The sequence below is a fragment of the Luteimonas panaciterrae genome (assembly GCF_020511115.1).
Lineage (GTDB): Bacteria > Pseudomonadota > Gammaproteobacteria > Xanthomonadales > Xanthomonadaceae > Luteimonas > Luteimonas panaciterrae.
In genome coordinates, this window is sequence record NZ_JAJAVH010000004.1 from 342241 (window position 1) to 457583 (window position 115343).

Below are 115343 nucleotides of genomic sequence, written 5' to 3' on the forward strand. Positions count from 1 at the left end.
TGAGGCCATCGACCTTTGCCTGGTCGATGTCCACGCACACGACGTCATGCCCAACCTCGGCCAGGCACGTTCCCGTGACCAGGCCGACATAACCCGTTCCAAAAATCGCTACCCGCATTCAACTACTCCGTATGCAACCGACAGGTTCCGTTTCGCTTACTTCTTCGCGGCGGGTGCGCCCGGCGCGGCGGCGGGGGCTCCGGGCTTCATGATTTCCAGAAGCTCCACTTCGAACACCAGCGTCGCGTTCGGCGGAATCGGGCCGCCCGGCGTGCCCTGCTCGCCATAGCCGAGCTTGCTCGGAATGAACAGCTTGTACTTACTGCCCACCGGCATCAGCTGCACGCCTTCGGCCCAACCCGGCGCGACCTGGTTGAGCGGGAAGATGGCGGGTTCGCCGCGATCGTAGGAGCTGTCGAACACCTTGCCGTCGAGCAGTTCGCCCTTGTAGTGCACGCGGACGGTATCGGTGGCGGTCGGCTTCGGACCCTTGCCTTCGGTCAGCACCTGGTACTGCAGGCCGGAGGCCGTCGTCTGCACGCCCGCCTTCTTGCCGTTCTCGGCGAAGAACTTCTCGCCTTCTGCGGCGTTCTTCTTCTTGTCTTCTTCCATCTTGGCCAGCTGCTTGGCCTGCATTTCCTGGGCGAAGGTCTGTCCGACCTTCTGCGCCTGCTCGTCGGTCAGCAGCAGCTTGCCGCCGTCGAGGGTCGTCTTCAGCGCCTTGGTGAGGGTGTCGAAATCGATCTCGTCCTTGATCTGCTTCAGCGACTTGCCCATCTCCATGCCGATCATGTAGCTCGCCTGTTCCTTCGTGGTCTTCAGGCCGCTGCTCTTGGCGATGTCGTCCGCGCCGGCCTTGTCGGCGCCCTTCTCGGCCGACTTGTCTTCAGGTTTGGCGCCGTCCTCGATCTTCTTGCAGGCGGCGAAGCCGATCACCAGCGAGGCGGCCAGCAGCCCGGTGGCGGCGGTACGGAAGTGGGATGTCATCGTTGGGTAACTCCTGGGATATGGGAAAGCGGACGAAGACCGGCGATCTGCAGGCCGGTGGGTGGAAAATCAGAGGATATCGAGCAATTCGACATCGAAGACGAGGGTGGAGTTCGCGCCGATGCCGGGGCCGCCCTTTTCGCCGTAAGCGAGGTTGCCCGGAATCCAGAACCGGTATTTCGCGCCGACCGGCATCATCGAGACGCCTTCGGTCCAGCCCGCGATGACTTGGTTCAGGCCGAATTCGGCCGGCTCGCCACGCTTGTAGGAGCTGTCGAACACCGTGCCGTCGAGCAGCGTGCCCTCGTAGTTGACGCGAACGTGGTCGCTCGGCAGCGGACGTTTGCCCGATCCCTGGCGCAGCACCATGTACTGCAGACCCGAGGGCGTGGTGAAGACGCCCTTGACGGTCTTGTTCTTGGCGAGGAATTCGCGGCCCGCGGCTTCATTCTTCTCACCGACCTTGGCGGTTTCGGCCTGCATGCGCTCGCCCAGCGACTTGCGCACCGCATCCATCTCGGCATCGGTCAGCAGCGATTTGCCGTCGGCGAAACGCGTGCGCACGGCCTGCATCAGCGTCGGCAGATCGATCTGGTCCTTCAGCGGCTGCAGCGAGCGGCCCACTTCGATGCCCAGGAACAATCCGGCCTTGTCCTTGGCGACTTCCGGCGGCGGCGTTCCCGGCGCCACGCCCGGCAGCGGCTGACCGTTGCGCGCGGCGATGCGCATCATCAGCGTCTTGCCGATCGTCATGGCCTCGGCTTCCTCGAGCAACGGCTTGCCGCCGTCGAGGCTGTTGCGGATCGAGCGCTCCAGCGCGGCCAGGTCGATGTCCTGGGCGGCGGGCTGGAACGAACGCCCCACGTCCATGCCGATCGTGTAGCTGACCTTGTCGCGTTCGCTGACCAGCGCGGGCTTGTCTTGCGCCAAGACGGGAGTCATGGTCGCCAACTGCGCGACCGCGACCATCGACAGCACGGCGACGCCGCGCAGTAAAAACTTCATCCTGTAACTCTCCGTGAGTGGGATTGCATTGGAGCGAGCGCGGCCGAATCCGCGCTGCCGCCGCCTAGGCGAGGCCGGCTATTGTCGCGGGCGCCGCGCGCAGGGGCAAACCTGCAAGGGCGGACCTGTGAACAGGTCCAGCCCGGGACGATGAAACTCAGCGGCCCGCACGGGGGCGCGGCGCCTTCAACGCCTGCTCGATCGCGGCCACGACTTCGGGGGCATCCGGCTTGACCTTGCTGCCAAAATTGGCGGCCACCTTGCCATCGCGTCCGATCACGTACTTGTGAAAGTTCCACTTGGGCTCTTCGCCTGTGGCGGCTTTCAGGTCCTTGTACAAAGGCGTCGCATCCGGCCCGACCACGTGGACTTTCTGGAACATCGGGAACTTCACGCCGTAGGTCAGCGTGCAGAATTCCTGGATCTTCTTCTCGTCGTCGAATTCCTGCGCCTTGAAATCACCCGACGGAAATCCGAGCACGGCGAATCCCTGCGCCTTGTATTTGGCATGCAGGCCTTCCAGCGCCTCGAACTGCGGCGTGAATCCGCATTTGCTGGCGGTGTTGACGATCAGCAGCACGTCGCCGCCATATGTCTTGGCCAGATCGACCGGCTGCTTCCCCGCCAGCGGCCGGTAGCTGCGGTCCAGCAGGCCGCCTGTCGCCGCCACGGCCGCTCCGCAGAGCAGAAGCAGCAGAGATGCAACGTAAGTCTTTGATTTCATTTATACATTCCTGGATCCACACAAGCGCTGGCAAGAGTATGACTTTAGTTGGGTGTTCGCGGCAGTGAATTCTGTTGACGCCCCGTGTTTTGGTGTTATAGTTAGATACAACACCGATCACCCAGGAAGGACGCCCGCCATGCACCGCAAACTGCACAACTCCCTGCTGGCCTTCTCCATCGTCGGGCTGCTCCTGGCCGGAGGATTCCTCATCGGCCGTCCCGTCGCAACATCGCCTGAGATCGCCCCGACGCTCGCCGAGGCTTCGACCGCCCAGGCGGAAGCCCGGCGCATCGAAGCTGACGCCAAAGCCGCCGTGGCCAATGCCCGCGCCGCCATCGCCGACGCGCGCGCCAAGGCCCTGGAAGTCCGGATCGAGGCCAAGGCTAACGCGTTGGCGGCCAAGCTCGAAGCCAAGGCCAATGCCGGCGCCGACGTCGGCGAGGTCGTCGCCGCCGCACTGGCGCTGACCACCGAACTCACCACCGATGCCGCGCTGGGTGCCGCCCTGCACGCGAGCCAGATCAGTGCCGCGGTCGAACCGGCGGCCGAGCCCGTCCGGTCACGCAAGTCCAAGTCGCACCGGCTGCGCAACGCCTTCGCCGTTCCTTATTTTTCCTTCGCACGCGGGCTGCGTCGCAGCGGGAGCTGAGCAGATGACGGGAATCCAATGGAGTGATGGCGCCCCCATCTATCGCCAACTCAAGGAACGCGTGGTGGCGATGATGCTCGACGGGGTGCTCAAACCCGGCGACGCCCTGCCCTCGGTACGGCAGGTGGCCGCCGAATACCAACTCAATCCGATCACAGTCTCGCGCGCCTACCAGGAGCTTGCCGACGAGGCGCTTGTCGAAAAACGCAGAGGACTCGGCATGTACGTGACCGAAGAAGCATCAAGGAAGCTGCTCTCCAACGAGCGCGAGCGTTTCCTCAAGGAAGAGTGGCCACTGGTGATGGAGCGCATCCAGCGCCTGGGGCTGTCGATGGAGGATCTGCTCAAGCCTGATGTACAGGCACCGAAGCAGGGAGAAGGCGCATGAGTGCCATTGCCACCTCCCACGATGCCGGGCAAGACTCCATCGTCAGCGCCCGCCAGCTTCGCAAGGCCTACAGGACCACGGTCGCGCTCGACGACACCAGTTTCGAGATCGCGCCGGGCAGGATCATCGGCCTGATCGGCCCCAATGGCGCCGGCAAGACCACCGCGCTGAAGGCGATCCTCGGACTCACCCCGTTCGAAGGCCAGCTCAAGGTGCTCGGCCGCGATCCGCGCACGCAGCGCGACGAGCTGATGAACGATGTCTGCTTCATCGCCGACGTCGCGGTGCTGCCACGCTGGATCCGTGTCGGCCAGGCTATCGACTTCGTCGCCGGCATACATCCGCGCTTCGATCGCGAGAAGTGCGAACGCTTCCTCGCCAACACCAAGCTCAAGAAGACCCAGCGCGTGCGCGAACTGTCGAAAGGCATGATCGTGCAGCTGCATCTGGCGCTGGTGATGGCGATCGACGCGCGCCTGCTGGTGCTCGACGAACCCACGCTGGGTCTCGACATCCTCTATCGCAAGCAGTTCTACCAACGCTTGCTGGAAGACTATTTCGACGAGCAGAAGACCATCATCATCACCACGCATCAGGTCGAGGAGGTCGAACACATCCTCACCGACGTGATGTTCATCCGCAACGGCAAGATCGTGCTGGATGCGGCCATGGACGAGGTCAGCGAGCGGTACACGGAAGTGCTAGTCAGCGCCGATCGCGTGGATGCCGCGCGCGCGCTGAAGCCGCTTGACGAGCGCGCCCTGCCCTTTGGCAAGGTCGTCATGTTGTTCGACGGCCGGCAGGCCGCCGGAACCTCACAGCTTGCCGCCCTCGGCGAAACCCGCACACCCGGCCTGGCCGATCTGTTCGTCGCCCTGATGAAAGGTACCTACGCATGAACGCGATCGTCGAATCACAGGATTCCACTTCCGCCTTCCGCAGCAAGGGTGCGTCCATCTCCGTTTCGCAACGGTTCCTGCTGCTGCTCAAGCGCGAATTCTGGGAACATCGCGGCGGCTTCCTGTGGGCACCGCTGGTGACCGGCGCCATTGCCATCCTGTTCTCGCTGTTCGGCGCGATCGCCGGTTCGCTGATGTTCGACGGCCGCAACATGCGGGTGAATGATCTGAGCTTCAACGGCGCGGGCGGCGTGGAAGCAGTGCGACATGCGGTCGGCTTCGCCGGCGACATCGCGCTGCTGGTCGGCGTCGGCATCACGACCTCGGTGCTCGTCTTCGTCGTGTTCTTCTACGCGCTCGGCTCGCTCTACGATGAACGCAAGGACCGCAGCGTGCTGTTCTGGAAATCGCTGCCGGTGTCGGATGCCGAAACCGTGCTGTCGAAGGCGACCTGGGCATTGCTGCTGGCGCCAGCCCTTGCCGTCGTCATCGGACTGATCGTCGGCGTCACGCTGTGGCTGATCACGGCCGGGATGATGCTCGTGAACGGCATTCCCGGTGCCGAAGCGGTCTTCTCGCGCTCGCATCCCTTCCGCGTCATCACGCACGTGCTGTCGACAATTCCCATCTACGTGCTCTGGGCGCTGCCGACGGTGGGCTGGCTGATGCTGTGCTCTGCCTGGGCGCGCAGCAAGCCCTTCCTCTGGGCGGTGCTGCTGCCTTTCCTCGGCGCCATCCTGATCAGCTGGATGGGCGGCGTCACCGGTCTCGCGGTTCCGTATGGCTCGGTCTGGTACACGCTGGTGGTGCGCGGTCTGCTGAGCATCGCGCCGGGCACCTGGTATTTCAACCACGAAGCCAGCCCACAACGTCTCAACGGCCCGACCGATCTGGCCAACGCCATCGATTTCAGCAGTACCTGGCAAGTGCTCGGCACGCTCGATCTGTGGATCGGCGCGGCGATCGGCGCCGCCATGATCTACGCCGCGATCTGGCTGCGCCGGCACCGCGAACTGGCCGACTGAAACCTCCGCTCCCGACACGAGACAGAACAGGAATCCCGAGCATGAACGCTACACGATCCCTGCTTTCCGCCCTGCCCCTGGCCTGCGCGCTTGCGCTGAGCGCCTGCGGACAGGCGCCGCAAAACGCCAGCGATTCGGTCGTCAAGAAAGCCATCGACGAAGCCAAGGCCGGCATCGATCAGGCCCGGGTCGGCATGAACGACGCTCGCGCCGAGATCGCCAAGGCCCGCGAGAAACTGGGGCAGGAAAATCTGTCGATCGGTGACGGCAACAAGAAACTGCCGAAAGCGGAAATCACGCCGGAGGGCGATCTGCTGATCGGCGGCACCAAGGTGGATGTCAACGAGCAGCAGCACGCATTGCTGGAAACCTACCGGACCCGGCTGCTGGCCGTCGCCCAAAGCGGCATGGATGTCGGCGTGCAAGGCGCCGATATCGGTCTGAATGCGGCCGGCGAAGCGCTCAAGGGCGTCTTCAACGGCGTCGATACCCAACAGATCGAAGCGAAGATCGCCCCGCACGTCGAGAAACTGAAGGCCAAGGCATTGGCATTGTGCAATCACCTGCCCGGCTTGCTGGAAGCGCAAACGAAGCTGGCTGACGCACTGCCGGCGTTCAAGCCCTACGCGACGATGAGCGTCTCCGACATCGACGATTGCAAGAAGGACGCAACCGACGCCACGGACAGTTCGACCTGACGATGATCGTGAAGGGCGGCACTCCCGCCCTCACCCACCGCCGCTTCCGCCACCGGCATGGATGCCACCACGGGTGAGCGCGGCGGGATCGAGCAGCTTCTTCAATTCAGACGCCGACAGGCCGCTGTCTTCCAACGCCACGTCGAATACCGGGCGATTTTCCTTGTACGCGCGCTTGGCGATGGCGGCGGCCTTTTCGTAGCCGATGATCGGATTCAACGCCGTGACCAGGATCGGATTGCGGCCGAGCGCGGCCTCGATGTTGTCCTTGCGCAGCTTCAGCCCCGCGATCGCACTGTCGGCGAGCAGGCGCGAGACCGCTGCCAGCAGCGAAATCGAATCCAGCAGGTTGACCGCGATCAGGGGCAAGGTCACGTTCAACTGGAAATTGCCGGTCTGACCGGCCACCGTGATCGCGGTGTGGTGCCCGATCACCTGCGCGCAGACCATCACCGTCGCCTCGGGGATCACCGGATTCACCTTGCCCGGCATGATCGAACTGCCCGGCTGCAGTGCCGGCAATTCGATTTCGCCAATCCCCGCGAGCGGGCCGGAATTCATCCAGCGCAGGTCGTTGGCGATCTTCATCAACGCCACCGCCAGGGCATTGAGCTGACCCGACAGCTCCACCGCGTCGTCCTGCGCCGCGAGGCCTTCGAACTTGTCGACCGCCGATTCGAACTTCGTCTTCGTCAACGACGATAACGTCTTCGCCATCGCCTTGCCGAAGCGCGGATCGGCATTGATGCCGGTCCCGATCGCGGTGCCGCCGATCGGCAGCCGGCGCAGGCGCTTGAGCGCGTCCTCGATGCGTGCCTCCGCAGAGGTCAGTTGCGACGACCAGGCGCCGAATTCCTGGCCGAAGGTCAGCGGCATCGCATCCATCAGATGCGTGCGGCCGGTCTTGACCACCTTGGCGTAGGCCTTGGCGCGGCCGTCGATGGTCTTGCGCAGGTGCTTGAGTGCGGGAAGCAATGTCTCGACCGTCGCTAGCTGCGCCGAGACGCGGATCGCAGTGGGGATCACGTCGTTCGAACTCTGCCCGAGATTGACGTGGTCGTTCGCATGGACCTTCCTGCCGGCCTTCGAGGCGAGCGTGGCGATCACCTCATTGGCGTTCATGTTCGAGGACGTGCCGGAGCCGGTCTGGTAGATGTCGATCGGGAAGTGCGCGTCGTGCGCGCCTTCGGCGACTTCCAGCGCGGCGGCGTGGATGGCCTTGGCCGCATTCTTGGGCAGCAGGCCGAGATCGGAATTCACGGAGGCCGCGCTGGCCTTGATCAGGCCGAGCGCACGAATGAAGCCGCGCGGCAGCGGCCGGCCGGAGACGGGGAAATTCTGGACGGCGCGCTGGGTCTGCGCGCCCCACAGCGCGTCGGCGGGGACTTTCAATTCGCCCATGCTGTCGTGCTCGATACGGAAGCGGTCCTGTTTCTGGTCCAGCTTGTTTTGACTCTTCTTGCTCTGGTTCTGCTTGGAAGCGGCCATGACTGCGCTCGTACTGTCCTGATTGGGGGGAAGTCCGCACATCGAACCGTGTCGCCGGCACGGCGGAAGCACGGACTTTTGCGGGGGAAGCCGCATAACGATACGCCCCAGCGATTAGAATTGCCGCCTGCCCGCTCCTCGACCCGCCATGTCCTCTGCCGAGATCGAAACCCAACTCCTCGCCCTCTCTCCGCTCGACGGCCGCTACGCCGGCAAGGTCGACGCCCTGCGCCCGATCTTTTCCGAATACGGCCTGATCAAGGCGCGCATCCGCGTCGAGGTGGAATGGCTGCTGGCCCTGGCCGCGGAACCGGGCATCGTGGAGTTGAAGCCGTTCTCGCAGGCCGCGATCGCGAAACTGCGCGGCCTGACGGACGGTTTCGCGGTCACGGACGCGGCTCGCATCAAGGAGATCGAGCGCACGACCAACCACGACGTCAAGGCGGTCGAATACTTCATCAAGGAACGCTTGAAGGACGACGCGGAGCTGGGCCCAGCGCTGGAGTTCGTGCATTTCGCCTGCACCAGCGAGGACATCAACAATCTGTCCTACGCCCTGATGCTCAACGAAGCCCGGCGCGAAGTGCTGCTGCCGAAGCTCGACACCCTGATCGAACGCCTGCGCGCGATGGCGCACGAATATGCCGCGCTGCCGATGCTCTCGCGCACGCACGGGCAGACGGCATCGCCGACCACGGTTGGCAAGGAGCTCGCCAACGTGGTGGCGCGCCTGCGCCGTCAGGGCGAGCAGCTGGCGGCGGTGTCGCTGTCGGGCAAGATCAACGGCGCGGTCGGCAACTACAACGCGCATGCCGTGTCCTATCCGGACGTCGACTGGCCGCTGTTTGCGCAGCGCTTCGTCGAATCGCTCGACCTCGATTTCAATCCCTACACCACCCAGATCGAACCGCACGACAGCGTCGCGGAGATCTCCGATGCGCAGAAACGCATCGATACGATCTGCATCGACCTGTGCCGCGACATCTGGGGTTATATCTCGCTCGGTTATTTCAAGCAGGCGGTCAAAGCCGGCGAAGTCGGCAGTTCCACCATGCCGCACAAGGTCAATCCGATCGATTTCGAGAACGCCGAGGGCAACTTCGGCATCGCCAACGCCCTGTTCGAGCATTTCGCGGCGAAGCTGCCGATCAGCCGCTGGCAGCGCGATCTCACCGACTCCACCGTGCTGCGCGCGCTGGGCACGGCCTTCGGCCACGCGCTGATCGGCTACGACGCGCTGCTGCGCGGCCTGGGCAAGCTCTCGGCCAGCCCCGAGCGCCTGGCCGCCGACCTCAACGCATCCTGGGAAGTGCTAGCCGAAGCCGTGCAGACGGTGATGCGCCGCCACGGGCTGCCGGAGCCATACGAACAGCTCAAGGCGCTCACGCGCGGCCAGGGCATCAATGCGGATTCCATGCGCGCCTTCATCGAATCGCTGGCACTGCCGGCAGAGGACAAGGCGCGCCTGCTGGAGATGACGCCCGCCAGCTATACCGGATTGGCCGAGAAACTGGCGCGTGACATCTGACGTCACCCAGCGACCCGCAGACATTTCACTGGACACGAGCGCGCCCGCGCGCTCCAGCAATTGGCGACGGGCGCTGTCGGCGGCCGTATTCGCCTTCGTTCTATCGCGCACGCTGATCCTGCTTTCGGCCGCGATCACCATCGCGATCGCCCAGCAGTGGAAGGGCATGGGCTCCGATCCGCAGGATATCCGGCTCTTCACGCCGGAAGCGGTGGCGCACCTGCACACGATCGCTTTCGCCAACGACGCGGGCTGGTACAGCACCATCGTGTCGCAGGGCTACGAAACGCGCCCATTCGATACCAGCGCACAAGCCAACTGGGCGTTCTTTCCATTGCATCCGTTGTTGTGGAGTTCGTTGACCTGGCTCGGGTTCGACATGCGCAACGCCGGCCTCGTGTTGGTCAATCTGTTGTTCTTCATCGCTTTGATCCAGGTGCATCGCTGGGTGCAGGTCATGCGCGATGAAGCGACCGCGACGCGCGCGGTGCTGTGCCTGGCGCTGTTTCCCACGTCGTACTTCTTCTCCCTGCCATGGAGCGAGTCGCTGTTCGTCCTGCTGTCGGCCTCCAGCCTGCTGGCGATCGCGCAGCGGCGCTGGGGTAATTCCACCGTGTTCAATGCCCTCGCCTCGGCGACGCGGCCGACAGGCGTGTTCCTGTCGGCGTTGATGTGGTGGGAAGCGCGCGAAGGCCGCCACCTGCCGCCGCCGAAGATCTGGCTGTTCGCGGTGCTCGGATTGAGTGGGCTGTTCGCGTTCATGGCCTTGCTCTGGCACAAGACCGGCAATCCGTTCGCGTTCTCGGACATCCAGACCACCTGGGGACGCGAAAGCGTGACCCTGCGCCGCATGCTGGACCCGCTCTATCGTTCGCTGCGTCAGCCATTGCAACTGACCGAGAACTGGAACGTGCATTGGCTCAACAACGCCGCGCTGCTGCTCGGGCTGGCGGGAAGCGCCTGGCTGTGGCGCGCACGCCAACGCGGACTGGCCCTGTACGCGCTGATCTGTATCCTGCTGCCATGGTCGACCGGCACGCTGATGAGCATGGCGCGTTATGTGGTGTCCTGCGTGCCGCTATTCTTCGCTTTCGCCTGCTGGTTGGAGCGCCCGCGCTGGTGGACGGCATGTATCGTGATCAGCGCCTCACTTCTGGTCGGCATGACGGCCTGCTTCACGCTCGGCACCAATTTCGTAGGTGCGTAGACCAAGGCGGCTTCGCATGAAACTGCTGCTCAACATCGATGTTCCCGATCTCGCCGCCGCTGAGGCGTTCTACACAGCGGCGTTCGATTTGCGGCCCGCGCGCCGACTCGGCGATGGCGTGGTCGAACTGCTCGGCGCGGAAGTTCCGATTTATCTTCTGAAAAAGGCCGAAGGCAGCACGGGCGCGGGCAGTTCGAAACGCGATTACACGCGTCACTGGACGCCGCTGCACTGTGATGTCGTCGTCGACGATCTGGAAGCCGCCCTCGTCCGCGCCGTGCGCGCTGGCGCGACGCAGGAAGGCGGCATCCGTGAAGCATCATGGGGACGCATCGTGCACATCGCCGATCCGTACGGACATGGGTGGTGCCTGCTGCAATTCGTCGGGCGTGGCTACGACGAGATCGCCAATTAAAAATATCGCGAATTTAAAACCTCGCGAATTGAAAGATGTCACATCTTCGAAAAACATCGCGCTCGTATTGCGACCGCAGCAATGCACTTCACGTCGCATGGACGAGCACATCGACACAGTGACGCACGAAGGACACGCAATTCGCGGTACGTCGAGTATCTGATCCGCACACGGCGGGAATGAAGGGGATTCTGCAGCGGCGATTGGGTCGCCCGAGGGCGGTGGATGCGGTGCGCCTTCGATGCTCACCGGCAGTCGCAATGTCGCCGGCCCCTGCTCACCCTCGAGGAATCCGATATGCACGTCCTGCAACCGTGTCTGCTCGCCGGCGCGATCGCGCTGTCGTTCGCCACCGCCTCTCATGCCGCCAAGCCATCTGCGGTCTCCAAACAGGCCATGTCGTTGACGAAGAACGTCGCGACGCCGGAGCGCGGCATCGTCAAGCGCGATGGCCGTTATCGCGGCGACGGCTCCGTCATCAGCCTGTACCAGCCGAATTTCGTGGCGCCCACCAGTCTGAAGACAGGCGCCAGCGACTCGCAGCGCGAGGCAGCCGCGGCGAGTGCCGCATACGAATATCTGGTGGCCCGCCATGATGTCCTCGGCTTGAAGGAGGATGCGCTCAGCGATCTGCAGCAGATCCGCGTGCGCAGTTTTCCGGGCTTCTCGGTGGTGCGCTATCGCCAACAGCAACAAGGCATGCCGGTCTATGGCAGCGATATCGCCGTCACGGTGCAGGACAGCGGCAACATCCTCTATGTCAGCAACCGTGCCGTGCGCGGATTGGCACCGGTGACTGTCGCCAAGAGCGGCGGATTCGATCAGAGTCGCGCGACCACGATCGCCCGCGATTATCTGGGCGGCAAGCCACTGCATCATCAGAGAGCCGAGCGCGTGGTCTATCGCGATCCGCAAGGCAAGACCATGATTGCCTGGCGCGTGGAAGCCGATCGCTGGGAAGTGCTCGTCGACGAGCGCAGCGGCGAGGTGGTGCGCGCCGAGGACACCACACTGTATGCGAATGCCCAGCCCACCGTCGCCAGTGGTTGGGTGTTCCAGCCCGACCCGTTATCCTCCGCGCGCAAGGCTTATGACGATGCGGGCTACACCGACGGCGACAACGCCAACACGCCCGAGCTGACCGCGCAGCTGCGCACCATCCTGTTGCGCGACATCAGCTATCTGCCCGGTCAACGCACTTTCCGCCTCACCGGCCCCTTCGCCGACTGCCGTGACATCGAAGAGCCCAACGACAACGCCTGCCCGAACCAGAAGGAGCGCAATTTCCACTACGCGCGCGACCACGTGAACTTCGACGCCGTCAATGCGTACTTCCATATCGACAGCTACATGCGCTACGTCAACAACACGTTGAAGATCGCCGTGGTGCCCTATCAGTACAAGGGCGGCGTGCGCTTCGATCCACATGGCTTCTTCGGTTCGGACAATTCGCGCTATTCGCGTCTGGCCGGCGATCTGTCCTTCGGCGAAGGCGGCGTCGACGATGCCCAGGACGCCGATGTGGTGGTCCACGAACTCGGTCATGGTCTGCACGATTGGCTCACCGACGGCAATCTCTCGCAGGTGGAAGGCCTGTCCGAAGGCGTGGGCGACTATCTCGCGGCCGGTTACAGCCGTGACCAAGCGGGCCAGTGGCAACCCGGCGAGGAAGCCTACGAGTGGGTGTTCAATTGGGACGGCCACAATCCGTTCTGGGACGGCCGCGTCACCAACTGGCATCTCACTCACACTTATCCCGACATCGGCTTCGGCCACACCGCCGGGCAGTATTGGTCCTCGTGCAATCTGGTGGCGCGCAAGGCGGTGGGTGCCCGTGACATGGACAAGGCCTTCCTGGCCGGCCTGACCATGACCAGCGGCGACACCAACCAGAAGGACGCGGCCCAGGCCGTGATCAACGCGGCGGCGGCACTCGGCTACTCGCGCGCCAAGGTCAAGGCGATCGGCAATGCCTATAACGTGTCCTGCGACTATGAAGTGACGGTGCCGGCCGTCTGATGCGGCATCCGCTCCGTGGGCGCGCGCGTCGCGTCCACGGACGTTCCCGCGCGCGACGAGGACGGCCGCCCCGTGCTTCGGAGTATCATTCGCAAAACCGCGCACACCGTCTCTCCGTGCAGGCGCAGGCGCCGGAAACCCGCAACCGACCGAAGCCGCCGCGCCGCCCCGATGACACGACGCTCCCCCGCTCCCGCCATCGAAATCGATGCCTCCGCGCGCCAGCCGCTCGGCATGCCGCCGGCCGAATTCCTGCGCGACTACTGGCAAAAGCGCCCGCTGCTGATCCGCAACGCCTTCGCTGGCTTCGTCTCGCCCCTCGAACCCGAGGATCTCGCCGGCCTCGCCTGCGAGGAAGCCGCGCTCTCGCGCCTGATCACCTACGACCGCGCCCGCGACGCCTGGAGCGTGCGACACGGCCCGTTCGCGGAAGAAGAATTCCCCGGCCTCGGCGATCACGACTGGACCCTGCTGGTGCAGGATGTCGACAAATGGGACGCCGACGTCGCCGCCCTGCTGCCGGCGTTCGATTTCATCCCGCGCTGGCGCATCGACGACGTCATGATCAGCTTCGCCGCCACCGGAGGCTCGGTGGGCGCGCACGTCGATCAATACGACGTATTCCTGCTGCAGGGACAGGGCCACCGGCGCTGGCAGATCGACGCCGGCCCCAATCCGCCCACGGCCTTCCGCGACGACGTCGACATCAAGCTGCTGCGCGAATTCACCCCCACCCACGACTGGGTGCTCGGCCCTGGCGACATGCTCTACCTGCCGCCGGGCGTGCCGCACCACGGCGTTGCCGAGGATCCCTGCCTGACGTTCTCGATCGGCATGCGCGCCCCGTCGGCCGCCGAGCTGATGGGCGACTACATCGACACCCTCGCCGCCGATGCGGATGAAACACTCCGTTACGGCGATGCCGATCTCACCCCGCCGAAGGACGCCAACGAGATCGACGAGGCCGCGATGCGGCGCGTGATCGAAGCCTTGAACGTGCTGCGCATGAGCGATCCGGACCGGCTCGGCGACTGGTTCGGCCGCTTCATCACCCTGTATCGCAGCGCCGGCGAAGCCGTGCCCTCGGACGATGGCCGCTCCCGCATCGAGATCGAATGGGACCTGCGGCAGGGCTTCATCCTGCAGCGCCATCCCTGGACGCGCATGGCCTGGCGCCGCGGCAAGCGCGGCGCATCGCTCTATGCGGCCGGCCAGGTGTATGCCCTGCCGGTGCGCGACGCGCAGGCCATCGCCGCTTCGGCCGCATTCGATGGCACCGCCTACTCGGCCTTGTCCGAGCGCGGGCGCGACGCCATCTTCGAACTGCTGCAAGGCGGCCACTACCAGCTGCTGGAGCCCGGCGACCCCTCATGAATCCTGGATGGGGGCTGTCCCGACCCCTCATCGTGACGCACGTCATGATGCACCGCGGCAAACGCTGCGGCTATAATTTAACGATCCCAACCGCGCCTCTTCCCGGGTTTGTCGAATTCCCCGCCGGATCAGGCATTTGCCCCGCCATCGAGCCAGAAAAAAAGCCAGAGTGGACAGTCTCCTGAAGCAGTTTGCGCAGTCCTCGCAGCTCGGCGCCAATGCCGCCTACATCGAGGAACTGTACGAGCAGTACCTGGTCGCCCCCGACAGCGTGGGGCCGAAATGGAAAAGCTGGTTCGATACCTTCAAGGGCCGCGAGGCGGGTGACGTCCCGCACTCGGCGATCATGGATCGCATCGTGCAAGCCGCCAGCGACCTGCGCGGCGCGGCACCGACCGTCACCGCCGGCGGTGTGGTCGACAGCGAGAATTCGCGCAAGCAAGGCTCGGTGCTCAAGCTGATCACCGCCTACCGCTCGCGCGGCCACCTGCAGGCCGATCTCGATCCGTTGAAGATGACGGCCAAGCCGGAGGCTCCGGACCTCGACCTGCATTTCCACGGCCTCACCGACGCCGACCTCGACACCGAGTTCGGCACCGGCCCCGGCGGCGACACCAGCACCTTCGGCGGCCCGGCGCGGATGCGCCTGCGCGACCTGGTCGGCCTGCTCCGCTCCACCTACTGCGGTTCGATCGGCGCCGAGTTCATGCATATCGCCGACGCCGACCAGCGTCGCTGGATGTACGAGCGCCTGGAAGCGGCCGGTGGCAACTACCACCGCAGCGGCGAAGAAAAGCGCCGCATCCTCGAGCGCCTCAGCGCTGCCGAGGGCCTGGAACGCTACCTGCACACCAAATACGTCGGCCAGAAGCGCTTCTCGCTGGAAGGCGGCGACGCGCTGATCCCGCTGCTCGACAATATGGTGCGTCGCGCCGGCAGCGATGGCGTGCGCGACATGGTGATCGGCATGGCCCACCGCGGCCGTCTCAACGTATTGATCAATACGCTCGGCAAGAATCCGCGCAAGCTGTTCGATGAATTCGAAGGCAAGTTCGAGCACACCGACGACGACCGCGCCCATACCGGCGACGTCAAATACCACATGGGCTTCTCCGCCGACGTCGCCACGCCGGGTGGCCCGGTGCATGTCGCGCTGGCGTTCAACCCCTCGCATCTGGAAATCGTCAATCCCGTGGTGGCCGGCAGCGTGCGTTCGCGCCAGCACCGCCTCGGCGATATCTCACGCCAGCGCGTACTGCCGGTGCTGTTGCATGGCGACGCCGCCTTCGCAGGCCAGGGCGTGGGCATGGAACTGCTGCAGATGTCGCAGGCGCGCGGCTTCGCCGTCGGCGGCACCGTCCACATCGTCATCAACAACCAGGTCGGCTTCACCACCAGCGCACGTGACGACGCCCGCTCCACGCTGTACTGCACTGACGTCGCCAAGATGGTCGGCGCACCGGTGCTGCACGTGAACGGTGACGATCCCGAAGCCGTGGTGTTCTGCGCCGAACTGGTTTACGACTTCCGTCAGCGCTTCAAGAAGGATGTCGTGCTCGACCTGGTCTGCTATCGCCGCCACGGCCACAACGAGGCCGACGAGCCGGCGGCGACGCAGCCGCTGATGTACCAGATCATCCGCGCGCTCAAGACGCCGCGCGAGCTGTACACGCAGCGCCTGGTCGATGCCGGCACCATCCAGGCCGAGGAAGCCAAGAGCATCGTCGACGGCTATCGCAACAAGCTCGATGCCGGTGAAGTCACCACCGAGCTGGCCACGCCCAAGCCCGACGAATTCGCCATCGACTGGTCGAAGCTGCTGTCCGGCCGCATCACCGATCCGGTCGACACCACGGTCAAGCGCAAGAAGCTCGACGAGCTGGCCAAGCTCATCAACACCATTCCGGGCGGCGTCACGCTGCACGCGCGCGTGGCCAAGATTTACGAGGACCGCGTGAAGATGGCGGCCGGCGAACTCGACGCCGACTGGGGCTTCGCCGAAAACCTCGCCTACGCCACCCTGCTCGCCGATGGCCATCGCCTGCGCCTGGTCGGCCAGGATTCCGGCCGCGGCACGTTCTTCCATCGCCACGCCATCCTCCACGACCAGAAGACCGACAGCTACTACCTGCCGCTGCGTCAGCTGGTCGACAATCCGGAAGACGTCACCATCATCGACTCGCTGCTCAGCGAGGAAGCGGTGATGGCGTTCGAATACGGCTACTCCACCGCCGATCCCGACACGCTCGACATCTGGGAAGCGCAGTTCGGCGACTTCGCCAACGGCGCGCAGGTGGTGATCGACCAGTTCCTCTCCTCCGGCGAAGCCAAGTGGGGACGCATCAGCGGCCTGTCGCTGTTCCTGCCGCACGGCTACGAAGGGCAAGGCCCCGAGCACAGTTCGGCGCGCCTGGAACGCTTCCTGCAGCTGTGCGCGCTGGAGAACATGCTCGTCTGCGTGCCGACCACACCGGCGCAGGCCTTCCACATGATCCGCCGTCAGCTGTGCATGACCACGCGCAAGCCGCTGGTGGTGATGACGCCGAAGTCGCTGCTGCGCCACAAGCTCGCCGTCTCCACGCTGGACGAGCTCGCCAACGGCGAATTCCAGCACCTGATCCCGGACGCCAAGGCCGACGCGAAGAAGGTCAAGCGCGTGGTGTTGTGCTCCGGCAAGGTCTACTACGACCTGCTCGAGGACGCGACCAAGCGCGGCCAGGACGATGTCGCCATCATCCGCATCGAACAGCTCTACCCGTTCCCGCGCGAACTGCTGGCCGCCGAGCTCAAGCGCTACGCCAAGGCCAAGGACGTGGTGTGGTGCCAGGAAGAGCCGCAGAACCAGGGCGCGTGGTATCAGATCCGTCACCACCTCAACGCCTGCCTGGCCGAGAAGCAGGTGCTGCACTACGCCGGCCGCCCGCGCTCGCCCTCGCCCGCCGCGGGTCATCTCAACGACCATGTCGCCGAGCAGCTGAAGCTGGTCGCCGACGCGCTGGTCAATCCGTTCAACGGCTCGGCGGTTGCCGAGTAACTCCCCTTTTAAAGTTTCCAGGACGCCGCACATGGCCACCGAAATCAAAGTTCCGGTCCTCCCCGAATCCGTCTCCGACGCCACCATCGCCTCGTGGCACAAGAAGGTCGGCGACGCGGTCAAGCGCGACGAGAACCTGGTCGACCTGGAAACCGACAAGGTCGTGCTGGAAGTGCCCTCCACCGTCGACGGTGTGCTGAAGGAAATCAAATTCGAGGAAGGCGCCACCGTCACCAGTCAGCAGATCATCGCGGTGATCGAGGAAGGCGCGGCAGCTGCGGCCGAAGCGCCCAAGCCCGCCGCCGAGCAACCCAAGGCAGCTGAAAAGCCCGCCGCCGGCGCCGAGCAGGTGCAGCCGAAGGCCGAGGCCAGCAAGGCTGCGGCCGCCGCACCGGCGAGCACGCGTCCGGCTTCCGTGTCGGGTAGCTCCGAACTGCCGCCAGGCGCCCGCTTCACCGCCGAGAAGGAAGGCATCGATCCTTCGCAGGTGGAAGGCACCGGTCGCCGCGGCGCGGTCACCAAGGAAGACCTGATCAATTACGCCAGTGGCAAGACCGCCGGCGTGTCCGGCGGCGCCCGTCCCGAGGAGCGCGTCCCGATGACCCGCATCCGCGCCCGCATCGCCGAGCGCCTGATGCAGTCGAAGAACTCCATCGCCATGCTCACCTCCTTCAACGAGGTGAACCTCGGCAAGGTGATGGCGATGCGCAAGGAGCTTGGCGAAGCCTTCGAGAAGGCCAACGGCATCAAGCTCGGCTTCATGAGCTTCTTCGCCAAGGCCGCCGCCAACGCCTTGCAGCGCCATCCGGTCGTCAACGCCTCGGTCGACGGCAATGACATCATCTATCACGGCTACGCCGACATCTCGATCGCCGTGTCCACCGACAAGGGTCTGGTGACGCCGGTCGTGCGCAACGTCGAACGCCTGGGCTTCGCCGACATCGAGAAGGCCATCGGCGACTACGCCAAGAAGGCGCGCGACGGCAAGCTCTCGCTCGACGACCTGCAGGGCGGCACCTTCACCATCACCAACGGCGGCACCTTCGGTTCGCTGATGTCCACGCCGATCGTCAATCCACCGCAGTCGGCAATCCTCGGCATGCACGCGATCAAGGAACGCGCCATCGTCGAGAACGGCGCCGTCGTCGCCGCGCCGATGATGTACATCGCGCTGTCGTACGATCACCGCATCATCGACGGCAAGGACGCGGTGCTGTTCCTGGTCGACATCAAGAATCAGCTCGAGAATCCGAGCCGCATGCTGCTCGGCATGTGATGCCGGGAGACGGGGGACGAGAGACGGGAGACGGAATCTCCCGCTCTTCGCGTCTCCCTCTTCCCTTCTCTCGTCTCCCGAGGTAATCAGAAATGGCTGAACAATTCGACGTCATCGTCATCGGCGCCGGCCCTGCCGGCTACCACGCCGCCATTCGCGCCGCGCAGCTGGGCATGAAGACCGCCTGCATCGACGCCGCGCTCGGCAAGGACGGCAAGCCCGCTCTCGGCGGCACCTGTCTGCGCGTGGGCTGCATTCCGTCGAAGGCGCTGCTCGACAGTTCGCGCCAGTTCTACAACCTGCAGCATCTGTTCGGCGAACACGGCATCAGCGTCAAGGACGCCAAGATCGACATCGGCGCCATGGTCGGTCGCAAGGACAAGATCGTGAAGCAGTTCACCGGCGGCATCGCGATGCTGTTCAAGGCGAACAAGGTCACACCGTATTATGGTTACGGCCAGCTGCAGCCCGGCAACATCGTCAAGGTGAAGCAGCACGACGGCTCCGAGGTCGAGCTCAAGGGCACGAACGTCATCCTCGCCGCCGGTTCGGATTCGATCGAACTGCCGTTCGCCAAGTTCGACGGCGATGCCATCGTTGACAACGTCGGCGCGCTCGACTTCACCGAAGTGCCGAAGCGCCTGGGCGTGATCGGTGCCGGCGTGATCGGCCTGGAACTGGGCAGCGTGTGGAAGCGCCTGGGCGCCGAGGTCACCATCCTCGAAGCCCTGCCCGACTTCCTCGCCGCCGCCGACGCCGAGGTCGCCAAGACCGCCGCGCGCGAATTCAAGAAACAGGGCCTCGACATCCGCCTCGGCGCCAAGGTCAGCAAGACCGAGATCAAGAGCAAAGGCAAGTCGAAGACCGTCGAAGTCACCTACACCGACGCCGAAGGCGAGAAGACTCTCACCGTCGACAAGCTGCTCGTCTCCGTCGGCCGTCGCGCCGCCAGCAAGGGGCTACTGGCCGACGGCACCGGCGTCAAGCTCAACGAGCGCGGCGTGATCGAGGTCGACGAGCATTGCCACACCGGCGTCGACGGCGTCTGGGCCATCGGCGACTGCGTGCGCGGCCCGATGCTGGCGCACAAGGGCTTCGAGGAAGGCATCGCGGTGGCCGAGCTGATCGCGGGCCTGCCCGGCCACGTCAACTACGACACCATTCCGTGGGTGATCTACACCGAACCGGAAATCGCCTGGGTTGGCCAGACCGAGCAACAGCTCAAGGCCGAGGGCGTGCCGTACAAGACCGGTAGCTTCCCCTTTGCCGCGCTTGGCCGCGCCGTCGCGATGGCCGAACCCGCGGGCTTCGTGAAGGTGATCGCGCATGCGGAAACCGATCGCGTGCTCGGCCTGCATCTGGTCGGCGTCGGCGTGTCGGAGCTGGTACACGAAGGCGTGCTGACGATGGAGTTCAAGGGCTCCGCCGACGACCTCGCCCGCATCTGCCACGCCCATCCGACGCTGTCCGAATCGATCCACGACGCGGCGATGGCGGTCGACAAGCGCGCCATTCACAAGACGAACTAAGCGACACGTGATACACCGGAACGGCGCACCCAGTGCGCCGTTCTGCATTTAGAGGACAAGAAACGAACATGAAGTCGATCTGCGTCTACTGCGGTTCCAACGCCGGCAACAAACCCGCCTATGCCGACCGTGCGATGGCGCTGGGAACGCGCATCGCCCAGGAAAAACTCACCCTCGTCTACGGCGGCGGCAACGTCGGCCTGATGGGCATCGTGGCTGATGCGGTGCTCGAGGCCGGCGGCGAAGCGATCGGCGTCATCCCGCAGCAATTGGTGAACTGGGAAGTCGCGCACCGCGACCTGACCAAACTGGAAATCGTCGGCTCGATGCACGAACGCAAGGCGCGCATGTTCGACCTGGCCGATGCTTTCGTTGCCCTGCCCGGCGGTTTCGGCACGCTCGATGAGATGTTCGAGATGCTGACCTGGCGCCAGCTCGGCCTCGGCCAGAAGCCCTGCGCGTTCCTCGATGTCGAGAATTTCTACTCCCCGCTGATGACGATGATCGATCGCATGGTGGAGGAGCGCTTCCTGCATCCCGACCAGCGCCACGATCTCTGGCATGGCAGCGATCTCGATACGCTGTTCGCATGGATGCGCGAGTACCAGCCGGCACACGCCGACAAGTGGATGGACGAGAAGCGTCGCAAAGAGTTGCGGTAATCTTGATCTGATCATTCGGAAAGTAGGTGGCACGACGATGACGATCCCATCCGCGTTCAAGGCCTTCCGCATCCACGACGACGATGCCGGTTACCGCAGCGGAATCGAGGAGATCGCGCTCGAAGCGTTGGCGCCCGGCGAAATCGTCATCAAGACCGCGCATTCCTCGGTCAACTTCAAGGACGCGCTCGCCGGTACCGGCAAGGGCAAGATCCTGCGCACATTCCCTCTGGTCGGCGGCATCGACGTGGCTGGACACGTCGTCGCCTCCACCGACAAGGCGTTCAAGGAAGGCGATGCGGTCCTCGCTACCGGTTCCGGCCTGAGCGAAACCCGCGATGGCGGCTATTCCGAATATGCGCGCCTGGAATCGCGCTGGGCCATTCCGCTGCCATCTGGCCTGAGCCTGCGCGAAAGCATGATCCTCGGCACCGCCGGCTTCACCGCCGCGCTCGCACTGTTCCGCATGCGCGAGAACCGGCAGACACCCGAACTCGGCCCGCTCGCCGTGACCGGCGCCAGCGGCGGCGTCGGCTCGCTCGCGATCGACATCTTCAGCCGCGCCGGTTTCGAAGTGCACGCGATCAGCGGCAAGCCGGAGCACGCCGACTACCTGACATCCATCGGCGCCCACACCGTGCTCGGCCGCGACGCGCTCGCCACGAAGCGGCCGATGGAGACGGCGCGTTTCGGCGGCGGCCTGGACAACGTCGGCGGCGCGATGCTGGCCAGCCTGCTGGCGCAGACGGTCCCGTACGGCAACGTCGCCAGCGCCGGGCTCGCCGCCACGCACGACCTGCCGACAACCGTGATGCCTTTCATCATTCGTGGCGTCTCGCTGCTGGGCGTGGCCTCGGCCGGCACCGCGCGCGACATCCGCGAGGAGGTCTGGCGTCTGCTGGCTTCGGATTGGAAGCCACGTCATCTCGACCGCATCTGCACGCGCGAAGTGACACTGCGACAATTGCCCGAAGTCTTCGACACCATGCTGGCCGGGGGCTCGTTCGGCCGGACTCTGGTCACGCTCTAGACCATTGGCCGCTTGTCCGGTCAACGGGCACGGCTACAATCGGACCGCACCAACTCGGGGAGTCTCATGGCGCGCATCCTGATCGTTGACGATTCGCCGTCACAACTGATGGGCATCCGCCGCATCATCGAGAAGCTCGGACACGCGGCCCTGACCGCGGAGGACGGCGCCGCCGGCGTCGAACTCGCGCAACGCGAGCTGCCCGACCTGATCCTGATGGACGTGGTGATGCCGAACCTCAACGGCTTCCAGGCCACCCGTTCGATCACACGCGATCCGCGCACCGCGAAGATCCCGGTCGTGCTGGTGACGACCAAGGATCAGGACACCGATCGCGTCTGGGGCCTGCGCCAGGGCGCCAAGGCCTATCTCACCAAGCCCTTCAGCGAAGCCGATCTGGCCAAGGTCATCGCCGAACTGATCGCCTGATGCTCCGCCTTCCTTCCCTTCGCGGAGAAGGAAGGCATCAATCGCCGCGCCAGTCCTGCGCGAACGCCTCGGCCAATTGGCGATAGGCCTTGCGCTGTCCGTCATTGCTCGGCTTGGGCGCTTCCACTTCCAGTTCCACGATCTGGTCTCCGGCAGCCGCGCCGCCGCTCCCGGGCAAGCCTCGGCCACGCAGGCGCAGCTTGCGGCCGGCTTCCGAGTCCGCGGGGATCTTCAGTTCGACCTGACCACCCAATGTCGGAACATTGATCGTTGCTCCCAGCGCGGCTTCCCACGGCGCCACCGACAGCGTGTAGATGATGTTGCGCCCGTCCACCTCGAACTGCGGATGCGCGGCGTATTCGATTTCCAGCAGCAGATCGCCCTGCTCTCCCTGCCCTGCGAGCCGGATCAGCTGCCCCGGCCGGATGCCCTTGGGGATGCGCACATCCAGCGCTTTGTTGTTGACGCTGATGCGCACGCTCGAACCGGCATGAACCACCTCCAGCGGCACCGCCAGCTTCGCGCGCGTATGCCCGCGCGGCGGCGGCCGATGCGCGCCTTGCGCCGCGCCGAAACCGCCGCGACCGAACAGGCCCTCGAAGAAATCGCTGAATCCGCCGCCGGCACCACCGGCGCCACTCGCGAAGATTTCATCGAAATCGTAACCGCCGCCGTTGCCGAAACCGCCGGGCGCCGACTGCACTTCATCACCCGGCCGGTAGCCACGCGAACGCAGCTGATCGTAGGCGGCGCGCTTCTGCGGATCGCGCAGCGCTTCGTAAGCCTCATTGACGGCCTTGAACCGTTCCTCGGCGCCCGCTTCCTTGCTGACGTCAGGATGGTATTTGCGCGCCAGCCTGCGATACGCGGTCTTGATCTCCGCCTCGCCCGCGTTCGGCTCCACGCCCAGTGTCTGGTAATAGTCTTTGAATTGCATGCCAGCCCTCAAACGCTCAACCCGCGGCCGTCGGGCCGCGGGCTGAGGATATACCGAGTACTTCCGAAAACCGCCACTCGGCGATTCCCGGCGTGGGTCCTTCCGCGAGCCCACGCCTCCATGCGCGGGCTTTCACATCGTGCGATTACTGCACGGTCGGCGAGCCGACCTGGATGCGGCGCGGCGCGGTTTGCGGCTTCTTGGGAATGACGATCTCCAGCACGCCGTTGCGACCGCTGGCGGAAATGCCTTCGGCATCCACGCTCTCGGGCAGCGCGAAGCGACGGTGGAAACTGCCGTGGCGACGCTCGATGCGCGAATAGCGTCCGCTCTCGGCGGCGCCTCCCTCGACCACGTTCTCGACGCTGCGCTCGCCCTTGATCGACAGGATGTTCTTGTCCATCTGGATCTCGATGTCCTGCGGATCGATGCCCGGCAGGTCGGCGCGGATGACGAAACGTTCGGCTTCTTCCTTGATGTCGACGCTGGGCGTCCACTGCGCATGCGCGGCGGAGTCGCTGTCGAGGAAACGGTCGAATGCATACTTGATTTCATTGCGCAGGGCGGCCTGTTCATAGACGGCCTGCCCCGGCCACTGGCGATAACGGACGATGCTCATGATGATTGCTCCAATTCTGGTCAGCTCGAAATGTTCTGTTTACCGGCGACCGGTCGCCGCCATAGCTGCGAAATTGGTATCGCCACGGCGATTTCAACGGCCTTGACATCTCTCTACTCCGCCCCGAATACACTTGGTTCACCTCAGAGCGGGACTTTCCCATGACCATTCAGATCGGTGACCGCATTCCGGAAGCCAAATTGCAGCGCATCGGCGAGGGCGTCGAGATCGTCGATACCCCCACGCTTTTCACCGGGAAGAAGGTCGTCCTGTTCGCCGTCCCCGGCGCGTTCACGCCGACCTGCTCGGAGCGCCATCTGCCCGGCTACATCGAGCATTTCGACAGCTTCCGTGGCAAGGGCATCGAAGTCGCCTGCATGTCGGTGAACGATCCCTTCGTCATGCAGGCCTGGGGACGCAGCCAGAACACGCAGGAAGGCCTGCTGATGCTGGCCGACGGCAACGGCGAATTCGCGCGTGCGCTCGGGCTGGAAATGGATGCCAGTTCCTACGGCATGGGCACGCGATCCAAGCGCTTCTCGCTTTATGCGGAAGACGGTGTCGTGAAAGTGCTCAATGTCGAAGCGCCAGGCGAATTCCGCGTGTCGTCGGCGGAGCACATGCTCGAACAGCTCACCTGAACCTCGATATCGTCATCCCGGCGAAAGCTGGGATGACGGCAGCAAAAAACCTCGAGATTGTTCTAGTTCAGCACGCGGAATTTCACACTGTTCCAGGCGCCGCTGTCCGCCAACGCAGTCAAGGTGTGCGTGCCCGTTTCGGAAAAATCGCGGACCAGCGGTCTCGCGCCTTCGGTCTCGCCGATCCAGCGCCCATCCAGCAGCCACTGCACGCGCGCACCCGTTCCCAGTGCTCGCAACGAGAGGCGCACCGGATGCACGCTGCCGGGTGCACGCGCCAACGTCGCATTGTCGTTGACGCCTTCGATGCGCAACTCCTCGACGGCATCGCGACCGTCCGCCATGCAGTCGGCGGCGAGCGGCGGCAAACGCGAAGCCTGACGCATCGCAGCTGTCAGCCAGGGTGATGCCAGCGCAGGCCATCGCGCGATTTCACGCGATTCGCGTTCGTGCGGCAGCGAGCATGCGGCCGACAAGCGTTCGCCGCTGCCTGCATCGGCATCGAAGCGTTCGATGCCCGCGTTCCACAGACGCGCGCCGCGTTCGGCGAACGTGGGTGGCACGGTGCCGCTCAATATCCAGGCCTCCATGCGGCGCTGGCAGAGTTGCGGCGATTGCGCATCGGCGGTAGCGCCTGATGGCCAGCAGATGTCCGACTTGGTCACGCTCGCTGGCGGCGGTTGCGGCACGCTGTCACCACGCATGCGTGGCAGGCTGTCGACGGTTTCGAACAACAGCGGGAGCGCCGTGACGGCGCCATACTGACCCGGCAGCGGCGTGCCGTCCGGACGCCCGACCCACACGCCAACCGTGTAACGCCGCGTGCCGCCGAGCGCCCAGGCGTCGCGGAAACCGTAGCTGGTGCCGGTCTTCCAGGCCACGCGCGGGCGATTGCCGCGATCGAACGTGTCCTCGCGCTCGCCAGGACGAGGATTGGCTTCGAGCATCGTCCGCACGATCCAGGCGGCGCCCGGCGACAGCAGACGCCGATCGATCTTCGGATCTTGCGGCGTGTAGCGCACGCGTCCTGCAACGCCATCGCGGTTGAAAGCGGAATATGCGCCGACCAGATCTTCAAGCCGCGCGCCGATGCCGCCCAAGATCAACGACAGATTCGGCGTCGCGCCGCGCGGATATTTCAGTGAAATTCCGGCATTGTCCAGACGGGCGGAAAAACGCGCCGGACCGACGCGATCGAGCAGATCCACGGCGGGAATGTTCAACGACAATCGCAACGCTTCCGCAGCACCAACCGGTCCGTTGAACGCCGTGTCGAAATTGCCGGGACGATAGCCGCCGAAGGATTGCGGCGCATCCACCAGCAGACTTTCGGAATGGATCAGGCCATCATCGAGCGCCAATCCATACAGGAACGGCTTGAGCGTGGAGCCGGGCGAACGCCAGGCTCGCACCATGTCGACGTGTCCCAGGCGTGCCTTGTCGCCAAACGTCACCGAACCGACATAGGCACGCGCCTCCATGCTGGCGTTGTCCACCACCAGCAGCGCCGCGGACGTGCGTGGCGGCAGGTTGGAGAAATAACTGGCGACGCGTTCCTCGAGCGTGCGTTGCAAGCCCGGATCGATCGTGGAAACGATGCGATCGGCCTTGCCATGCGTCGAACGCAATCGCTGCGCAAGCAACGCCGCCGACAAAGGCGCTTGCAATCGCCGCGATACGACCGCCTCGATCTTGGCATCCGTGACTTCCGCCCTGCTCCACACGCCGAGTTCGGCCATGCGATCGAGCACTTTGTCGCGCGCGACGCGTGCCGCTTCGGGTTCTCGATCCGGCCGCCACCGACTCGGCGCCTGCGGCAGCACCACCAGCAGCGCGGCTTCGGCATGGGACAGCTTCGATGCCGGCTTGCCGAGATAGGCCCAGCTCGCCGCCTCGATGCCTTCGATCGTGCCGCCGAACGGTGCGCGTTCCAGGTACAGATCGAGGATCTCGCGTTTCGAAAGATGTACCTCCAACTGCAGCGCTCGCAGCATTTGCCGCAGCTTCCGCCATGGCGATCGCGTGCCGCCCGGCCCATCGAGGATGCGCGCCACCTGCATCGTCAACGTCGATCCGCCGGAAACGATGCGGCCACTGCGCAGCCATTGCCCGCCCGCGCGCAGGATCGCCACCGGATTGATGCCCGGATGTCGCCAGAACCAGCGATCTTCATAGTTCAGCAACACCTGCAGATACAGCGGCGACACCTGTCGCGACGTCGTGGGATAACGCCAGACGCCTTCGGCATCGGCGAAGGCCCGCAATGGCGTGCCGTCGCGCGCGACCACGAGAACGCTCGTATCGCGGCTTTTCGGCAATGGCGGCGGAAAGGCGAGATCGAGGATCAGCAGCGACAGCAGGCATGCGACCGTTCCCCAGCGCAGCCACCACAGCAGTGGACGACCGACGATGCCACGTCGGAGCCGGTCGATCACGGCCATGAGCGGGACCTTCAACTGCATCGCGAGCCGTTAGCCGGACGCGACGCTCACCTGCGTCGCGCGCCGCAGCGCGGCTCGCGCCAGCAGGCGCGTGGAGTCGAGCGTCGGCAGCGGAGAATTCTCGTCGCCGAGGATCAGGGGAATTTCGGTGCATCCCAGCACCACGGCATCGCAGCCCGCCTGCCGCATGCGCGTGATGACCTGCTGGAAATAGGCGATCGATTCCGGCTTGAACATGCCGTACACCAATTCGTCCATGATGATCCGGCCGATCTCATCACGCTCATCGGGATCGGGACGCAGATATTCCAGCCCACGCGCGACCAGCTTCTCGGGATAGACCTCGCTGTCGACCAGCCACTTCGTACCGGTCAGCCCCAAGCGTTTGAAGCCGCGCGCGACGGCCTCGTCGGCGACAACTTCGGCGATGTGCAGCCACGGCAAAGGTGATCTCGCGACGATTCCGGGCAGCGCCGCATGGATGGTGTTGTCGGGACAGATCAGAAAATCCGCGCCGATGCCCGCCAATCGCCTGGCAGAGTCCAGCATGAGTTCTCCCACGCCTGCCCAGTCGCCTCGATCCAGGCACGCCACGTACTCGGCGAGCGAGGGGGTATGCATCGACACTTCCGGGTGCGCATGCGGACCAAGCAATGCCGCGCCCTCCGCACAGATCGTGCGATAGCAGAGCGCGGCACCTTCCGCGGAACAGGCGACAATGCCGATATGCAGGGGCATGCGTAATGCTCTCCAGATTTGTTTGCCATCCGTGGCGAAGCTCAATCGATTGCTGATGGTCCAGCCCGGCCATCCCTGGCCGGGCGTTCGGGAGCGCAGGCGGCAATGCCGCCTAGCGCGCTCCCTCACCCACGGTGATCGTCGCCGGCGTCGACTTGCCCACGCCACGCAATTGCGGCCGGTACATGTCCTCCACCAGCGGTGGCGGCACGGTATATGTTCCCGGCGTCACCGCACGCGCCAGATAGAACACGCGCGCCTTGCCGCCAGCCGACAACTTGAGCGCGGCGATGTAGCGGTCATCGCGATACTCCTCGTGCTGCACGTCGGCCGCGCTGGCGCGATCGGTGATCTCGATGCCGTTGACGACGACACCCGCCCACTGCTTCTCGTCGCTGAGATTGAAGTTCTCGATCTCCAGGCCCGCGGGCAGCAAGTCGGTGATCAGCGCATCCGGCATGCTGGTATCGGCGGTGATGGTGAGGCCGACGATCAAGGCTTCGCCTTCCTTCAGCGGCTTCGGCGTCCATTCCTTGCCGTCGGTGCCGTACCACTTGCGCTCCACCTTGAGTTGGCTGAAATCGGGTTCGGGCGCATTGCGCGGCACGCCCGCGATTTCCAGGCTGGCGTACAGCGGCGGCGTGCCCTTCGGATCGAAACGCACGCCTTGGGCCAGCGTGTCGTAGTCGAACGAGCGGCCGACGATCTTGGCGGCCGGCACGGACTCATCGTTGCCGCCGACATGCCAGTTGCCCTCGACGCGCTTGTCCTGCGACACCATGAGCGCCTTGCCAAGCCGGGCCAATGCCACCTGTTCCTGCGTGCTCAGGTAGAGCCAGCCGTTCTTGCGACGCACATCGAGTTCGCGGCCGAGATCGACCGCTCGCGCGTCATACTCGGGCTTGGCATAGCCGCGCTCGTGGGTGAGCGCGATCATCAGAGCGGTGTCGCGCAACGGGCTGCCGTAGTCGTCGAGATAACCCGGACGATCGCCCTTGAAGTTGAAGCCCTCCGCGATCGCCTTCAGGCCGCGCGCCTTGTCGCCCTGCAACGCCAACGCGAGACCGAGATGGACGAGCGGCAAGCCGGTGAGCGTGCGCTTGCGCTCATTGTCGTAGAGCGCGCGCAACGTTCCGAGCGGCGCACGGTTCACGCGCGCCAACGCGTAGCCGGCATGTGCCTGATAGGCGAACTTGAGATGCTCGCGGTTGTCCCGGCCGTAGAACTCGTTGCCGCCGGCCAGGAGATCCTCGTTGAGACGTTGCAGCGCTTTCTGCAGCACGGTGTCCGGCACCTGGAAGCCACCCTCGCGCGCGTCGAGCAGGAACTCGACGATGTACGGCGTCAGGCTCGGACTCACATAGCCGTCGTCGCCCCACATCGAGAAGTGCCCGGAGCTCACCTGCATCGAGGCGAGTCGTCCAAGCGCACCTTCCATGCGTGCGCGACGCTTGGCGGCGTCCAGCCCGGTCACACCGAGCATCTTCGCCGTCTCGGGATCGAGTTCGAGTGCCGCGTAACCCTTGCTGGTGGTTTGCTCGGAACAGCCGTAGGGATAATCCAAAGCGCCCTGCAGCGCACTCGCGAAGGGGATCGGCGGCAATGCGCTCACGGTCATGCGTGCGTTCACCGATCCCGGCATCAGGCCGTCGGCGAATCCGGCATCCAGCGAAACGGCGGCCAATGCATCCAGCACCTGCGTGCGGGCGCGCAACACGCTGGGCCATGCCGGGCGCACTGGCAAGTCGTAGCGGCGATCGACCTTGAAGCCGTTGCCTTCCACGCGCACGCGCACGTTGGCGGTGCTGTAGCCCTCCTTCGCCGAGACCGGGAAGTTGAGCGTGGCCTTCGCTTCCTTGTCGATCTTGGCACTGCGCGCACCTTCGCCGATGGCTACGGGACCGATGCCATCGACCTGCACCTTGAACTCGCCGGCCTTGCCGGTGAAGTTGGTGAGATCGAGCGTGACCGTGCTGCGGTCACCAGGCGCCAGGATGCGCGGCATGCTCGCCTCGGCCACGATCGGCGCGCGCACGAGGGTTTCCAGATCGCGGTTGCCGTACTGATCACCGGAGAACACCAGTGCGGAGACGCGCAGCGTGCCGTTGAAATCGGGAACCGGCAGCTTCACGCGCACGTTGCCCTTGGCATCGAGCTTCACCGGCCCCGAGAACAGGTCGACGGTCTGCACGCGCGCGGTCGGGCGCTTCGCCTGCGGCAAGGCATCGAGCGCCATATCGCCGCCGAAGCGCAGCTTGGCGATGCTGCCCTCGAAACTTTCGATCACGCGACCGTAGATGTCGTAGGCATCCACGCCGAGACGGCGCTGGGCGAAGAAATGCTTGTTGGCATCTGGGACCGGGAAGCGGGTGATGTTGAGGATGCCGACATCGACCGCCGACACGGTGGCATACGCCTCCTTGCCGGCCAGCGCGGGCGCGCTGATGGTCACCGCGATCGGTTGCTCGGGCCGCATCTGCTTCGGCGCAACCAGACCGACGGCGACACGACGTGCGCGACGATCCATCGGCACCCAGGTCACGCCAACCGCACGCGCAGGTGTGATCTTGCTCGGCACGCTGCCACCGCGGAACACGAGCGCGGTGACGTAGACGTCGTGGCGCTCCCATTCCTTCGTCACCGGGATTTCGAATGTCTCGCCCTTGGCGCCGACGTCGATGTCCTGTACGTAAAGCAGTTTGTCGCTTTCCACGAGCAGCACGCCACGTCCGGCATGCGGCGGCGTGATCGTGGCTTTGAGCGTGTCGCCGGTCTTGTAGCCAGTCTTGTCGAGCGACAGCTTGACCTTGTCTGGCCGCGCGTCGAGGCCGCGGTTTTCGTCGTCCCAGCTCCAGCCCGCGCGGAAGGGATAGCGCGTGGTGAGCTTGGTGGCGGGATCGAAGACTTCAACGCGGTACTCGCCCCACTCCACCGGGAAATCGAAACGCGCGGCGGTGGCGCCGGCATCGATCGTCTTGACCTCGACATTCTCAAAGCGGCGAGTGAAGTCGTACTTCCAGCCGTCGTCGGCGTCGTAGTTCCAGTGATAGTCGCGATGCTCGCGCACCAGCGTCACCTTCAAGCCACTCGCCGGCCGCGGTTTGCCATCGCTGCCGACGCGCATCAGCTCGAAACGCGCGGTGCTGTTGGCGTCGCTACCGTCCTTGTCATCGAACAGCGGGCGCACGCCAACCAGGGCATCGGCCGGCCACAGCACGCGCTTGAGCGAGCGATTGACGCTGCGGCCGCCGGTTTCGAACAGACTGCCGGACAGCACGGCGGCGATCGGCGTGACCGGTTTGGCCTCATCGGGCAGTGCGATGTCCTGCGAGAGCTTGCCCTGCGCATCGAGCTTGTCGTCGATGACGTCCTTCGCGTCCTTCGGCAATTCGACGGTGGGGTCGCCGAAGAAATAACCCGGCAGCTCCTCCAGCGGATGCTGCTCCACCGCCACGGCAAGCTTCGCCGTGAACCGGTTCTGCGCCGCGGGCGCGCCGTAGAGATAGGCGCCGATCGCTTGCAGGCGCAACGGCTGGCCAGGCCTGAGCACGGCGTCGGACGATTCCAGATCGAGCTTCATGCGCTCGGGCAGGAATTCCTCGATGCGCAGCGTCATGCCCTGCACCGCTTCCTTGCTCGCCGGATCGGTGCGGAATTCGATCTGCCAGCGGCCCGTTGGCGCATCGACCGGAATGGTCTTTTCGAACTTGAAGTATCCGAGCGCGCCCGCTTCGATGCGGCTGTCGAGGAAGGTCTTGCCATCCGGCTGCTTCAGGCGCACGAACAACGGCTGCGCCTTGTTGCCCTTCGCCACCACCGGCTTGCCATCGTTGTCGCGGAATAGCGCGGAGACGCGCACGGTTTCGCCGGGACGATAGAGATCGCGCCCCGACCATGCGAAGACGTCGAACCAGGCCGACTCGCGGCCGCTGACGGCGAATTCGGACAGATCCAGCGCCGGCTGGTTGAACGGCAGGAACGACACATCCTTGCCGCGCGTGGCGATCAGCACGTGCCCGGACTGCAACGTGTAATCGAGCAGCGCGTTGCCGTTGCCGTCGGTGCGGCCCTTGAGGAAGGTTTCGCCCTGCGGATCGAGAATGCGCAGTTCCGTGCTGCCGATCGCGCTGCCGTCCTGCAGCGAGGCCGTATGTACGTAAAGCTTGTCCTTGTAGGCACGGGCATGCAGGCCGACGTCACTGACGGTGAAGAACGCGGTGTCGTATTCGTTCTTGAACTGGCCAGGCCGCCGCATCACGGCGAAGTACAGGCCGGGTTCCTGAAGTTCGGAAATATCCTGTATCGGCAGATATGTCAGCACGCGCTCGTTGCGCTTGCCGCCGAGCACGAAACGATTGGTGTAGACGGATTTGGCCAGCTTCGACAACGGCTTGTACTGCTTGCCGTCGCCATCGTCGTAATCACGTTCCAGATCCCACCCATCGCGGCGGCCGCCGCGCTGGTACTGGCTGAAGAATTGCGGCAGCGATTTCTCGTCCAGGCGCAGGAATTCGACGTCGACTTCATCGACATTCACCGAGACCACCGGCAATCCGCGTGACTCCTTCGCCGGCAGCACACTGCCCTGCGAGGCGAATCCAACCGCGGGATCGAGTTCGCCGGTGAAGACCTTCTCCTCGATCTGCTTGCCGAGCTTGTTGCCATCGGCGGCGGTGAGATCGCCGGAGATGCGCATCGTGTAAGTCTTGTTCGCCTCCACGTACGGGAAGCGCAGTACCTTGCCGTCCTTGTCGAGCGACCAGCTGCTCTTGTCGCCGACCGGTTCGGCGAAAGTGATCAGCTTGTCGAAATCCTGCGTGCCGACCAGTGGACGCGAAAATTCCAGGGCGATGGCGAGCGAATCGCTGCCCTGGTCCGGATAGGCGCGCGCGAGCGCGAATCCCTTGACCTCTTCGCGCTTGGCCTGGACCGCCTCGCCGGTGACCGCGGGCAGTTGTCCCTGCTCGCTGCGCTTGCACGCCGGCAGCCACAGCAGGGCCAACGACAGCATCGCCACCGCAACCCCGCGCGCGGCGCGCATGGCACCGCCCCCACGCGTCCACATCGTCATGTGCATCTCCTTAGGTTGCACACGAGTATAGACCGCGTGGACGCAGCGCTGCGTTCACGGAAGGGTGTCGACAAAAGCGTCGGATTCAGGAAGAAACGCTTACCGCGAGTGGCGGCGGTGACGCTCCTGTTCCTGCTCCTGCGTCCGCTCGTGGTGTTGTTCCTGACGCACGTCGTGGCGCCGCTCCAGCTCCTGCGTCTGGACTTGTTTCTGCACCTGCGTCTGCACGTGGCGCTGCGATTCCAGCTGCCTCTCCTGATCCAGCTGCAGGGTGCTCTTCTCCAGCGGCTGCACGCCGGCTTGCTTGAGGTCCATGCGGAGCCGATGCGTCTCTTCGTCCGACCCGCGCTGGATCGCGATGACGTTGCCGCTGCCCGCGTCGAGCCTGACGTGGTCGATCTGCTGCACGCCTTGCAGCTTGGCCTCGAGCACCAGCGCGGCGGCGGCGTTACGGCGCTCCTCGGCGTTGGCGAAGGTTTTCGGGTCGAGCTTTTCCAGACCGTCCAGCGCCTGCCGGTACAAGCCGTGGTCCGGATGATCGGGATTGGAGACCAGCGGCTGCCGCTCGGCCATGTGCAGCGCGGCGATCGTCTGCGATCCGGCCACGCCATTCGCTTCCAGGCCATGCACGCGCTGGAAGGATTCGAGCGCTTCACGCGTGCGATCCCCGAACACGCCGTCGACGCGCAACGGCGCGCCCTGGCCGTCGAGATAGCCGAAGGTGTGCAGCAGTCCCTGCACCTCGCGCACGCCCGGCCCCCGGTCGCCGCTCTCGACGATGCGCTGTTGCTGCAAGGCGGCGATCGCCACCGCGATCGGGATCGCGGCCTTGGTCGAGGGCGGCAGCGTGAGGCCGGATCGGCGCAGGCGCTTGGTCATGCCCGGGAACATGTCCGGCGCGATCAGGCCGGCTTCGATGTCGGCCAGGTAGCGCCACAGTTGCTCGGATTCCATCTCGACCTGGACGCGGTCGGGCTGCGTCTTCACGTTGCCCGGCCCCGCGCCCCACTGTCGGCCGAGCGGCTGGCCATATTCGACGTGCTCGCCTTCCTGCACCGCGAAACTGCGCGGATCCATATGCAGGACTCGGCCGAGCAGCTGACCGTCGGTCCCGGGCGAATCATAGAGTTCGACGGTGCCTTGGTCGCCCGTGCGATGGGCGTAGCCGTCCACTGGCGAGGGCACGAAGACCGCGCCGGGCTTGTCCTGGGCCAGCACGAAGCTTTTCCGGGTCCACGCCTCGCTACCGGTGCCGCCGGTGCCAGTCGGGGCACCGTCAGCCTGTGTACCGGAGGTGTCGTCCGTCTCGTCCTGTTGCGCCTGGAAGGTTTCCAGGATCCTGTACTTGCTCATCGCACCTGCCCGTCGCCGGATGGCGACAGTCATGCTGCCGCCGTCCGCCCGCGCGATCAACCCCCGGTTCGCGCCGAACCGCGTTACTTGCCGGATTTACGAGACTTGCCCGACTTCTTGCCGGACTTCGCAGGCTTGTCGGCATTGACCGGGTTGCCGGTCTGCTGCCAGCTGATCCGCAGCTTGCCGCCGCTGAAAGCGGCCTGTGCGCCCTTGCCGTTGACCTTGGCGTTGTCGAGATCCACGCGCAGCTCGACCGGCGTCCCCTGCAGCGGCAGCACGCGCGGGCTCTGATACGTGCGCGCCTGCACCTGCGAGGCGTACACCTGCGATGCATCCGCGCCGATCAGGTTCGGCGCATTAGCGATCAGCGGGCGGCGCACCACTTCCAGGCTCCAGCCCGAGCCGCCTTCCTTGCGGATCGCCAGCATCAGATCGGGCGTGATGTCGCGCATGTACAGCGTGCGCGCATCGGTCAGATCGATGGCGATCCAGTTCTCGCCCTGTTCGTAGGCCTGCGCCAGCGGCGCCGCCATCCAGCTCGCCAGCGCGAGCAATGCCCCCATCAGGTATTTCATGTAACCCCCTTCCGTTTTTAGTCCAGCTTTTGGTGAAACCTCCCTACAAAAGCCCATGGCCGGGACGAAGCCCGGCCATGGGTTCTTGTTAAAGTATCGTAACCCCGGCGCTGCGTCCGGGGTACCACCGCACATCAATTTTGAGGCTGCGGTCGCTCTTCGCCGGCCTGATCTTCATGGGCCTGCCCTTCGCGGGGCTCCCCGCCGGCCGTGGTGTCCTCATCCTCCAGCGAGGCATCGACGCGCTCCACCGCCTGCAGGCTCTCGCCCTCGGCCATGCGCATCAGCGTCACACCCTGGGTGTTGCGGCCGACCTGCGAGATTTCCGCCGCGCGCGTGCGCACGAGCGTGCCGCCGTCGGAGATCAGCAGTACTTCATGGTGGTCACTGAGCTGGATGGCGCCGATCAAACTGCCGTTGCGTGCGCTGGTCTGGATCGCGATCACGCCCTGGGTGCCGCGACCCTTGCGCGGATATTCCTCGAGCGACGTGCGCTTGCCGTAGCCACGCTCGCTGGCGGTGAGGATGTCGCCGTCACCGTCGACCACAATCAGGCTGACCACGTGCTCGCCGGCCGTGAGCTTGATACCGCGCACACCGGTGGCGGTGCGGCCCATCGAGCGCACTTCCTGCTCGGCGAAACGCACGGCCTTGCCGTTACTGGCGAACAGCATCACGTCGCGCGAACCGTCGGTGAGCGCGACATCGACCAGGGCGTCGCCGTCATCGAGATTGATGGCGATCTTGCCGCGCTGCAGACGATAGGCGAACTCGGTGAGCGGCGTCTTCTTGACCGTGCCGTTGCGGGTGGCGAACAGCACATAGTGGCTGTCGTCGTACTCGCGCACCGGCAGCACCGCCTGCACCTTCTCCCCTTCCTCCAGCGAGATCCAGTTGATGATCGGCCGTCCGCGCGCGTTCGGGCCGGCATCCGGCAGCTGATGCACCGGCAGCCAGAACACGCGCCCGGCGCTGGTGAAGGTGAGCAGCGTGTCGTGCGTGTTGACCAGCCAGAGCTGGTCGATGAAATCCTCGTCCTTGGTCGCCGCCGCATTGCGTCCGCGGCCACCGCGCCGTTGCGCACGGTAGGCGGTGACCGGCTGGCGCTTGGCGTAGCCGGCGTGCGAAAGCGTCACCACCACGTCTTCCGGCGCGATCAGGTCGAGGATGTCGAGATCCTCCTCGCTTGCGCGGATTTCGCTGCGGCGCGCGTCGCCGAATTCTTCCTTGAGGTTGCGCAGCTCGGTGCGGATCACATCGAGCAGCACGTCGGGATTCTCGAGAATCTCGATCAGGCCGCGGATGGTCTCGAGCAGCTGCTTGTATTCCTCGGTGAGCTTGTCCTGCTCCAGGCCGGTCAGGCGGTGCAGGCGCATTTCGAGAATCTGCTGCGCCTGCGTTTCCGTCAGCTGGTAGGCACCGTCGACGAGACCGACGCCAGCCGGCAGGTCTTCCGGACGCGACGCATCGCTACCGGCCGCCGCGAGCAGGCTCGCGACCAGACCCGGCTGCCACGTGCGCGCCAGCATGCGATCGCGTGCCTCATTCGGATTCGCCGAAGTCTTGATCAGCTCGATCATCTCGTCGATGTTGGCGAGCGCGACGGTCAGGCCTTCCAACACGTGGGCGCGGGCGCGTGCCTTGCGCAGTTCGAAGATGGTCCTGCGCGTCACCACCTCGCGGCGATGGCGGACGAAGGCTTCGAGAATCTGCTTGAGATTGAGCAACTGCGGGCGGCCATCGACCAGCGCCACCATGTTGATGCCGAACACCGACTCCATCTGCGTTTGCTGATAGAGATTGTTCAGCACCACTTCGGCGGAATCGCCGCGCTTGACCTCGATGTAGATGCGCATGCCGTCCTTGTCGGACTCATCGCGCAGCTCGCTGATGCCCTCGAGCTTCTTTTCCTTGACCAGCTCGGCGATCTTCTCGATCAGACGCGCCTTGTTGACCTGGTACGGAATCTCGGTGACGACGATCGCCTCACGGCCGCTGTCGGTCACTTCGACCTCGGCGCGCGCGCGCATGCGCACACGACCGCGACCGGTGCGATAGGCGAGATGGATGCCGCCGACGCCGTTGATGATGCCGGCAGTGGGGAAATCCGGGCCCGGGATGTATTGCATCAGGCCGTCGATGTCGATCGACGGATCGTCGATCAGCGCGATCAGCGCATTGATCACTTCCGACAGGTTGTGCGGCGGAATATTGGTCGCCATGCCGACGGCGATGCCGGCCGAACCATTGACCAGCAGGTTCGGGAACCGCGTCGGCATGACCGTGGGTTCCAGTTCCTTCTCGTCGTAGTTGGGTTGGAAATCGACGGTTTCCTTGTCGATGTCCGCCATCAGCTCGTGCGTCAGGCGCGACATGCGCGCTTCGGTGTAACGCATCGCCGCGGCGCTGTCGCCGTCGACCGAGCCGAAGTTGCCCTGCCCGTCCACCAGCAGGTAGCGCAGCGAGAACGGCTGCGCCATGCGCACCAGCGTGTCGTACACCGACTGGTCGCCGTGCGGGTGGTACTTACCGATCACGTCACCGACGATACGCGCCGACTTGTAGTAAGGCTTGTTGCTGTGCGCACCGAGCTCGTTCATCGCGTACAGCACGCGGCGATGCACCGGCTTGAGGCCGTCGCGGACGTCGGGGAGCGCGCGCCCCACGATCACGCTCATGGCGTAATCGAGGTAGCTGCGGCGCATCTCGTCCTCGAGATTGACGGGGATGATTTCCTTGGCGAGTTCGGCCATTACGACCCTTATTCAATGGTTCACACGGGTGGTGCCGCGGGCATCGCCGGCGGCGCTTGCGCAGGAATCCGCGCAAGCCTGAAATTCTACCATGAAACGGCCTTGGAAAGCCGCCTGATTCCCCACCGGAAACAAGCACTTGCAGGCATTTTCGAGGGCCGTGAAAGCAGCCACGAAAGAGGTCCCGTTCAGGCCCCGAACAGCGCCTTCATCGAAGCGGCATCCGGATGCTCCACGACACCCTTCTCGGTGACGATCGCATCGATCAGCGCGGCCGGCGTGACGTCGAAAACCGGATTCCAGGCGTGAATGCCCTCGGCCACCGTGCGCGTGCCGGAAACGCCGAGCAGTTCGCCCGGGTCACGCTCCTCGATCTCGATCAGATTGCCCGACGCCGTCGCCATGTCGACGGTCGAGGAAGGCGCCGCCACCATGAACTTGCGGCCGTGATAACGCGCGGCGATGGCGAGCTGATAGGTGCCGATCTTGTTGGCGACGTCGCCGTTGGCGCAGATGCGATCGGCGCCGACCACGACCCAATCGACATCGCCGCGCTTCATCAGGTGCGAAGCGGCGGCGTCGGCGATCAGGGTGGCGTCGATGCCGTCCTGCTGCAGTTCCCACACCGTCAGGCGCGAACCTTGCATCCAGGGGCGGGTTTCGTCGGCGAAGACCTTGTCGATCCGGCCCTGGGCCACGCCCGCGCGGATCACGCCGAGCGCGGTGCCGAAGCCCGCCGTCGCCAGCGAACCCGTGTTGCAGTGCGTCAGCACACCGCTGCCGGGCTGGATGAGCGCGGCGCCGAGTTCGCCCATGCGGCGGTTGGCCGCCAGATCTTCGTCGGTGATCGTCTGCGCTTCGCGCTCGATCGCCTCGCGCCAGTCGGAGCCGGCCGCCGCCAGCGCACGACGCATGCGTGCGAGCGCCCAGGCCAGATTGACCGCGGTGGGTCGCGCGGCGTTGAGCCGCTGCAGCGCGGGTTCGATGACCGACAGGACGCCATCGCCCGTATCGGCGGCTTTCACTGTTCGCGCGGCCAGTACCACGCCCCAGGCGGCGGCGATGCCGATGGCCGGCGCGCCACGCACGGCGAGATCGCGGATCGCCGTGGCGACGGCGTCGCTGTCCGCGCAGCGCAGGTACTCCACCGCGAACGGCAGTTTGCGCTGGTCGAGAAGCTCTAGCGCATCGCCGGTCCAGCGGATCGGACGGATGCGGTCGTAGCGGTCGAAATCGAAGGTGTCAGGCATCCCGTAATTGTAGCCGGGATGCCTGCACCTTCCGTTGCGTTTCGTGTTCCGATCGCTACGTCGTCAGCGCCACCAGCCGCCGCCGGTCTCGAACTCGGCGCGGCAGCCGTTGGACACCCACACGTAGTCGCGGCGATAGCCCCAATCGCGGCCCTCGATGCAATCGCGATCGGACAGCTTGCGGATCAGCCGCACGCCATTGCGCGTGTCCGCGGCACATTCCTGCGGGTGCTTGTCATAGGACTGGCAACGCACCGTGCGGGTGCCACCACCACCGCCCCAGCCCGGATCACCGCCGCCCCAATTGCCACCACCGGTCGCGAATTCCGCGCGGCAGCCGTTCGACACCCAGACGTAATCGCGACGATAGCCCCAGTCACGTCCCTGCACGCAATCGCGCTCGGACAGCTTGCGCACCAGCTGCACGCCGCCGCGCGTGTTGATGGGACATTCCTTTGGCTGCTTGCCGTAGGACTCGCAGCGCACCGTGCGGCCATTGCCGTTGCCCCAATCGCCGCCGCCACCGCGACCGACGGCGAATTCGGCGCGACAGCCGTTCGACACCCAGACGTAATTGCGGCGGGTGCCCCAATCGCGACCTTGCACGCAATCGCGATCGGACAGCTTGCGGACCAGCCGCACCCCACCACGCGTGTTGATGGGACATTCCTGCGGCTGCTTGCCATAGGACTCGCAGCGCACCGTGCGGCCGCTGTCGCCCCATCGAGCATCATCGCGATACCCCGATTGCGCCGAAGCCGTGGCCGAGGCCAGCCAGGCGACGCTCCCGATCACCAGAATTCCGAATAGCTTGCGCATGTCCCCACCCTCGTCCAGTTGATGCCGGACACTCTCGCGCGCCCAGCATGAATACGTCCTCAATTTTCCATGACCCGGCCGTGACGTGAAGCGGTCGTTCAGATCGTAAGCGTTTTCACGATGCCGCGAAGTCGAAGGCGATCACATCGGCGATGCGGTCGGTACCCAGCAGCGCCATCAGCAGGCGGTCGATGCCCAGGGCGACGCCGGCGCAGGATGGCATGCCTGCCTGCAGTGCCGACAGCAAGGCTTCGTCCAATGGCGGGAGCGGACCGCCCCGCTCCGCGCGCAGCAGATGATCGCGCTCGAAGCGTCGCCGCTGCTCGTCGGCGTCAAGCAGTTCGTGATAGCCATTGGCCAGTTCGAGCGGGCCCAGGTACAGCTCGAAGCGTTCGGCCACCGGCGGGTCATCGTTGCGTATCCGCGCCAGGGCGCTTTGTGTTGCCGGATAGTCGTGAATGGCCAGCAGGCGATCGGGCGCGAAGGTTGGCTGCAGACGATGCGTCATCAGCAGGTCGAGCCAGTCGTCGCGGACCAGGCCACGCGGATCAATCTCGATTTCACCCAGGGCTTTGCGCAACGCACCATCGTCATCGCGCAGCGGGTCGACGCCGAGTGCGTCGCGGTAGAGATCGCGATAAGAAATTTTCTCGACCAAAGCTGTCCTGCCCACCAGCGCCAGGGCGCGCTGCGCCAGCGCGACGGTTTCGTCGATCAGACGCAAGTGGTCCCAGCCAAGCCGGTACCACTCCAGCATGGTGAATTCCGGGTTGTGGCGGGTGCCCGCCTCGCCATCACGGAAAACCCGGCCGAGTTCGTAGCAATCGCCGATGCCAGCGGCGAGCAGCCGCTTCATGGGAAATTCCGGCGACGTGCGCAACCAGCGCGCGCGTGGCGCGCCGTCGGTGCGACCGGAAAACTGCAGCGAGAACGAAGCGATGTTCGGGTCGGTGTTGCCGGCGCGCGACAGGATCGGAGTTTCCACTTCCAGCACGTCGCGCTCGGCGAAGAACGACCGGATTTCGGCGTTCAGGCGCGCGCGCAGGCGCAAGGCGTCCGACGTTGCCGTCGGTTGCCAAGCTTGCGGGAATGCGGCATCGCTCATGGGCGCGATGACTTGCGGGCCACGGGTAAACGACCAGGCTTCATCGCTCGACTCAAGCGCCGTGCTCCGCCAGGAATGCGAGCAGTTTGTCCTCGTCCCAGATGTCCAGCCCCAGCTCTTGCGCCTTGGCGAGTTTCGATCCCGCGGCCTCACCAGCGACCACGATCCCGGTCTTCTTCGACACGCTGCCCGAGACCTTCGCGCCCAGCGCTTCCAGTTTCGCTCCGGCCTCATCGCGGCTCATCGAAGCCAGACCGCCCGTCAGCACGACGGTCATGCCCGCCAGCGGCCCTTCACTCGCACGACGCGGTGCGCCCTCTTGCCAATGCACGCCATTGGCACGCAGCGCGGCGATGACGTCGCGGTTGTGCTGCTCGGCGAAGAAATGCGCAATGCGCGCGGCGACGATCGGGCCGACATCCGGCACGGCGACCAATTCCTCTTCGCTCGCGGCGATCAGCGGATCGAGCGCGCCGAAATGCCGCGCCAGCGTTTTCGCCGTGCTTTCGCCGACATCGCGGATGCCGAGTGCGAACAGCAAGCGCTCGAGCGTGGTGTTGCGGCTGGCGTCGATCGCAGCGATCAGGTTTTCGGCCCACTTGCTGGCGACCTTGCCAGCCTTGACCGTCTCGGGCGTGGTGCCGTCGCGCTCGTCGGCGCGGCGCTTCATTTCGAGCAGATCGCCCACCGTCAGCTTGTACAGGTCGGCGACCGTGTGCACGTAATCGAATTCGACCAGCGCGGTGATGAAGCGCTCGCCCATGCCTTCGATGTCCATGGCACGGCGCGAGGCGAAATGGAACAGCGCCTGGATGCGCTGCGCCGGACAGAACAGGCCACCGGTGCAGCGCGCCACCACCTCGCCTTCCTCGCGCTCCACCGCCGATCCGCAGACCGGACAGGTGGTCGGCAACTGGTACGGCGGATGCAACGGCTTGCCGCGCTTGTCCAGCGGGCGGCGTTCCTCGATCACGCGCACCACTTCCGGGATCACGTCACCGGCGCGGCGCACGATCACCGCATCGCCGACGCGCACATCCAGGCGCGCGATCTGGTCGGCGTTGTGCAGCGTCGCACGGGTCACGGTGACGCCGCCGACATGCACGGGCGTCATCAAGACCCAGGGCGTGACCGCGCCGGTGCGTCCGACGTTGACCTCGATCGACTCGACCGTGGTCATCTCCTCCTGCGCCGGAAACTTGTGCGCCAACGCCCAGCGCGGCGCGCGCGAGACGAAGCCCATCGCGCGTTGCTGGTCGTAACGGTCGAGTTTGTAAACGACGCCGTCGATGTCGTAAGGCAGCGTATCGCGCTGCGCACCGATGCGGGCGTAGTAATCGAGCACGCCTTCCACGCCCTTGGCCACTTCGACCTGCGGACAGACCGGCAGGCCGAGTTCGCGCAGCCAGGCCAGCGTCTGCGAATGCGTCGCCGGCAGCTTCGCGCCAGTCACCTCGCCGAGTGCGTAGGCGTAGAAGCGCAGCGGCCGCTTGGCGGTGACGCGCGGATCGAGCTGGCGCAGCGAACCGGCGGCGCCGTTGCGCGGATTGGCCAGCGTTTTCTCGCCATGTTCGAGCGCCCAGATGTTGTAATGCTCGAACTCGGCGCGCGGCATGTAGACCTCGCCTCGCACTTCCAGCACCTCGGGCAACGCCTTGCCGCGCAGACGCAACGGAATGACTTTCACCGTGCGCAGGTTGGCGGTGACATCCTCGCCCGTGGTGCCGTCGCCGCGCGTGGCGCCGCGCACGAAAACGCCGTTCTCGTAGCGCAAGCTAATCGCCAGGCCATCGAGCTTGGGCTCCACGGAGAACACCGGGCTGTCGTCACCGGTTTCCTTGCCGATGCGGGTAACGAATTCGTTCACCTCTTCATCGGTGAAGGCATTGGCCAGCGACAGCATTGGCACGGCATGCGTCACCTCGGCGAATTTCGCCGAAGGCGCGTTGCCGACGCGCTGCGTGGGTGAGTCGAAATCGACCAGTTCCGGGTGCGCCGCTTCCAGCGCTTCCAGCTCGCGCATCAGGCGGTCGTATTCGACGTCCGGAATGCTGGGATCGTCGAGGACGTGGTAGCGGTGGTTGGCGTCGTCGATCCGACGGCGCAGTTCGGCGATACGGGCGGCGGGCGCGGCTGTTTTGCTCATAGGCGGATTCTAATCCGCCCGCGAACCTTGCGGCCTGCCGCTGTTAGCGCTCCTGGTCGGTTGGCCGCATCAGAATCTCGTTGATGTTGACGTGCGCGGGGCGGCTGACGCAGAACACGATCGTTTCGGCGATATCGACCGGCTGCAGCTGGCGCATGCCCTCCGCCAAGGCGTTGAGCGCGCCCCGGGTTTCGGCGTGACCGATGTGGTCGCGCAGCTCCGTAGCCACCATTCCCGGCTCGATCACGCTGACGCGGATGTTGTCGCTGTAGACCTCGCGGCGCAGCCCTTCGGAGAACCCGACGACGCCGAACTTGGTCGCTGCATACGCCGCCGCCCTTGGATTGGCGATCCGGCCGGCGGTGGACGCGATGTTGACGATATGGCCGTCGCGACGCGCGCGCATGCCCGCCAACGACGCCTGGGTGGACGCGATCAGGCTCAGGACGTTCAACTCCAGCATGCGGCGCCAGCGGCCGAGGTCAGCTTCCGCGACCGGTTCGAGGTACATCACGCCGGCATTGTTGATCAGGATGTCCAGCCGTCCGTAGCGGGCTTCGGTCTCCGCGACGATGCGCTGCGCCTCGTGTTCGTCGAGCAGGTCCGCGTCCAGGATCAGCGGGCCGGCGCCGAGCTGGGCCAGTTTCGCGGCGAGCGCTTCGAGACGATCGCGTCGGCGCGCGGCGATCGCGACCTTCGCGCCCGCCTCGGCCAGCGCCAGCGCGGTGGCTTCGCCGATCCCGGAGGATGCACCTGTGACCAGCGCGATGCGGCCTTCAAGGTTGTACGACATGACGACACTCCTGAAATCTAGGGAACGATGCAGGCCGCCACACTGGCGCAGCGGCGGCGACTTCACAGGAATCGAGGGAGTGGTCGGGCGGCGAGCCAACCGGGGGAAGCGCTTGAGTGCGCGACAAACGCCACGAGCCCTGCTGCGTGGCGATTATGCGCGCGCATGACGACGATCGAGACCGGTCATGAACGCGTTCCGGCACGCCTTGCAGGATCAGATAACGATCCTGCAGGAATGATTTCTTGCGGCGGTTTCGGAGAGCACGATTTCGCAGAGCGTCGACGCGGCCGGCATCATGCCGACCGATACGCCTCGCGCATTACCAGCGCGGGCTGCGCGTGAGCGGCGGCGCCTCGTGCTGGCGGTCGTAGGTGCGCAGTTCCTCGCGCAGGTGCGCGATGCGCTGGCGACCGAGGGCGTTGCGTTGCTCGTCGAGCAGCACGCCTTCCAGTAGCTCCGCCATGCGTTGCGCGGTCGGCTCCATCTTCTCCCAGGCGTCGAGCGCCGGGATCGGCGCCGGCAGAGTCAGGAAGAAGGCGATGGCCGGCGTTTCCAGCGACTGGATCTCGCTCATCTCGAAACTGCCCGGCTTCTTGATGTTGGCGACGCTGAAGATCGGGCCGCGTTCGGGATGGCCGTCGATGAGACGATGGAAGACGTTCATGTGGCCGTAGGTCAGCCCGGCCTTCTCGGCGGCGACGACGATATCCGGCCCGCGTAATACGTGACCGGCGCGCGCGGCGATGTAGAGGGTGACGATCTTGTCGAAATCCTCGTTGTCACGCTTGCCGAGTTCGCTGGCAGCCGCAGCCCGGATCGTGCCGCCGACGCTGCGGTCGAGCAGCTCCATCTCCGATTGCACGACCGACTCGCTGTTGTAATCGGCGGGCGCCTGCGCCAGTTCGTTCTCCAACTGCGCGCCGAGCGTGGGCTCCATCCGCGCCGCGCTGTCGCGCTCCTCGGGTTTGAGGCGACGGCCCTGCCCTTGTCTGCGCGGGCGGCCGAAGAAGTAGATCGCGGCGATCAGGACCACGCCGACGACGAGGATTCCGAGACGCAGCAGCCAAGCATCGGACATCGCTTATCTCCTTACAGCCCCGGAAGCTGGAAATTGGAAGCCATGCGCGAACGATACCGCATCGCGCCGATGCCGTTTTCCACTTTCGTCATCATGCCGCTCCCGCGAGACGCGCGGCCTCGGCCAAATCGACGGAAACCAGGCGGCTCACGCCCGGTTCGCGCATGGTCACGCCGCTGAGCTGGTGCGCGGCTTCCATGGTCGCCTTGTTGTGGGTGACGAACAGGAACTGCACGTGTTCGCTCATCTCGCTGACCATCGCGGTGAAGCGGCCCACGTTGGCCTCGTCGAGCGGCGCGTCCACCTCGTCCAGCAGACAGAACGGCGCGGGATTGAGGCGGAAGATCGCGAACACCAGCGCCACCGCGGTCATCGCCTTCTCGCCGCCGGAGAGCAGCGAGATGTTGGACACGCGCTTGCCGGGCGGACGCGCCATGATCGCAACGCCGGTGTCGAGCAGATCCTCGCCGGTGAGTTCGAGATAGGCGTGACCACCACCGAACAGGCGCGGATACAGTTCCTGCACACCGGAATTGACGCGATCGAAGGTGTCCTTGAAGCGGCCGCGGGTTTCGCGGTCGATCTTGCGGATCGCATCCTCGAGCGTTTCCAGCGCAGTGGTGAGATCCGCGTCCTGGGCGTCGAGATATTCCTTGCGCTGCGCGGCCTCGGCGTGCTCCTGGATCGCGGCGAGGTTCACCGGCTCCAGGCGGCGCAGCTTGGCGTCGAAATCGGTGACGGTCTTTTCCCAGACGGCCACATCGGCATCGGCGGCCAGTCCGGCGATCACATCTTCCAGGACGAAGCCGGCCTCGACGACCGCCGCCGACAGCTGCTCGGCCTTGATCGCCAATGCCTGCTGATCGAGCTTGCGCTGCGAGATCGCTTCGCGCTGCGTCAGCGATTGCTCGTCGCGCTGATGGCGGATCTGCTCGAACTCGCGCAATTCGTTGTCGATGCCTTCCAGTGCTGCGCGCGCCGCGCCCAGGCTCTTCTCGGCGATCACGCGTTGTTCCAGCGCGGCCTGGCGCTGCTGTTCCAGCGCCGTGACCGGGCTGTCGCCTTCCGACAGTTGCGCGGCGAGTTCGCTGAGACGGGTATCCAGTTGTCCGCGCTGCCCGCCCATGCGATCCAGCGCCTGCACCAACGCCACCACCTGGGTGCGCTGCGATTCCAGCGTCAGGGCCAGCGCATGCGCGGTGTCGCGCGATTCGCGTGCCCTGAGGCGGGCGGCGTCGCGGGTTTCGCTCAAGGTCCTGCGCTCGTTTTCGAGCGCCTGGCGCGTGCTTTCCAGCTCGCCCATGCGCGCGACCGCGTCCTCGAGCTTGGAGCGCGCCTCGCGCAGCTGGTCGCGGCTCGCGTCCAGGGTTTCGATGAGTTGCGTGCTTTCGGCATCGATCTTCTCGATGCGGCCACGCGCGGAATCCAGGCGGCCCTGCTGGCTCTGCAACTGGCCGGCGAGTTCGGAAACGCCGCGGTGGGCCAGGTACAACGCGCGCTGCGCATCCTCGCGCTGCTGTTCGGCGGCGAGCAGGCGATCGCGCCAGGCGCTGATGCCGCGCTCGAGTTCGTGCTCACGCTTGGTGAGTGCGTCGATTTCACCGCGCAACGTCTGGATCTCGCGCTCGCGCAGCAGTGCGCCCTGCTTGGCGGCACCGGAGCGCAGCACGCGCACCCAGCCCGCGCCGAGGCGCTCGCCGTGACGGGTGATTACGGATTCGCCATCGCCAAGACGTGCCTGCAGGCTGCGGGCTTCCGTCAAATCTTCGGCGACGTGCAGCTTCGACAACAGGCGGCGGATCGCCAGCGGCCCCTGCACCTTCGCCGCGAGCGAGGTCGGTGCGAAATCAGCGGCTCCGGTTTCCGGGGACACGAGGGTCAGACGGCCCTCGCCCAGATCACTCAGCGCTTCCACCAGCGCTTCTGGGCTTTCGACCAGCACGCCCTCGATCAGCTGACCGAGCGCGCCTTCGACGGCGTTTTCCCAGCCCTGCTCGACCTGCAGCTTCTCACCGACACGCGCGGCGCTGTCGAGCCCGCGCCGCTTCAGCCATTCGACCGCGGCGCCTTGCTCCTGGCCCAAGGCCGCGTGCTGCAGGGTTTCCAGCGAGGACAGGCGGCCGCGCTTTTCCTGCGTCTGCCGGCGCACGTCGGCCAGTTCGGTTTGCGCGGTGCGCTGCTGGTCCTGCAGCTCGAGGACTGCGTGCTTGCGCGTTTCGAGCTCTTCGGTGAGCGTTTCGAGCGATTCTTTCTGTTCGTCGTGCTGCGACTGGATCGTGGCGAAGGCCTGCGCCAGCGTGTCCAGATCGAAGGCGGCGCGTTCGGCGGCCAGTTGTTCGCGACGGCGGTCGGCGTCGAAGGTCTGGCGATCGAGATAGCCGACACGGGTACGCTCGACATCGCCGGCGCGCGTGGCTTCCGAGACCTCGCGCGCGTGGGCGTCCCAGCGCTGCTGCCAGTCGGCGAGCGCGGCTTCGGCGTCGCGCAGCGCGTCCTGGCGGACGCCGTCGTCGGCCTGCAATTCGGCCAGCTGCGGCTCGGCTTCGGCGATCGCGGCGCGCAGGCTCTGCAAACGCGCATCGTCGCCCTGGATGTGTTCGCCGAGTTCGGCCAATGCGGCCTCGGCTTCGTCGCGGGCGCGCTGCAGGCGATCGCTCAACTCGCGCTGGTGCGCGATCTGCTGTTCGACGCGGGCCAGCGTGCCGCCGACTTCGTAGCTTTCCGCCTGCGCCTTGTTCAGCGCTTCCATGGCTTCCTCGCGACGCACGCGGCCGGTTTCGATCTCGCGCTCGGCTTCGCGCTGCTCGGCGATCAGCTGCTGCAGTCGGGTTTCTTCCTGCGACAGGCCTTCGCGCAGGCCCTGCAGCTGTGCGTCGAGGCCGCGGTATTCCAGCGCCTTCCACTCGGCGTCCTTGATCTTCCGCTCGGCCTGGATCGCGGTGTACTGCTCGGCCTGGCGCGCCTGGCGCTTGAGGTGTTCGAGCTGCTTACCGACTTCATCACGCAAGTCGGTCAGGCGGTCGAGGTTCTCGCGCGTGTGGCGGATGCGGGTCTCGGTTTCCTTGCGGCGCTCCTTGTACTTGGAGATGCCGGCTGCCTCTTCGAGATAAACGCGCAGGTCCTCGGGCCGGGCCTCGATGATCTGGCTGATCATGCCCTGCTCGATGATCGAGTAGCTGCGCGGGCCGAGGCCCGTGCCGAGGAACAGGTCGGTGATGTCGCGGCGGCGGCACTTGGCGCCGTTGAGGTAGTAGTTGCTCTGCCCGTCGCGGCTGACCTGGCGCTTGACCGAGATCTCGTTGAACGCGGCGTATTCGCCTGTGATCGTGTGGTCGGAGTTGTCGAAGATCAGCTCGACCGTGGCCTGCGACACCGGCTTGCGCGCCGTGCTGCCGGAGAAGATCACGTCGGTGAGCGAATCACCACGCAAGCGGCTGGCGGAGCTTTCGCCCATCACCCAGCGCACGGCGTCGATGATGTTCGACTTGCCGCAGCCGTTCGGCCCGACCACGCCGGTCATATTGGCGGGCAGGTGCAACGTGGTGGGGTCGACGAAGGACTTGAAACCGGACAGCTTGATCGTGGACAGACGCATGCGACGAACGGGATGCCTCGGCGGCGCCGTTTCCGAGCGCGCCACACAATAAGAAACGGGTTTTGGGATTGCCGCTAACTCGTTGATCCGAATGGCGACAGTGTGGCCCGAAGGCCACATCGACCGGTGAGTATAGCGGGCTCGGCGTATTGCGCGATCAGCGTCAAGCTTCGCCGGCGGAGACGTTCATTTCGGCGGCATGTCCGGCGCCGTGCCGGAACGCGACGCCGCCTTCTTCCGCATGGCCTGGGAAGAAGGCGGATCGCGGCCCTCGCGGGACTTCTTGCTCAGTTGTCGGCGACCGGCCCGTCGGCGCGGTTGCTGTCGATGTTGAAGGTCACCCCGCCCCAGGTTTCGTTGTGCGGGCCCTGGAACTGGTGGATGCGCTGGTGGTCGGTCCAGTAGCTGTCCGGCAGGCCGGACAGGCCCCAGACGCTCTCGTTGCCGTTCCACTGCGCGATCCAGACCGCGCGCGGCGGGTTGGCGATCGGCGCCCAGTCGTTGGCGGCGTTGATCCCGGCGCCGTAGACCCCGGCGCTATGGCCGCGCTGCTTTAGGCGTTCCACCCAGCCGTTGATGAAGGCCTTCACGGCCGGATGGCTGGTGGGGTCGTAGCGCTCCATGTCGAAATAGATGATCGTCGGCGCCGGGAAACCGAGGTTGGCGGCGGTATCGGCGGCGGCGTTGGCCTCGTTGATGCCCTGCTGGCGCGCGGTGGCGCTGTCGGTGCTCATCTTGCTGCAGCCGGTGCAGGAACTGCCCGGCGCCTGCAGTCCCACCCAGGTCGGCAGCAGGCGCCAGCCCTGGTTGAAGACCGAATTCACCCAGCTGGAACCCAGCCCCGACTGCCCGCAGCCGCGGTTGGTACCGCCGATGTAGACGTTGGCCCAACTCCAGGGCGTGTTGGTCCACCAGGCCTGCATCTGGCTGACGGATCCGATCGCGCATTTGTCGAACCCCTTGCCGGTCGAATTGACGACCAGGCTGGCGCCCATGCCCGGGCCACCCGCCCGTACCGCGACCTTCGGCGTGATGTCGCTCAGGCTGCGACCGCCGTCGGTTGTGGCGTAGAGACGGTTTTCCTGACGACACAGCGTCTTGCCCTGCTCGCATTGGCCGCTGGCGACCAGCAGCCAACCGCGGTCGGCGTCGCGGAACTCCATGCCGGTGATCGCCTGCGGGGCCGAGAGCCGGCTCGCGAGCGCGCTGGCGCGCTGCACGCCCTTGGCCAGGGCAGTCGGCGCCGCATGGCCGTTGGAGGCCACCAGGGCCGTTTCGGCGTCGACCACGGCGGTGACCACACCGTCGTGCCCGGCATCGCCAGCCAGTGTCAGCAGCGCAGGCTGGCTCCAGCTGGCGCCACCGTCGCGGGATCGGTACAGGGCCAGCGCCGATGTCTTACCGTTGTCGATCACGACGGGCAGGACGCCATCACGCCCATTGCCGAACACCGGCAGGCGGTAGGCCGCAGCGGCGGCCTGCCCCACGGTTCCGCGCGGTCCGATGTTCTGTCGCTGCCAGGTCTGCCCGCCATCGCGAGTCACGTACAGGCGGTCGCCAGCGGGACCGCCGGCCAGCCAACCGACCTTGGGCGAGATGAACTCGATCTCGTCCGCGATCGGCGGCGCGGGCAGACGTTGCCACGTCAAGCCACCGTCGTGCGTCGCGAACAGCAGGCCACGGCTGAAATTGGGGCTCGACGGCAGGCGCAGCATCACCCAGCCATGGCGGCTGTCGGCGAAATCGATCGCCACCGGCATGCCGCCGCTCTCATCCAGCGTGGTCACGGCGTGCTGTGTCCAGGTGGCGCCGCCATCTTCAGTGCCGGCGACGCTCAGTTCGGTGCCTGTCGCCGACACTGTGCTGATCCAGCCCTGCCGCGTATCCAGGAAGAAAACATTGCCGATGCTGCGCTCTCCCAGACCGGAAGGCGTGATCTCGGTCCAACGTTGACCCGCATCGTCGGTACGCAACAGATGCTTCGCCCCGGCGGCCCAGCCGAAGCTGTCGTTCAACCGGTGCATCGAGGTCACTTCGAGCGGCGCGATCGTTTCCGCTGTCTGCGCATTCGCGCTACCGACAGCCTGCATGGCCGCGACCAGGGTGAGCAAGCCGCTTGCGGCAAGCGGCCGCCATTTGTCGTTTCCAAAACCCTTGATGCCGGATCTGCTGTTCATCGGACGACACTCCAAGCATTGAAGATGGTGGATGCATGCAGCGACACGATGCTGCGTGCAACGGATTGACCGATCCATCGATTGCGAGCGTTCCCGGCCGCGCGGCCGCCAGTCGATCAGGCCACGTCCCGTTCAACGCAAGGACTTCCCTTGGCGCCCGATCCTAATCAGGGCCGCTGTGAACGAAGAGTGTTGCGCGGGCGGCCGCCAATGCCGGCCGTGACCGGATGCGGCACTTTTCAGTGCCGGAATTTTCCACAACAGCGCTCTCTGCCATCGGAGCCGGCTTCAGCGCCGGCGCGCCGCCTCACACCACCGCGAGCAGCGGCAGCGGCCGCCCGATGGCATAGCCCTGCGCCTGATCGATGCCGATCTCGCGGACGAGCTCCAACGTCACCTCGTCCTCGACCTGCTCGGCGATGGTGCGCGCGCCGAGGCGGCGGGCGACGGTGTTGATCGATTCGGTGATGGCGCGATCCACCGGATTGCTGGCGAGCTGACGAATGAAGCTGCCGTCGATCTTGATCGTATCCACGGGGAATTGGCGCAGATAGGCGAAGGAACTCAGGCCCGTGCCGAAATCGTCGAGAGTGATGCCGCAACCGGCCGCGCGCGCCTGCTCGATGAACGCCACCGCCGAGGAGACGTTCTCGATCAGCGCGGTTTCGGTGATTTCCAGATGCAGGCGCTGCGGTGGCAGTTGCGAGGCTTCCAGCTCGGCCTTCAGGAACGCCCACAGTGTCGGGTCGTCCAGCGAATTCGCCGAGAGATTGATGGCGAGGGTGACGTCGTCGGCCGCGCGCAGGCGCGAGCCCTCTCCATGCAGCGTGTTGCGGATGACCCAGCGGTCCAGCCGGTCCATCAAGGCGAAACGTTCCGCGGCGGGAATGAAATCCGATGGCGAGACGATGCGGCCCTTGTCGTCGCGCATCCGCAGCAGGATTTCGTAGGACCGCGCAATCGGACGATCGGGTTGCAGGCTGCGGATCTCCTGCGCGTACAGGCAGAAGCGGCCGGTATCGATGGCGTCGCGGATGTTCGCCGCCACCTTGATGTCGCGGCGATAGCGTTGCGCCTGACCGTGCGGCTCTTCTTCGTAGACGACGACGTGGCTGCTTCCCTTCGACTTGGCGACATAGCAGGCGGCGTCGGACTGGCTGACGAGATCGTCCGGTGCGAGGATGTCGCCGCGCACGGCCGTCAATCCGACGCTGGCGCCGATCTCGTAGCGGCGGCCGTCCCAGCGGAAGCGCAACGCGGAGATGGCTTCCACCAACTGCCGTGCGATGGCCTCGCCTTCGGCGACACTGCAATCGCGCAGCAGGATCGCGAATTCGTCACCGCCCAAACGCGCCACCAGATCATGGCTGCGCGTGCGGTAGCGCAACAGATCGCTGATTTCCCGCAGCAGCGCATCGCCGGCGGTATGACCGGCGCTGTCGTTGACGATCTTGAAGCGATCGAGGTCGAGGAAGCACACCACGTGCCGGCGTGCCTGCTCCTCCGCTTCGGCGATCGCCTCGCGCAGTTCCTGCTCGAACGCGCGCCGATTCGGGAGCGCGGTCAGGCTGTCGTGATTGGCATGATGTTCGAGCGTGCGCCGCAGCGCGCGCGCCTGGCTGGCGTCCTTGAAGACCAGGACGGCGCCGATCACCTCGTCACCGGCCGTCTTCACCGGCGCGGCGGAGGACTGCACGTCGATGCAGTTGCCGTCGCGCGCCAGCAGCACCGCATCGCCCTGCTGATAGCGCGGCCGCATTAACCGCAGGCATTCGCTGACCGGATCCGGCAGCGCGCGACCATTGGCATCGTCGATGGTGATGAAGACCTCGGATGCCGGGCGTCCGAGCGCATCGGCGTACTCCCAGCCCGTCATGGCCTCGGCGATGGGATTCATGAAGGTGACCACGCCCTGCGGATCGGTGGAGATCACGGCATCGCCGATCGATTCCAGGGTGATGCGCAACCGCTCCTTTTCCTCGTGCAGCTCCGCTTCCATGTGCTTGTGGTCGGTGATGTCGAGCAACACGCCGACCGTGCGCAACGGCGTGCCATCGGCATCGCGGAACAGACGCCCCATAGAACGCACGTGGCGATAGGTGCCGGTGCGCACATTGAGCATGCGGTAGTCCGCCTGGTACACGAAGGTCCGGTGCAGCATGTCCTGCACCGTGCGCCTAGCCAGCGCGCGATCGTCCGGATGGATCAGATCGGTCCAGGTGTCCTCGGTGCCATCGAACGTGCCCGGTTCGAGCCCGCTGATCTCGTAGATGCGGTCGCTCCAGCGCCAGCGCCCGGTCGGCGCATCCTTGTCGAACGTGGCCTCGTAGATACCGACGCCGCCAGCCTCGACCGAAAGCTGCAGGCGCTCGGTCGTCGCCGCGAGGCTGGCTTCGGTCTGCTTCTGATCGGTGATGTCCCACTGCGCGCCGACCGCGCGCATCGGCGTGCCGTCGGCATGACGAATCACGCGCGCGAGCGTGCGGACGTGGCGGATCGCACCGCTGTTCTGGTCGACGATCCGATAATCCTCGTTGAAATTGGAAGTCTGTTCCGCCGCCAGATCCATCTCCCGCACGACGCGGTCATGGTCGTCCGGATGGATGTAGCGAACCCAGCTCTTCATCGTGCCGTCGTAACCGCCTGACTCGCATCCGTACAGCTCGTACATGCGATCGCTCCAGGTGCAGAAGCGCGTCGCGAAGTCGAAGTCGAAGATGCCAACGCCGCCGGCCGCCACTGCGAGCTGCAGGCGTTCGCTCGCGGCGGCGAGCTTGGCATCGGAGGTCTTCTGCTCGGTGGTATCGATGAGCACGCCGATGTAGCGCGACGGGTTGCCTTCGTCGTCACGCAGCACGTTGGCGATCTCGTGCACGTGGCGGATCTCGCCGCCAGGCTGGATGATCCGGTACTCGATGCTGCTGGAATTCTTCTTCTCGATGGCGTCCTGGTAGGCGGCAAGGGCGGCTGCGACGTCGTCCGGATGCACGCTGCCCAACCACCGCCCCTCCGACTGCGAGCGCTGAAACAGCGCCCAGCCCTCCGCGATCCCGGTGGGATGGCGGACGCGATCCTCCTCGATTTCCGCCAACGGCTCCAGCCCGAAGATGTCGAAGACCTTGGGCGTGGCCACCACGTAGGCGCTTGGCAGCTCCTCATCGAAGATGCCGATCCTTCCCGCTTCCGTGGCCTGTCTCAAACGCTCGGTAGTGACCACCAGACTGGTTTCGGTGCGCCGCTTCTCGGTGATGTCGATGAGGATGCCGATGTAGCGCGACGGATTGCCTTCGCGATCGAGGAACACGTCGGCGAGTTCGTGCACATGGCGGATTTCGCCGTTCGGCTGGACGATTCGGTACTCGGTGTTGCGCGAGCAACCGGTGGTGATCGATTTCCGCCAGCTGGCGTACATCTGTTCGTAATCGTCCGGATGCACGCCGGCCAGCCAGCGCTTGTCCGCATGCTGGAACAGCGCCCAATCCTCATCGATGCGCGCATCGTTGCCGATATCCTCGTTCGCTTTGCAAGCCAATGGCTCCAGGCCGAAGATCTCGAACACTTTCGGCGTCGCCAGCGTGTAGCCGGGATCGTCACCCTGGGGCAATTCCACGTCGAAAGCACCGATCCGACCCGCGTCCGTTGCCAGCTTCAGGCGCTGGTTGGCGATGGAGAGCTGGATTTCCGCGCGCTTGAGCTGCGTGATGTCGGTGGTGATGCCGACCACGTGCATCGGCAGACCGTCGGCGGTGCGCCTGGCGACCTTGCCGCGACTCTGCAGCCAGCGCCAGCTTCCGTTCTTGTGGCGCCAGCGCAAGATGGTCCGATAGTCCTCGATGTCCCCGCGCCGGATGCGTGCGGCCAGAGTGTTCGCTTCCTCGCGGTCATCGGGATGCAGGAGTTCCATCCAGTCCTGCAAGCCCTCGCCGATTTCTTCGACGGAATAACCCAGCATCGTCTCGCGATTGGGATAGTTCCAGACCTGATTGGTGATCGGATTCCAGTCCCACGCATTCAGCTCGCCGATTTCCACGGCGAGGCTCAGATATTGTTCCTTGGTCGCCAGTTCGGCTTCTGCGTCCTTCTTGGCGCCGACATCGATGACCTGAACGACATGACAGTCCGGCTTACCGGTCTTGTGATCGCGCAGCACGCTGACATAACCCATGCCCCACAGGGTGCTGCCGTCCTTGCGGATGTATTTGCGTTCGACCTGGTACTTGTCGAGCTCTCCGGACCGCAGCCGCGCCAGCACGGCGTCCAGATCGAGCGCCTGGTCCGGGTGGATGACATCGTGCAGCCCCAGACCGATGCATTCATCGGCGTCATAGCCGAACAGTTTGCAGAATGCGGCGTTGGCATAGATTCCACGCCCGTCCAGATCGACCACGATCATGCCGATCGACGCTTCCTCGACGATACGACCGAGATCTCGTCCACCGAAGATATCGATACCGTGGGATATGCGTTGTGGATTTGCCTTGACGTTCATCCAGCCTCATCGTGACGGAAGTTCAGAACGTTTGTGACGACGTGCCGAAACTTTGAGGCAAATATACGCTTTCGTTCCACATTTGCGTGTGTAGAAGCCCGACTTCGTCAATCGAATGGAACGAGTGGATTTGCCTCGAAAAAGGCCGCCTCGTGCAGCTTGTTTGGGTAGCATGCTCGCGCACGAACGCTGCCTGCACGGGCGATGAGGAAGGATTGATATCGATGACACTGACGCGCAAACCTTCGCGGCACCGCACGCCCGGCAGCGGCCCGACCATGGCCGATTTGGCGGAGTTGGCCGGCGTTTCCGCGATCACCGTCTCACGTGCGCTCGCCAACAGCCCTTTGGTGAATGCGGAGACGGCGGCGCGTGTGAAGGCGATCGCCGAGGCGCAGGGTTATGCATTCAACGTCAGCGCGCGCAACCTGCGACTGCGCAGCAACCGCACCGTCGCAGTGATCGTCGAGATGAAGCCCTCGCAGGATCGGCGCATGTCGGATCCCTACCCGCTCGACCTGCTCGGCGGGATTTCGCAGGAACTCGCCTCGGCTGGCTATTGCGTGCTCCTATCCACTCGTCAAGGCGGTGATGCCGCAGCCGTGCGCGGCGCCGATGCGGTGATCCTGCTCGGCCAGGGCGCGCACGAGGACGCGGTGGAGACCGTCGCGCGCTGGCACCTGCCGATGGTGGTCTGGGGCGCGCAGGTGCCGCACGACGCCCATGTCACCGTCGGCAGCGACAACCGCCGCGGCGGCGCGCTGGCCGCGGAGCGTTTCGTGGCGCTGGGACGGCATCGCATCGCCTTCCTGGGTGATATCGCGCATGCCGAGGTGGCCGCGCGCCTGGCCGGTTTCGAGACGGTGCTCGCCGCCCACAAGCTCAAGGTCTCACAGGCCAAACCGGCGGCCTTCACCGTCGCCGCCGGCGCCAAGGCGACCCACACCCTGCTCGAACGCCAGCCGCAGATCGACGCCCTGTTCGCCGCCAGCGATTTGCTGGCGATCGGCGCCGTCCGCGCGCTCACCGAGCGCGGGCGGCGCGTCCCGGACGACGTTTCCGTGATCGGCTACGACGACACTCCGCTCGGCGCCACCTACGTGCCGGCCCTGTCCTCGGTGCACCAGAACCTGCACGAGGGCGGCGTCCTGCTGGCCCGCAAGGCGCTGGCGCTGATCGAGGGGCGGGAGGTCGAATCCGAGATCCTGCCGACCAATCTCGTAGTCCGCGCGACCTGACCGTATCGGCCGTTGAACGGGCCCCGCCCAACCGCCTTCCGGCATCTTGACATCGATAACAATGGCCCTCTAGCGTGCGCGCCTGACGGCCGGCACTTCGCCGGCCGTCCAGTACCAACGCCATGACGACGGGGATTGGGTGGACGCAAGACCAGCAGACCCGGCGCACGGCCGGTCACAACACGAGAATCACCCCGACCGGGCCGCCAGCGACGCGGGCTGGTCCCTGCGTCAAACCCGTTACGACCCCGATGGCCGCGCCCGAGACGAATCACTGTTCGCCCTGGCCAACGGCTCGCTGGGCGTGCGCGGCAATTTCGAGGAATCGGTCAGTGGCAGTGACGGCTGCTTCCTCGCTGGCGTGTACGAGCGCCACCCCATCGAATTCCACGAACGCCTGCCCGGTTTCGCCCGCAACACGGACACCCGCGTGCCGGTCGCCGATGGCAAGCACATCGCCATCCTCCTGGATGACGAACCGCTCGACACCGCACAGTGCGAATGGCTCGATTTCGAGCGCACGCTCGACCTGCGCAGCGGCTGCCTGCGCCGCCGCTCGCGCCTGCGCACGCCGCAGGGCGCGACGCTGCAGATCGAGAGCGAACGCCTGGTCTCGCTGGACGCGGACGTGCTCGGCATCCGTTTCAGCGTCACCTCCATCGATTACAGCGGCCCGCTGACGCTCGCCTCCACTATCCGCACCGGCCAGCGCCCCGCGCGCCAGGGCGACGATCCGCGCATCGGCGTGGTCGGCAGCCATCGGCTCGACACGCTCGCCGTCGCCGCAGATGCCAACGTCGCCAGCCTGGCGCAGCGCACGCGGCAGAGCGGCATCGCGCTGTGCTGCGCGCAAACGCACCGCCTCGACGGCGGACCGCTCGTCTTCCTCGATGCCGAACTGGAAGACCACCGCGCCGTGCAGCGCTTCCGCGCCGAACTGCGGCCGGGACAGAGCGCGGCGCTTGAGAAGTTCGTCGCCTACGCCAGCAGTGGCGAAGGCGTCACCGATGCGCTCGCGCCCGTGGCCGATGCCATCGCGCTCGCCGTCGAAACCGCGAATGGCGGCTACGCCGCTCTCGCGGCCGCGCAGGCGGCGACCCTCGACGCGTTCTGGCGCGATGCCGACATCGACGTCATCGGCGATGCACGCACTCAGCTGTCGCTGCGCTTCAACCTGTTCCACCTCATGCAATCGGCCAGCCGTGATGCGCGCAACGGTACCGCCGCGAAAGGACTGACCGGCGAAGGCTACGAAGGCCACTGCTTCTGGGATACCGAAGTCTTCGTGCTGCCGGTGATGCTGTACACCGCGCCGAGCATCGCGCGCGCGATGCTCGGCTACCGCTATCGCACGCTCGACGCCGCGCGCGCCAACGCGCGCGAGATGAACCATCCACGTGGCGCGCTGTATCCCTGGCGCACCATCGCTGGCGCCGAATGTTCCGCACACTACCCGAGCGGTTCGGCGGCGTATCACATCAATGCCGACATCGCCTACGCGATCGGCCTGTACCTCGATGCCACCGGCGATACCGGCTTCCTGCTCGAAGGCGGTGCCGAGATGCTGTTCGAGACGGCACGCATCTGGCCGCAGGCCGGTCATTTCGATCCGCTGCGCGGCGGCGCGTTCGGTATCCACGACGTCACCGGCCCCGACGAATACACCGCGCTGGTCGACAACAACTTCTACACCAACCGCATGGCGCAGCGGCACCTGCTGCGCGCGGTGGCGGTGTGGGAAAGCCTCTCCGCCTCGCATCCGCGAGAACTGCGGGCACTCGCCGAACGTCTGTCGCTGGCCCAGGAGGAAATCGATTTCTGGCGCCGCGCCGCCGAAGCGATGCAACTGCCGGTTGACGCCAGGCTCGACATCCTCGCGCAGGACGACACCTTCCTGCACAAGCCACGCTGGGATCTGACCGATCACAACCATGATCGCCCACTGCTGCTGGATTTCCATCCGCTCACGCTTTACCGGCATCAAGTCTGCAAGCAGGCCGATGTGGTCATGGCATTGGCGCTGGCCGGCGATGGTTTCGACGCCGGTCTCAAGCGCCGCAGCTACGACTACTACGAAGCCATCACCACGCACGATTCCACGCTGTCGCCGGCGATCCACGGCATCGTCGCCAGCGAACTGGGCCTGCACGAAAAGGCGCTGCATTACTTCACCGAGGCGCTGCGCGTCGATCTCGATGACTTGCACGGCAACACTGACCACGGCGTGCACATGGCGGCGATGGCGGGCAGCTGGCTTGGCGTCGCCTGGGGCTTCGCCGGATTGCGCGTGATCGATGGCGAACTGACGTTCACACCCACCCTGCCCGCCGGCTGGAACGGCTATCGCTTCGGCGTGCACTGGCGCGGCCGGCGCCTGCGCATCGACGTCGCGAGCGATGGCGTGCGCTACCGCCTGAGCGGCAGCGATGCGCTGCGGATCGATCACGGCGGTCAATCGCTGCTCCTGCAACCGGACGCCGAAACGCGCGCGCCGCTGCACCTCCACGCCGCGGAGGCACCGTGAGCGGCGGCGTCTTTCCCCGCTACTGCCGTGCCCTGATTTTCGATCTGGACGGCGTGCTGACCGACACCGCCGAACTGCACTACCGCGCCTGGAAACGGCTCGCCGACGAGATCGGCGTCCCGTTCGACGAACGCGTCAATCTGCGATTGAAAGGCGTCGATCGCGCGGCCTCGCTCGACATCATCCTCGAACGCGCCACACGCAGTTACAGCGCGGAAGAAAAGCACGCGCTGACCGATCGCAAGAACGGTTACTACAAGAGCGCCATCGCCACGTTCGGCAAAGAGAACCTGTTTCCCGGCGTCACCGAATTGTTACGCGAGGCACACGCCAAAGGCCTGCGCACCGCGCTCGCCTCGGCCAGCCGCAACGCGCCCGCCCTGCTCGATCGGCTCGGCATCGCCGAGGTCTTCGACGCCATCGCCGATCCCGCGCAGGCGCGCCCGAAACCCAGCCCCGATCTGTTCCTGGCCGCCGCATCGGCGTTGGGCATCGCACCACAAGACTGCATCGGCATCGAGGACGCGGCCGCCGGTATCGCCGCGATCAAGGCCGCCGGCATGGCGGCGATCGGCATCGGCGATCCCGCGGATCTGGCACAGGCCGACGCGGTATTGCCGCGCATCGGAGATCTGCGCCTGGAGGAATTCATCCTTCAAGAACACTAACGCGCCAAACACATAACGCGGCACACAAGACCGCGAGTGTCATTACAACAACATCACCCAGTGGAGGGAGCAACATGAGGCACGTCAACACCATTCGAGACAAGCATCTTCGAGACAGATTGTTCGTAGCACTGTCCGCCGCGATCACCGCCACGCTGCTGCCGATGGCCGCATCCGCGCAATCGACCGATCCAGCCCCGGCCGCGCCCGCGCAGGCACAACCCGAAGAGAAAAGCGAAGCCACGACCCTCGACACCATCGTGGTCAGCGGTACCGCGCAGTTCAAGGGATTGCGCAAGCGCGACACCAGCTTCTCGATCACCACCGCGACACCGGAGCAAATCCAAGAAGCCGTTCCGCAGAGCACCGCCGATCTGCTGAAGATCGTGCCCGGCATATGGGCCGAATCCACCGGCGGTGGCACCGGCGCCAACATCTTCGTGCGCGGCATGCCGTCGGAAGGCGATGCACCCTTCGTCACCGTGCAGTTGGACGGCTCGCCGCTGTTCCCGCCACCGACACTGTCCTTCCTCGAAAACTCCACGCTGTTCCGCACCGACGACACCATCGAGCGTCTTGAAGTGCTGCGCGGCGGTTCCAGCCCGATCTTCTCCAACGGCCAGCCCGGCGCCACCGTCAACTTCATCCAGAAGCGCGGCCAGGACGAACCGGAAGGCAGCGTGCGGCTCACCGTGGGCAGCGACAACCTGCGCCGCCTCGACGTCTTCACTGGCGGCAAGATCGGCGAAGGCTGGTATGCCAGCTTCGGCGGCTTCTACCGCATCACCGATGGTGTACGCGATCCGGAATTCCCCGCCGACAACGGCGGCCAGTTCAGCGCGACGCTGTCCCGGCGCTGGGATACGGGCGAGGTCAACTTCTACGTCCGCCATACCGACGACAACAACGCGTTCTACACCGCCATTCCGCTGCTCTCGCGCAACGGCGGCAAGAGCCTGTCGAGCTTCCCGGGCTTGAACGCGCAATCCGGCACCTTGCTGAGCCGGGATTTCCGCCACGTCACCCTGCCGGTGGGTCAGAACGGCGAGACCATCACGCGTGATCTGGCTGACGGACGCGGCGTCAACATCAGCGTCTTCGGCGGCTCGCTGGACTGGAACATCGGCGACTGGACCATCAGCGATCACTTCAACTGGATGGGCGGTGACGCTCCGACCAACGCGCTGTTCACCGGGCCGAGCCCGCGCACGATCTCCGACTACATCGCCTCGTTCGGCAGCACCGGCACCGCGACCTACACCAACGGCGGCGGCGCGGTCGATCCCAACCAGCAAGTGCTGACCGCCGGCTGGTGGGTGGTCGACAAGGAGCTGAACTCCTTCACCAACGATCTGCGCTTCAGCCGCGAGCTGTTCGAAGGCAATACGCTGACCTTCGGCTCCTACTACGCCAAGTACTCCTCGCGCGACACCTGGTATCTGGGCAACGACATGCTGCTCACCGCCGAGAATCATGCCAGGCGCATCGATGTGACGCTCGACGACGGCCGCCGCGTCACCAACAACGGCTTCGTCGGCACCTCGTTCTTCGCGCTGCGCGCCAACTACGACGGCGAGAACACCGCCTTCTTCGTGGCCGACGAGTGGCAGATCAACGAACGCTTCCGCCTCGATCTGGGCGTGCGCTACGAGAAACAGGAAGTCGACGGCATCGTGCACGACACGGCGACGGTCGACCTGGATGGCGATCCGAACACGCTGTACGACAACAACACCTCGGTGTCGCTGCCGACCTTCCGTCGCATTGATCAGACCGACGACAAGATTTCCTGGACCGCCGGCCTGAACTTCAAGCTCAACGACAACAACAGCCTGTTCGCGCGCGTGAATTCCGGCTTCAAGTTCCCGGGCTTCGACAATCTGCGCGACAACGTCACCGAAATCCAGGAAGTGGATCAGTACGAACTGGGCCTGAAGTCGGGAAGCCAGCTGTACGACCTCTACCTGACCGCGTTCTACAACAAGTTCAAGAACTCGCCGTTCCAGGCGTTCGTGGGCAACCAGAACGTGCTGCGGATGGGCGACTCGCGTGCTCGCGGCGTGGAAGTCGAGGGCGCGATCCGCCCGGTCGGTGGCCTGGAACTCGCCCTGACCGGCGTCTGGCTCGATGCGAAGTACCGGAACTACGAGGACTTCACCGGCAATCAGGTGATGCGCCAGCCCAAGAAGCAGTTCCGCTTCACGCCGAGCTACTACTGGACGCTGCCGTTCGGCGATCTGAAGGTGTTCGCCACCTATTCGTACATCGGCGATCGCTATGCGGATCTCGCCAACGAGCAGTTGCTGCCCTCGTATCACACGCTGGATGCCGGCGCGAGCCTGCATTACGGCGATCACTGGGAGTTCACCGCCAGCGGCAGCAACGTCACAAACGAGTTGGGCCTGACGGAAGGCAACGTGCGCGTGGAAGGCGGCGGGACCGGCGGCGTGTTCCTGGGACGGCCGATCGCGGGACGCTCCTATCAGTTCTCCGCGGCTTATCGTTGGTGAGATTGCCCTCACGCCCCCTCTCCCGCACGCGGGAGAGGGGATTTCGCGTCGAGTCTTAAGTCGAGTCCTAAGCGGCCAGTCGCTTGCCGCTGGTGCTGTCGAAGAAGTGCATCCGCGCTTCTTCGTATCCGAGATGCACCGTCTGTCCCACCGTTGGCAGGTTGTACGGCGGCAGGCGCACGACAAGGTCGCAGCCGCCGCAGCCGAGGTTGATGTAGGCCTCGCTGCCGACCGGTTCCACCGTTTCCACTTTCGCCGGCAAACGGCCGATGTCGCCTTCGTGACTTAGATGCATGTCTTCCGGCCGCAGGCCGACTGTCAGTTCCTTGCCCACGTACGACTGCAGCAGCGCGCGCATCGCGGCATCAGGTCTAAGTGGAAGCTCCACGCCTTCGGCGATACGCAAACGCAGACCGTTCTGCGCATCTTCGAGTAACGGCCCGAACAGCAGATTCATCTTCGGGCTGCCGAGAAACGTGGCGACGAAAAGATTGGCGGGCTTCTCGTACAAGGCCATCGGCGTGTCGATCTGCTGGACCTCCCCTTTGTCCAGCACCACGATGCGCTCGCCGAGGGTCATCGCCTCGACCTGGTCATGCGTGACATAGATCATGGTCGTGCCAAGGCGGCGATGCAGACGCGAGATTTCGACACGCGTGCTCGCGCGCAGCTTCGCATCGAGGTTGGACAGCGGTTCGTCGAGCAGGAACACCTGCGGCTGCCGCACCAGCGCACGCCCGAGCGCGACGCGCTGACGCTGTCCGCCCGACAGCGCGGCGGGCTTGCGGTCGAGCAGCGCATCCAGTTCCAGCGTCTTGGCGGCATCGGCGACGCGCGACGTGATCATCGCCTTGTCCTGGCTGCGCAGCTTCAGGCCGAAGGCGAGGTTCTCCGCCACCGTCATGTGCGGATACAGCGCGTAGCTCTGGAACACCATGGCGATGTCGCGGTCCTTCGGCGCCACCTCGTTCACCACGCGCCCGCCGATCCTGAGCGTGCCGGAGGAGATCGTCTCCAGCCCGGCGATCATGCGCAGCAGCGTCGATTTGCCGCAGCCGGATGGCCCGACCAGGACCAGCAGTTCGCCGTCACCGATCTCGAACGAGGCGCCGGCCACACCGACGAAACCATTGGGGTAGACCTTGCGCACTTGTTCGAGCTGGACACTGGCCATGCGTTCTCCGCTTGTTCGGGACGGCTTGTTCGATTTCGCATTTCCCGCCATTGGTGACGCTCGGGCATCGCAGGCATCTCGCATTAAGGGCTTCAACCCGCGAAACTGCACCCGTTCACCCTTACATTCGGCCGGAACATTGCGGTATTCTGGCATGTAATCGTTTTCATGCCACTGTGCCGAACAAATCTAAGAGGATTCTGGCTGATGAGCCAAGCGCAAGAAGAAAAAGACCCGTCCGCTTTGAAGTTCCCGAAAGGCTTCCTATGGGGCGCCGCCACGGCCGCCCACCAGATCGAAGGCTCTCCGCTGGCCGATGGTGCCGGTCCCAGCATCTGGACCCGCTTCGCGCACACCCCCGGCATGATGCTCAACGGCGACACCGGCGACGTCGCCTGTGATCACTACCGGCGCTGGAAGGACGACGTGAAGCTGATGCGGGAACTGGGCTTGCAGGCCTATCGCTTCAGCGTCTCCTGGTCGCGCATCCTGCCCGAAGGCACGGGGCGGGTGAACCAGGCCGGTGTCGATTTCTACTCGCGCCTGGTCGACGAACTCCTCGCCAACGGCATCGAACCGCTGCTGACCCTCTACCACTGGGACCTGCCCGCCGCGCTCGACGACCGCGGCGGCTGGCTCAATCGTGAGAGCGCCGACTGGTTCGCCGAATACGGCAGCGTGCTGTACCGCGCGCTCGATGGCCGCGTGAAGAAATGGGTGACGCTCAACGAACCCTGGGTGATCACCGACGGCGGCTATCTGCACGGCGCGCTCGCGCCCGGCCACCGCAGCAAGTACGAAGCGCCGATCGCCAGCCACAATCTGATGCGCGCCCATGGCGCCGCCGTGCAGGCCTATCGCGCCGAGGGCAAGCACGAGATCGGCCTGGTGGTGAACATCGAGCCGAAATACCCGGCCACCGACTCCGCCGAGGACGCGGCGGCGGTGAAGCGCGCGCATGCCTACATGAACGAGCAGTACCTGCACCCCGCCCTGCTCGGCCATTACCCGCCGGAGCTGAAGGAGATCTTCGGCGACGCCTGGCCGGACTGGCCGGCCGAGGACTACGCGCTGATCAAGCAGCCGCTCGACTTCGTCGGGATCAACTACTACACCCGCAGCATCACGCGCGCGGCCGAAAGCTACCCGCTCAACACCGGCGTGGTGCGCAACCCGCTCGGCACCTACACCGAGACCGGCTGGGAAGTCTTCCAGCAGGGCCTCGTCGACCTGCTGCTGTGGTTCAAGAAGACTTACGGCGACCTGCCCGTGTACATCACCGAGAACGGCGCGTCATTTTTTGACCCGCCGGTGGCCGACAACGGTCGCGTGCGCGACCCGCTGCGCATCGACTACCTGCGCAAGCACATCGGCGCCATCCACGACGCCATCGAGGCCGGCGTGGACATCCGCGGCTACATGCTGTGGTCGTTCCTCGACAACATGGAATGGTCGCTCGGCTATTCCAAACGGTTCGGTATTGTCCATGTCAATTACGGAACGCAGGAACGTACACCGAAAGACAGCGCGCGCTGGTATTCTGAGGTGATCGCCACGCACGGCACCAAGCTGGCGGACCCTCTTCCCTACTGACCTTCCCCACTTCGGCGAGGAACCCCGCTCCTCATGCACGACACCCTGCTGCTCTTCGGCGCCACCGGCGATCTCGCGCAGCGCTACCTGTTCCCGTCCCTGCAACATCTGTTGCGTGACCGTCTGCTCCCCGCCACCTTCCGCGTGGTGGCGGTGGGCCGCAGCGAATACGACAACGACGGCTTCCGCGCCTGGCTGCGCGAACGCATCCAGAACGACGACGATCGCGAGACGCGCGCGCTGGAAGACCTGCTCGGCCGCATCACCTACTACGCGCTCGACCTCAACGATGCCGACGCGATGGCGAAGACGCTGTCGCAATACGCGGACCGCCCGAGCGTCAGCTACCTCTCCACGCCACCCGACCTGTTCGCGCCCGCCTGCCGCGGCCTGAAGGCGGCCGGACTGCTGGAAGGCGAATCGCGACTGGTGCTTGAGAAGCCGATCGGCCGTGATCTCGCCTCGGCGCGCGAGATCAACAACACGCTCAAGTCGGCACTCGACGAGAAGCGCATCTTCCGCATCGATCACTACCTCGGCAAGGCGCCGGTGCAGAACCTGCTGGCGCTGCGCTTCGGCAACACGCTGATGGAAGCGGTGTGGCAGCATCGCTGGATCGAATCCGTCGACATCCTGGTCGCGGAAACCGCTGGCGTCGACGGCCGCGAAGGCTACTACGCCAACTACGGCGCGCTGCGTGACATGGTGCAGAACCACATGCTGCAGCTGCTGGCCCTGATCGCGATGGAACCGCCGGCCGCGCTCGATGCCGACAGCGTCCGCGACGAGAAGACCAAGGTGTTGCGCGCGTTGCGTCCGATGAGCGCCGCCGACGCCGCCATCGACAGCGTGCGTGGCCGCTACAGTGCCGGCGTGGTCGATGGCGAGGCCGTCAAGGGCTTCACCCACGACAGCGATGTCGAAACCTTCGTCGCCCTGCGCGCCTGGATCGACAACTGGCGCTGGGCCGGTGTGCCGTTCCGCCTGGTCACCGGCAAGCGCATGCCCTCGCGCACGACCGAAGTGTTGGTGACGTTCAAACCGACCTCGCACTGGGTCTTCGAACGCCCCAGCAAGAAGCGTGCGCGCTCCAACCGACTGCGCATGCGCCTGCAGCCGGAGGAGACGATCGAACTCGGCCTGATGGGCAGCCTGGCCGCGCCGGAATGGGGCGCGACCGAACTGCAGCCGATGTCGCTCGATCTCAGCATGTCGCCCACACCGCATCGCCGTATCGCCTACGAACGGTTGATGGTGGACGCGCTCAAGGGCGACCAGACGTTGTTCGTGCGCGACGACGAAGTCGAAGCCGCATGGCGCTGGATCGACAGCATCAGCGATGCCTGGCGCGATGCCTCCACGCCGGCGCAGGAATATCCGGCGGGGTCCTGGGGACCCTCGGCCGCCTCCAGCTTTCTGCCCGCGACGTTGTCCGGAAACGGACACAGGAAAAAGGCCACATGAGCGCCGGCACCAGCGGTTCTGGGCGCCGCACCCTGTTGGCCGACATCGGCGGAACCAACGCCCGCTTCGCGCTAGCCGATCCCGACGCACCGCTGCCACTGCTCACCGACACCGTACAGAAGTACGCGGTCACCGACTTCCCGTCGCTCGGCGATGCCGCGCAGCATTACCTCGAACAGACCGGGGTCGCCTCGCAGGCCGATGTCGAAGTGAAGCAAGGGGTTTTTGCGATCGCGGGACGTGTCGAAGGCGATGTCGGACGCATCACCAACCACCCGTGGGTGATCTCTAAATCCCGGACCTGTGAGACGCTTCATTTCGACCATCTCGAGTTGGTCAACGACTTCGCCGCGCAATCGATGTCGATCGTGCTGCTGCAGACCGATGACGTGGTGCCGGTCGGCGGCGTCGCCTGGCGTCCCGATTCCGAGCCGCGCGATCGCGTCTACGCGGTGATCGGCCCTGGCACCGGACTTGGCGTCGGCGTCCTGGTCGTGCGCGGTGGAGAACATTGGCCGATCGAGACCGAGGGCGGCCACGTCAGCTTCCCGCCCGGCACGCCCGAAGAAATCGCCATCCTCGAACGCCTGTCGGCGCAGTTCGGGCGCGTTTCCAACGAGCGCCTGATCTGCGGCCCTGGGCTGGTGAACATCCATCGCGCGTTGTCCGAAATCGCCCGCACCGATCCCGGTCCGATGACGCCGGAAGACATCACTGCGCGCGCCGCCCAGGGCGATCTGCTCTGCATGCGCAGCATCGACGTGTTCTGCGCCGTGTTCGGCGCGATCGCCGGCGATCTCGTGCTGACGACCGGCGCCTGGGACGGCGTCTTCCTCACCGGCGGACTGGTGCCGCGCATGCTCGACGCCCTGCGCCGTTCCGGCTTCCGCCAGCGCTTCGAGCACAAAGGACGTTTTTCCTCGAACATGGCGCGCATTCCCTCGCTCGCCGTGCTGCATCCGCATGCCGGATTGCTCGGGACGGCCGCGATCGCTCGCCGCATCGCCGCCAAACCGCAATGAACGCGAAGGATCCCCATATCGAATCCTTGAGCGGCGATCCGCGCGTGCGCTTCCTTGCCTTCGACTCCGTCGAACAATGGGCCGCGGCCAGTGCCGCGACATTGTCGGCCGAACTGCAACGTAAATTGCAGCAGCAGCCGCGCGTGCGGTTGCTGTTGTCCGGCGGCAGAACGCCCGCTCCCGCATACGAACTTCTCGCGCGTGAACCGCTCGATTGGCAGCGGGTCGATGTCGGCCTCGTCGACGAGCGCTGGCTGCAACCCGATGACCCTGACAGCAACGCCCGCTACGTGCGCGAATCGCTGTTGCGGGACAAGGCCGCCGCCGCGCGCTTCGAAACCATGACATCGCCCGGGCGCAGCATCGACGATGTGATCGCCGCCGCCAATCTGCATGCGAAGCAGCCGGCGGATATCGTCACGCTCGGCATGGGCGAGGATGGCCATACCGCCTCGCTGTTTCCCGGCATGCGCGGATTGGCACAGGCGTTGACCTCTCCGCAGGCCTACATCGCCGTCGACGCGACCGGTTGTCCCGTCGCTGGTGCCTGGAACCGCCGCATCAGCCTCACGCCCGCCGGACTGCAACCCGCGAGCACGCGATTGCTGCTGATCCGTGGCGAGTCAAAACGCAAGATCTTCGAGCGGGCGCTGCAAGGCGACGACCCGACGGAATTGCCGATACGCATTGCATTCACCACGCCAGGCGCATCATTGCTGGTGCATTGGTGTCCGTGATCTCCTCGCGGAAATACCGGCTCCCGCCGCGCTAAAACCCCCACCAAAGCCTCATCGCCGCCGCCCATGAGCCTCCATCCCCGCATCGCCGCCGTCACCGACCGCATCCGCAAGCGCAGCGCGCCTTCGCGTGCGGCGTATCTCGCCGGCATCGACGCGGCCCATCGTGAAGGCCCAACGCGCACGCGGCTGTCCTGCGGCAATCTCGCGCACGGCTTCGCCGCGTGCGGGCCGACCGACAAGGGCCGTCTGCGCGCGGATGTCACGCCCAACCTCGCCATCGTCAACGCGTACAACGACATGCTCTCGGCGCATCAGCCGTTCGAGACGTATCCGGCGATGATCCGCGAGATCGCGCGGGAACTGGGCGCCACCGCGCAGGTCGCCGGCGGCGTGCCGGCAATGTGCGACGGCGTGACCCAGGGCCGCGCCGGCATGGAACTGTCGCTGTTCTCGCGCGACGCGATCGCGCAGGCGACGGCGATCTCGCTCTCGCACGACATGTTCGACAGCACCCTCTACCTCGGCGTCTGCGACAAGATCGTGCCGGGCCTGCTGATCGGTGCCCTCGCCTTCGGTCATCTGCCCGCCATCTTCGTGCCCGCCGGCCCGATGACGCCCGGCATTCCCAACAAGAAAAAGGCGGAAGTGCGCGAACGCTACGCCGCCGGCGAGGCCACGCGCGAGGAATTGCTCGAAGCCGAAGCCGCCTCGTATCACGCGCCCGGCACCTGCACCTTCTACGGCACCGCCAATTCCAACCAGGTGTTGCTTGAAGCGATGGGCGTGCAATTGCCCGGATCTTCCTTCGTCAATCCCGGCACGCCGCTCCGCGATGCGTTGACGCGCGCGGCCACTGAACGCGCGCTGCGCATCACCGCTCTCGGTGCGGACTATCGGCCATTCGGACGTTTGATCGACGAGCGCGCCATCGTCAACGCCCTCGCCGCTTTGATGGCGACCGGCGGCTCCACCAATCACACGATCCACTGGGTCGCGGTCGCGCGCGCCGCCGGCATCGTGCTGACGTGGGACGACATCGACGTGATCTCGCAGACCGTGCCATTGCTGGCGCGCGTCTATCCCAACGGCGACGCCGATGTGAACCGCTTCGCCGCCGCGGGCGGCATCCCGTTCGTGTTCCGCGAACTGCTCGATGCCGGTCTGATGCACGAGGACATCGCTACCGTCGTGCCCGGCGGCATGCGTGCCTACTGCGACGAACCGCGTTTGCAAGACGGAACGCTCGCCTACTCGCCCGGCATCGCCGACAGCGCCGACGAAAACGTGGTGCGGCCCGCCGCCAATGCCTTCGAAGCACAGGGCGGACTGCGACTGCTGCGCGGCAACCTCGGACGCTCGCTGATCAAGCTCTCGGCGGTGAAGCCCGAATTCCGCACGATCGAAGCGCCCGCAGTGGTCGTCGACACACCGCAAGCCTTGAACAAGCTGCACGCCGCCGGCAGCCTGCCGCAGGATTTCGTCGCCGTGGTGCGCTACCAGGGCCCGCGCGCCAACGGCATGCCTGAACTGCATTCGCTGGCACCGCTGCTCGGCATGCTGCAGAACCAGGGCCGCCGCGTCGCGCTCGTCACCGATGGCCGTCTGTCCGGTGCTTCCGGCAAGATTCCCGCCGCGATCCACCTCACACCGGAAGCCGCGCGCGAAGGTCCCATCGGCAAGCTGCGCGAAGGCGACATCATCCGCCTGGACGGCGAGGCCGGCGTGCTCGAAGCCCTGGTCGACGCCGACGAGTGGAATGCACGCACGCTCGCGCCCAATACCACGCCGCATGCGCAGGACCTCGGGCGCAATCTCTTCGCGTACAACCGCGCCATGGTCGGCCCGGCCGATCGCGGCGCGCTGTCGATCTCCTGCGGCCCACCCTCGGCCGACGGCAGCGTGTGGGAGTACGACGCGGAATACGAACTTGGACACGATGCGGCCGCCGCGGAAGCACCGCATGAAGCCAAGGATGCCTGACGCGCGACAATCATCCGCGCCATCACCGCACGCCCCCACCACTCTCACAGCCCTCACACGATGACCATCGAACAAACGCAGCAGAAAGCCGAAACACTGCTCCGTGCCGCCGGCATTCTTCCCGTCGTGACCGTCGACAGCGTCGATCAGGCGAAGCATCTGGCCGATGCGCTGTTGAGTGGCGGCCTGACCAGCATCGAACTCACCCTGCGCACGCCCGTGGCGATCGATGCGCTGGCGGCGCTGAAGAAAACGCTTCCCGATATCGTCATCGGCGCCGGCACCGTGCTCACGGCCGATCAAATTCGCGCATCCATCGATGCCGGCGCGGACTTCCTGGTCACGCCCGGAACTCCGCCCGCCTTGGCCGATGCGCTCGCACAAGCCTCGATTCCGGCCGTGCCGGGCGGCGCCACTCCCACTGAATTCCTCTCGCTGATGGCGCGCGGCTTCCGCGTCTGCAAGCTGTTCCCGGCCAGCGCCGTGGGCGGTCTCACGATGCTGAAAGGCCTCGCCGGACCGCTCGCCGGTCTGAAACTCTGTCCGACCGGCGGCATCAGCGAGGACAATGCCGCGGAATTCCTCGCGCAGCCGAACGTCGTCTGCATCGGCGGTTCGTGGATGGTGCCCAAGACCTGGCTCGATGCCGGTCAATGGGACAAGGTTCGCGAAAGCGCGGCGCGCGCCGCCGTCATCATCAAGAACGCGGCCGGTTGAGCCTGTTTTCGCGGCTCAATCCTTATTTTCCGGAACACCGCGCGTGAATCGGATGGCATAGCCATCGCCGTGCCAGGCCCACGCCTGCAGCGCAAACCAGATCACCAGCAACAAACCGAGTTGCCACTCCAGCGCATTCTCGACGCGGTCGTGCGCCGCATCGCTCAGCGCGAAGGTCGAAGCAACACTGACGACACCGAGCGCCAGCATCACCACGCAAACCGATGTCATGCCAACGGATAGACGGCGCGGCAATCGTCCCTGTCGCATCGCCAGATGCATGAACCCCAGCTGCGCCAGGAAACCGAAACCGAAGAAGACGGTCACGCCGTAGCGGCGCAGGAAACGATAAGTCTCGCCTTCGGTACCCAGGAACGTGGCATAAACCGCGAGCGCGAATGCGGACACGAGGCCCAACACCAGGAAAATCCTTTCACCCGCCCTGCCTTCCGGTGTGCGCAGCCATTCGCGCGCCGACCACCAGTTCGCCGCGACCAGCAAGGCGCAAGGCAGCACCATCAGACGGAATAGATGGTTCCCCAATCCATGACGCGCGGCGCGGCTGATCGAAGTGCAGCCTTCCAGATACGGCACGCAAAATGGGATGTATCCCGTCTGCACCGAAATCCACCAGGCCAGATGCACGGCGACCATCAGGATGACGGCGACGGCAAACGGCAGCGGCCAGAGCGGGATGATGCGCGGGCTCATCAGCGCAAGATAGCGCATTCGGTGACGCTTCTGATCGAGGCTCCGTCGGAACGCTATTTCCCTGCGATCTTCACCTTGGCAGGCAGTTCATGGATGCGCAGTTCGTTGTCTTGCCATGATGCCGGCTTACCGTTGATCGTGGTGTTGCCAGGCGTTCCCGCATAGGGCCACGGCAGCACCAGACCGCCTTGCGGTAGACGCAGGCCCTCGCTGATCTCCAGCGTCACTCCACCATCACTATCCTTGCGCAGCGAGTAACTCAGCTCCCCTTGCGCGGTGCGCATGTCACGCACCTCGATGCCGCCACCGTCGAGCCAATCGGCCGGAACGCCGGCCGCCAGCACCAGGCTGTCGTCGATCTCGCGGGTATAGGCGAACATATCCAGCGCTGAACGGACGAAGTCCGATGCCACCCACGCATGCGGCAGGTCACCAACAAAGAACGGTTTACGCGGTGTGTGCGATACCACTTCCGCCCATTGGTTCCAAGCTTGCGGCGCGCGGTCCTTGAAGAAGAACTCGATAGCCTCCCACGCACGCTCGCGCCAGCCCAGGCGCACGAAGGCGGCGACGTTGCGCCACTCATAAGGCGTGTAGTCCTTCCATTCCCGCTTGCCGTCGCGGCGCTGCACGAATTCGCGCCAATAGCGCTCGAATCCGTTGCGTAGAAGATCCGGCGGCAGTCTGCCCTGTTCACCGCCGGGCGCCAGCGCGATCGTGGTCGAAGTCGGATCGAAGTCGCCGAGTTCCGCAGAGCCAGGAAGATAATCGATCTTGTGCAGTTTGGCCGCCGCCTGCAGGGACACATACAAATCGTCACGGAACTGATCCCGTGATGCCGCGAAGCGCTTCGCATCTTCCGGCTTGCCCAGCCATTGCGCGATCTCGACGGCATCCTTGTAACCACGCAGCGCCCAGAAATTGTCCCAGTACGAATGCATTGGCTTGGCCGAATAGCCTTCATGACTGATCGACACCGGCATCATGCCGTAGAACGCGGGGTTCTTGGCCCGATTCGCTTCCGTACGCTCGCTCAGGCGCAGCTTCTCCATGTAGTCGAAGGCGCCGACCACATGCGGCCACATCTTTTGCAGGAATGCCTTGTCGCCGTCATAACGATAAAGCTCGGCGATATTGAAGATCAGCTCGCCGTGACTATCGTTTTCCGGCACCGGATCGCTGCCGCGCGAATCGACGCAACACGGCACCATGCCATCGTTGAACTGGAACGGCGCATACCAGTCGACATAGTCGCGCACCACATCTTCCCGTGCCATGCGCAGGAGACCTTCCGAGATCATCGCTCCGTCGCGAATCCAGCTACGCGCGTACGAGCGCGTTCCCGGCTGCAAACGCGGCCCGATGCGGGAGATGAGCATGTGCGCGGTCGCGGTACGCAAGGTATCGATCAGATCCTGCCCCTGCGCTGGCACCTGAATCTGCACGCGATCGAGCTTTCCGTGCCATTGCGCAGAAACGTCAGCCAAAGCACGAGCAGCATCGAAATGTGCGACATCCGGGAAATCACCGGTCAACGGCGCCACCCACGAAAACTCGCGGCTTTCTCCAGGTGCCAGCTGTAGTTCGTATACCCATGCGCCGGATGCAAGCTTTGTCGGATCCTTGACGGCGGCGGAAACCCGCGGATACTCCTCCGTCAAGCGCTCCACGGCGATTCCTTCATCGAACGTCTGCGAAAAGTGCGCATCCGCGCTTTGCAATGCACGCACGCGGACCTTTCCATCGATTTCCACTGCCCGCTCTCCGACATGCAGCGTCGTGATCGGACTGAAACCGCCAATGGTATTGAGGAACTGACTAGGCGGATTGACCTGCAACGGACGCACGGCCAAAGCCAGCGCAATCTTGCGCGATTGCGAAGCCGTGTTGGTCAGCTTGTACCGAGCCACCAATTGCGAGCTGGGAGCGTCTCCTTGCACGAACGCCGTCGTTTCAAGGGTGAAGGCCGCATGCTTCCAGGTCGCGGTAGGGATCGGCAGATAACCATCACGCAACGACTGGGACGTTTCCACATCGTTCCATGTCACCAGCTTGCCGGCATCGAGCACGAACGGTTCGATGCTGAAGCCGCCCTTCCCCACCTCGATCGCGCCATCTTCGCCGATCAGTCCTTGTTCGAGACCGCCATCGATGCCAACGATCGTCCAATAGGGTTGTTCACCACTGAAGCCTCGCGGATACCAGCCACGCGGTGAATTCGCGGCAACCGATTTGATGAAATCGTTCGGTATCGCCGCATATGACAATGGTTGCACGGCGATTTCCGCCAGTGCCGCTTCGCGTCCCGCGGCGGGCTCCAAGACAAGACGCAGATAACGGGCTTCGGACTCCGGCAACGCGATATCGTCACGACCGCCGTTGCTTCGACGCACCTCGCGCACTTCACGCCAACCATTTCCGTCATCCGAAACCAGCACCCGGTAGTCCGGAACAAATGTTCCCGGCATCCAGTTCAACACCAGCCCGCCGAATTCGCGCACACGGCCCAAGTCAAGGGTCAAGGCGGGATTTTCGTTCAACGCGACCTGCCAAGCCGTTTCCGGTTTGCCGTCGATCGCATTTCCGGCACCTGCCGCGGAAACCGTGGCTGTCGCGTCTCCGCGCAGCGGGGAATCATCCTGCTTCGACAATAACTCCATTTCCAGATCGTCGAAACAGACCGAGCCTTTTCCGCCGGCGCTGTTATAGATCGTGAATTCAAGCTTGGTGCTTCGCCTCAAGACACGATCCGGATCTGGCCCCCAGGCTTTGTCGATGTGACGCTTCTTGTAGCGAACCTCGGTCCATTGCTTCGGAAACTCGTACTTCGGTCGATTGACCCACCAGACGTTGTCGCCGCTGGCATCGATGAATTTCATCTGCAGGTCGTTCGCTGGCGAATCGCCACGAAGCCGGAATGAGAACGCGTAATTTTCTGGGTAGTCGATCGCGAGGTTGCGCTGGATGCCGGCGTAGCCGGAGACGCCGTTGAAATCGTAGTCCAGGCAGAGGGCGTCGCCCTGCGCGCTTTCTACTTTTCTCAAGGTCGCCGTGACTTGGTTCGAAGTCACTACACGCCATGCTGAAGTGTCGTCAAAACCATCGAGCTGGCGCTTGCTGATCGTCTCCTGAGCATGGGCGGTTGCCATGGACAGGGTTAGTGCGACTATGGATACGATTCTCAACATAAGCTTCTTGTGTGTTGGTGCGCCATGGCTGCTGCCTTCCATGGCGCGGCAATACGGGCTGCGGATCGTTCCAGCCCGGCCATCCATGACCGGGCGTTCGGGGCCGCGGCCGATGCCGATAGGGCATCGACCAAGCGCGGCCCCTCACCCCTTCACGCTTCCAAGCAAGAGTCCTTGGATGTAATGCCGTTGCAGCACCAGGAACAACAGCAGCACGGGCACGATCGTGACCACCGACCCCGCCATCATCAATTCGTTGTCCTGCACGTGTTCGCGCGAGAGCGAGGCCAGCGCCACCGGCAATGTCTGCAGATCCTGATTGCTGAGCACGATCAACGGCCACATGAAATCGTTCCATGCGCCGAGGAAGCTGAAGATCGCCAGTGTCACCAGGATCGGCTTCAACACGGGCAGCACGACCTGGAAGAAGATGCGGAACTCGCCCGCCCCATCGATGCGCGCCGCTTCCAGCAACTCGTCCGGAATCGAGCGCGCGTACTGTCTCACCAGGAAAATTCCGAAGATCGCGGCCATGCCGGGAACGATCGCGCCCGCATAGGTATTCACCAGTCCCATCGTCTTCAACAGCAGGAACAAGGGCATCATCGAAACCTGTGCCGGAATCACCAGCGCCGCGAGCAAAGCGCGGAACGTCCCTTCCCGCCCCGCGAACTTCAACTTGGCGAAGGCATATCCCGCCATGGTATTGAACAGCAGCGACAGCAACGTCACGCAAGTCGCGACCAGGAAGCTGTTGACCAGATAACGCCCCATCCCGGCCTTTGCGAACAGTTCGCGATAGTTGTGCAGCGTGGGTTCCGCCGGCAGCAACGGGGGTGGAAAATGGCCCGCCTCGCCCGTCTGCATGAACGAGACGGACAACATCCACAACAGCGGCGCGAGACTGAACACGGCCAACGCGATCAGCAATGCATTGATGACAGCCGTGGCAAAGCGATGGTTCATATCACTCCGCCCCTTTGCGTCGCGCGAACCAGAACAGACCGCTCGACACCGCCGTCATCAGCGCGAACAGCAGGAACGCCACGGCGGAAGCATTGCCGAGGTTCCACCATTTGAAGCCTTCCTCATACATCAGGTACAACACGCTCTTGGTGCTTTCCAGCGGCCCGCCCTGCGTCATCACGTAGGGCTCGGCGAACAGCTGGAAGTAACCGGCCATGGTGAGGATGCTGACCAGCAGCAGGATCGGCCCCAGCATCGGTAGCGTGACGTGCCGGAATTGTTGCGGACCCGAAGCACCGTCGATACGCGCGGCCTCGTACAGATCTTCTGGAATCGCCTGCAAACCGGCCAGGAAGATGATCATGTTGTAGCCGAAGTTCTTCCACACCGCGAAGACGATGATCGCGGGCATCGCCCAGTCCGGATCGCCCAGCCAGTCGATCGGATCGACACCGACCAGCGACAAACCGTAATTGATCAGGCCGTAGCGGGTATGGAACAGATAGCGCCAGATCACCGCCACCGCGACCACCGTGGTGACGACGGGTGCGAAATAAGCCGTGCGGAAAAAACCCTTGAAGCGCCCGAGCCTGGAGTGCAGCAGCAACGCCGCCCCCAGCGAAATCGCGATCGAGAGCGGCACCCCCACGATGACGAAATACAAGGTATTGCCAAGGGTTTTCCAGAACAGCGGATTCCTCAGCAAGCCGAGATAATTGTCGAAGGCGACGAACCGCAGGTTATGGATATCCGCCAGCGCGTAGATGTCGAAATCGGTGAGGCTCAAGCCCAGCGCCGCGATCACCGGCAGGAAGAAGAAGACGCTGATCACGAGCAGCGCCGGAGCGGCGAACATCCAGCCGGCGACGCCCGACTTCATGGCTGCGCTCCCGCCGTGACGCGATGCGCCAGCATCCACCGCCGTTTCTCCAGAATCTTGTCCGCGCGCCGGTCCAGTTCCGCCGCCGCTTCATCGACCGTCAGGCGGTCGTTGGCCAGCTGCTCGCCGATCACGCGCAACTCGGTGGCAATGCGCTCCCACTCCGGCACTTTCGGTGTTGGCCGCGCACGCTCGAGCTGGATGCGATAGGCACGCGCATACGGATCGTCCGCCAGCGACTTCGCCTCCCACGGCGAACGTCTCGATGGCAGATTGCCAGTGATGCCATGAAATTTCACCTGCACTTCCGGCCTCGACAGATAGGCGATCAACTTCCATGCCGCCGCCTTGTGCTTGGAAGTGCGGAACACGACGAAGCTGGTACCGCCGGCCACGGAAGCACCCGGTCCGTCCGGACCTGGCAACGGCATCGTCATCCACGATTTCGCCAATTCCGGCGGCAACCGCTTCTTGAATTCGGCGATGTTCCACGGTCCATTGATGTAGAAGGTGTAGTAACCGTTGCCGAATTCATCCCAGACGTTCGAGATCGCGGTATTGGCGACCTTCGGCGCCCAATTGTTGTCGAATATTTCCTTGTAGAACGCCAGGGTCCGTTTGAACCCGGCGCTACGGAAATTGCCGTAACGCCCACCGTCGCGCAGGAGCGGCTCGTCCTGTTGAATCGCAAGATTCAACAAGGGCTCATACTCATTGACCGGGAGCAGGATCGCATAACGCTTCGGCCCAACCATGCGCTTGATCGCCGCCAGCGCCGTGCTCCACTCGCGCCAATTCGCCGGCGGCTTGGTGATTCCCGCTTCGCGCAGGAGATCGGTTCGATAGAACGGCAAGCGCGTTTCCACATACCAGGGGACTGCGTATGTTTTCCCATCGATCACACCGCTGTCCCAGGCGCTCGGATAGAAATCATTGACGCCGAAGCCTGCGGTCGCCTTGATTTCGGCATCCAGCGGTTCCAGCGCATCGAGTTCCGCGAACTCCGGAATCCAGGTGTTTCCGATCGGTGTCACATCCGGCAGCGAATCTCCCGCGAACGCGGTCAACAGTTTTTCGTGAGCGGACAGCACCGGCATCTGCTGCAACTGCACGTCGATCTCCGGATGCAGGCGTTCGAACTCGCGCACGATCGGCACGATCGCCTCACCTTCATACCCCATCACCCAGAACTTTACGACTTCGCGGCCCTGGTCATTCCGGCCGCAAGCGGATGCCGCCAGAAGCACGCCACATAGCAACAATCCGCGCATCATGCACGCGATCACGGACGATCGACGTTCGCCCTTCGCGCCCATCGAGAGCCTATTTAGATTCTGCCGCGGGCTTTGCACGGCTTTCGGGTTGCTTGTCGGGCTTTGGAACCGCCTTTCCGTCGCCGTCCTGCTTGGTACCAGCGGCCTTGCCCGCCTCGGCTTTCTTCTCGACTTCATCGAGCCAGCCGCCGGTGAACCCCGCGCGCTTCAGGCCTTCGCGGATGTAGGGGCTTTTCTTCATCCTTTCCCAGACAAAGCCGTTCCGATAGTTCGCGATCATCGTCAGGATCGGCCCCTGGTCGATGCCGATGTAGTCGCTCGCCACCCATCCCTTGTCGGGCACGAGGCGTCCGGTCTTCAAGGGGATGTCGTAATTGAAGCTGGGATTGAAAGCGTCCAGGAATCCGTAGCTGGAATACAGGAAATCACCGTAGCGTTCGTGCATCGCCTGCGTAGCGGGAATCACGATCTCCGGCGCGAACGCCAGCGAGGCAATCGCAGCGGTCGGCGCGATCGTGCCGTCGTCGAAGGCATCACGCAGTCCCGCGCCGCGCGCACTGTAGTGGCGGAATTCTCGCTGTTCGCCGTTGTATTCCAGCATGCCGCGCTGTGGGCCGTCGCTGGCGGTCAACCCCCAGACGTCTTCGCCGTAATCCTTCCACTTCATCGGATTTTCGATCGCATAAGTGCGCTGCGCATACGTCGCGCGCCGGCTGTTCTCGAAATAATCCATGTCGCGTGCACGCATGTAGTCGTCGCGGATACCGCGAAGGTCGAGCCACGCCTGCGTGTACTGATGCCAGAACTGCGGTGCATAGCTGATGTACACCTCGCCCTCGAACTGACCCCAGCAGTGGTCATAATCAGCTGTCCAAGCCGGCCAGGCCTCCGCGCCGATCGGATGCGTGGGCGAACCGAGCGCGAGGATGTACACCATCATCGCCTCACTGCAGCCGTTCCAGTCATGGCTGATGAAGCCGTTTTCCGGATACCAACCCATCGAGATCAGCGGCGGGCGCTTCTGCAGCCAGGGCCACTCGACGCGCTTGTACAACATGTCGGCGAGCTCCCGGATCTCCTTTTCGCTGGCGTTATCCTGATCGTAGTACTGCTGCGTGAACAGCACGCCCAACATCAGCAGAGCGGTGTCCACGCTCGACAGCTCCACCCAGGGGGCGCGGCGCGTACCGTCCTGCATGTCGAGGAAGTGGTAGTAGAAACCTTTGTAACCGGTGCGGCCTTCCTTTTGCGGCCCCATCTTGGCATCGCGGAAGAAACGCAGCGTCACCAGCGTGCGATCGATCGCCTGTCGGCGACTGATCCAGCCATTCTCGACACCGATCGGATACGCCGTCAGTGCGAACCCGATCGAAGCGATGCTGGCGAACGGACGCGACGGGAAGCGGTCCGGCGTCATTCCGTTGGCTTCGTTCGTCGTATCCCAGAAGAACTGGAAAGTGCGCCGCTCGATGTCCTTGAACAGCGGCGGCAACGGAGGCGGTCCTTGCGGCGTCTCCGGTTGCGCGGACTGCGGCGAAGAACTCATCTGCTCAGACGCAGACTTGTCTGGAGTTTTCGAAGATGAAGACGAAGACGAAGAGGATGATGAAGGCGTGCTGGGCGCGCCCTCTTCCCGTTTTTCGCATCCGGCAAGCAACACCACCGCCAGCACGCATAAGACCTGGATGTAGCGGAAGCTGCAAGAACACATCGCGGGGAAAATCCTCTCATGTCACGGGAACAAGGCCGCCCGCTACCGGGCGGCCTCCGGGTGTCACCAGCTCAGACCGAACGACAGCTTGAAGGTTCGCGGCAGGTCGGCAAGGATCTGGTCGTTGCTGCGCTTGCCAAAATTTGGGTTTGTACCCTTATTGCCCGCATCGTAATTGATGTAGCTGTGATCGTTGGTGACATTGAAGACGTCACCACGCACTCGCAGCTTCATGTTTTCGCTCATCTTCCACTCTTTCTGCACCGCGATGTCCAGTTGGCGTTGACGAGCCTCATCGAAGTAGTAGGTGTCGAAGAATCCAGCCCCACATCCAGGCGGAGTTATCGGGCAGTTCAATCCATCCTTTCCCGGAGGAGTGGCAAGCGTCAGCTTTGCCGAGAACTGCAAGCCCCAGTATTCGGCGATTCCCGTAGCCACCAGCCTGTGCTTGGAGATACCGACCGATCTGACGAAGGCGACATCGTCGAGATTGGGATAGTCGAACGAATAATGTTCGTCAGTGTTGGCCGCATTGCCACGATTCTCCTTGGAATCGCTGTAGGTATAGGCAACGGTCACACCCCACGGCGACTCGCGCGTGAAAGGTTTCTCCAGCGACACGAGCAACTGCCCGATTCGGGTTTCGACGGAATTGTTCGCCAGGATCAGGTTTCCGTATCCCGGCAGCGGGAAGCTCCAGGGCGCGTTTCCGAACGACGCCCCCGCGGGATAGAACGACCCGTCCTCCCTGCGATTGCCGAGCGTAAAGAGAATCCCGTCATGACTCTCGATGTAAGCGAGCGCCACGGACGAATTCCAGTCATTGCCGAAGAGCTTGAACGCATTGCGCATGCCTAGGCTGAACTGGTCCGAGTACGGCACCTTGAGATCGTTCTTGATCATGTCGACCTCGCCACCGGTCCGTGTCGGCCCGGCGATCTGCGAGTAGAGATAGTCGCGATTATAGAGTGCCGGATCGAAGGCGAAGCAGTTGCCGATGCCGACGACACACGAGTGATTCGGCGTATTGAACTGGAACGTATAGCTCGGGAAAGCGCCTTTCGAGCGTTCGAGCGCCAGATAATCGAACACGTTGCGGTCGTAGGCACGCCCCGCGCCACCGAAGATCACATGGCGCTGGTCCCCGAACAGATCGTAGGAGAAGCCGATACGCGGCTGCCAGGCATCCTTGAACGGCTTGCGGTTGTGTCCGTTGCTGATGTAGTCCTCGATATCGTAACCGACATTCGGATGCAGGTTCTTGTTGATATTGTCCCAGCTGCGCAATGCCGCCACGACGCCAGCCGGCGTCACATAGTCCTCGAAGCTTGAAGAGGTTTCGTAATCGTAGCGAAGGCCGAGGTTCAACAGTAGCTTGTCAGTAATCTCCCAATCGTCCTGGATATAGATGCCGTACTGCTTGTTCTTGGATTCGATGTTACGGCTTCCGGAGTAATCCGGCGCGAATTGCACTTCATAAGGAACGAAGTCAGCGAGCGCGGTATTGCCGGCGTCCAGGTTCGCCTGCAGATCGTAGCGGAACAATGGATTGTAAGGCTGTTGCTCGAAGGAATTGAGCGTGACCTGCTTGTATTTCACACCCATCTTGATGGTGTGCCGCTCCCAGCCCGTGAAGGTCAGGTCGTTCTGGAATCCGACACCTTTCTGCCCCTTGTCTTGATAGTCGGCGCCGCCGCCCAGCTTGAGATAGGTTCCCAACCGTCGCGACTCCACTTCCCGGGTCCAACCGACAATCTCCTTGCCGATCTCGGTGCCCACTGCTCGGGGATTGAAGGCCTCGTCCTCATAAGTGATATGGGCATCGTTGAGCCAATTCTCGCCACTGTACTGGTAGCGCAGATCGAAACGATCGCTGTCGTTGTTCTTGGCCTTTCCGAAGCTCGGCGTGTTCGGCCCGTTGCCGACATCGGTGATCTCCTGCTCTTCCCGACGCTTCATGGACAGTTCGACGAGATGGGCATCACCCGCTTGCCAAGTCAATTTTCCGAACCACAAGTCCTCGTTGAACGGAACTGAGGTCGAGCCCATGTGACTAGCGAGTTCCGGAGTGAGATCTCCCAATGAGGAAGCGACAGCGTCCTCGGCGTGCACCAGACGCGGGCGAGTGAAATCCTTACCCTCGTAGGTCACGAAGAAGAACAACTTATCCTTGATGATTGGACCACCAAGCGCCGCACCATACTGTTTCTCGATGGATTTGGTCTTGGCCCCCTCTTCCTCCTCGACAGGTGTCGCAGAACGCCAATCGCGAACCTTGTTGATATCCATGAAGACGTCGCCGTGAAACTCATTGGTACCGGACTTTGTCACCGCAGTCACCGCGGCACTGCTGATCTGGTCGTATTCGGCCTTGTAGTTGGAAGTGATGACCTTGTATTCACCGATCGCTAACTGCGGAAACGGATTGCCCGCGCTATCGTTTTGCCCACCGATACCGCCCGACAACGTATAGCCCTTCTGTCCAACACCATCGATGTAGACATTCACGCCATTGGCGCTTTGCGAGCCGCTGCGGAGTTTCGTGGTACCGCCAACACTCGTTTCGAACACCATACCGGGCACGGTGTCCGCGAACGCGAGAAAGTTTCGCGAGGATTGAGGCAACGCCTGAATCTGCCGCTGCGTCACATAAGTCGCCACTTCCGAGGTCTTGGTCTCCACCGCCGCCGTCGCAGTGACGCTGACAGTTTCCAGATTGGTCGCCTCGCCGGGCGCGGCCGTTTCGGCCACACCGCCGACGCCGAGATTCAAGGTCGCTGTCTGGCCGACTTGAACCGTGATGTTCTGTGTGCTGGTCTTGCCGTTCGCAGTGGTATCGATGCGATACGTACCCGGCGGCAGGCCACCAATAAAGTAACCGCCGTTCGCCGCCGACTGTACCTTGCGTGTCAGCCCCGTGGCGGTGTTGGTGGCGGTCACCGTGGCGCCCGAGGCGGGCGCCGAATCGGTCGAGACCTGGCCGCGGATCGTGGCGCCGGTCGACTGCGCCAACGCATGCGGTGCGGAGATCAGCATGCAGCTCGCGAGCGCGCAAGCCAACAAGCTTCGATTGGTTCGATATTGCGTCTGTCGCTTGAACTTCATCACTTCTCCCCTCCCAGGGCAGTCGAAATGGAACCCTTGACGGCGTCCCCCTGTTTTTAGTTTTTGGTTTGCCTCGATCTCACACGGTGGAGGCGCGCACCATGAGTTGCGGAACCAGCGGCGTGGCGTCTTCTCGTGGACGTCCTTCCTGCCCGGGTTCCGCGTTGGCCGTGTCCAGCAGCAGCCGCAATGCGCGGCCGCCGAGTTCGGCGATGTCGACCCGCATCGTGGTCAACGATGGATGCACGTATCGCGCCAGCGGGATGTCGTCGAAGCCGGCGATGCGGATGTCGCGCGGCACCTGCACTCCGGCCTGCGTCAATGCGAACAGGCATCCGAGCGCCATCATGTCATTGGCGGCGAAGACCGCATCGGGACGCGCATCCGCCGCGAGCAGTTCGCCGCCGGCGCGATGGCCGGAGGCTTCGTCGAAGTCGCCCGGCAGAATCCAGGGCTTGGCGTCCGGCAGACGTTCGGCGAGCGCGTCGCGGTAACCGCGCAGACGCTCGCGGGCGTCGAAGTTGTCTTCCGGGCCGGCGATGAAGGCGATACGGCGATGCCCGGCGTCGAGCAGGTGCTGCATCATCGCGCGGGCGCCGCCGTAGTTGTCCACGCGCAAGGACGGCTTGCCGTCCTCGGGCACGTCACTGTTCATCAGCACGACCGGCATCGCCGGACTCAGGTTCTGCTCCAGGAACTCACTGCCGCCCACGAACGGGGACATCAGCAGCAGGCCGTCCACGCGTCCGCGCATGGCGCGCAAGGCCTCGCCCTGCTCCTCCGGGTTACCGTGGTAGCTCGAGACCAGCAGGTGCAGGCGGCGTTCGCGGGCGACCTGGTCGATGCCGCGCATCAGCTCTGAGAAGAACTCGCCGTACAGGTCCGGCAGCACCACGCCGATGGTGTGGGTGCGGCGGCTGCTCAGGCTGCGGGCCGCGTGATGGGGGCTGTAGCGCAATTGGTTGGCGACGTGAAGGACGCGTTCACGCACCGCTTTGGCAACATTCTCGTGTCCATTCAGCGCCCGCGAGACGGTGGCGACGGACACGTTGGCCTGTCTGGCGACGTCTTTGATGGTGACAGCCACGCCTTCTCCCGGGTCATTGCCCTGTTCGGGCATTCCGGCGAATGTAAACGTTTACAAAGAAGGATGTAAAGCCGACCGTAACGAAACCGTGTGGCCGGTGGCGAAACCCGCGCAAATCGGGCCGATTTGAACCTGAATTGCTGCGACGCAACAGGATTCTGCGCAGCAGATCACAATATTAGGGCAAAAAAGCCCGGCATCAGCCCTCGGCGCGGATCGACAATGCGTGGATATCGGTCGTCATCAGATCCCCCAACGCGGCATAGACGGCGCGATGCCGGGCCAGCGGCGTCATGCCCGCGAACGCCTTGCTGACGATGCGGACATCGAAGTGCCCGCGCCCGTCCCGCGCGCCAGCATGACCGGCATGACGATGGCTGTCGTCACGGACCTCCAGCTCGCTCGGGGTGAACGCGGCCTCCAGGGCGTCGCGGATGGCGGCGACGCGGGCTTCCTTGGGCAGGCTCATGGCAGCACCGGACGGAACGGGCGCACTTCGACGCGGCCGTACACCCCGGCCTCCACGTAGGGATCGGCATCGGCCCAGGCCCGCGCTTCCTCCAGCGAGGCGAACTCGGCGATGACGATGCTGCCGCTGAAACCAGCCTGCCCCGGGTCCTCGGCATCGATCGCCGGGCAAGGGCCGGCCAGCAGCAACCGTCCGGCATCGCGCAGCGCGTGCAAGCGCGCGAGATGCTGCGGCCGCGCCTGCAGGCGCCGGCCGAGCACGTCGGCATCGTCATATCCCTCGATCGCGTACCACATCGGCATCAATGCATCCGTCATCACGAAGCCATGATTGTAAGCCGCCTGCGGTTCAGCCCCCGGGCTGGACACTGGTGCGGCCAAACCGTAACCTAAAGCCCAGTTCCGTGGCCGGAACGCAGCGGCCCGTCGCCGCAGACGTCGACAGTCTTCTGAGACCAGCGCGTTCGCTGCCCCCGCCCGGCCCGCCGACGATCCCTCCGCTGTCCTTCGCCGCAGTCCCGATGCGGTGTCGCACGTGCGGCGTTCGGCAAACACCTGCTTCGACCTTGGGGCCTGCATCAACCCGGCTTGCATCAATCACGGCTGCTTCGATATTGGGCACCCACCTCGCTTCCATGCTGCAAACCGGCCACGGTCCGCCGCGCGCCAACACCAATTAAGGCAATCGCCTGTGGCCCGGAGGGGGCCGCGAATCGCATGACCGAAGACAACGCGCCAGAAGCGCAACCGCAAAACCAGGCGTCTCCTGCCCAACAGCAGCATGCCCCCCAGCAGCAGGAAATGCCGCTGGCCGTGGTGCATGGCCAGGCCGTGTTGCAGATTCCGCAGGACCTGTACATCCCGCCGGACGCGCTCGAGGTCATCCTCGACGCCTTCGAAGGGCCGCTCGACCTGTTGCTGTACCTGATCCGCCGCCAGAACCTCGACATCCTCGACATCCCGGTCGCCGAGATCACCCGGCAGTACGTCGAGTACATCGAGGTGATGCAGGAGATGCGCTTCGAGCTGGCCGCCGAGTATCTGGTGATGGCGGCGATCCTGGCCGAGATCAAATCGCGCATGCTGCTGCCGCGGCCGCCGAGCGAGGAAGGCCTGGAAGACGACCCGCGCGCCGACCTGGTCCGCCGCCTGCAGGAATACGAACGCTTCAAGCAGGCCGCCGAGGACCTCGACGCCCTGCCCCGCCAGGACCGCGACACCACCCCGGCACAGGCCTTCGTGCCGGATCGTGCCTCGGTCAAGCTGCCGCCGCCGGTGGACCTGCGCGAGATGCTGATGGCCCTGCACGACGTGCTCAAGCGCGCCGAGCTGTTCACCGGCCACGCCATCAAGCGCGACGCCCTCAGCGTCCGTCAGCGCATGGGCGAAGTGCTGTCGCGGTTGGGCGACGGCAAGTTCCATCGCTTCGAATCGCTGTTCGAGGCGCGTGAAGGCAAGCTGGGCGTGCTGGTCACGTTCCTGTCGATCCTCGAACTGGCCAAGGAGCGCCTGCTCGACATCGTGCAGGAAGCACCGCTGGCACCGATCTACATCAAGTCGCTGGCGACGCGTGAAGGCGACGGCGCCGAACTGGAGCTGTCGAGCGAGTTCGACGACGAGGACACCGCGGCGAACGACGACGCGCAGGCGTGAGCCATCCGCGCAGAGACAACGTCAGAAATCGCCGCCAGAGAAGCATCACCGAATACGAGACATCGATTAAGACCGCATGGATCAACAACTCATCAAACGCATCGTCGAAGCCGCCCTGCTCGCGGCCAACCAGCCGCTGACGCTGGTACAGCTGCAGGGACTGTTCCCTCTCGACGAGCCGGCGCCGGACGGCGCCATCGCGCAGGCACTGGAAACACTGCAGGCCGAATCCGCCGAGCGCGGCGTGGAACTGGTCGAACTGGCATCCGGCTGGCGATTCCAGGTCCAGGCCGACGTGCATCCCTGGGTGGCGCGGCTGTGGAGCGAGCGCCAGACCAAATACACGCGCGCCACGCTGGAAACCCTCGCCCTGATCGCCTACCGCCAGCCGATCACGCGCGGCGAGATCGAACAGGTGCGCGGCGTCGCCACCAACAGCAACATCATCAAGGCACTGGAAGAACGCGAGTGGATCCGCGTGGTCGGCCATCGCGACATTCCCGGCCGCCCGGAACTGCTCGGCACCACCAAAGGCTTCCTCGACTACTTCGGCCTGAAGCGCCTGGACGAACTGCCGCCGCTGTCGGAACTGAAGGATTTCGGCGAACTCGATCCGCAGTTCCAGTTCGACGGCAAGACCGGCGAGAAGTCCGACGAGGCCGCGATGCCGATTGGCGACATCGCCGTCGACGGCGACGCGGAAGGAGCGGAAGGTGCTTCCGAAGCAGCGGAAGATGCCAACCAAGAAATGATCATCGACGATGAAGCCGACCACATCCCCGGCGCCGAAATTGTCGAAGACGTCGTCGACGAAACAGAAGACGACAGCACCGAAGACACCACCGACGAAGTCGATCACGACGACGTCCAACCCCAATCCGAGGAGACCACCGAACTCCTCGAAGCCACTGAATCAGACGAACACGCCCTCGCCGATGAAGGCGACAGCTCCCGGAGTACAACATGAGTGACACCCCCAGCCGCACGCTTTCCCTCAAGCGCGGCAACAATGAAACCACCACCACCGAGGCCCCGCGCCTCGAAGAGCGCCTGCACAAGGTACTGGCGCAGGCCGGCCTCGGCTCGCGCCGCGCGCTCGAACAACGCATCGCCGACGGCCTGATCAAGGTCAACGGCGAGGTCGCGCAGACCGGCATGAGCATCCGCGGCGGCGACCGCGTCGAGCTCGACGGCAAGATCTTCGTCGCCAGCGCACTCACCGATCCGGCGCGCGTGCTGATCTACAACAAGCCGGAAGGCGAAGTCACCACGCGTGAAGATCCCGAAGGCCGCCCCACCATCTTCGATTCGCTGCCCGCACTGAAGGGCGCGCGCTGGATCGCCATCGGCCGCCTCGACATCAACACCACCGGCCTGCTGCTGCTCACCACCGACGGCGAACTGGCCAACGCGATGATGCATCCCTCCTTCGAGGTCGAGCGCGAGTACGTGTGTCGCGTGCGCGCGCCCGAAGGCGAAGAGAGCGTGTCCGACAAGATCGTCGACCGCCTGAGCCGCGGCGTCGCGCTCGAGGACGGCCCCGCCAAGTTCGACGAGATCGAGCGCATCGGCGGCACCGACTCGCACGACTGGTTCCGCGTGCTGCTCAAGGAAGGCCGCAACCGCGAAGTGCGGCGCCTGTGGGAATCGCAGGGCTGCCAGGTGAGTCGCCTCAAGCGCATCCGCTACGGTTCGGTCTCGCTGCCGCAGCCGCTGCTGCGCGGCCAGTCGCAGGAACTGCAGGACGCGCAGGTCGAAGCGCTGCGTCGCGAACTCAAACTCGAGGAAGGCCCGCCGCCGGCGCTCACGCTGCAGCCGGTGATCGGCCAGCGCAAGGCCACCAAATCGACCGTGCAAGTGTCCGGTGAAAGCCGCGGCAAGGCCTACGTCAACGGCCACAACACCGCCGACGAAGGTCGCGAGCTGCGCCGTTTCGATCACGTGCGCGAGGATCGCGGCCGTCGCGGCAACAAGAAGCCGCATGGCGGACTCACGGTGAGCGGCGAAGCCGCCGCCAAGCAATCGCAGAAGCCGTTCAAGCAGCGCAAGCAGAAAGGCCCGAAGCCGTTGCCGGATGGCAATCCCGCGGCGTTCCGCACCTGGTATGTGCCCGAGGGCGTGGATACCGGCCCGGCTGGACATCGCAATGCCGGGCCGAAACATGCCAACAAAGGCGGGGCCAATAAAGGCGGGCCCTTCGGCAAGAAGTTCGGCGGCCCGGGCCAAGGTCCGCGTCAAGGTCAGGGCCAGGGCCCGCGCCAAGGCGGCAACTTCGGCGAACGCGGTCCTGGACAAGGTCCGAAGCCCGCGCAGCGCGCGTCACGTCCCTACGGACATCCGGGCAATGCGCCGAACTTCCCTTCCGATCACGCCACGCCCGGCGGCTTCAATCCCTACGATCGTCCGCGTGGCCCGCGACCGGGTGGCAATAATCGCCCGAATGGCCCGCGCGGCCCTCGTCCCGGCGGCGGCAAGGGCTTCAAAGGCCCCGGCGGCTCGCGCGGTGGTGGCGGCGGACATCATCACGGCGGCAATCGCTGATCGCATGCCTCGCGCATGCCTTGAAAGCAATCGGCACAAGGGAACGCCATGAGCCTCGAAGGTGATGCGATCACGGCCCGGCTCCAGGCACTGGCGCCGGAGGGCGTTCGCGACATGATCCCGCCGCCCTGCATCCTCGACATGCAGGGCGAACTGGTCGAATACGTCGAAAATGTCAGCCTGAGCGTGCGCTTCCCGGTGCTGCCGCGTTACCGGAATCCGCTCGGCAACATGCAAGGCGGCTTCATCGTCGCCGCGCTCGACAACACGCTCGGCCCGTTGTCGTTTCTCGTGGCGCCGCCCAGCGCGACCAGCGCGCTCAACACGCAATACCTGCGCCCGGTTGGCGCGCAGGAAACACTGTTGATCTGCACCGCGCGCGTGCTCGAACGCACGCGCAACACGCTCTACCTGACCGCGGAGGCACGCCTCGCGGACGGCAAGCTGGTGGCGATCTGCCAATCGACCAACCAGATTCTGCCCTTGCCCACCGCCAAGGCCTGAAGCGGCTTCGGAATCAAGCGGTTCCCATTTGCGTAATCGAGATCACGCGATCGAGCCACACATAATGCTCGCGCCGCGGATCGCAGGCATCTTCGAGTCTCACCAGCGTGTTGTGACCCTCGTTACCGGCGGCATCGCGGAACACTTGAATCGTCGGCAAGGCCACTACTACGCCACAGATGCGGCGGCCGTCATCCAATTCCATCTCGACCACGGCCTCGTCCTTCAGTGCGAAGGCACGTTCCTCCAGCAGCTCGATCATGCGCGGATCGGTATGCACGCGTTCGGCGATCTGGCCCATTGCGTTTCTCCGGCAGTGATGGAATCGACGCTACGCGCGGGCGCTTAACCACTGGTGACAAGGCTGTTAACCGCGCAGCTGTTAATTGCGAGGCGTTAACTGCACGGACGACGTGAACAACGGGACTTCTTCCTCGCTTCACGCAATCGACATCATCGCCACCCGCTGCGCTGCCAGCATCACGGCATCATCGGCAGCGGAAACATGAACGGATGTCTTCCAGTGACACCTGGCAGTGGGACGTGGTGGTGGTCGGCGCCAGTTTCGCCGGCGCGGCCTGCGCGCTCGCCGCGCGCAAGGCTGGACTGCGCGTCTGCGTGATGGAACGCAAGCGGGACCCGGGGCTGAAACTTCACACCACCGGCATTCTCGTCAAGGAAGCGGCGGAGGAAACGACGCTCTCACGCATTCCCGCATCGCTCGTGCGGCGCGTCGAAGGTGTACGTCTGTATGCGCCAAGCTTGCGCAGCCTGTATCTGCAGGCACCCGACTACTACTTCCTCACTACCGATACCGGAAACGTGATGCGGTGGCTGGCCGACGAGATGCAGCAAGCCGGTGTCGATTTGCGCTTGATGCAATCATTCACCGATGCCGCGCCTGTCGCCGCGAATTCATCGGACACGGCATCAGCACCTGGCTGGCAGATCGAAGGACTCGGGCGCGCACGATGGCTGATCGGCGCCGACGGCGCCAAGTCGCGCGTCGCCTCGCGCACCGGCCTGGGTCATGTGCGCGACTTCCTTTACGGCATCGAATACGAGTTCGCGGATGCCTGTCTGCGCGAACCCAATGCCCTGCACTGCTTCATCAGCAAACGCTATGCGCCCGGTTACATCGGCTGGGCGGCGCAGAATCCGACCGGCGTGCAGTTCGGCCTCGCGTTCCGGCATCGCCCTTCGCGTACCGGCGTGCCCGATATCGATGGATTGCTCATGGAAGTCGGCGACTGGCTCGGGATCGACAAAAAAACGCGTCCGAGCGCAACGCGTGCCGGCCTGATTCCTTGCGGCGGAGCGGTGACGCCGCTTGCCGCGCCCGGCGTCATCCTCACAGGCGACGCCGCCGGCATCGTGTCGCCGGTGACCGCCGGCGGCATCCATTCGGCATGGCGGCATGGCTGGATGGTTGGCGAAGCGATCGCCAGATACATGCATGGCGGTGAAGCGCGACCGGAACAGATCGCCATGCAAGCCGCTCCGCACTTCCGCAGCAAACGATTGCTGCGGTGGGCTTACGACCGCTTCCAGATGGATTGGCCCTTCGATCTGCTGCTGCATTCGCCGCCGCTGCGCTGGGCGGCCGAACAGGTGTATTTCCACAAGCGCGGGCTGCGTAGCCAGAACTAGCCAACATCCTGCCATTCCCGCGAAAGCGGGAATGACGGCATAAGATTCCAGCCGGCTCAATCCTTCAAAGCGAAGGCGTCGCCATCCAGCATCGCCGGGAAACGCTCACGGTGCGCGGCAAGCTCGCTGGCGAGCAATGTCGTGGTCACCACCACTTCCTCGTCGGTGCATTCGCTGACCGGTTGACCGAGGAAATCGATCACCGCGCTATCGCCGGAGTAATGCAGGCCATTGCCGTCGGTGCCGACACGGTTGAGGCCCGCGACGTAGCACAGGTTCTCGATGGCGCGGGCACGCAGCAAAGTTTTCCAGGCGTAGGCACGCGCCGACGGCCAGTTGGCGACGTACAGCTGCAAATCGAAATCGAGGCCGCCCTTGCGTTCCACGTCATAACGATTGCGCGCGAACACCGGAAAACGCAGGTCGTAACAGACCTGCGGATTGATGCGCCATCCACGCCACTCCACCACCAGCCGGTCGCGGCCGGCCGCGTAGCGCTCGTGTTCCTTGGCATAACGGAACAGATGGCGTTTGTCGTAATGCTTTAGCGCGCCATCCGGCGTCGCCCACAGCAGCCGATTGAAGACGCCGGCATCGGTACGCAGCTGCACGCTGCCCGTCACCGCCGCATCGAGCCGCCTGGCCTGTTCCAGAATCCAGGCCACGGTCGGCCCGTCCATGGTTTCGGCCTTGTCGATGGCGTCGTTGGAGAATCCGCTGGTGAAGGTTTCCGGCAGCAGCACGAGATCGGTCGTGCCGTGCAGGGGCGCGATCAGATCGCCGTAGTAATCGCGATTGCCGGCGGGGTCGTGCCAGCGGGTCGCGCCTTGGATCAGGGAAACGCGGAGATCGTTCATGGCTGCACTCTATCAGTCGGTCGTCGCGGCTTCGTCACGATCACAGCTTCTGCAGGCGTTCGATGGCGGCGTCCAGCGTGGCCTCGTTCTTGGCGAAGCACAGGCGCGCCAGGCGCTGGCCGGCCGGTGGTGTTTCGTAGAACGGCGATAGCGGAATCGCGGCAACGCCCTTCTCCGTGGTGAGCCAGCGGCAGAAGGCGAGATCGTCGAGGTCGCTCACGGCCGAATAGTCGACCAACTGGAAATAGCCGCCCGGCACCGGCAGCGGCTCCAGCTTCGTGGTCAACAGTTGTTCGCGGAAACGGTCGCGCTTGGCCTGGTAGAACGCACCGAGCTGCTCGTAATGCTCCGGCTCGGCGTCCAGCATCGCAGCGAAGGCATGTTGCGCCGGCGCGAAGGTGCAGAACACGTTGTACTGATGCACCTTGCGGAATTCCGCCGACAGCTTCGGCGGCGCGATGCAGTAGCCGATCTTCCAGCCGGTGCAGTGATAGGTCTTGCCGAAGCTGGACACGACGAAGGCGCGTTCACGCAATTCCGGGTAACGCAATGCCGACTCGTGGCGCGCGCCGTCGAAGACGATGTGCTCGTACACCTCATCCGACAACAGAAAGATGCCGGTATCGCGCAGCAATTCGGCGACGCTGGCCATGTCGTCGGCCGAAAGCATCGCGCCGGAAGGATTGTGCGGGCTGTTGATGATCAGCAGTCGCGTCTTCGGCGTGATCGCCTCACGCACGCGCTGCCAGTCGGGCGCGAAGGTGCGCGGGTCGAGCGGCACGTGCACGGCGCGCGCGCCGGCGAGGTCGATCGCCGGTTCGTAGCTGTCATAGGCTGGATCGAGCACGATCACTTCGTCGCCCGCATGCGCCACCGCGTGCACGGCGTTGAAGATCGCCTCGGTGGCGCCGCTGGTAACGGTGATTTCCGTATCAGCGTCAGGACGATAGCCGTAGACGCGTTCGGTCTTGGCGGCGATGGCCTGGCGCAACGACGGGATGCCGGTCATCGGTGCGTACTGGTTGTGCCCGGCGCGCATGGCGCGGTCGAGTTCGTCCACCAGGCGCTGCGGCACTGAGAAGTCGGGAAAGCCCTGCCCGAGGTTGACCGCGCCGTGTTCGGCGGCGAGTTGCGACATCACGGTGAAGATCGTGGTGCCGACCTTGGGCAGTTTCGTCTGTGGCATGGGAGGGATTCCGATGGAGAGTCGCGACGTGGGAGTCCAGCAGTTTACGGATGCTTTGTGATGGGTTAAACCTAATCGATGTCGACTCCTCCGGACACGCCAGGGGCACCTCCCGTCCCTGCGCTGGTGCGCGCCTATGTGGCTGCCAAGTATTACTGGCAGCATCATGGCGAATGGCATGCCTTCGCCATCGGTCAGCCCGTGGCGGCGCTGGAGCGGCTCTATCCGGATGTCGATGGCTTCGGGGCGATCTCGGCGTGGAATCCGCATTCGATCCATCTCGAGGAATCGGTCAACCGCGACGCCGACCGCGAACTGCAGGCGCAACTGGTCGCCAGCGGACGTCCCTTCTGCCCTTCCTATGCGTCGGCGGGAAATCGGGCGTGGCGCGAGCCGGGCTGGATCGCGATGGGGTTGCCGGTCGACGAATTCGATGCGCTGCTTCGGCGCTTCAGGCAGCTGGCCGGCGTCTGGTGGATGCGCGGCGGCTTGGCCCGGCTGCGTGTCGATGCACCGCGTCCACCCGAATTTGACGGCGGCGAGTGGGTCGACTGGCTAAGATGATGTGTTCGCCGACATTTCCCGCCTGATGCCCAAGATTCCCTTCATCACGAAATTGCCCATGCCATCCATGGCGTCACTGTGCAGGCTTCAGGCCGCACGGCCCAGCCGTCCCTGGCTGGGCGCTCGGAGCCGCAGCCGATGCCGATAGGGCATCGGCTGAGCGCGGCTCCTCTCCTCGCAGTCCGCGGGCTGCGCTTCACGCGCAACGAACTACCGGTGTTCGGGCCACTGGAATTCTCGGTGGAGCCCGGCGAGGCCTTGCTCGTGCAAGGCGACAACGGCGCGGGCAAGACCACGCTGCTGCGCGTGCTGGCCGGGCTGCTGCGCGGCGACGAAGGCGAAATCAATATCCACGGACAACCGGCGACGGCGGTGACACGCGCGACCACCGTCGCCTACCTCGGCCATCTGCCGGCGTTGAAGGCGGACCTCAGCGCGCTCGAGAACCTGCAATTCCTGTGCGGCCTGCATGGACGTCGCGCCCATCTGCCGCTGGAAAGCGCGATGGCGACGGTGGGCCTGGCCGGCTACGAGGATGCCTTGGCGCGGCAACTTTCCGCTGGCCAGAAAAAGCGGCTGTCGCTGGCGCGCCTGTGGTTGTCGCCGGCGCCGTTGTGGCTGCTCGACGAGCCTTACGCCAACCTCGACCTGGGCGGCATCGAACTGGTCAACCGCATGGTGCAAGCGCACCTGCGCGACGGCGGTGCCGCGCTCGTGACGACGCATGGCGCCTATGCCGCGCCACCGGTGAGGACTCGGATGCTGGTATTGGAGCGTGGCCATGCATGAGTCCTCGGCCGCGGCCTCTCCTGGCCTGCTCGGCTCCGCCAAGGCGTTGCTCATTCGCGACCTGCGCCTGCTTTGGCGCCGCCGCGGCGATGCCCTGCAACCGGCCCTGTTCGCGCTGCTGGTGATCGTGCTGTTCGCGCTCGCGCTCGGCAGCGAGACCAAGATCCTGGCGACGGTGGCGCCGGGCGTGCTCTGGGTGGCGGCCCTGCTCTCGGGTTTGCTGGCACTGGACACGCTGTTCCGCGGCGACGCCGAGGACGGCTCGCTCGAACAATGGATGCTGGCGCCGGTGCCGCTGAGCTGGCTGGTCCTGATGCGCACGCTGATCCACTGGGCGACCACCGCCCTGCCATTGCTGGTATTCGCGCCGCTGCTGGCGGAGCTGATGCACCTGCCACACGAACAGCTGCCGGTGCTGATGGCATCCCTGGTCCTGGGCACGCCCTTGCTGAGCCTGCTCGGCGCCGTGGTCGCGGCGCTGACGGTCGGCATGCGCCGCTCCGGCATCCTGGTTGCCTTGCTGGCGCTCCCGTTGTACGTGCCGGTGCTGGTGTTCGGCGCTGGCAGCGTCGCCGCCAGCGCGCAAGGGCTGGACGTGACGGGCGCTCTGCTCCTGCTCGGCGCCGGCCTGGTGTTGGCGTTGGTGCTGGCCCCGCTCGCGGCGGCGGCGGCGATCCGGATCGCACTGAGTTGAGTCGCGCTCAGCTGAGAGACGGCTTGCCGGGACGCCAAGCTGATACGGTCTGTTGCAGCAGCCCCGGCACGATCGACACAAAGAGTAATAGAGATTACCTTTCGCCCACGCCGAGCCAGGTGCCGGTCCAACCCAGCCATGAGGCCATCTCCATGATCCGCAAACTTCTCTTCGCCGCGGCGCTTTCCGCGCTGGCCCCTTCCGCCTTCGCCGCCGCTAGCTGTTCGGTGGATATCGAGGGCACCGATGCGATGAAGTACAACGTCGCCAACATCGACGTGAGCAAGAGCTGCAAGACCTTCACCATCAACCTCAAGCACAGCGGCAAGCTGGCGAAGACGGTGATGGGCCACAACGTGGTGGTGGCGGCGACTTCCGACATCCCCGGCATCGACACCGACGGCATCAAGGCCGGTCTGGCCAGCGACTACATCAAGGCCGACGACGCGCGCGTCATCGCCCACAGCAAGGTGGTCGGCGGCGGCGAAAGCACCTCGGTCAGCTTCCCGGTCTCCAAACTCGGTGCCGGTCCCTACTCGTTCTTCTGCAGCTTCCCGGGCCACTCGGCCCTGATGAAGGGCACCATCACACTCAAACCGTGATCATATGCCAGAGCCGTTCACTAGAACGGCTCTGCCATGCTCGTCGTCGTGGACGATTCTCGGCCATCCGCCGGGCTGGTATCCTGCGCCACGTCGTGCCGCGGTACGTACAGGTTTTCGACTCGATCGCCGCCGATCGCCTCCAGATGCCTGCCCGGAAGCGGCCACAACCGTCAGTCGTCCGAAACCGAGTCCTCCCAGCAACATGAACCCCGTCGTTCGTTGGTTCCACCAACTCGGCTCTCCGCCTTATTTCGACCGCTTCGCCGCGCGCTGGGCGCCTTGGGGATATGGGCTGGGGCTGGTCATCATGGCCTGGGGCATCTGGCAGGGGCTGTTCGCGGTGCCGGCCGATTACCAGCAGGGCGACAGCTTCCGCATCATCTACGTTCACGTGCCGAGCGCGTGGATGAGCCTGGCCGTCTACGGCCTGATGGCGATCTACGCCGCGATCGCGCTGATCTGGCGCATCAAGTTGTGCGAGATCCTGGCGATGGCCTGCGCGCCGATCGGTGCCGGCTTCACCCTGATCACGCTCGTCACCGGCTCGATCTGGGGCAAGCCGATGTGGGGCACGTGGTGGGATTGGGACCCGCGCCTGACCAGCGAACTGGTCCTGCTGTTCCTCTACCTCGGCATCATCGGTCTCTACCACGCCATCGACGATCGTCGTTCCGCCGCACGCGCCGCCAGTCTGCTGGCCATCGTCGGCGTGGTGTTGCTGCCGATCATTCGCTACTCCGTCGACTGGTGGCATTCGCTGCACCAGGGCCAGACGATCAGTCTGACGGGCGGATCGAAGATGGATCCCAGCATGCTGCCGCCGCTGTTCGCCATGGTGATCGGCACGCACGTCTGGTTCGTCGGCTCGCTGTTGGCGCGCGCGCGCGCCGACAACCTGCGGCGCGAAGCGGGCAAGGATTGGGTGACGAAACTCGCGACGGGCACAGGGGAATCGCGATGAACTATTTGAATTATGTGGTCGCGGCGTATCTGGTCTTCGCCGTCGTCATGCTCTGGGACTGGCTGGCACCGCGCCTGCGCATCCGCCAGCAGTTGCGCAGCGCGCACCTGCTCGCCACGCGCAAGCAAGCCGCCAAGGTCAATGTCGGTGGAGAACTGACGCGATGAATCCTACCCGTCGCCGCCGTCTCTGGTTGATCCTCGGCGTGGTCGCCGCCGCCTCGCTCGCCACCACGCTGGTCGTGCTCGCCCTGCAGCGCAACGTGGCTTATCTGTATACGCCCGCGGAAATCCTCAGCGGCAAGGCCGGCGACAGCGTGTCCTCCGGCGCCGCCAAGTTCCGCCTTGGCGGCATGGTGGCGGCGAATTCCTTCAAGCGCGCCGACGGTTCGATGGAAGCGCGCTTCCTCGTCACCGACGGCGATGCGCAGCTGCCCGTCGTCTATACCGGCATCCTGCCGGATCTGTTCCGCGAGAAGCAGGCGGTGGTCGCCACCGGACGCATGCAGGGCGGCACCTTCGTCGCCGAGCAAGTGCTGGCCAAGCACGACGAAACTTACGTGCCGAAGGAAGTCGCCGACAAGATGGGCCTCGCGCATCAGAAGCACGGCGTGCAAACGCCTCCGGAAGCGCAGTAAGTGCTGCCCGAACTCGGACAGGTCGCGCTGATCCTGGCGCTGCTGGTCGCGCTGCTGCAAGCAGTGCTGCCGCTGGTCGGCGCACAGCGCAACAACGCGGCGTGGATGGCGGTCGCGCGCCCCGCCGCCTATGCGCAGCTGATCATGGTGCTGGTCGCATTCGCGATCCTCACGGTCTCGTTCGTGATGCAGGACTTCTCCCTGCGTTACGTCGCCCAGAATTCCAACTCGCTGCTGCCGCTGATCTACCGCTACACCGCGGTCTGGGGCGCGCACGAAGGTTCGCAGCTGCTGTGGGCGCTGATCCTCGCGGGATGGACCGCGGCGGTGGCGGAGTTCTCGCGACAACTGCCACAGCAGGTTGTCGCGCGCGTGCTCGGCATCATGGGACTGATCAGCATCGGCTTCCTGTCGTTTCTGATCTTCACCTCCAATCCGTTCGAGCGCTTGCTGCCCGCCGCCGAGGAAGGCCGCGATCTCAATCCGTTGCTGCAGGACCCGGGGATGATCATCCATCCGCCGATGCTGTACCTGGGTTACGTCGGCTTCGTGGTGCCGTTCGCCTTCGCCATCGCGGCACTGATCGATGGCCGCATGGACGCACGCTGGCTGCGCTGGACGCGGCCGTGGACCAACGTCGCCTGGGGGCTGCTCACCTGCGGCATCGCGCTCGGCTCGTGGTGGGCGTATTACGAACTCGGCTGGGGCGGCTGGTGGTTCTGGGACCCGGTCGAGAACGCCAGCTTCATGCCCTGGCTCGCTGGCGCCGCGCTGCTGCATTCGCAAGCGGTGACGGAGAAGCGCGGCAGCTTCCGCGGCTGGACGGTGCTGCTCGCCATCGCCGCGTTCTCGCTGTCGCTGCTCGGCACGTTCCTGGTGCGCTCAGGTGTGCTGACCAGCGTGCATGCCTTCGCCGCCGATCCGACGCGCGGCTTGTTCATCCTGATCTTCCTCGTCATCGTTATCGGCGGCTCGCTGCTGCTGTACGCGTTACGCGCACCGCGTTTCGAGGAAGGCGCGCCCTTCGCCGCGAGTTCGCGCGAAACGCTGCTGCTGGCGAACAACGTCCTGCTTGCATCGGCCTGCGGCATGGTGTTGCTCGGCACGTTGTATCCGCTGCTGGCCGATGCGCTCGACCTCGGCAAGATCTCGGTCGGCCCGCCCTACTTCGGGCTGCTGTTCTTCCTGCTGATGACGCCACTGGTGTTGCTGCTGCCCTTCGGCCCGCTCACGCGCTGGCAACGGGAACAGGCGTCCAAGCCGCTGGCCATGCTGGCGCCGTGGGCCGTGCTGGCGCTGGTGCTCGGTGCGATCGCCTACTTCCTGGCGCCACAGGGCGCGTGGAAGACGGCCGCCGGCATCGCCGCCTCGGGCTGGGTGTTGCTCGGCACCGCCCGCTTCGTCTGGACACGCTTCAAGAGCAGCGGCCGTCGCTTCACGCCCGAAATGCTGGGCATGACCTTCGCGCATACCGGCATCGCCGTGTTCCTGGTCGGCGCGTTGCTGGTGGAAGCGCAGAACGTGCAGCGCGAACTCGCGCTCAAACCCGGACAGTCGGTAGAACTCGGACGCTACACCTTCCGCTTCGACGGCGTGACCGAGACGCAAGGGCCCAACTACGTCGCCGATCGCGGCAGCGTGCAGATCTCGCACAACGGACGCCCGCTCGCCACGCTCGAACCGGAGAAACGCGCCTACGCCAGCGGCGGCCAGGTGATGACCGAGGCCGGCATCCAGCCCGGTCTGTTCGCCGACGTGTACGTCGCGCTCGGCGAACCGCTCGATCCCGCCAAGGGCGCCAACGGTCCCTGGGCGGTGCGCGTGCACATCAAGCCTTTCGTTCGCTGGATCTGGTTCGGCGCGGTGTTGATGGCGCTCGGTGCTTTCATCACCGCCACTGACCGGCGTTTCCGCGCGGACAAGTCGTCCAGGAGCCCGTCGCAGGAGCCCGCATGAACGAGACTGCTTCTTCTCGCAAGGGCCCTTCCAAGATCGGCCTCGCCATCGGCGTGCTGCTGTTCGTCGCGCTGGCCGGACTGCTGTTCTACGGTGTGCGCCAATCCGATCGCGCCGATCGCGAAGCCCTGCCCTCGCCGCTGATCGGCAAGCCCGCGCCCGATTTCGCATTGCCGGTGCTGCATGAATCCGGCCGCCTGGTGAGCAAGCGCGAACTGCTCGGCGCGCCCTACGTGCTCAACGTCTGGGGCAGCTGGTGTCCCGAATGCCGTGTCGAGCATCCCGTGCTCAGCAAATTCGCGCTGACCAAGCGCGTGCGCGTGATCGGCTACAACCTCAAGGACGAGCACGCCGAGGCGCTGAAGTGGCTGGAGCAGTTCGGTAATCCCTACATGCTGGTGCTCACCGACTACGACGGCCGCGCGGCCATCGACTGGGGCATCTACGGCGCGCCGGAAACCTTCCTCGTCGACGCCAAGGGCATCGTGCGCTGGAAGCATGTCGGCGCGCTGACCGACGAAATCATCAAGAACGAATTGATCCCGCAAATCGAAAAGGCAGAGCGCGGCGGATGAACCGGTTGGCGTACCTCGTCGCGGCATGCGTGCTGACGCTGGCATCCCTGCTGGCGGCACCCGCGCACGCGCAGGCGAACAACGACTCGACGCCACTGCAATTCCGCGATGCCGCCGAAGAAGAGCGTCTGCACGACCTCACCGCCGAACTGCGCTGCGTGATGTGCCAGAACCAGTCGCTCGCCGACTCCAGCGCCCCCATCGCCCATGACCTGCGCCGCGAAGTGCTCAAGCTGATGCGCGAGGGCAAATCCAACGGCGAGATCAAGGATTATCTGGTCGCCCGTTACGGCGAATTCGTGCTCTACAAGCCGTCGGTGGAACCGACCACCTGGCTGTTGTGGTTCGGGCCGGCGCTGCTCTTGCTTGTGGGTGCGTTTGTTCTGTACCGCATCGTGAGCAAACGCTCTCGCCGCGAGATTGCCGCACCGAACGATGATCAGGAGTGGTGATGACCTTGTTTGCCGCCATCGCCATCGTGTTGACCCTGCTCGTGCTGGGCTTCGTGCTCTGGCCGCTCTGGAAACGTCCCGCCGATAAGCGCCAACGCATCGTCGCGTTCGGTATGCTGGTCGTGTTCGGCCTGTCGTCGCTGGCGCTTTATCACTTCGTCGGCATGCCCGCCGCCCTGAGCGTGTCGACGACCGCGCCGAAGACACCGGAGGAAGCCGTCGCCCAGCTCGAAGCCGCCCTCGCCCGCAATCCTGATCGCGCCGAGGGCTGGGTGTTGCTGGCACGCACCTATTCCGCGCTCGATCGCCAGACCGAATCGCGCGATGCCTACGCGCGCGCGGTGAAACTGCTTCCCGACGAGCCGGAACTGTTGCTGGAAGCCGCGCAGGCTCGCCTCATGTCCGATCCGCAGAAATCCTTCGACGCGGAAACCGTGGCGATGCTGCAGCATGCATTGCAGCTGGAGCCGACGAACCAGCATGCCCGCTGGTTCTTGGGCGCCTCGCAACGCCAGAAAGGCCGAGCCGCGGAAGCCGCGGCAACCTGGGAACCGTTGCTCACACAGGTGACGGACCAGGCCGCTCTCGCCACGCTGCGCGTGCAGATCGATGCCGCGCGTCAGGAAGCCGGATTGCCGCCTCTGCCCGCGGCGCCGGCGGCCGCGCCTTCGGCCAATGCGCTGACCGTGAAAGTCGCGCTCGATCCGGATTTCGCCTCGCGCGTGCGCCTGCGCGGCGACACCAGCGTCTTCGTGATCGCGCGTGTTCCCGGCGGGCCGCCGATGCCGGTGGCGGTCGAGAAACATCGTCTGCAGGATCTGCCGCTGACGGTCACGCTCGACGACGGCGACAGCCCCATGCCGACGCAGAAGCTATCCGCGTTGAAGGACGTGGAAATCTTCGCGCGCCTGTCCGAGAGCGGCCAGGCGATGCGCCAGGATGGCGATATCGAATCGAAGCCGGTGCAGATCAGTCTGCCGGCGAAAGCGCCGGTCGAGCTCGTCATCGGGCACTAGATTATGCTCGTCATTCCCGCGAAGGCGGGAATCCATGGACTTTCATCAAGGCCACGATGATCGGACCGAACGTCCTTGGATTCCCGCCTTCGCGGGAATGACGAATTTAAACGCCGTCCGTGCCGCGCGTCACGCGGCTTGCAGAATGCGCTCGAACACGCTTTCGCCGCCGATATCGCGCAGATTCACGCGCAACGCCCGCGTGTCGGGATCGATGTTGACTTCGCCGAAAAACTGATACCCCGCCAGCGGCGAGGCATTCGGTGCCGGCGGCGCCTTCTGGAAGACCAGCTGCGGGCCGAACGTGCCGTCGAGCGCGTTCGGGCCAAACGCACCGGCATTCAAGGGCCCGGCGACGAATTCCCAGAACGGCGAGAAATCCTGGAACGCCGCGTGGTTCGGATCGTAGTAATGCGCGGCGCAGTAATGCACATCGGCCGTCAGCCAGACCACGTTGTCCACATGACGGATGTCGTGCAGCAGCTTCGCGAACTCCAGCTCACGGCCGCGCGGCAAGCCGTTCTCGCCATTGGCGACCGCTTCCCAGCGCGGCTTGCCCTGCGCATCGACACCGTCGGGCACATGCAATCCGAGCGGCATGTCGGCGGCGACGATCTTCCAGACCGCGCGCGAGCGGCGCAATCCTTCAGCGAGTTCGCGCAGCTGGCGCCCGCCGAGGAATGCGGTCTCCGACCCGGAAACCGGCTGCAGATTGTCGGTGTTCGGACCTCGATAGCTGCGCATGTCGAGCAGGAACACGTCCAGCAGCGGGCCGTAATGGACGACGCGATCGATGCGCGTCGACTGCGGATCGCGGCTGCGGCGCTGCGGCGAGTATTCGAGGAAGGCCTGACGCGAGCGCCGGACCAGGACATCGATGTCCTTGACGGTATAGCGCGGATCGGCGTTGAGATCCTTGGACGGCGACCAGTTGTTGACGGTCTCGTGATCGTCCCACTGCCACAGCTGCGGCACCTGCGCGGCGAAACGGCGCACGTTCTCGTCACGCAGGTTGTAGCGATAGCGGCCGCGGAATTCGTCCAGGCTCTCGGCGACCTTGTGCACGCCCTCGGCGACAAGATTGCGCCAGATGCGGCCGCCTTCCGCGGTGACTTCCTCCGCGATCGGTCCATCCGCGTAGATCGTGTCGCCCGAATGCAGGAAGAAATCCGGGTCGCGCTGACGCATGGCCTCGAAGATACGCATGCCGCCGAATTCGGGATTGATGCCCCAGCCTTGCCCGGCGACGTCGCCGCCCCAGACGAAACGCACCGGCCGCAACCGCGTGGATGCCGCGGGTGCCGGGCGCAGCAATCCCTGCGTCCAGTCGCTGAAGATGCCGCTGTGCGCGTCCTCGAATCCCACACGCACCAGACGCCGCGCCGACGATCCCGGTGGCAGCGACACATCCAGACGCGCGGTGAAGTCGCTCGCCTCCGTCGCCAGCGGACCGCACAGGCGGCGCGCGCGGCGGAAGCCGTCCTCGTCACCGATCTCCACCCACATTCGCGCCACGCGATCGGCGCGTGCCCAAACGGTGGTGACGCCCGGCTCCACATCGCCGAACTGGATGCCGTAGGGCAACTTCGGCCGCGCCGATTCCGCCGTCAGCAATGCCGGCGCGGCAACCGCCGGCAGCGCGCAATGCAACGCGCCCAGGCTGAGCGCGGCTCCGGAATGACGCAGGAAACGGCGGCGCGAAAGATCGGAGTCGGACATGACGGCGGCCGGTGTGACGTTCAGCCGAAGCTATCCGATCCACATTGCAGGTTGGTTGCATGCCGAGTCTTGCAATACCCGCCGACACGACAGGTTGAAGGACGTCACACGTTCGCGGGCGCCACTTCCCTCAACTTGCCTTCGTGCAGCTCCAGCACGCGATCCAGGCGACGCGCCAGACGACGATCATGCGTCACCATCACCAGGCTCGTGCGCTGTGCGCGATTCAACTCCAGCATCAGATCGAACACGATGGCCGCGGTCTTCTCGTCGAGATTGCCCGTCGGCTCGTCACCGAGCACGCAGGCCGGCTTGTTGACCAGCGCGCGCGCCACGGCGGCGCGCTGGCGCTCGCCGCCCGACAGTTCGCCGGGCTTGTGTTCGAGTCGATGGCCGAGGCCGACCGATTCCAGCAAGCCGCGCGCGCGCTGCGAAGCCTCGCGAACGTCGGTGCCGTTCAACAGCACTGGCAGCATCACGTTCTCCAGCGCGGTGAACTCCGGCAGCAAGTGGTGAAACTGGTACACGAAACCAAGCGCCTTGTTGCGCAGCTGGCCGCGCGCGGCATCCGAAAGCGCGCTCATTTTCTGGCCGGCGACGAACACTTCGCCGGCGGTCGGCGTATCGAGGCCACCGAGCAGGTGCAGCAACGTGCTCTTGCCGGCGCCGGACGCGCCCAGGATCGCCACGGTTTCACCGGCATCGACATGGAAGTCGAGCCCGTCGAACACGGGTGTGCGCAGCTTGCCCTCTGCATAGGTCTTGCCGAGCTTCTCCGCCTGCAGGACGTGGCCCGCCGCGGCTTGCAGATGATCATTCATAACGCAGCGCCTCCGCCGGTGCCGTGCGCGCCGCGCGCCATGCCGGGTAGATGGTGGCCAGGAAGGCCATCACCAGCGCGACGATGGCGATGCTGACGACGTCGCTGGTTTCCAGCTGCGTCGGCAAGCCGGTGATGTAGTACACGTCCTCCGGCATCAGTTGCACACCGATGACTTTTTCGATCGCGCGCAGGATGTGTTCGAGATTGAGCGTGAGCAGGATGCCGCCGACCACGCCGATGACCGTTCCCATCATGCCGATCAGCGAACCTTGCACCATGAACACCTGCATCACGCCGCGCGGCGTCAGGCCGAGCGTGCGCAGGATGGCGATGTCGGCCTGCTTGTCGGTCACCAGCATCACCTGCGAGGACACCAGATTGAACGCGCCCATGGCGATGATCAGCGACAGCAGGATCGCCATCATCGTCTTCTCGAGCTTCAACGCGCGGAACATGTTGGCGTTGTCGGTGCTCCAGTCGGTGATGCGGTACGGACCCTTTAACCGGAGCGCGAGATCACGCGCCACGTCCCAGGCCAGATCCATGTCGTGCAACTTCAGACGCACACCGCTGACGCCATCGCCCATGCGCAGCACGCGTTGCGCGTCGCGCAGATTGACGACCGCCAGGCCACGATCGAAATCCTGATAGCCCGCCTCGAAGATGCCGCTCACCGTGTAGCGCTTGAGCTGCTGCATCGCGCCCATCGGCGTGGCACGAATGTCGGTGAGCACCACGACCTTGTCACCGATGGTCACGCCCATCCAGGTCGCAAGTTCGCGGCCAAGCACGATGTTGAAGGAACCGGGCTTGAGGTCGGACAGCTTGCCCTGGGTCATCTTGTCGGCGATCACCGAGACCTTGCTTTCCGCCTCGGGATCGACGCCACGGATGATCGCCGGCTGCTTGCGGACGCCGGTCAACAGCGCCTGGGTTTCGATGAACGGCGCGGCGCCGGCCACGCGCGGATCGCGATAGGCCTCGGCCACGGCGCGCTGCCAGTCCTCCATCACGTCGCCGTCGGCGGTGATGGTGGCGTGCGCGGCCATCTGCAGCATGCGATCGCGAATCTCGCGCTGGAAACCGCTCATCACCGCCAAGGTGGTGATCAGCGCGGCGACGCCCAGGGCGATGCCGAGGATCGAAGCCAGCGAGATGAAGGAGATGAAGCCGTTGCGGCGCTTGGCACGCAGGTAGCGCAGACCGATGGCGACAGGGATGGGTTTGAACATGGGATGCGGCTGCCAAAACAGCCGCTATGGTGCCACCGAAGCCCTCGACCGCGTAATTTCCTGGCCGGCGGCGGCCAGCCGCAGTTCACGACGCTGTCCGGCCGGCAATGTATCCGGCCAGAAGGCGAGCCGCCGGATGCGGTCGTCCTCGTCGCGCCAACGCAGGAACGCAAGCGGTCCCCGCCAGATGACGATCAGATCGCGGGCAATCCGCCCGTCGATCGTGGATGCGGCGTCGCCGGCCGCGATCACGATGTCGCAGGCCGGTCTTCCCGCTTCCCGATATGCATTGAACAGCCCGGACACGAAGGCCGCCAACGCCAGCGGCCATGCCGCCGCGCGCGGCATCTCCGAAGCCAGCACGGCCAACGGCGCCAGCAATGCGAACGCGACGAGGATCGCGCTCAGGAGGCGCGAAGGCCGCCAGGCCACCCTGCCCCCGAGCCTTTTAGCCCGCGGGCGGGAGGGCGCGAATCGATTGGACGAGCGCATCGAGTTCGGCATCTGCGGGACGTTCATGGCCGAGGAACCACTTCCACAGCCTATCGTCCTCGCAGTCCAGCAACAGTAGGAAAACCCCGCGTTCGGCCTCGGAAGCCTGCGCATAGCGCTGGTCCAGCCAGCGATTGAACAGCTGATCGAGTTCACGCATGCCGCGACGGCTGCGCCAACGCAGGCGCCGAAGCTCCGCTTCCTGATCCACACGTGTCTCCTCTTCTTCGCACCACAATCGCACCACAATCCCGGCCGCATCAAGCTGCGCGGCGTCCATCCGGCCGGGCTCCCGGCCTGTCTGACAGGCGGCCGGCCACTCTTGCAAGACGGGCTCGGAGACGAGATAGTAATCACGCCGAAGCACTCACGCGATGCCATGGACAGGCATTAGGCCCCCGATGCACGCTACGTCGGCGACCTCATCTTCAAACGGACTCTGCATGACCGCTTTTCGTCTTGGCCCGCATCCCGCCCCAGTTCGGTACTTGCTCGGTTTCGCGGCCGCCCTGTTGCTCACGCTCTCCGCCTGCGACTCGTCCAAGCCGGCGAGCGCCTCGACTCCAGCGACACCGGCCGCAGCGACGGAGCATCCGCCGCAGCCTGGCATCGCCTGTCCCTCGCAGGACCTGAAAAGCTTCGTCAACGCTTTCGCCGAAGACCCTGCCCTGCAGAAGGCCTTCACCGCCGACACCGTGGACACCGCCTTCATCGACTGGAACGCGCAGCCCGAGCCCGCCGAATCCAGCGAACCGCTGCCTCGCGAAAAACTCCACTTCCCGGTGATGCCCGATCGCGCGCAGCAAGCCAAGGAAAAGCTGCAGTACCGTGAGATCTCGGCCGACGACAAATCCGCCACCATCGTGCTGGAAGTGCCGGACACCGATGCGCAACTCCGTTACACCTTTCGCCGCGACCAGTGCTGGACCCTGACCAAGATCGTGGACCCGGCGTTCGGGAAGGCGTTTCCGGGCGAAGCGCCGCCATCTCGATAGGCGCAGTGTCCTGCTATCGTGCGATACGAATCCAACGCGACGATTGTCTGTCAGGAGCAAACGACGAAATGAACCATCGAAATCTTTTACTGCCGACGCTGCTTCTGGGCTTCTGCGTGGCCGCCTGCGCCAAGGCCGGCGGCGAACCCGCCGGCGACGGTAACAAGGCTCCGGCCGTCGCATCGGCCACGACCGCGTCGGCCGCTGCCGCCGCGAGCGCACCCGCCGCCGGCATGGACTCCGCCAACGATTCGGCGCCCGCGTCCGAAAAGCAGCCCTCTTCCAGCGAGGACCCCGGCGCGCTGCCGAAAACGAAGGGGATTACGCAAACCTTCACCACATGCATGGAACGCGCGGATACCGATACGATCGCCAAGGCCGACTGCCTCACCGATGAGCGGGGTCGCCAAGACGCGAGACTGAATCGTGTCTACAAGGAACTCATCGGCTTGCTCAAAGGCAAGCAGCGCGACCAAATCGTGGAAGCGCAACGCGCATGGATTCAACTTCAAGAGAAAGACGGCGCGTTCGAAGCTTCGGTTTTCGACCAACTTGGGCAGATGGGAAATCTTCAAAGCGTCGAAAACGAAATGCTGCGCATCTGCGAACGCGCCAATCGCCTAGAGAACTATCTGGAGTTGGCGAAACTCCAGTAACAAAAGTAACAAACATCCAGGAAAACACAGTCAAAGGAGTGATTCATGACGAACATCGATACCCGAAATCTCGACGCCACTGCGGGAGCGGTCTATTTCACCGTCGGTCGCGGCACAGAGGGCGGTAGCGCGTCGTACCGCTTGTCGGTCGCCGGCGTGAGCGGAAACGAATGGGGAACAGTCAGTGCCGTGGCGGCGAACAGCGGCTACAGCATCGGCACGATCCAGGTCGATCTAGGACAGCGCGGCACCTGGCCGCTGGGCGCGATCCGAGACCGTCCGCTCAATCCGGGTGAAACCACCTATGTGGATGCCATTATCGGACAGGCCTCGGCCTACGCCAGACAGCATGGCCTGAGGTTCACCGACGACCAGGCCCAGCTCCGCGCCGATCTGCTCAGCCATGGCGACGGCGGGCTCACGCGGGGCGGCACGCGCCGGTCCTCGATCACCTTCATCGATGCCGATACCCGCGACAGCATCAACGCCTGGGCGGCCTCCGACGAAGGCAAGCGCTGGATCCACGCAAATATCGATTATCCGCAGGTCAGGAACGCGACCCAGACCGCGATGACGATCCTCGACAGGGATGGCCGCAATATCCCCGAGGATCGCCGCTTCGAAGCCATCAACATCCTCGCCAAGACCGCCAACCAGTACCCGGGCGGATTGGACAGGCTGCAAGGCGTCCTCAGGAACGGCGGCGATTACGATGCGCTGCTGGGAGAAGCCAGGGCGATTCAAGGAGCAGTCTCCTTCTATGCCGGCCCCAAGGCGGCGTCCGTGGCGGAGGGCTATGAGGCCAACTACGCCGATCCGAACAGACGGCAGGCGATGGATCGCGCTCACGCGCAAGTGAGCAGGCCGAACTACGACCCCACCACCGAACGCAACAATCCGGACGTCCAGCAAGCCCTGGCTTCTCTTCCCGGCAGAACGCCGAGCAGGGCCAATACCGTGCTCGAACAGGGCGAAAGCGGCCGGGAAGTCCGCAAGCTCGAATCCAATCTGGCTGGCCTGGGCATCACCGATGCCCAAAGCAGGCCGTTGCAGGTGGACGGCCAGTTCACCGCCGAGACCAAGCAGGCGGTGGAAGCCTATCAGCGGGGCGCGCGCCTGGAGCCGGTCGACGGCAAGGCCGGCCCCGCCACCCTGGGATCGATCGACCGTGAAGTCCGGGGATTACAGAACAATCTGAGGACTCTTGGCGCCCTCGAGCGCAACGGTCAGCCGCTCACTGCCGACGGCTACTACGGCGACGGCACTCGCGATGCGGTGAGGACCTTCCAGCAGACACACGGAATCAACCCCACCGGCATCGCCGATGAGGCCACCCGCCGCGCCGTCGAAACCGCCGCGCGCGAACGCGCGCAGGGCCAGACGCAGACCACGCCGCAGCCGGCACAGGCCACGCCGCCTCAGCCAGCACAGACCGCGCCGCCTCAACCGGCTCAGGCCACACCGGCTCAACCGGCGCAGGCCACCCCGCCTCAGCCGGCGCAGACCGCACCGCCTCAACCGGCGCAAACGACTCCGCCTCAGCCAGGTGCGCAGACGCCGCCCGCCAATCCCGCGCCTGCGGCACAAGGCCCGCAATCGTTCAACGACGTGATGCGGATCATGCTGCCGCCGCAGAACGGCGTCGCTCCGCACATCACCAGCGACTTCGGCCCGCGCATCCTCAACGGCCAGCACGATGATCATGGCGGTGTCGACTTCAATTACGTCGGCGGACAATCCGGCGCCAACCTGCGCCATCCCACCGTGCGCTCGCCGGTCAGCGGCGAAGTGGTGTTCTCGGGCGGCAGCTACGGCACCGTGAAGATCCGCGACGACCAGGGCAACATGCACGAAATCCTGCACATGGATTCGCGCTCGGTGCAGGTGACCAATCCGCCGACCCGCGTCCAGGCAGGCGATCCGATCGGCACGATGGGAGGTCGCGGCCCGGGAGGCGCAGGCGACTATGCGCAGCACGTGCACTATCAGATGCGCGATCCGAACGGCCGGCTCCTCGATCCCGAAGCGTATTGGAACAATCCCCAGCGCGCCCAGGGCCATTCTCAGGATCCGCTGGCCGATGGCCGCCTGCAGCGTAGCGAGCGCGGGGATTCCGTGCGCCAATTGCAGGAAGACCTGACCAAGCTCGGCGTGCAGTTCCGCGACAACCGCGGACAGCCGATCGCTCCGACCGGTTTCTACGGCACACAGACCGAAACCGCAGTCCGTGATTTCCAGCGCGGCCATGACCTGCCGCAGACCGGCATCGCCGACGAAGCCACCCGTCGCGCGATCGAAACGGCCGCGCGTGAACGCACACAGGGCCAGACGCAGCCAGCCCCTGCAACCCCGGCGCAGCCCGCGCCTGCCGCTCCGGCTCAACCCGGCGCGCAGACCGCGCCCGCAACGCCGGCTCAGCCGGGTGCGCAGACCGCGCCCGCCACGCCGGCTCAACCGGGTGCGCAGACGGCCCCCGCCACTCCGGTCCAGCCCGGAGCGCAGACCGCTCCCGTCACTCCGGCCCAACCCGGAGCACAGACTGCGCCGGCCAATCCGCAGCAGCCACAGCAGGCAGGTTCACCCGATCTGCTCACGAATCCGCAGAATCCGAACAACCCGCTGTTCAACCAGGTGCTGCGCGCAGTCCAGGCAGCCGAAAGGGAACGTGGCGTCGTCCCGGGCGAACACAGCGAGCGACTTGCCGCGGCGCTGACCGTGGAGGCGGTCCGTGAACGCATTAACCGCGTGGATCGCGTGGAACTGAGCCGTGACGGTTCGCTCGCGCGCGTAGTGCAGAACAGTCCGCAGGGCAATCTGTCGGAACTCAACATCCGTACCGATGCGATCAGCACGCAACAGGCTCTACAGCAGCCGATGCGCGAAAGCAGCGAGCAGGCGACGCAGGTCTTGATCAACATCCGCGCGCAGGACCAGCATCGCAGCCAGCAGGAACAAGAGCGTCGCCAGCAACCGGCGGCAATGGGTTACGCCTGACGCGCCTTCGATGTCAACGATGCGCTGCCGCCTCCAAGCGGCAGCGCATCTGAGAGATGCGCTTATTTGTTCGATTTGTTCAGGCCGCGGAAAGACCGGCCCGATCGTCACGGAAGCCATTACGGCGCGCATTGCGCGCCTGCCGGTCACACCTGCCGCGCCAGCATCAGCTGCTTGATCTCGCCGATCGCCTTGGCCGGATTGAGTCCCTTCGGACAGGTCCGCGCGCAGTTCATGATCGTGTGACAGCGATAGAGCTTGAACGGATCCTCGAGATCGTCCAGCCGCGTGCCGGTGTCTTCATCGCGGCTGTCGATGATCCAGCGATAGGCCTGCAGCAGGATCGCGGGGCCGAGATAACGATCGCCGTTCCACCAGTAGCTCGGGCATGAAGTGCTGCAGCAAGCGCACAGGATGCACTCGTACAGACCGTCGAGCTTGGCGCGGTCGTCCTTCGACTGCAGACGCTCGCGATCCGGCGGCGGCGCGCTCTGCGTGCGGATCCACGGCTTGATCGAGGCGTACTGCGCGTAGAAGTGGGTCAGGTCCGGGACCAGATCCTTCACGACTTCCATGTGCGGCAATGGGTAGATCGGCACTTCGCCCTTGCCCTTGCCGCAATCGTCGATCGCCTTCGTGCACGCGAGCGTGTTGGTGCCGTCGATATTCATCGCGCAGCTGCCGCAGATGCCCTCGCGGCAGGAGCGGCGGAAGGTCAGCGTCGGATCGATCTCGTTCTTGATCTTGATCAGCGCGTCCAGAACCATCGGCCCGCACTTGTCGAGATCGACCTCGTAGGTGTCGGTGCGCGGATTCTCGCCGTCGTCCGGGTTCCAGCGGTACACCTTGAACTCGCGGATGCGCTTGGCACCGGCCGGCGCGGAGAAGCGCCTGCCCTTGTGGACTTTCGAGTTCTTGGGAAGAGTGAATTCGGCCACGGTTTCGTTTCCCGATCAGTAGACGCGCGCTTTCGGCGGCACAACTTCGACTTCGTCGTCGAGGGTGTACATGTGCACCGGGCGGTAATCGATGTTGGTCTCGCCGTTGTCGGCGACCGAGCACAGCGTGTGCTTCTGCCAGTCCACGTCGTTGCGGTCCGGGAAGTCCTCGCGCGCATGCGCGCCGCGCGACTCGGTGCGGTTCTCGGCGGAGACGATCGTCGCCAGCGCCTGGCCGAGCAGGTTCTGCAACTCGAAGGTCTCGATCAGATCGGAGTTCCAGACCAGCGAGCGGTCGCTGACCTTGACGTCGGCGAACGACGCATGGATCTCGCGGATCTTCTTCACGCCCTCGGCCAGCGTCTCGCCGGTGCGGAACACGGCGGCGTCGGCCTGCATCGTGCGCTGCATCTTGTCGCGGATCACCGCCGTCGGCGTGCCGCCATTGGCGTTGCGCAGCTTGTCGAGGTTGGCGAGCGACTTGTCGCAGGCGTCCTTCGGCAGAGTCTTGTGCAGCTGGTTCGGCTTGATCGTCTCGCCGCAGCGGTTGGCCACGGCGCGGCCGAACACGACCAGGTCGAGCAGCGAGTTGGAACCGAGACGGTTGGCGCCATGCACCGACACGCAGGCGGCCTCGCCGATGGCGTACAGGCCCGGCACCACCGCATCCGGATCGTCGCCGCGCTTCTGCACGACTTCGCCGTGGTAGTTGGTCGGAATGCCGCCCATGTTGTAGTGCACGGTCGGGATCACCGGGATCGGCTGCTTGGTGACGTCCACGCCGGCGAAGATGCGCGCGCTCTCGGCGATGCCGGGGAGCTTCTCGTGGATGTCCTTCGGATCGAGATGGGTCAGGTCGAGATGGATGTGATCCTTGTGCTCGCCGACGCCGCGCCCCTCTCGGATTTCCAGCGTCATCGAACGGCTGACCACGTCGCGCGATGCAAGGTCCTTCGCATTTGGTGCGTAGCGCTCCATGAAGCGCTCGCCCTGGCTGTTGCGCAGGATGCCGCCCTCGCCTCGCACGCCCTCGGTGATCAGGCAGCCGGCGCCGTAGATGCCGGTCGGATGGAATTGCACGAATTCCATGTCCTGCAGGCCGAGGCCGGCACGCAGCGCCATGCCGCCGCCGTCGCCGGTGCAGGTGTGCGCCGAGGTGGCGGAGAAGTAGGCGCGGCCGTAACCGCCGGTGGCCAGCACCACGCCATGCGCGCGGAACAGATGCAGCGTGCCTTCGGCCATGTCGAGCGCGAGCACGCCGCGGCAGGCGCCGTCGGCGTCCATGATCAGATCGAGCGCGAAGTATTCGATGAAGAAGCGCGCGTCATGCTTGAGCGACTGCTGGTACAGCGTGTGCAGGATCGCGTGGCCGGTACGGTCGGCGGCGGCGCAGGTGCGCTGCGCGATGCCCTTGCCGTACTCGGTGGTCATGCCGCCGAACGGGCGCTGATAGATCTTGCCTTCCTCGGTGCGCGAGAACGGCACGCCCTGATGTTCGAGTTCGATGATCGCCGGAATCGCTTCGCGGCACATGTACTCGATGGCGTCCTGATCGCCCAGCCAGTCCGAGCCCTTGATGGTGTCGTAGAAGTGATAGCGCCAGTCGTCCGGCCCCATGTTGCCGAGCGCGGCGGAAATGCCGCCCTGCGCCGCCACCGTGTGCGAGCGCGTCGGAAACACCTTGGTGATGCAGGCCGTCTGCAGGCCCTTGTGCGCGAGGCCGAAGGTGGCACGCAGACCGGCACCGCCGGCGCCGACCACGACCATGTCGTATTTGTGTTCGGTGATCTTGTAGGCGTTGCTCATCGTCGGCTTTGTATGAGGGCTCAGGCCAGCAGCGCGATGCGGCCGATCGCGTACAGCGACGCGAGCGCGCCGAAGACGCAGAGGAAGGTGACAAGAAGCTGCAAGGCGATCTCGTAGGCGCGCGTATGCACGTAGTCCTCGATCACCACCTGAATGCCGAGCTTGGCGTGCCAGAACAGTGCCAGCACGAAGATCGCGAACAGGATCGCGTTGTAAGGTTTGGCCAGCGTCGCATGCACGGTGGCGAGATCGGCACCGACGAACGACACCAGAGTGCCGACCAGCCAAGGCACCAGCACCGCCAGCACGATCGCAGTGACGCGCTGCCACCAGAAGTGGCCGACGCCGGACTTGGCCGACCCCAGGCCGCGCGCGCGCGCGATCGGCGTGCGGTAATCCTGTTTCAAAGCCGCCTTTTTCGCCTCAGCGGGCTTCGCGGCAGGCGTCGACTCGCTCATGCTCCACCCCGCAGCGCGAAGAACCAGATCAGGACCGTGAACACCACGGAGAGGATCGCCACCGTGTAGCCGGAGCGATAGACCTCGGGAATCTCGAAGCCCAGGCCGATATCCCACAGCAGATGCCGGATGCCGTTGAGCAAGTGATAGACCAGCGAAAACGAGAAGCCGAACAGCACGAACTTGCCGAACGGCGATGCCAGGCAGGCCGCCGCGTGCGTGTAGGCTTCACCGCCCGCCGCCACCGCCAGCAACCACCAGGCCAGGCCGAACGCCCCCACCCACAGGGCAATGCCGGTCATACGATGCAAGAACGACATGACCGACGTGATCTGGAACCGGTAATGGCTCCCGAGCATGAAGGGCGAAATGGGGCGTTTGTTGGACATCGCGGCGCGGTTCTCTTCGCTGGGCGGCAGCATGCCGCGTTGGCTCATTGTGCGGCGGCTGCCGGATGAATACGAAAGTGACGCGGCCCGGTCAAAAATCGATGCAGCGACCGTTCTTCTCCCAGTCGCCGTAGCGAGTGGGGTCAGGGCCGTCGCGGCCTCCGATCTCCTTCTGCGGCTCCGGCACCGGAACGGGCTTTTCCGTCTGTACCGGCTCCGGCTGGGGAACGCTTTCGCCTATGATGGCTGGGTCTCGCACGAATGAAAGTTTAATTCCCAGTCCCGTTATGGACAAGCAGGCCGCTCCGGACACTGCGTTCTTCGCACTTCCCGACCATCGCATCGTGGCCTTGACTGGCCGGGATGCGGTCGCCTATGCGCAGGCACAGTTCATGAACGATGTGGCCGCGCTCGCCGACGGCCACTGGCAATGGAACGGCTGGCTGACGCCGAAAGGCCGTGTGATCGCGTTGTTCGCGCTCTTGCGTCTGGATGCCGAAACCCTGTGGCTGGTGCTGCCCGATGCGGGTGCCGAAGACGTCGCGGCGAAGCTGCGGGCCTTCGTCTTCCGGCGCAAGGCGACATTCGCCGTGCGCGACGATCTGCATGTCGGCGGCGCGTTTCTAGCCTCCAACTCTGCCACGCGCGATCAGTTCGCAAGCAATGCCGATGGCTCGCTCGAACTGGATTTCGGCACCCCGGATGAACCCCGCACCCTTCGCATCGGCTCCATGCCGACCACCGAAGACACGAATGCCCTCGCCCGCTGGCGCGCATTCGACCTGGCGCACGGCCTGCCGCGCCTGTCCGCCTCGCAAAGCGAGCATTGGACGCCGCAGCAGCTTTCGCTTGACCGCCTGCGTGCGTACAGCGTGAAGAAAGGCTGCTATCCCGGCCAGGAAATCGTCGCCCGCACCCATTTCCTCGGGCAGGCGAAGCGGCATCTGACGTTGCTGCAAGCCGCGACTCCAATCGAAATCGGGGATGAGGTCGCCGAGGACAGCCGCGCCGCCGGCAGCGTCCTGTCCACCGCATTCCGGCCTGGGGATACGGCACGCTACCTCGCCCTGGCCGTACTGCCACTGGAGCGCGGTGAGGCGCCATTGCGGATCGCCGGCGTGCCGGCCGAGGCCGTGCCCTTCCGTGAAGGACTGGCGCGCTAAGGGCCAGATCGCTGCAGCTTCGCACGCGCCGCCCGCGCGCGAACCGCAAATGCCATCGATATATTCAGCAACAGGGACTTGCTAAGCTGCCCGCGGACGCCACGCAGGCCCGCAGTTTTCGCGCCCGCACGGGAGAAGCGTCCTCACGGTTTTGCTCATCCGCTCCAGGGGAACACATCATGAATCGCTCCATCTTCGCATCCGTCGCGGCATGCATGCTCGTGCTCGCGCTGTCCGCCTGCTCCAGCCAGCAGAAGAACACCCGCAACAACAAAGACTCCTCGACGCAGGACAATGCATCGCTGCCTTACGTGCAGAAACTCTCCGCCGACAGCCTGTTCGCCTTCGGCAAGGCCGATCTCTCCAATCTGAGCGAAACCGGCCGCGGCGAACTCGACGCACTTGCCAACAAGGCGCTCGCGAACGACAACCTCAACACGATCCACGTCATCGGCTATAGCGACCGGATCGGCAGCGACAAGTCCAACCTCGCGCTGTCCACGCGCCGCGCCAATGCCGTGCGCGACTATCTGATCCAGCGCGGCGTTCCGGCCGGACAGATCACCGCGGTCGGCCGCGGCAGCATCGAACCGGTCGTGGAATGCAAGACGGAGAAAGGCCAGGCCCTCATCGACTGCCTGGCGCCGAATCGCCGCGTCGAGATCCGCGTGGCGCCGCGCGACTGATTCCCGATCGACGTATCGTCAATCACGGCAAAGCAAAAGCCCCTCCACGCGGAGGGGCTTTTTTATTTGAGCAAGATTCGTTCGTCATCAATTCACGAACGATCGAGAGCCAGCCCCACTACGGCGCACGCCCCATGCATTCGGCGGAGACTTTGGCGCCCCCTACTCCCGCGGGAATTCCCATCTGCCTATCACGATTGTATTCGTCGAACTCCTGCTTGCACTGATCCTGGCTCATGGACGGCTTGTCGTAGTCGTAAGTCGCGCAACCGGTTAGCGACAAGAGCAACGAAACGATGAGAGCGGTATTTTTCATGGTGATATGAACCCGCTGTGGAATTTTCACACTATCACGAAAATCAGCGCAAAACCGGCCG

At 64.9% G+C, this 115343-nt stretch carries 93 protein-coding genes and 1 pseudogene (1 of these 94 running past the window's edge); 48 read left to right on the forward strand and 46 right to left on the reverse strand.

Annotated elements, in window-relative coordinates:
* The 4 genes from LG367_RS06420 to LG367_RS06435 all read right to left on the reverse strand — a co-directional run.
* On the reverse strand, nucleotides 1–118 hold the start of the coding sequence (locus LG367_RS06420; protein WP_226468392.1) for a UDP-glucose dehydrogenase family protein. It extends 1229 nt beyond the left edge of the window; the window shows 118 of its 1347 coding nt (coding positions 1–118); its start codon is at nucleotides 116–118; its stop codon lies beyond the left edge, outside the window.
* A 38-nt stretch (nucleotides 119–156) separates the two neighbouring features.
* The gene (gene bamJ / locus LG367_RS06425) at nucleotides 157–987 is read right to left on the reverse strand and encodes a BamJ family beta-barrel-assembly machinery protein (protein WP_226468393.1); all 831 of its coding nucleotides are present in this window, start codon (nucleotides 985–987) and stop codon (nucleotides 157–159) included.
* A gap of 69 nt (nucleotides 988–1056) precedes the next feature.
* Nucleotides 1057–1992 carry an FKBP-type peptidyl-prolyl cis-trans isomerase gene (locus LG367_RS06430; RefSeq protein WP_226468394.1) on the reverse strand — a complete coding sequence of 312 codons (936 nt, stop codon included), beginning with the start codon at nucleotides 1990–1992 and terminating at the stop codon, nucleotides 1057–1059.
* A gap of 157 nt (nucleotides 1993–2149) precedes the next feature.
* Entirely contained in the window at nucleotides 2150–2716 is a 567-nt protein-coding gene (locus LG367_RS06435; protein ID WP_226468395.1) for a glutathione peroxidase, read from the reverse strand.
* 139 nt (nucleotides 2717–2855) lie between these two features.
* Between LG367_RS06435 and LG367_RS06440 the strand changes: the two genes are divergently transcribed.
* From LG367_RS06440 to LG367_RS06460, 5 genes are read left to right on the forward strand one after another with little or no spacing between them, the layout of a single operon-like run.
* Nucleotides 2856–3368, forward strand: coding sequence for a hypothetical protein (locus tag LG367_RS06440; RefSeq protein ID WP_226468396.1), 513 nt, complete (start codon nucleotides 2856–2858; stop codon nucleotides 3366–3368).
* A gap of 4 nt (nucleotides 3369–3372) precedes the next feature.
* Complete coding sequence (locus LG367_RS06445; protein WP_226468397.1) at nucleotides 3373–3756, forward strand: GntR family transcriptional regulator; 384 nt, start codon at nucleotides 3373–3375, stop codon at nucleotides 3754–3756.
* On the forward strand, nucleotides 3753–4655 hold the full coding sequence (locus LG367_RS06450) for an ABC transporter ATP-binding protein (RefSeq protein ID WP_226468398.1): 903 nt from the start codon (nucleotides 3753–3755) through the stop codon (nucleotides 4653–4655). The genes LG367_RS06445 and LG367_RS06450 overlap by 4 nt, the downstream gene beginning before the upstream one ends.
* Nucleotides 4652–5680 carry an ABC transporter permease gene (locus LG367_RS06455; protein ID WP_226468399.1) on the forward strand — a complete coding sequence of 343 codons (1029 nt, stop codon included), beginning with the start codon at nucleotides 4652–4654 and terminating at the stop codon, nucleotides 5678–5680. Before LG367_RS06450 ends, LG367_RS06455 begins: the two co-directional genes overlap by 4 nt.
* A gap of 41 nt (nucleotides 5681–5721) precedes the next feature.
* Nucleotides 5722–6378, forward strand: coding sequence for a YggN family protein (locus LG367_RS06460; protein ID WP_226468400.1), 657 nt, complete (start codon nucleotides 5722–5724; stop codon nucleotides 6376–6378).
* 30 nt (nucleotides 6379–6408) lie between these two features.
* On the opposite strand, the gene LG367_RS06465 is transcribed toward LG367_RS06460, so the two are convergent.
* The gene (locus tag LG367_RS06465; RefSeq protein ID WP_226468401.1) at nucleotides 6409–7866 is read right to left on the reverse strand and encodes a class II fumarate hydratase; all 1458 of its coding nucleotides are present in this window, start codon (nucleotides 7864–7866) and stop codon (nucleotides 6409–6411) included.
* 148 nt (nucleotides 7867–8014) lie between these two features.
* Between LG367_RS06465 and purB the strand changes: the two genes are divergently transcribed.
* From purB to LG367_RS06520, 11 genes are all read left to right on the forward strand, one after another.
* A complete protein-coding gene (gene purB, locus LG367_RS06470; protein ID WP_226468402.1) occupies nucleotides 8015–9394 on the forward strand; it encodes an adenylosuccinate lyase in 1380 nt (459 codons plus the stop codon).
* The gene (locus tag LG367_RS06475; protein ID WP_226468403.1) at nucleotides 9384–10601 is read left to right on the forward strand and encodes a mannosyltransferase family protein; all 1218 of its coding nucleotides are present in this window, start codon (nucleotides 9384–9386) and stop codon (nucleotides 10599–10601) included. The genes purB and LG367_RS06475 overlap by 11 nt, the downstream gene beginning before the upstream one ends.
* 16 nt (nucleotides 10602–10617) lie before the next feature.
* Nucleotides 10618–11016, forward strand: a complete 399-nt coding sequence (locus LG367_RS06480; protein ID WP_226468404.1) for a VOC family protein — start codon at nucleotides 10618–10620, stop codon at nucleotides 11014–11016.
* A gap of 297 nt (nucleotides 11017–11313) precedes the next feature.
* Nucleotides 11314–13035: a hypothetical protein gene (locus LG367_RS06485; RefSeq protein ID WP_226468405.1), complete on the forward strand. Its 1722-nt coding sequence runs from the start codon at nucleotides 11314–11316 to the stop codon at nucleotides 13033–13035.
* Between the two features lie 171 nt (nucleotides 13036–13206).
* Complete coding sequence (locus LG367_RS06490) at nucleotides 13207–14409, forward strand: cupin domain-containing protein (protein ID WP_226468406.1); 1203 nt, start codon at nucleotides 13207–13209, stop codon at nucleotides 14407–14409.
* A 169-nt stretch (nucleotides 14410–14578) separates the two neighbouring features.
* Nucleotides 14579–17443, forward strand: coding sequence for a 2-oxoglutarate dehydrogenase E1 component (locus tag LG367_RS06495; RefSeq protein WP_226468407.1), 2865 nt, complete (start codon nucleotides 14579–14581; stop codon nucleotides 17441–17443).
* 31 nt (nucleotides 17444–17474) lie between these two features.
* A complete protein-coding gene (gene sucB, locus LG367_RS06500; RefSeq protein WP_226468408.1) occupies nucleotides 17475–18719 on the forward strand; it encodes a dihydrolipoyllysine-residue succinyltransferase in 1245 nt (414 codons plus the stop codon).
* Between the two features lie 92 nt (nucleotides 18720–18811).
* Nucleotides 18812–20248 (forward strand): dihydrolipoyl dehydrogenase, encoded by a 1437-nt coding sequence (lpdA, locus tag LG367_RS06505; protein ID WP_226468409.1) that lies wholly within the window; start codon nucleotides 18812–18814, stop codon nucleotides 20246–20248.
* 68 nt (nucleotides 20249–20316) lie between these two features.
* Nucleotides 20317–20910 (forward strand): LOG family protein, encoded by a 594-nt coding sequence (locus tag LG367_RS06510; RefSeq protein ID WP_226468410.1) that lies wholly within the window; start codon nucleotides 20317–20319, stop codon nucleotides 20908–20910.
* 37 nt (nucleotides 20911–20947) lie between these two features.
* Nucleotides 20948–21940, forward strand: a complete 993-nt coding sequence (locus LG367_RS06515; RefSeq protein WP_226468411.1) for a YhdH/YhfP family quinone oxidoreductase — start codon at nucleotides 20948–20950, stop codon at nucleotides 21938–21940.
* 66 nt (nucleotides 21941–22006) lie between these two features.
* Entirely contained in the window at nucleotides 22007–22369 is a 363-nt protein-coding gene (locus tag LG367_RS06520) for a response regulator (RefSeq protein WP_226468412.1), read from the forward strand.
* Nucleotides 22370–22406: 37 nt separating this feature from the next.
* Here LG367_RS06520 and LG367_RS06525 read toward each other — a convergent pair whose 3' ends face one another.
* Together LG367_RS06525 and LG367_RS06530 are read right to left on the reverse strand one after the other, a co-directional pair.
* Nucleotides 22407–23306, reverse strand: coding sequence for a DnaJ C-terminal domain-containing protein (locus LG367_RS06525; RefSeq protein WP_226468413.1), 900 nt, complete (start codon nucleotides 23304–23306; stop codon nucleotides 22407–22409).
* A 145-nt stretch (nucleotides 23307–23451) separates the two neighbouring features.
* Nucleotides 23452–23925, reverse strand: coding sequence for an Hsp20/alpha crystallin family protein (locus LG367_RS06530; protein ID WP_226468414.1), 474 nt, complete (start codon nucleotides 23923–23925; stop codon nucleotides 23452–23454).
* Between the two features lie 161 nt (nucleotides 23926–24086).
* On the opposite strand from LG367_RS06530, the gene LG367_RS06535 reads away from it, so the two are divergent.
* Nucleotides 24087–24566, forward strand: a complete 480-nt coding sequence (locus LG367_RS06535; protein WP_226468415.1) for a peroxiredoxin — start codon at nucleotides 24087–24089, stop codon at nucleotides 24564–24566.
* Nucleotides 24567–24628: 62 nt separating this feature from the next.
* Here the strand turns inward: LG367_RS06535 and pbpC are convergent, their stop codons facing one another.
* From pbpC to LG367_RS06610, 15 genes are all read right to left on the reverse strand, one after another.
* On the reverse strand, nucleotides 24629–27007 hold the full coding sequence (gene pbpC / locus LG367_RS06540) for a penicillin-binding protein 1C (protein WP_226468627.1): 2379 nt from the start codon (nucleotides 27005–27007) through the stop codon (nucleotides 24629–24631).
* A gap of 30 nt (nucleotides 27008–27037) precedes the next feature.
* Nucleotides 27038–27745: an aspartate/glutamate racemase family protein gene (locus LG367_RS06545; RefSeq protein WP_226468416.1), complete on the reverse strand. Its 708-nt coding sequence runs from the start codon at nucleotides 27743–27745 to the stop codon at nucleotides 27038–27040.
* A 112-nt stretch (nucleotides 27746–27857) separates the two neighbouring features.
* A complete protein-coding gene (locus LG367_RS06550; protein ID WP_226468628.1) occupies nucleotides 27858–32786 on the reverse strand; it encodes an alpha-2-macroglobulin family protein in 4929 nt (1642 codons plus the stop codon).
* 129 nt (nucleotides 32787–32915) lie between these two features.
* A complete protein-coding gene (locus tag LG367_RS06555; protein WP_226468417.1) occupies nucleotides 32916–34169 on the reverse strand; it encodes a peptidoglycan-binding domain-containing protein in 1254 nt (417 codons plus the stop codon).
* Between the two features lie 83 nt (nucleotides 34170–34252).
* Complete coding sequence (locus LG367_RS06560; protein ID WP_226468418.1) at nucleotides 34253–34747, reverse strand: hypothetical protein; 495 nt, start codon at nucleotides 34745–34747, stop codon at nucleotides 34253–34255.
* A gap of 134 nt (nucleotides 34748–34881) precedes the next feature.
* Nucleotides 34882–37500: a DNA gyrase subunit A gene (gene gyrA, locus LG367_RS06565; protein WP_226468419.1), complete on the reverse strand. Its 2619-nt coding sequence runs from the start codon at nucleotides 37498–37500 to the stop codon at nucleotides 34882–34884.
* A 188-nt stretch (nucleotides 37501–37688) separates the two neighbouring features.
* Nucleotides 37689–38750 carry an S-methyl-5-thioribose-1-phosphate isomerase gene (gene mtnA / locus LG367_RS06570; protein ID WP_226468420.1) on the reverse strand — a complete coding sequence of 354 codons (1062 nt, stop codon included), beginning with the start codon at nucleotides 38748–38750 and terminating at the stop codon, nucleotides 37689–37691.
* Between the two features lie 63 nt (nucleotides 38751–38813).
* Complete coding sequence (locus tag LG367_RS06575) at nucleotides 38814–39569, reverse strand: DUF3011 domain-containing protein (protein WP_226468421.1); 756 nt, start codon at nucleotides 39567–39569, stop codon at nucleotides 38814–38816.
* A 115-nt stretch (nucleotides 39570–39684) separates the two neighbouring features.
* Nucleotides 39685–40674: an EF-P lysine aminoacylase EpmA gene (epmA, locus tag LG367_RS06580; RefSeq protein WP_226468422.1), complete on the reverse strand. Its 990-nt coding sequence runs from the start codon at nucleotides 40672–40674 to the stop codon at nucleotides 39685–39687.
* 52 nt (nucleotides 40675–40726) lie between these two features.
* Nucleotides 40727–42820 (reverse strand): NAD-dependent DNA ligase LigA, encoded by a 2094-nt coding sequence (ligA, locus tag LG367_RS06585; protein WP_226468423.1) that lies wholly within the window; start codon nucleotides 42818–42820, stop codon nucleotides 40727–40729.
* Between the two features lie 43 nt (nucleotides 42821–42863).
* Nucleotides 42864–43613 (reverse strand): SDR family NAD(P)-dependent oxidoreductase, encoded by a 750-nt coding sequence (locus LG367_RS06590; protein WP_226468424.1) that lies wholly within the window; start codon nucleotides 43611–43613, stop codon nucleotides 42864–42866.
* A 322-nt stretch (nucleotides 43614–43935) separates the two neighbouring features.
* The gene (gene zipA / locus LG367_RS06595) at nucleotides 43936–44694 is read right to left on the reverse strand and encodes a cell division protein ZipA (RefSeq protein WP_226468425.1); all 759 of its coding nucleotides are present in this window, start codon (nucleotides 44692–44694) and stop codon (nucleotides 43936–43938) included.
* A gap of 91 nt (nucleotides 44695–44785) precedes the next feature.
* On the reverse strand, nucleotides 44786–48289 hold the full coding sequence (gene smc / locus LG367_RS06600; RefSeq protein ID WP_226468426.1) for a chromosome segregation protein SMC: 3504 nt from the start codon (nucleotides 48287–48289) through the stop codon (nucleotides 44786–44788).
* 287 nt (nucleotides 48290–48576) lie between these two features.
* On the reverse strand, nucleotides 48577–50466 hold the full coding sequence (locus LG367_RS06605; protein ID WP_226468427.1) for a glycoside hydrolase domain-containing protein: 1890 nt from the start codon (nucleotides 50464–50466) through the stop codon (nucleotides 48577–48579).
* Nucleotides 50467–50773: 307 nt separating this feature from the next.
* Nucleotides 50774–54955, reverse strand: a complete 4182-nt coding sequence (locus LG367_RS06610; RefSeq protein ID WP_226468428.1) for a PAS domain-containing protein — start codon at nucleotides 54953–54955, stop codon at nucleotides 50774–50776.
* A gap of 224 nt (nucleotides 54956–55179) precedes the next feature.
* On the opposite strand from LG367_RS06610, the gene LG367_RS06615 reads away from it, so the two are divergent.
* The 4 genes from LG367_RS06615 (at nucleotide 55180) to LG367_RS06630 (ending at nucleotide 61895) form a co-directional block, all read left to right on the forward strand.
* Nucleotides 55180–56193, forward strand: coding sequence for a LacI family DNA-binding transcriptional regulator (locus tag LG367_RS06615; protein WP_226468429.1), 1014 nt, complete (start codon nucleotides 55180–55182; stop codon nucleotides 56191–56193).
* A 139-nt stretch (nucleotides 56194–56332) separates the two neighbouring features.
* Nucleotides 56333–58717: a glycoside hydrolase family 65 protein gene (locus LG367_RS06620; protein WP_226468430.1), complete on the forward strand. Its 2385-nt coding sequence runs from the start codon at nucleotides 56333–56335 to the stop codon at nucleotides 58715–58717.
* Nucleotides 58714–59385, forward strand: coding sequence for a beta-phosphoglucomutase (gene pgmB / locus LG367_RS06625; protein WP_226468431.1), 672 nt, complete (start codon nucleotides 58714–58716; stop codon nucleotides 59383–59385). The genes LG367_RS06620 and pgmB overlap by 4 nt, the downstream gene beginning before the upstream one ends.
* 164 nt (nucleotides 59386–59549) lie before the next feature.
* The gene (locus LG367_RS06630; protein ID WP_226468629.1) at nucleotides 59550–61895 is read left to right on the forward strand and encodes a TonB-dependent receptor; all 2346 of its coding nucleotides are present in this window, start codon (nucleotides 59550–59552) and stop codon (nucleotides 61893–61895) included.
* A 67-nt stretch (nucleotides 61896–61962) separates the two neighbouring features.
* On the opposite strand, the gene LG367_RS06635 is transcribed toward LG367_RS06630, so the two are convergent.
* Nucleotides 61963–63069, reverse strand: coding sequence for an ABC transporter ATP-binding protein (locus tag LG367_RS06635; protein WP_226468432.1), 1107 nt, complete (start codon nucleotides 63067–63069; stop codon nucleotides 61963–61965).
* Nucleotides 63070–63276: 207 nt separating this feature from the next.
* Here LG367_RS06635 and LG367_RS06640 point away from each other — a divergent pair, with 207 nt between their 5' ends.
* The 6 genes from LG367_RS06640 (at nucleotide 63277) to LG367_RS06665 (ending at nucleotide 70585) form a co-directional block, all read left to right on the forward strand.
* Nucleotides 63277–64662 carry a GH1 family beta-glucosidase gene (locus LG367_RS06640; protein ID WP_226468433.1) on the forward strand — a complete coding sequence of 462 codons (1386 nt, stop codon included), beginning with the start codon at nucleotides 63277–63279 and terminating at the stop codon, nucleotides 64660–64662.
* Nucleotides 64663–64695: 33 nt separating this feature from the next.
* Nucleotides 64696–66126 (forward strand): glucose-6-phosphate dehydrogenase, encoded by a 1431-nt coding sequence (gene zwf / locus LG367_RS06645; protein WP_226468434.1) that lies wholly within the window; start codon nucleotides 64696–64698, stop codon nucleotides 66124–66126.
* On the forward strand, nucleotides 66123–67148 hold the full coding sequence (gene glk / locus LG367_RS06650; RefSeq protein WP_226468435.1) for a glucokinase: 1026 nt from the start codon (nucleotides 66123–66125) through the stop codon (nucleotides 67146–67148). The genes zwf and glk overlap by 4 nt, the downstream gene beginning before the upstream one ends.
* Entirely contained in the window at nucleotides 67145–67885 is a 741-nt protein-coding gene (gene pgl, locus LG367_RS06655; protein ID WP_226468436.1) for a 6-phosphogluconolactonase, read from the forward strand. The genes glk and pgl overlap by 4 nt, the downstream gene beginning before the upstream one ends.
* A 66-nt stretch (nucleotides 67886–67951) precedes the next feature.
* On the forward strand, nucleotides 67952–69868 hold the full coding sequence (edd, locus tag LG367_RS06660) for a phosphogluconate dehydratase (RefSeq protein ID WP_226468437.1): 1917 nt from the start codon (nucleotides 67952–67954) through the stop codon (nucleotides 69866–69868).
* A gap of 60 nt (nucleotides 69869–69928) precedes the next feature.
* Entirely contained in the window at nucleotides 69929–70585 is a 657-nt protein-coding gene (locus tag LG367_RS06665) for a bifunctional 4-hydroxy-2-oxoglutarate aldolase/2-dehydro-3-deoxy-phosphogluconate aldolase (RefSeq protein ID WP_226468438.1), read from the forward strand.
* 15 nt (nucleotides 70586–70600) lie between these two features.
* Here LG367_RS06665 and LG367_RS06670 read toward each other — a convergent pair whose 3' ends face one another.
* The 10 genes from LG367_RS06670 to LG367_RS06715 all read right to left on the reverse strand — a co-directional run bounded on the left by LG367_RS06670 (nucleotide 70601) and on the right by LG367_RS06715 (nucleotide 84272).
* A complete protein-coding gene (locus LG367_RS06670; protein WP_226468439.1) occupies nucleotides 70601–71314 on the reverse strand; it encodes a hypothetical protein in 714 nt (237 codons plus the stop codon).
* Nucleotides 71315–71349: 35 nt separating this feature from the next.
* Complete coding sequence (locus tag LG367_RS06675; protein WP_425490934.1) at nucleotides 71350–74484, reverse strand: discoidin domain-containing protein; 3135 nt, start codon at nucleotides 74482–74484, stop codon at nucleotides 71350–71352.
* A gap of 144 nt (nucleotides 74485–74628) precedes the next feature.
* The gene (locus LG367_RS06680; RefSeq protein ID WP_226468440.1) at nucleotides 74629–75450 is read right to left on the reverse strand and encodes a carbohydrate ABC transporter permease; all 822 of its coding nucleotides are present in this window, start codon (nucleotides 75448–75450) and stop codon (nucleotides 74629–74631) included.
* Between the two features lies 1 nt (nucleotide 75451).
* Complete coding sequence (locus LG367_RS06685; protein ID WP_226468441.1) at nucleotides 75452–76330, reverse strand: carbohydrate ABC transporter permease; 879 nt, start codon at nucleotides 76328–76330, stop codon at nucleotides 75452–75454.
* Nucleotides 76327–77511, reverse strand: coding sequence for a sugar ABC transporter substrate-binding protein (locus LG367_RS06690; protein WP_226468442.1), 1185 nt, complete (start codon nucleotides 77509–77511; stop codon nucleotides 76327–76329). Before LG367_RS06690 ends, LG367_RS06685 begins: the two co-directional genes overlap by 4 nt.
* A 142-nt stretch (nucleotides 77512–77653) precedes the next feature.
* On the reverse strand, nucleotides 77654–79315 hold the full coding sequence (locus tag LG367_RS06695) for a glucoamylase family protein (protein ID WP_425490928.1): 1662 nt from the start codon (nucleotides 79313–79315) through the stop codon (nucleotides 77654–77656).
* 63 nt (nucleotides 79316–79378) lie between these two features.
* Entirely contained in the window at nucleotides 79379–82420 is a 3042-nt protein-coding gene (locus tag LG367_RS06700) for a TonB-dependent receptor (protein WP_226468443.1), read from the reverse strand.
* A gap of 79 nt (nucleotides 82421–82499) precedes the next feature.
* On the reverse strand, nucleotides 82500–83540 hold the full coding sequence (locus tag LG367_RS06705; protein WP_226468444.1) for a LacI family DNA-binding transcriptional regulator: 1041 nt from the start codon (nucleotides 83538–83540) through the stop codon (nucleotides 82500–82502).
* A 166-nt stretch (nucleotides 83541–83706) separates the two neighbouring features.
* Complete coding sequence (locus tag LG367_RS06710) at nucleotides 83707–83976, reverse strand: BolA family protein (protein WP_226468445.1); 270 nt, start codon at nucleotides 83974–83976, stop codon at nucleotides 83707–83709.
* A complete protein-coding gene (locus LG367_RS06715) occupies nucleotides 83973–84272 on the reverse strand; it encodes a YciI family protein (RefSeq protein WP_226468631.1) in 300 nt (99 codons plus the stop codon). The genes LG367_RS06710 and LG367_RS06715 overlap by 4 nt, the downstream gene beginning before the upstream one ends.
* Nucleotides 84273–84692: 420 nt before the next feature.
* Here LG367_RS06715 and LG367_RS06720 point away from each other — a divergent pair, with 420 nt between their 5' ends.
* From LG367_RS06720 to LG367_RS06735, 4 genes and pseudogenes are all read left to right on the forward strand, one after another.
* The gene (locus LG367_RS06720; RefSeq protein WP_226468446.1) at nucleotides 84693–85628 is read left to right on the forward strand and encodes a segregation and condensation protein A; all 936 of its coding nucleotides are present in this window, start codon (nucleotides 84693–84695) and stop codon (nucleotides 85626–85628) included.
* Between the two features lie 76 nt (nucleotides 85629–85704).
* Nucleotides 85705–86577: pseudogene (gene scpB, locus LG367_RS06725) on the forward strand (SMC-Scp complex subunit ScpB); the annotation flags it as partial.
* Nucleotides 86578–86591: 14 nt separating this feature from the next.
* Nucleotides 86592–88169, forward strand: a complete 1578-nt coding sequence (locus tag LG367_RS06730) for a pseudouridine synthase (RefSeq protein ID WP_226468447.1) — start codon at nucleotides 86592–86594, stop codon at nucleotides 88167–88169.
* A 48-nt stretch (nucleotides 88170–88217) separates the two neighbouring features.
* Nucleotides 88218–88673, forward strand: coding sequence for a PaaI family thioesterase (locus LG367_RS06735; RefSeq protein ID WP_226468448.1), 456 nt, complete (start codon nucleotides 88218–88220; stop codon nucleotides 88671–88673).
* A 13-nt stretch (nucleotides 88674–88686) separates the two neighbouring features.
* Here the strand turns inward: LG367_RS06735 and LG367_RS06740 are convergent, their stop codons facing one another.
* Complete coding sequence (locus LG367_RS06740) at nucleotides 88687–88974, reverse strand: DUF3247 family protein (RefSeq protein WP_226468449.1); 288 nt, start codon at nucleotides 88972–88974, stop codon at nucleotides 88687–88689.
* Between the two features lie 212 nt (nucleotides 88975–89186).
* Between LG367_RS06740 and LG367_RS06745 the strand changes: the two genes are divergently transcribed.
* Nucleotides 89187–90323 carry an NAD(P)/FAD-dependent oxidoreductase gene (locus tag LG367_RS06745; protein ID WP_226468450.1) on the forward strand — a complete coding sequence of 379 codons (1137 nt, stop codon included), beginning with the start codon at nucleotides 89187–89189 and terminating at the stop codon, nucleotides 90321–90323.
* A 56-nt stretch (nucleotides 90324–90379) separates the two neighbouring features.
* Here LG367_RS06745 and LG367_RS06750 read toward each other — a convergent pair whose 3' ends face one another.
* Both LG367_RS06750 and LG367_RS06755 read right to left on the reverse strand, forming a co-directional pair.
* Nucleotides 90380–91180 carry an amidohydrolase gene (locus tag LG367_RS06750; protein ID WP_226468451.1) on the reverse strand — a complete coding sequence of 267 codons (801 nt, stop codon included), beginning with the start codon at nucleotides 91178–91180 and terminating at the stop codon, nucleotides 90380–90382.
* Between the two features lie 40 nt (nucleotides 91181–91220).
* On the reverse strand, nucleotides 91221–92366 hold the full coding sequence (locus tag LG367_RS06755) for a pyridoxal phosphate-dependent aminotransferase (RefSeq protein ID WP_226468452.1): 1146 nt from the start codon (nucleotides 92364–92366) through the stop codon (nucleotides 91221–91223).
* A 78-nt stretch (nucleotides 92367–92444) separates the two neighbouring features.
* Between LG367_RS06755 and LG367_RS06760 the strand changes: the two genes are divergently transcribed.
* The 11 genes from LG367_RS06760 to LG367_RS06810 all read left to right on the forward strand — a co-directional run bounded on the left by LG367_RS06760 (nucleotide 92445) and on the right by LG367_RS06810 (nucleotide 100615).
* On the forward strand, nucleotides 92445–92930 hold the full coding sequence (locus tag LG367_RS06760) for a DUF3293 domain-containing protein (RefSeq protein ID WP_226468453.1): 486 nt from the start codon (nucleotides 92445–92447) through the stop codon (nucleotides 92928–92930).
* 138 nt (nucleotides 92931–93068) lie between these two features.
* Nucleotides 93069–93719, forward strand: a complete 651-nt coding sequence (gene ccmA / locus LG367_RS06765) for a heme ABC exporter ATP-binding protein CcmA (RefSeq protein WP_226468454.1) — start codon at nucleotides 93069–93071, stop codon at nucleotides 93717–93719.
* Complete coding sequence (gene ccmB / locus LG367_RS06770; protein WP_226468455.1) at nucleotides 93712–94413, forward strand: heme exporter protein CcmB; 702 nt, start codon at nucleotides 93712–93714, stop codon at nucleotides 94411–94413. Before ccmA ends, ccmB begins: the two co-directional genes overlap by 8 nt.
* Nucleotides 94414–94565: 152 nt before the next feature.
* Entirely contained in the window at nucleotides 94566–95015 is a 450-nt protein-coding gene (gene azu, locus LG367_RS06775; RefSeq protein ID WP_226468456.1) for an azurin, read from the forward strand.
* Nucleotides 95016–95220: 205 nt separating this feature from the next.
* Nucleotides 95221–95979 (forward strand): heme ABC transporter permease, encoded by a 759-nt coding sequence (locus tag LG367_RS06780; RefSeq protein ID WP_226468457.1) that lies wholly within the window; start codon nucleotides 95221–95223, stop codon nucleotides 95977–95979.
* On the forward strand, nucleotides 95976–96146 hold the full coding sequence (locus LG367_RS06785; protein WP_226468458.1) for a heme exporter protein CcmD: 171 nt from the start codon (nucleotides 95976–95978) through the stop codon (nucleotides 96144–96146). The genes LG367_RS06780 and LG367_RS06785 overlap by 4 nt, the downstream gene beginning before the upstream one ends.
* Nucleotides 96143–96616 (forward strand): cytochrome c maturation protein CcmE, encoded by a 474-nt coding sequence (ccmE, locus tag LG367_RS06790; RefSeq protein ID WP_226468459.1) that lies wholly within the window; start codon nucleotides 96143–96145, stop codon nucleotides 96614–96616. Before LG367_RS06785 ends, ccmE begins: the two co-directional genes overlap by 4 nt.
* A complete protein-coding gene (locus LG367_RS06795) occupies nucleotides 96617–98572 on the forward strand; it encodes a heme lyase CcmF/NrfE family subunit (RefSeq protein WP_226468460.1) in 1956 nt (651 codons plus the stop codon).
* Nucleotides 98569–99147, forward strand: coding sequence for a DsbE family thiol:disulfide interchange protein (locus LG367_RS06800; protein ID WP_226468461.1), 579 nt, complete (start codon nucleotides 98569–98571; stop codon nucleotides 99145–99147). Before LG367_RS06795 ends, LG367_RS06800 begins: the two co-directional genes overlap by 4 nt.
* Nucleotides 99144–99599 carry a cytochrome c-type biogenesis protein gene (locus LG367_RS06805; protein ID WP_226468462.1) on the forward strand — a complete coding sequence of 152 codons (456 nt, stop codon included), beginning with the start codon at nucleotides 99144–99146 and terminating at the stop codon, nucleotides 99597–99599. The genes LG367_RS06800 and LG367_RS06805 overlap by 4 nt, the downstream gene beginning before the upstream one ends.
* Nucleotides 99599–100615, forward strand: coding sequence for a tetratricopeptide repeat protein (locus tag LG367_RS06810; RefSeq protein WP_226468463.1), 1017 nt, complete (start codon nucleotides 99599–99601; stop codon nucleotides 100613–100615). Before LG367_RS06805 ends, LG367_RS06810 begins: the two co-directional genes overlap by 1 nt.
* A gap of 129 nt (nucleotides 100616–100744) precedes the next feature.
* On the opposite strand, the gene LG367_RS06815 is transcribed toward LG367_RS06810, so the two are convergent.
* The 5 genes from LG367_RS06815 to LG367_RS06835 form a co-directional block, all read right to left on the reverse strand.
* Nucleotides 100745–102334: an alkaline phosphatase D family protein gene (locus LG367_RS06815; protein WP_226468464.1), complete on the reverse strand. Its 1590-nt coding sequence runs from the start codon at nucleotides 102332–102334 to the stop codon at nucleotides 100745–100747.
* 104 nt (nucleotides 102335–102438) lie between these two features.
* On the reverse strand, nucleotides 102439–103155 hold the full coding sequence (gene lolD / locus LG367_RS06820; protein WP_226468465.1) for a lipoprotein-releasing ABC transporter ATP-binding protein LolD: 717 nt from the start codon (nucleotides 103153–103155) through the stop codon (nucleotides 102439–102441).
* Complete coding sequence (locus LG367_RS06825; RefSeq protein WP_226468466.1) at nucleotides 103148–104389, reverse strand: lipoprotein-releasing ABC transporter permease subunit; 1242 nt, start codon at nucleotides 104387–104389, stop codon at nucleotides 103148–103150. The genes lolD and LG367_RS06825 overlap by 8 nt, the downstream gene beginning before the upstream one ends.
* Nucleotides 104390–104413: 24 nt before the next feature.
* Nucleotides 104414–104821, reverse strand: coding sequence for a hypothetical protein (locus tag LG367_RS06830; protein ID WP_226468467.1), 408 nt, complete (start codon nucleotides 104819–104821; stop codon nucleotides 104414–104416).
* Nucleotides 104822–104837: 16 nt separating this feature from the next.
* A complete protein-coding gene (locus LG367_RS06835) occupies nucleotides 104838–105092 on the reverse strand; it encodes an FAD assembly factor SdhE (protein ID WP_226468632.1) in 255 nt (84 codons plus the stop codon).
* Nucleotides 105093–105324: 232 nt separating this feature from the next.
* Here LG367_RS06835 and LG367_RS06840 point away from each other — a divergent pair, with 232 nt between their 5' ends.
* The 3 genes from LG367_RS06840 to LG367_RS06850 all read left to right on the forward strand — a co-directional run bounded on the left by LG367_RS06840 (nucleotide 105325) and on the right by LG367_RS06850 (nucleotide 109526).
* Nucleotides 105325–105876: a hypothetical protein gene (locus tag LG367_RS06840; RefSeq protein ID WP_226468468.1), complete on the forward strand. Its 552-nt coding sequence runs from the start codon at nucleotides 105325–105327 to the stop codon at nucleotides 105874–105876.
* Between the two features lie 68 nt (nucleotides 105877–105944).
* Complete coding sequence (locus LG367_RS06845) at nucleotides 105945–106532, forward strand: lysozyme inhibitor LprI family protein (protein ID WP_226468469.1); 588 nt, start codon at nucleotides 105945–105947, stop codon at nucleotides 106530–106532.
* A gap of 45 nt (nucleotides 106533–106577) precedes the next feature.
* A complete protein-coding gene (locus LG367_RS06850; protein ID WP_226468470.1) occupies nucleotides 106578–109526 on the forward strand; it encodes a peptidoglycan-binding protein in 2949 nt (982 codons plus the stop codon).
* A gap of 146 nt (nucleotides 109527–109672) precedes the next feature.
* On the opposite strand, the gene LG367_RS06855 is transcribed toward LG367_RS06850, so the two are convergent.
* The 5 genes from LG367_RS06855 to LG367_RS06875 are packed head-to-tail and all read right to left on the reverse strand — an operon-like array spanning nucleotide 109673 to nucleotide 113460.
* Nucleotides 109673–110464 (reverse strand): succinate dehydrogenase iron-sulfur subunit, encoded by a 792-nt coding sequence (locus LG367_RS06855; protein WP_226468471.1) that lies wholly within the window; start codon nucleotides 110462–110464, stop codon nucleotides 109673–109675.
* Nucleotides 110465–110479: 15 nt separating this feature from the next.
* Entirely contained in the window at nucleotides 110480–112270 is a 1791-nt protein-coding gene (gene sdhA / locus LG367_RS06860; protein ID WP_226468472.1) for a succinate dehydrogenase flavoprotein subunit, read from the reverse strand.
* A gap of 20 nt (nucleotides 112271–112290) precedes the next feature.
* Nucleotides 112291–112728 (reverse strand): succinate dehydrogenase, hydrophobic membrane anchor protein, encoded by a 438-nt coding sequence (gene sdhD, locus LG367_RS06865; RefSeq protein WP_226468473.1) that lies wholly within the window; start codon nucleotides 112726–112728, stop codon nucleotides 112291–112293.
* The gene (sdhC, locus tag LG367_RS06870; RefSeq protein WP_226468474.1) at nucleotides 112725–113165 is read right to left on the reverse strand and encodes a succinate dehydrogenase, cytochrome b556 subunit; all 441 of its coding nucleotides are present in this window, start codon (nucleotides 113163–113165) and stop codon (nucleotides 112725–112727) included. Before sdhC ends, sdhD begins: the two co-directional genes overlap by 4 nt.
* A gap of 43 nt (nucleotides 113166–113208) precedes the next feature.
* Nucleotides 113209–113460, reverse strand: coding sequence for a DUF1674 domain-containing protein (locus tag LG367_RS06875; protein WP_226468475.1), 252 nt, complete (start codon nucleotides 113458–113460; stop codon nucleotides 113209–113211).
* On the opposite strand from LG367_RS06875, the gene ygfZ reads away from it, so the two are divergent.
* Together ygfZ and LG367_RS06885 are read left to right on the forward strand one after the other, a co-directional pair.
* Nucleotides 113405–114280 carry a CAF17-like 4Fe-4S cluster assembly/insertion protein YgfZ gene (gene ygfZ / locus LG367_RS06880; protein WP_226468476.1) on the forward strand — a complete coding sequence of 292 codons (876 nt, stop codon included), beginning with the start codon at nucleotides 113405–113407 and terminating at the stop codon, nucleotides 114278–114280. The two genes, LG367_RS06875 and ygfZ, sit on opposite strands and share 56 nt — an antisense overlap.
* A 179-nt stretch (nucleotides 114281–114459) precedes the next feature.
* Nucleotides 114460–114966, forward strand: a complete 507-nt coding sequence (locus LG367_RS06885; protein ID WP_226468477.1) for an OmpA family protein — start codon at nucleotides 114460–114462, stop codon at nucleotides 114964–114966.
* Nucleotides 114967–115343 lie beyond the last annotated feature (377 nt).

Coding starts and splice junctions, on each gene's coding strand:
- bamJ (WP_226468393.1), bottom strand. CDS start 987: ATGACATCCCACTTCCGTACCGCCGCCACCGGGCTGCTGGCCGCCTCG.
- LG367_RS06430 (WP_226468394.1), bottom strand. CDS start 1,992: ATGAAGTTTTTACTGCGCGGCGTCGCCGTGCTGTCGATGGTCGCGGTC.
- LG367_RS06435 (WP_226468395.1), bottom strand. CDS start 2,716: ATGAAATCAAAGACTTACGTTGCATCTCTGCTGCTTCTGCTCTGCGGA.
- LG367_RS06440 (WP_226468396.1), top strand. CDS start 2,856: ATGCACCGCAAACTGCACAACTCCCTGCTGGCCTTCTCCATCGTCGGG.
- LG367_RS06445 (WP_226468397.1), top strand. CDS start 3,373: ATGACGGGAATCCAATGGAGTGATGGCGCCCCCATCTATCGCCAACTC.
- LG367_RS06450 (WP_226468398.1), top strand. CDS start 3,753: ATGAGTGCCATTGCCACCTCCCACGATGCCGGGCAAGACTCCATCGTC.
- LG367_RS06455 (WP_226468399.1), top strand. CDS start 4,652: ATGAACGCGATCGTCGAATCACAGGATTCCACTTCCGCCTTCCGCAGC.
- LG367_RS06460 (WP_226468400.1), top strand. CDS start 5,722: ATGAACGCTACACGATCCCTGCTTTCCGCCCTGCCCCTGGCCTGCGCG.
- LG367_RS06465 (WP_226468401.1), bottom strand. CDS start 7,866: ATGGCCGCTTCCAAGCAGAACCAGAGCAAGAAGAGTCAAAACAAGCTG.
- purB (WP_226468402.1), top strand. CDS start 8,015: ATGTCCTCTGCCGAGATCGAAACCCAACTCCTCGCCCTCTCTCCGCTC.
- LG367_RS06480 (WP_226468404.1), top strand. CDS start 10,618: ATGAAACTGCTGCTCAACATCGATGTTCCCGATCTCGCCGCCGCTGAG.
- LG367_RS06485 (WP_226468405.1), top strand. CDS start 11,314: ATGCACGTCCTGCAACCGTGTCTGCTCGCCGGCGCGATCGCGCTGTCG.
- LG367_RS06490 (WP_226468406.1), top strand. CDS start 13,207: ATGACACGACGCTCCCCCGCTCCCGCCATCGAAATCGATGCCTCCGCG.
- sucB (WP_226468408.1), top strand. CDS start 17,475: ATGGCCACCGAAATCAAAGTTCCGGTCCTCCCCGAATCCGTCTCCGAC.
- lpdA (WP_226468409.1), top strand. CDS start 18,812: ATGGCTGAACAATTCGACGTCATCGTCATCGGCGCCGGCCCTGCCGGC.
- LG367_RS06510 (WP_226468410.1), top strand. CDS start 20,317: ATGAAGTCGATCTGCGTCTACTGCGGTTCCAACGCCGGCAACAAACCC.
- LG367_RS06515 (WP_226468411.1), top strand. CDS start 20,948: ATGACGATCCCATCCGCGTTCAAGGCCTTCCGCATCCACGACGACGAT.
- LG367_RS06520 (WP_226468412.1), top strand. CDS start 22,007: ATGGCGCGCATCCTGATCGTTGACGATTCGCCGTCACAACTGATGGGC.
- LG367_RS06525 (WP_226468413.1), bottom strand. CDS start 23,306: ATGCAATTCAAAGACTATTACCAGACACTGGGCGTGGAGCCGAACGCG.
- LG367_RS06530 (WP_226468414.1), bottom strand. CDS start 23,925: ATGAGCATCGTCCGTTATCGCCAGTGGCCGGGGCAGGCCGTCTATGAA.
- LG367_RS06535 (WP_226468415.1), top strand. CDS start 24,087: ATGACCATTCAGATCGGTGACCGCATTCCGGAAGCCAAATTGCAGCGC.
- pbpC (WP_226468627.1), bottom strand. CDS start 27,007: ATGGCCGTGATCGACCGGCTCCGACGTGGCATCGTCGGTCGTCCACTG.
- LG367_RS06545 (WP_226468416.1), bottom strand. CDS start 27,745: ATGCCCCTGCATATCGGCATTGTCGCCTGTTCCGCGGAAGGTGCCGCG.
- LG367_RS06550 (WP_226468628.1), bottom strand. CDS start 32,786: ATGCGCGCCGCGCGCGGGGTTGCGGTGGCGATGCTGTCGTTGGCCCTG.
- LG367_RS06555 (WP_226468417.1), bottom strand. CDS start 34,169: ATGAGCAAGTACAGGATCCTGGAAACCTTCCAGGCGCAACAGGACGAG.
- LG367_RS06560 (WP_226468418.1), bottom strand. CDS start 34,747: ATGAAATACCTGATGGGGGCATTGCTCGCGCTGGCGAGCTGGATGGCG.
- gyrA (WP_226468419.1), bottom strand. CDS start 37,500: ATGGCCGAACTCGCCAAGGAAATCATCCCCGTCAATCTCGAGGACGAG.
- mtnA (WP_226468420.1), bottom strand. CDS start 38,750: ATGCCTGACACCTTCGATTTCGACCGCTACGACCGCATCCGTCCGATC.
- LG367_RS06575 (WP_226468421.1), bottom strand. CDS start 39,569: ATGCGCAAGCTATTCGGAATTCTGGTGATCGGGAGCGTCGCCTGGCTG.
- epmA (WP_226468422.1), bottom strand. CDS start 40,674: ATGAGCGATGCCGCATTCCCGCAAGCTTGGCAACCGACGGCAACGTCG.
- ligA (WP_226468423.1), bottom strand. CDS start 42,820: ATGAGCAAAACAGCCGCGCCCGCCGCCCGTATCGCCGAACTGCGCCGT.
- LG367_RS06590 (WP_226468424.1), bottom strand. CDS start 43,613: ATGTCGTACAACCTTGAAGGCCGCATCGCGCTGGTCACAGGTGCATCC.
- zipA (WP_226468425.1), bottom strand. CDS start 44,694: ATGTCCGATGCTTGGCTGCTGCGTCTCGGAATCCTCGTCGTCGGCGTG.
- smc (WP_226468426.1), bottom strand. CDS start 48,289: ATGCGTCTGTCCACGATCAAGCTGTCCGGTTTCAAGTCCTTCGTCGAC.
- LG367_RS06605 (WP_226468427.1), bottom strand. CDS start 50,466: ATGAACAGCAGATCCGGCATCAAGGGTTTTGGAAACGACAAATGGCGG.
- LG367_RS06610 (WP_226468428.1), bottom strand. CDS start 54,955: ATGAACGTCAAGGCAAATCCACAACGCATATCCCACGGTATCGATATC.
- LG367_RS06615 (WP_226468429.1), top strand. CDS start 55,180: ATGACACTGACGCGCAAACCTTCGCGGCACCGCACGCCCGGCAGCGGC.
- LG367_RS06630 (WP_226468629.1), top strand. CDS start 59,550: ATGGCCGCATCCGCGCAATCGACCGATCCAGCCCCGGCCGCGCCCGCG.
- LG367_RS06635 (WP_226468432.1), bottom strand. CDS start 63,069: ATGGCCAGTGTCCAGCTCGAACAAGTGCGCAAGGTCTACCCCAATGGT.
- LG367_RS06640 (WP_226468433.1), top strand. CDS start 63,277: ATGAGCCAAGCGCAAGAAGAAAAAGACCCGTCCGCTTTGAAGTTCCCG.
- zwf (WP_226468434.1), top strand. CDS start 64,696: ATGCACGACACCCTGCTGCTCTTCGGCGCCACCGGCGATCTCGCGCAG.
- glk (WP_226468435.1), top strand. CDS start 66,123: ATGAGCGCCGGCACCAGCGGTTCTGGGCGCCGCACCCTGTTGGCCGAC.
- pgl (WP_226468436.1), top strand. CDS start 67,145: ATGAACGCGAAGGATCCCCATATCGAATCCTTGAGCGGCGATCCGCGC.
- edd (WP_226468437.1), top strand. CDS start 67,952: ATGAGCCTCCATCCCCGCATCGCCGCCGTCACCGACCGCATCCGCAAG.
- LG367_RS06665 (WP_226468438.1), top strand. CDS start 69,929: ATGACCATCGAACAAACGCAGCAGAAAGCCGAAACACTGCTCCGTGCC.
- LG367_RS06670 (WP_226468439.1), bottom strand. CDS start 71,314: ATGCGCTATCTTGCGCTGATGAGCCCGCGCATCATCCCGCTCTGGCCG.
- LG367_RS06675 (WP_425490934.1), bottom strand. CDS start 74,484: ATGTTGAGAATCGTATCCATAGTCGCACTAACCCTGTCCATGGCAACC.
- LG367_RS06680 (WP_226468440.1), bottom strand. CDS start 75,450: ATGAACCATCGCTTTGCCACGGCTGTCATCAATGCATTGCTGATCGCG.
- LG367_RS06685 (WP_226468441.1), bottom strand. CDS start 76,330: ATGAAGTCGGGCGTCGCCGGCTGGATGTTCGCCGCTCCGGCGCTGCTC.
- LG367_RS06690 (WP_226468442.1), bottom strand. CDS start 77,511: ATGGGGTATGAAGGTGAGGCGATCGTGCCGATCGTGCGCGAGTTCGAA.
- LG367_RS06695 (WP_425490928.1), bottom strand. CDS start 79,315: ATGTGTTCTTGCAGCTTCCGCTACATCCAGGTCTTATGCGTGCTGGCG.
- LG367_RS06700 (WP_226468443.1), bottom strand. CDS start 82,420: ATGAAGTTCAAGCGACAGACGCAATATCGAACCAATCGAAGCTTGTTG.
- LG367_RS06705 (WP_226468444.1), bottom strand. CDS start 83,540: ATGCCCGAACAGGGCAATGACCCGGGAGAAGGCGTGGCTGTCACCATC.
- LG367_RS06710 (WP_226468445.1), bottom strand. CDS start 83,976: ATGAGCCTGCCCAAGGAAGCCCGCGTCGCCGCCATCCGCGACGCCCTG.
- LG367_RS06715 (WP_226468631.1), bottom strand. CDS start 84,272: ATGTGGTACGCGATCGAGGGATATGACGATGCCGACGTGCTCGGCCGG.
- LG367_RS06720 (WP_226468446.1), top strand. CDS start 84,693: ATGACCGAAGACAACGCGCCAGAAGCGCAACCGCAAAACCAGGCGTCT.
- LG367_RS06730 (WP_226468447.1), top strand. CDS start 86,592: ATGAGTGACACCCCCAGCCGCACGCTTTCCCTCAAGCGCGGCAACAAT.
- LG367_RS06735 (WP_226468448.1), top strand. CDS start 88,218: ATGAGCCTCGAAGGTGATGCGATCACGGCCCGGCTCCAGGCACTGGCG.
- LG367_RS06740 (WP_226468449.1), bottom strand. CDS start 88,974: ATGGGCCAGATCGCCGAACGCGTGCATACCGATCCGCGCATGATCGAG.
- LG367_RS06745 (WP_226468450.1), top strand. CDS start 89,187: ATGTCTTCCAGTGACACCTGGCAGTGGGACGTGGTGGTGGTCGGCGCC.
- LG367_RS06750 (WP_226468451.1), bottom strand. CDS start 91,180: ATGAACGATCTCCGCGTTTCCCTGATCCAAGGCGCGACCCGCTGGCAC.
- LG367_RS06755 (WP_226468452.1), bottom strand. CDS start 92,366: ATGCCACAGACGAAACTGCCCAAGGTCGGCACCACGATCTTCACCGTG.
- LG367_RS06760 (WP_226468453.1), top strand. CDS start 92,445: ATGTCGACTCCTCCGGACACGCCAGGGGCACCTCCCGTCCCTGCGCTG.
- ccmA (WP_226468454.1), top strand. CDS start 93,069: ATGCCGATAGGGCATCGGCTGAGCGCGGCTCCTCTCCTCGCAGTCCGC.
- ccmB (WP_226468455.1), top strand. CDS start 93,712: ATGCATGAGTCCTCGGCCGCGGCCTCTCCTGGCCTGCTCGGCTCCGCC.
- azu (WP_226468456.1), top strand. CDS start 94,566: ATGATCCGCAAACTTCTCTTCGCCGCGGCGCTTTCCGCGCTGGCCCCT.
- LG367_RS06780 (WP_226468457.1), top strand. CDS start 95,221: ATGAACCCCGTCGTTCGTTGGTTCCACCAACTCGGCTCTCCGCCTTAT.
- LG367_RS06785 (WP_226468458.1), top strand. CDS start 95,976: ATGAACTATTTGAATTATGTGGTCGCGGCGTATCTGGTCTTCGCCGTC.
- ccmE (WP_226468459.1), top strand. CDS start 96,143: ATGAATCCTACCCGTCGCCGCCGTCTCTGGTTGATCCTCGGCGTGGTC.
- LG367_RS06800 (WP_226468461.1), top strand. CDS start 98,569: ATGAACGAGACTGCTTCTTCTCGCAAGGGCCCTTCCAAGATCGGCCTC.
- LG367_RS06805 (WP_226468462.1), top strand. CDS start 99,144: ATGAACCGGTTGGCGTACCTCGTCGCGGCATGCGTGCTGACGCTGGCA.
- LG367_RS06810 (WP_226468463.1), top strand. CDS start 99,599: ATGACCTTGTTTGCCGCCATCGCCATCGTGTTGACCCTGCTCGTGCTG.
- LG367_RS06815 (WP_226468464.1), bottom strand. CDS start 102,334: ATGTCCGACTCCGATCTTTCGCGCCGCCGTTTCCTGCGTCATTCCGGA.
- lolD (WP_226468465.1), bottom strand. CDS start 103,155: ATGAATGATCATCTGCAAGCCGCGGCGGGCCACGTCCTGCAGGCGGAG.
- LG367_RS06825 (WP_226468466.1), bottom strand. CDS start 104,389: ATGTTCAAACCCATCCCTGTCGCCATCGGTCTGCGCTACCTGCGTGCC.
- LG367_RS06840 (WP_226468468.1), top strand. CDS start 105,325: ATGACCGCTTTTCGTCTTGGCCCGCATCCCGCCCCAGTTCGGTACTTG.
- LG367_RS06845 (WP_226468469.1), top strand. CDS start 105,945: ATGAACCATCGAAATCTTTTACTGCCGACGCTGCTTCTGGGCTTCTGC.
- LG367_RS06850 (WP_226468470.1), top strand. CDS start 106,578: ATGACGAACATCGATACCCGAAATCTCGACGCCACTGCGGGAGCGGTC.
- sdhA (WP_226468472.1), bottom strand. CDS start 112,270: ATGAGCAACGCCTACAAGATCACCGAACACAAATACGACATGGTCGTG.
- sdhD (WP_226468473.1), bottom strand. CDS start 112,728: ATGAGCGAGTCGACGCCTGCCGCGAAGCCCGCTGAGGCGAAAAAGGCG.
- sdhC (WP_226468474.1), bottom strand. CDS start 113,165: ATGAGCCAACGCGGCATGCTGCCGCCCAGCGAAGAGAACCGCGCCGCG.
- ygfZ (WP_226468476.1), top strand. CDS start 113,405: ATGGACAAGCAGGCCGCTCCGGACACTGCGTTCTTCGCACTTCCCGAC.
- LG367_RS06875 (WP_226468475.1), bottom strand. CDS start 113,460: ATGCGATGGTCGGGAAGTGCGAAGAACGCAGTGTCCGGAGCGGCCTGC.
- LG367_RS06885 (WP_226468477.1), top strand. CDS start 114,460: ATGAATCGCTCCATCTTCGCATCCGTCGCGGCATGCATGCTCGTGCTC.